At 63.1% G+C, this 115343-nt stretch carries 96 protein-coding genes and 10 pseudogenes (1 of these 106 only partly in view); 62 read left to right on the top strand and 44 right to left on the bottom strand.

Annotated elements, in window-relative coordinates:
- The first annotated feature begins 661 nt into the window (after nucleotides 1-661).
- Nucleotides 662-1534 (top strand): hypothetical protein, encoded by an 873-nt coding sequence (locus tag G4G00_RS12425; protein WP_164273979.1) that lies wholly within the window; start codon nucleotides 662-664, stop codon nucleotides 1532-1534.
- Between the two features lie 2843 nt (nucleotides 1535-4377).
- Nucleotides 4378-5919, top strand: coding sequence for a hypothetical protein (locus G4G00_RS22010; protein ID WP_240336146.1), 1542 nt, complete (start codon nucleotides 4378-4380; stop codon nucleotides 5917-5919).
- Nucleotides 5920-6565: 646 nt separating this feature from the next.
- Here G4G00_RS22010 and G4G00_RS12410 read toward each other — a convergent pair.
- The 6 genes from G4G00_RS12410 to G4G00_RS12385 are packed head-to-tail and all read right to left on the bottom strand — an operon-like array spanning nucleotide 6566 to nucleotide 11229.
- A complete protein-coding gene (locus G4G00_RS12410) occupies nucleotides 6566-7519 on the bottom strand; it encodes a cytochrome C biogenesis protein (protein ID WP_164273973.1) in 954 nt (317 codons plus the stop codon).
- 12 nt (nucleotides 7520-7531) lie between these two features.
- Nucleotides 7532-9490, bottom strand: a complete 1959-nt coding sequence (locus G4G00_RS12405) for a heme lyase CcmF/NrfE family subunit (RefSeq protein ID WP_164273970.1) — start codon at nucleotides 9488-9490, stop codon at nucleotides 7532-7534.
- On the bottom strand, nucleotides 9487-9966 hold the full coding sequence (gene ccmE / locus G4G00_RS12400; RefSeq protein WP_164273967.1) for a cytochrome c maturation protein CcmE: 480 nt from the start codon (nucleotides 9964-9966) through the stop codon (nucleotides 9487-9489). The genes G4G00_RS12405 and ccmE overlap by 4 nt, the downstream gene beginning before the upstream one ends.
- The gene (locus G4G00_RS12395) at nucleotides 9963-10148 is read right to left on the bottom strand and encodes a heme exporter protein CcmD (RefSeq protein ID WP_164273964.1); all 186 of its coding nucleotides are present in this window, start codon (nucleotides 10146-10148) and stop codon (nucleotides 9963-9965) included. The genes ccmE and G4G00_RS12395 overlap by 4 nt, the downstream gene beginning before the upstream one ends.
- Complete coding sequence (gene ccmC, locus G4G00_RS12390; protein ID WP_164273961.1) at nucleotides 10145-10897, bottom strand: heme ABC transporter permease CcmC; 753 nt, start codon at nucleotides 10895-10897, stop codon at nucleotides 10145-10147. Before ccmC ends, G4G00_RS12395 begins: the two co-directional genes overlap by 4 nt.
- Nucleotides 10894-11229, bottom strand: coding sequence for a hypothetical protein (locus G4G00_RS12385; protein ID WP_164273943.1), 336 nt, complete (start codon nucleotides 11227-11229; stop codon nucleotides 10894-10896). Before G4G00_RS12385 ends, ccmC begins: the two co-directional genes overlap by 4 nt.
- 525 nt (nucleotides 11230-11754) lie before the next feature.
- Here G4G00_RS12385 and G4G00_RS12380 point away from each other — a divergent pair.
- The 7 genes from G4G00_RS12380 to G4G00_RS22000 all read left to right on the top strand — a co-directional run bounded on the left by G4G00_RS12380 (nucleotide 11755) and on the right by G4G00_RS22000 (nucleotide 22875).
- Nucleotides 11755-15012, top strand: coding sequence for a YadA-like family protein (locus tag G4G00_RS12380; protein WP_164273941.1), 3258 nt, complete (start codon nucleotides 11755-11757; stop codon nucleotides 15010-15012).
- Between the two features lie 62 nt (nucleotides 15013-15074).
- On the top strand, nucleotides 15075-19334 hold the full coding sequence (locus tag G4G00_RS12375; RefSeq protein WP_164273938.1) for a DUF1592 domain-containing protein: 4260 nt from the start codon (nucleotides 15075-15077) through the stop codon (nucleotides 19332-19334).
- The gene (locus tag G4G00_RS12370; RefSeq protein WP_164273935.1) at nucleotides 19331-20884 is read left to right on the top strand and encodes a DUF1552 domain-containing protein; all 1554 of its coding nucleotides are present in this window, start codon (nucleotides 19331-19333) and stop codon (nucleotides 20882-20884) included. Before G4G00_RS12375 ends, G4G00_RS12370 begins: the two co-directional genes overlap by 4 nt.
- A 406-nt stretch (nucleotides 20885-21290) precedes the next feature.
- On the top strand, nucleotides 21291-21632 hold the full coding sequence (locus tag G4G00_RS12365; protein WP_164273932.1) for an autotransporter outer membrane beta-barrel domain-containing protein: 342 nt from the start codon (nucleotides 21291-21293) through the stop codon (nucleotides 21630-21632).
- On the top strand, nucleotides 21633-21755 hold the full coding sequence (locus G4G00_RS22105) for a hypothetical protein (RefSeq protein ID WP_275898498.1): 123 nt from the start codon (nucleotides 21633-21635) through the stop codon (nucleotides 21753-21755). It abuts the gene before it with no gap.
- A gap of 140 nt (nucleotides 21756-21895) precedes the next feature.
- Nucleotides 21896-22069 (top strand): transposase, encoded by a 174-nt coding sequence (locus G4G00_RS22005; RefSeq protein WP_343161376.1) that lies wholly within the window; start codon nucleotides 21896-21898, stop codon nucleotides 22067-22069.
- A 245-nt stretch (nucleotides 22070-22314) separates the two neighbouring features.
- Nucleotides 22315-22875, top strand: a complete 561-nt coding sequence (locus G4G00_RS22000) for a DDE-type integrase/transposase/recombinase (RefSeq protein ID WP_240336144.1) — start codon at nucleotides 22315-22317, stop codon at nucleotides 22873-22875.
- Between the two features lie 1115 nt (nucleotides 22876-23990).
- Here the strand turns inward: G4G00_RS22000 and G4G00_RS12355 are convergent.
- The 4 genes from G4G00_RS12355 to G4G00_RS12340 form a co-directional block, all read right to left on the bottom strand.
- Nucleotides 23991-25061: a fimbrial protein gene (locus tag G4G00_RS12355; RefSeq protein ID WP_164273929.1), complete on the bottom strand. Its 1071-nt coding sequence runs from the start codon at nucleotides 25059-25061 to the stop codon at nucleotides 23991-23993.
- Nucleotides 25058-27640: a fimbria/pilus outer membrane usher protein gene (locus G4G00_RS12350; RefSeq protein WP_164273926.1), complete on the bottom strand. Its 2583-nt coding sequence runs from the start codon at nucleotides 27638-27640 to the stop codon at nucleotides 25058-25060. Before G4G00_RS12350 ends, G4G00_RS12355 begins: the two co-directional genes overlap by 4 nt.
- Before the next feature lie 46 nt (nucleotides 27641-27686).
- On the bottom strand, nucleotides 27687-28439 hold the full coding sequence (locus tag G4G00_RS12345) for a molecular chaperone (RefSeq protein WP_164273924.1): 753 nt from the start codon (nucleotides 28437-28439) through the stop codon (nucleotides 27687-27689).
- A 77-nt stretch (nucleotides 28440-28516) separates the two neighbouring features.
- Nucleotides 28517-29080 carry a fimbrial protein gene (locus G4G00_RS12340; RefSeq protein ID WP_164273921.1) on the bottom strand — a complete coding sequence of 188 codons (564 nt, stop codon included), beginning with the start codon at nucleotides 29078-29080 and terminating at the stop codon, nucleotides 28517-28519.
- Nucleotides 29081-29167: 87 nt separating this feature from the next.
- Here G4G00_RS12340 and G4G00_RS12335 point away from each other — a divergent pair, with 87 nt between their 5' ends.
- Entirely contained in the window at nucleotides 29168-30409 is a 1242-nt protein-coding gene (locus tag G4G00_RS12335; RefSeq protein WP_164273918.1) for a helix-turn-helix domain-containing protein, read from the top strand.
- 55 nt (nucleotides 30410-30464) lie between these two features.
- Here the strand turns inward: G4G00_RS12335 and G4G00_RS12330 are convergent, their stop codons facing one another.
- Nucleotides 30465-31169 (bottom strand): response regulator transcription factor, encoded by a 705-nt coding sequence (locus G4G00_RS12330; RefSeq protein ID WP_164273916.1) that lies wholly within the window; start codon nucleotides 31167-31169, stop codon nucleotides 30465-30467.
- 119 nt (nucleotides 31170-31288) lie between these two features.
- Here G4G00_RS12330 and G4G00_RS12325 point away from each other — a divergent pair, with 119 nt between their 5' ends.
- The 29 genes from G4G00_RS12325 (at nucleotide 31289) to G4G00_RS12185 (ending at nucleotide 57822) form a co-directional block, all read left to right on the top strand.
- Nucleotides 31289-32170, top strand: a complete 882-nt coding sequence (locus tag G4G00_RS12325) for a helix-turn-helix domain-containing protein (protein ID WP_164273913.1) — start codon at nucleotides 31289-31291, stop codon at nucleotides 32168-32170.
- On the top strand, nucleotides 32167-33873 hold the full coding sequence (gene sctC / locus G4G00_RS12320; RefSeq protein ID WP_164273910.1) for a type III secretion system outer membrane ring subunit SctC: 1707 nt from the start codon (nucleotides 32167-32169) through the stop codon (nucleotides 33871-33873). Before G4G00_RS12325 ends, sctC begins: the two co-directional genes overlap by 4 nt.
- A gap of 17 nt (nucleotides 33874-33890) precedes the next feature.
- Nucleotides 33891-34979 (top strand): HrpJ domain-containing protein, encoded by a 1089-nt coding sequence (locus G4G00_RS12315; protein WP_164273907.1) that lies wholly within the window; start codon nucleotides 33891-33893, stop codon nucleotides 34977-34979.
- A gap of 3 nt (nucleotides 34980-34982) precedes the next feature.
- Nucleotides 34983-37031, top strand: coding sequence for an EscV/YscV/HrcV family type III secretion system export apparatus protein (locus G4G00_RS12310; protein ID WP_164273905.1), 2049 nt, complete (start codon nucleotides 34983-34985; stop codon nucleotides 37029-37031).
- A complete protein-coding gene (locus tag G4G00_RS12305) occupies nucleotides 37028-37426 on the top strand; it encodes a hypothetical protein (RefSeq protein WP_164273902.1) in 399 nt (132 codons plus the stop codon). The genes G4G00_RS12310 and G4G00_RS12305 overlap by 4 nt, the downstream gene beginning before the upstream one ends.
- The gene (locus G4G00_RS12300) at nucleotides 37423-38715 is read left to right on the top strand and encodes an EscN/YscN/HrcN family type III secretion system ATPase (protein ID WP_164273900.1); all 1293 of its coding nucleotides are present in this window, start codon (nucleotides 37423-37425) and stop codon (nucleotides 38713-38715) included. The genes G4G00_RS12305 and G4G00_RS12300 overlap by 4 nt, the downstream gene beginning before the upstream one ends.
- Nucleotides 38696-39160 carry a hypothetical protein gene (locus G4G00_RS12295; protein ID WP_164273897.1) on the top strand — a complete coding sequence of 155 codons (465 nt, stop codon included), beginning with the start codon at nucleotides 38696-38698 and terminating at the stop codon, nucleotides 39158-39160. Before G4G00_RS12300 ends, G4G00_RS12295 begins: the two co-directional genes overlap by 20 nt.
- The gene (locus G4G00_RS12290; protein ID WP_164273895.1) at nucleotides 39145-40020 is read left to right on the top strand and encodes a hypothetical protein; all 876 of its coding nucleotides are present in this window, start codon (nucleotides 39145-39147) and stop codon (nucleotides 40018-40020) included. Before G4G00_RS12295 ends, G4G00_RS12290 begins: the two co-directional genes overlap by 16 nt.
- The gene (locus G4G00_RS12285; RefSeq protein ID WP_164273892.1) at nucleotides 40017-40931 is read left to right on the top strand and encodes a FliM/FliN family flagellar motor switch protein; all 915 of its coding nucleotides are present in this window, start codon (nucleotides 40017-40019) and stop codon (nucleotides 40929-40931) included. Before G4G00_RS12290 ends, G4G00_RS12285 begins: the two co-directional genes overlap by 4 nt.
- A gap of 2 nt (nucleotides 40932-40933) precedes the next feature.
- Nucleotides 40934-41590, top strand: coding sequence for an EscR/YscR/HrcR family type III secretion system export apparatus protein (locus G4G00_RS12280; protein ID WP_164273889.1), 657 nt, complete (start codon nucleotides 40934-40936; stop codon nucleotides 41588-41590).
- Nucleotides 41591-41600: 10 nt separating this feature from the next.
- Complete coding sequence (locus tag G4G00_RS12275; RefSeq protein WP_164273886.1) at nucleotides 41601-41858, top strand: EscS/YscS/HrcS family type III secretion system export apparatus protein; 258 nt, start codon at nucleotides 41601-41603, stop codon at nucleotides 41856-41858.
- Nucleotides 41859-41877: 19 nt separating this feature from the next.
- Entirely contained in the window at nucleotides 41878-42675 is a 798-nt protein-coding gene (gene sctT / locus G4G00_RS12270; RefSeq protein WP_164273883.1) for a type III secretion system export apparatus subunit SctT, read from the top strand.
- Nucleotides 42672-43706, top strand: a complete 1035-nt coding sequence (locus G4G00_RS12265; RefSeq protein WP_164273879.1) for an EscU/YscU/HrcU family type III secretion system export apparatus switch protein — start codon at nucleotides 42672-42674, stop codon at nucleotides 43704-43706. The genes sctT and G4G00_RS12265 overlap by 4 nt, the downstream gene beginning before the upstream one ends.
- Before the next feature lie 51 nt (nucleotides 43707-43757).
- Nucleotides 43758-44270 (top strand): SycD/LcrH family type III secretion system chaperone, encoded by a 513-nt coding sequence (locus G4G00_RS12260; protein ID WP_205515556.1) that lies wholly within the window; start codon nucleotides 43758-43760, stop codon nucleotides 44268-44270.
- A 134-nt stretch (nucleotides 44271-44404) separates the two neighbouring features.
- The gene (gene sctE, locus G4G00_RS12255) at nucleotides 44405-46120 is read left to right on the top strand and encodes a type III secretion system translocon subunit SctE (protein ID WP_164273856.1); all 1716 of its coding nucleotides are present in this window, start codon (nucleotides 44405-44407) and stop codon (nucleotides 46118-46120) included.
- Nucleotides 46121-46150: 30 nt separating this feature from the next.
- Nucleotides 46151-47452, top strand: a complete 1302-nt coding sequence (locus G4G00_RS12250; protein ID WP_164273853.1) for a hypothetical protein — start codon at nucleotides 46151-46153, stop codon at nucleotides 47450-47452.
- A 44-nt stretch (nucleotides 47453-47496) separates the two neighbouring features.
- Nucleotides 47497-48501, top strand: a complete 1005-nt coding sequence (locus G4G00_RS12245; protein ID WP_164273850.1) for an IpaD/SipD/SspD family type III secretion system needle tip protein — start codon at nucleotides 47497-47499, stop codon at nucleotides 48499-48501.
- 26 nt (nucleotides 48502-48527) lie between these two features.
- Nucleotides 48528-51149, top strand: coding sequence for a hypothetical protein (locus tag G4G00_RS12240; RefSeq protein WP_164273847.1), 2622 nt, complete (start codon nucleotides 48528-48530; stop codon nucleotides 51147-51149).
- 153 nt (nucleotides 51150-51302) lie between these two features.
- Entirely contained in the window at nucleotides 51303-51560 is a 258-nt protein-coding gene (locus G4G00_RS12235; RefSeq protein ID WP_164273844.1) for a hypothetical protein, read from the top strand.
- A 38-nt stretch (nucleotides 51561-51598) separates the two neighbouring features.
- Nucleotides 51599-52207: a lytic transglycosylase domain-containing protein gene (locus G4G00_RS12230; protein WP_164273841.1), complete on the top strand. Its 609-nt coding sequence runs from the start codon at nucleotides 51599-51601 to the stop codon at nucleotides 52205-52207.
- Between the two features lie 94 nt (nucleotides 52208-52301).
- Nucleotides 52302-53471 (top strand): PrgH/EprH family type III secretion apparatus protein, encoded by a 1170-nt coding sequence (locus G4G00_RS12225; RefSeq protein WP_164273838.1) that lies wholly within the window; start codon nucleotides 52302-52304, stop codon nucleotides 53469-53471.
- A 25-nt stretch (nucleotides 53472-53496) separates the two neighbouring features.
- A complete protein-coding gene (locus G4G00_RS12220; protein ID WP_164273835.1) occupies nucleotides 53497-53817 on the top strand; it encodes an EscF/YscF/HrpA family type III secretion system needle major subunit in 321 nt (106 codons plus the stop codon).
- Nucleotides 53818-53832: 15 nt separating this feature from the next.
- Nucleotides 53833-54150, top strand: a complete 318-nt coding sequence (locus G4G00_RS12215) for an EscF/YscF/HrpA family type III secretion system needle major subunit (RefSeq protein WP_164273832.1) — start codon at nucleotides 53833-53835, stop codon at nucleotides 54148-54150.
- 29 nt (nucleotides 54151-54179) lie between these two features.
- Nucleotides 54180-54473, top strand: coding sequence for a hypothetical protein (locus G4G00_RS12210; protein WP_164273829.1), 294 nt, complete (start codon nucleotides 54180-54182; stop codon nucleotides 54471-54473).
- On the top strand, nucleotides 54473-55261 hold the full coding sequence (sctJ, locus tag G4G00_RS12205) for a type III secretion inner membrane ring lipoprotein SctJ (protein WP_275898496.1): 789 nt from the start codon (nucleotides 54473-54475) through the stop codon (nucleotides 55259-55261). The genes G4G00_RS12210 and sctJ overlap by 1 nt, the downstream gene beginning before the upstream one ends.
- Nucleotides 55248-55817, top strand: coding sequence for a hypothetical protein (locus G4G00_RS12200; protein WP_164273823.1), 570 nt, complete (start codon nucleotides 55248-55250; stop codon nucleotides 55815-55817). The genes sctJ and G4G00_RS12200 overlap by 14 nt, the downstream gene beginning before the upstream one ends.
- Nucleotides 55774-56424, top strand: coding sequence for a hypothetical protein (locus tag G4G00_RS12195; protein WP_164273821.1), 651 nt, complete (start codon nucleotides 55774-55776; stop codon nucleotides 56422-56424). Before G4G00_RS12200 ends, G4G00_RS12195 begins: the two co-directional genes overlap by 44 nt.
- A 1-nt stretch (nucleotide 56425) precedes the next feature.
- Nucleotides 56426-56725 (top strand): hypothetical protein, encoded by a 300-nt coding sequence (locus G4G00_RS12190; protein WP_164273818.1) that lies wholly within the window; start codon nucleotides 56426-56428, stop codon nucleotides 56723-56725.
- Between the two features lie 86 nt (nucleotides 56726-56811).
- Complete coding sequence (locus G4G00_RS12185) at nucleotides 56812-57822, top strand: hypothetical protein (protein WP_164273816.1); 1011 nt, start codon at nucleotides 56812-56814, stop codon at nucleotides 57820-57822.
- Here the strand turns inward: G4G00_RS12185 and G4G00_RS12180 are convergent.
- Complete coding sequence (locus G4G00_RS12180) at nucleotides 57819-58430, bottom strand: response regulator transcription factor (protein WP_275898499.1); 612 nt, start codon at nucleotides 58428-58430, stop codon at nucleotides 57819-57821. The genes G4G00_RS12185 and G4G00_RS12180 overlap by 4 nt on opposite strands.
- Nucleotides 58431-58689: 259 nt before the next feature.
- Between G4G00_RS12180 and G4G00_RS12175 the strand changes: the two genes are divergently transcribed.
- From G4G00_RS12175 to G4G00_RS12165, 3 genes are all read left to right on the top strand, one after another.
- A complete protein-coding gene (locus G4G00_RS12175; RefSeq protein WP_164273812.1) occupies nucleotides 58690-59094 on the top strand; it encodes a response regulator transcription factor in 405 nt (134 codons plus the stop codon).
- Nucleotides 59095-59199: 105 nt separating this feature from the next.
- Complete coding sequence (locus tag G4G00_RS12170; protein ID WP_164273810.1) at nucleotides 59200-61812, top strand: Ig-like domain-containing protein; 2613 nt, start codon at nucleotides 59200-59202, stop codon at nucleotides 61810-61812.
- Nucleotides 61813-61913: 101 nt separating this feature from the next.
- Nucleotides 61914-62180 carry a hypothetical protein gene (locus tag G4G00_RS12165; RefSeq protein WP_164273809.1) on the top strand — a complete coding sequence of 89 codons (267 nt, stop codon included), beginning with the start codon at nucleotides 61914-61916 and terminating at the stop codon, nucleotides 62178-62180.
- A 681-nt stretch (nucleotides 62181-62861) separates the two neighbouring features.
- Here the strand turns inward: G4G00_RS12165 and G4G00_RS12155 are convergent.
- The 17 genes and pseudogenes from G4G00_RS12155 to G4G00_RS12075 all read right to left on the bottom strand — a co-directional run.
- On the bottom strand, nucleotides 62862-63947 hold the full coding sequence (locus G4G00_RS12155; protein WP_240336143.1) for a transposase: 1086 nt from the start codon (nucleotides 63945-63947) through the stop codon (nucleotides 62862-62864).
- Nucleotides 63948-64241: 294 nt separating this feature from the next.
- A complete protein-coding gene (locus G4G00_RS12150) occupies nucleotides 64242-66581 on the bottom strand; it encodes an ATP-binding protein (RefSeq protein WP_164273805.1) in 2340 nt (779 codons plus the stop codon).
- Nucleotides 66582-66854: 273 nt separating this feature from the next.
- Nucleotides 66855-67256 carry a hypothetical protein gene (locus G4G00_RS12145; protein WP_164273803.1) on the bottom strand — a complete coding sequence of 134 codons (402 nt, stop codon included), beginning with the start codon at nucleotides 67254-67256 and terminating at the stop codon, nucleotides 66855-66857.
- A 49-nt stretch (nucleotides 67257-67305) separates the two neighbouring features.
- Nucleotides 67306-67572 (bottom strand): hypothetical protein, encoded by a 267-nt coding sequence (locus tag G4G00_RS12140; RefSeq protein ID WP_164273801.1) that lies wholly within the window; start codon nucleotides 67570-67572, stop codon nucleotides 67306-67308.
- A gap of 1204 nt (nucleotides 67573-68776) precedes the next feature.
- A complete protein-coding gene (locus G4G00_RS12135; protein ID WP_164273799.1) occupies nucleotides 68777-69406 on the bottom strand; it encodes a hypothetical protein in 630 nt (209 codons plus the stop codon).
- A 37-nt stretch (nucleotides 69407-69443) separates the two neighbouring features.
- Nucleotides 69444-69641: pseudogene (locus tag G4G00_RS12130) on the bottom strand (IS30 family transposase); the annotation flags it as partial.
- A gap of 633 nt (nucleotides 69642-70274) precedes the next feature.
- The gene (locus tag G4G00_RS12125) at nucleotides 70275-70544 is read right to left on the bottom strand and encodes a hypothetical protein (protein ID WP_164273796.1); all 270 of its coding nucleotides are present in this window, start codon (nucleotides 70542-70544) and stop codon (nucleotides 70275-70277) included.
- A gap of 579 nt (nucleotides 70545-71123) precedes the next feature.
- Nucleotides 71124-72014 (bottom strand): baseplate J/gp47 family protein, encoded by an 891-nt coding sequence (locus G4G00_RS12120; RefSeq protein ID WP_164273793.1) that lies wholly within the window; start codon nucleotides 72012-72014, stop codon nucleotides 71124-71126.
- A 102-nt stretch (nucleotides 72015-72116) separates the two neighbouring features.
- Nucleotides 72117-72473 carry a hypothetical protein gene (locus G4G00_RS12115; RefSeq protein ID WP_164273790.1) on the bottom strand — a complete coding sequence of 119 codons (357 nt, stop codon included), beginning with the start codon at nucleotides 72471-72473 and terminating at the stop codon, nucleotides 72117-72119.
- A 441-nt stretch (nucleotides 72474-72914) separates the two neighbouring features.
- Nucleotides 72915-73386: pseudogene (locus tag G4G00_RS12110) on the bottom strand (phage virion morphogenesis protein).
- Nucleotides 73383-73867, bottom strand: a pseudogene (locus tag G4G00_RS12105) (phage tail protein). Before G4G00_RS12105 ends, G4G00_RS12110 begins: the two co-directional pseudogenes overlap by 4 nt.
- A 320-nt stretch (nucleotides 73868-74187) precedes the next feature.
- Nucleotides 74188-74388, bottom strand: a complete 201-nt coding sequence (locus G4G00_RS22145) for a hypothetical protein (RefSeq protein WP_343161373.1) — start codon at nucleotides 74386-74388, stop codon at nucleotides 74188-74190.
- Nucleotides 74388-74722: pseudogene (locus G4G00_RS12095) on the bottom strand (glycoside hydrolase family 19 protein); the annotation flags it as partial. The gene G4G00_RS22145 and the pseudogene G4G00_RS12095, both read right to left, overlap by 1 nt.
- 2111 nt (nucleotides 74723-76833) lie before the next feature.
- Nucleotides 76834-79092: a hypothetical protein gene (locus tag G4G00_RS12090; protein ID WP_164273787.1), complete on the bottom strand. Its 2259-nt coding sequence runs from the start codon at nucleotides 79090-79092 to the stop codon at nucleotides 76834-76836.
- A gap of 1306 nt (nucleotides 79093-80398) precedes the next feature.
- Nucleotides 80399-80785: a phage tail protein gene (locus G4G00_RS12085; RefSeq protein WP_240336142.1), complete on the bottom strand. Its 387-nt coding sequence runs from the start codon at nucleotides 80783-80785 to the stop codon at nucleotides 80399-80401.
- A gap of 128 nt (nucleotides 80786-80913) precedes the next feature.
- Complete coding sequence (locus G4G00_RS12080; protein ID WP_164273784.1) at nucleotides 80914-81159, bottom strand: hypothetical protein; 246 nt, start codon at nucleotides 81157-81159, stop codon at nucleotides 80914-80916.
- 154 nt (nucleotides 81160-81313) lie between these two features.
- A pseudogene (locus G4G00_RS12075) lies at nucleotides 81314-81612 on the bottom strand (M13 family peptidase); the annotation flags it as partial.
- Nucleotides 81613-82178: 566 nt separating this feature from the next.
- On the opposite strand from G4G00_RS12075, the pseudogene G4G00_RS12070 reads away from it, so the two are divergent.
- From G4G00_RS12070 to G4G00_RS12050, 5 genes and pseudogenes are all read left to right on the top strand, one after another.
- Nucleotides 82179-82677 (top strand): annotated as a pseudogene (locus G4G00_RS12070) (terminase); the annotation flags it as partial.
- Nucleotides 82677-82946, top strand: coding sequence for a hypothetical protein (locus G4G00_RS12065; protein ID WP_164273781.1), 270 nt, complete (start codon nucleotides 82677-82679; stop codon nucleotides 82944-82946). The pseudogene G4G00_RS12070 and the gene G4G00_RS12065, both read left to right, overlap by 1 nt.
- A 163-nt stretch (nucleotides 82947-83109) precedes the next feature.
- Nucleotides 83110-84114, top strand: a complete 1005-nt coding sequence (locus tag G4G00_RS12060; RefSeq protein ID WP_343161375.1) for a M85 family metallopeptidase — start codon at nucleotides 83110-83112, stop codon at nucleotides 84112-84114.
- A 279-nt stretch (nucleotides 84115-84393) separates the two neighbouring features.
- Nucleotides 84394-85032, top strand: a pseudogene (locus G4G00_RS21995) (Presumed portal vertex protein); the annotation flags it as partial.
- 543 nt (nucleotides 85033-85575) lie between these two features.
- Nucleotides 85576-86033: pseudogene (locus G4G00_RS12050) on the top strand (BLUF domain-containing protein).
- 1488 nt (nucleotides 86034-87521) lie between these two features.
- On the opposite strand, the gene G4G00_RS12045 reads toward G4G00_RS12050, so the two are convergent.
- The 9 genes and pseudogenes from G4G00_RS12045 to G4G00_RS12005 all read right to left on the bottom strand — a co-directional run bounded on the left by G4G00_RS12045 (nucleotide 87522) and on the right by G4G00_RS12005 (nucleotide 92789).
- On the bottom strand, nucleotides 87522-87863 hold the full coding sequence (locus tag G4G00_RS12045; RefSeq protein WP_164273775.1) for a hypothetical protein: 342 nt from the start codon (nucleotides 87861-87863) through the stop codon (nucleotides 87522-87524).
- Nucleotides 87864-88142: 279 nt separating this feature from the next.
- The gene (locus G4G00_RS12040) at nucleotides 88143-88433 is read right to left on the bottom strand and encodes a hypothetical protein (RefSeq protein ID WP_164273772.1); all 291 of its coding nucleotides are present in this window, start codon (nucleotides 88431-88433) and stop codon (nucleotides 88143-88145) included.
- Between the two features lie 196 nt (nucleotides 88434-88629).
- Nucleotides 88630-89481, bottom strand: coding sequence for a hypothetical protein (locus tag G4G00_RS12035; protein WP_164273769.1), 852 nt, complete (start codon nucleotides 89479-89481; stop codon nucleotides 88630-88632).
- A 52-nt stretch (nucleotides 89482-89533) separates the two neighbouring features.
- A pseudogene (locus G4G00_RS12030) lies at nucleotides 89534-90076 on the bottom strand (phage virion morphogenesis protein).
- A 237-nt stretch (nucleotides 90077-90313) separates the two neighbouring features.
- A complete protein-coding gene (locus tag G4G00_RS12025; RefSeq protein WP_164273766.1) occupies nucleotides 90314-90589 on the bottom strand; it encodes a phage holin family protein in 276 nt (91 codons plus the stop codon).
- Nucleotides 90582-90935, bottom strand: a complete 354-nt coding sequence (locus G4G00_RS12020) for a putative holin (protein ID WP_164273763.1) — start codon at nucleotides 90933-90935, stop codon at nucleotides 90582-90584. Before G4G00_RS12020 ends, G4G00_RS12025 begins: the two co-directional genes overlap by 8 nt.
- A gap of 2 nt (nucleotides 90936-90937) precedes the next feature.
- Nucleotides 90938-91153, bottom strand: a complete 216-nt coding sequence (locus G4G00_RS12015; protein ID WP_164273760.1) for a tail protein X — start codon at nucleotides 91151-91153, stop codon at nucleotides 90938-90940.
- Nucleotides 91153-91299 (bottom strand): annotated as a pseudogene (locus tag G4G00_RS21990) (head completion/stabilization protein); the annotation flags it as partial. The pseudogene G4G00_RS21990 and the gene G4G00_RS12015, both read right to left, overlap by 1 nt.
- A gap of 485 nt (nucleotides 91300-91784) precedes the next feature.
- The gene (locus G4G00_RS12005) at nucleotides 91785-92789 is read right to left on the bottom strand and encodes a PHB depolymerase family esterase (RefSeq protein WP_164273757.1); all 1005 of its coding nucleotides are present in this window, start codon (nucleotides 92787-92789) and stop codon (nucleotides 91785-91787) included.
- Between the two features lie 192 nt (nucleotides 92790-92981).
- Here G4G00_RS12005 and G4G00_RS12000 point away from each other — a divergent pair, with 192 nt between their 5' ends.
- The 4 genes from G4G00_RS12000 to G4G00_RS11985 are packed head-to-tail and all read left to right on the top strand — an operon-like array spanning nucleotide 92982 to nucleotide 99906.
- Entirely contained in the window at nucleotides 92982-95156 is a 2175-nt protein-coding gene (locus G4G00_RS12000; RefSeq protein WP_108751876.1) for a TonB-dependent receptor, read from the top strand.
- Between the two features lie 11 nt (nucleotides 95157-95167).
- Entirely contained in the window at nucleotides 95168-96046 is an 879-nt protein-coding gene (locus G4G00_RS11995) for an alpha/beta hydrolase (RefSeq protein WP_108751877.1), read from the top strand.
- The gene (locus tag G4G00_RS11990; RefSeq protein WP_108751878.1) at nucleotides 96043-96525 is read left to right on the top strand and encodes a MaoC/PaaZ C-terminal domain-containing protein; all 483 of its coding nucleotides are present in this window, start codon (nucleotides 96043-96045) and stop codon (nucleotides 96523-96525) included. Before G4G00_RS11995 ends, G4G00_RS11990 begins: the two co-directional genes overlap by 4 nt.
- Before the next feature lie 45 nt (nucleotides 96526-96570).
- A complete protein-coding gene (locus G4G00_RS11985; protein WP_164273754.1) occupies nucleotides 96571-99906 on the top strand; it encodes a PAS-domain containing protein in 3336 nt (1111 codons plus the stop codon).
- A gap of 4 nt (nucleotides 99907-99910) precedes the next feature.
- Here the strand turns inward: G4G00_RS11985 and G4G00_RS11980 are convergent, their stop codons facing one another.
- Complete coding sequence (locus tag G4G00_RS11980; protein WP_108748159.1) at nucleotides 99911-100585, bottom strand: response regulator transcription factor; 675 nt, start codon at nucleotides 100583-100585, stop codon at nucleotides 99911-99913.
- 128 nt (nucleotides 100586-100713) lie between these two features.
- On the opposite strand from G4G00_RS11980, the gene G4G00_RS11975 reads away from it, so the two are divergent.
- Nucleotides 100714-102357, top strand: coding sequence for a fatty acid--CoA ligase (locus tag G4G00_RS11975; RefSeq protein WP_164273752.1), 1644 nt, complete (start codon nucleotides 100714-100716; stop codon nucleotides 102355-102357).
- Between the two features lie 6 nt (nucleotides 102358-102363).
- On the opposite strand, the gene G4G00_RS11970 is transcribed toward G4G00_RS11975, so the two are convergent.
- The gene (locus G4G00_RS11970) at nucleotides 102364-102768 is read right to left on the bottom strand and encodes a hypothetical protein (protein ID WP_164273749.1); all 405 of its coding nucleotides are present in this window, start codon (nucleotides 102766-102768) and stop codon (nucleotides 102364-102366) included.
- A 242-nt stretch (nucleotides 102769-103010) separates the two neighbouring features.
- Between G4G00_RS11970 and G4G00_RS11965 the strand changes: the two genes are divergently transcribed.
- The 4 genes from G4G00_RS11965 (at nucleotide 103011) to G4G00_RS11950 (ending at nucleotide 105015) form a co-directional block, all read left to right on the top strand.
- A complete protein-coding gene (locus G4G00_RS11965; RefSeq protein ID WP_164273746.1) occupies nucleotides 103011-103220 on the top strand; it encodes a hypothetical protein in 210 nt (69 codons plus the stop codon).
- A gap of 145 nt (nucleotides 103221-103365) precedes the next feature.
- On the top strand, nucleotides 103366-104286 hold the full coding sequence (gene rocF, locus G4G00_RS11960; protein ID WP_164273743.1) for an arginase: 921 nt from the start codon (nucleotides 103366-103368) through the stop codon (nucleotides 104284-104286).
- Between the two features lie 167 nt (nucleotides 104287-104453).
- Nucleotides 104454-104591 (top strand): entericidin A/B family lipoprotein, encoded by a 138-nt coding sequence (locus G4G00_RS11955; protein ID WP_108748165.1) that lies wholly within the window; start codon nucleotides 104454-104456, stop codon nucleotides 104589-104591.
- Nucleotides 104592-104793: 202 nt separating this feature from the next.
- Nucleotides 104794-105015, top strand: coding sequence for a CsbD family protein (locus G4G00_RS11950; protein ID WP_108748166.1), 222 nt, complete (start codon nucleotides 104794-104796; stop codon nucleotides 105013-105015).
- Between the two features lie 78 nt (nucleotides 105016-105093).
- Here G4G00_RS11950 and G4G00_RS11945 read toward each other — a convergent pair whose 3' ends face one another.
- Complete coding sequence (locus G4G00_RS11945; RefSeq protein ID WP_164273740.1) at nucleotides 105094-105918, bottom strand: hypothetical protein; 825 nt, start codon at nucleotides 105916-105918, stop codon at nucleotides 105094-105096.
- A 108-nt stretch (nucleotides 105919-106026) separates the two neighbouring features.
- Between G4G00_RS11945 and G4G00_RS11940 the strand changes: the two genes are divergently transcribed.
- From G4G00_RS11940 to G4G00_RS11925, 4 genes are all read left to right on the top strand, one after another.
- Entirely contained in the window at nucleotides 106027-107319 is a 1293-nt protein-coding gene (locus G4G00_RS11940; RefSeq protein WP_108751882.1) for a tryptophan--tRNA ligase, read from the top strand.
- A 163-nt stretch (nucleotides 107320-107482) separates the two neighbouring features.
- Nucleotides 107483-107779, top strand: coding sequence for a hypothetical protein (locus tag G4G00_RS11935; protein ID WP_108755151.1), 297 nt, complete (start codon nucleotides 107483-107485; stop codon nucleotides 107777-107779).
- A 183-nt stretch (nucleotides 107780-107962) separates the two neighbouring features.
- On the top strand, nucleotides 107963-108895 hold the full coding sequence (locus G4G00_RS11930) for an MBL fold metallo-hydrolase (RefSeq protein ID WP_108751884.1): 933 nt from the start codon (nucleotides 107963-107965) through the stop codon (nucleotides 108893-108895).
- Nucleotides 108896-108973: 78 nt separating this feature from the next.
- Nucleotides 108974-110626, top strand: coding sequence for a M28 family metallopeptidase (locus G4G00_RS11925; RefSeq protein ID WP_164274141.1), 1653 nt, complete (start codon nucleotides 108974-108976; stop codon nucleotides 110624-110626).
- A gap of 269 nt (nucleotides 110627-110895) precedes the next feature.
- Here the strand turns inward: G4G00_RS11925 and G4G00_RS11920 are convergent, their stop codons facing one another.
- Entirely contained in the window at nucleotides 110896-111231 is a 336-nt protein-coding gene (locus tag G4G00_RS11920; RefSeq protein WP_234414707.1) for a hypothetical protein, read from the bottom strand.
- 31 nt (nucleotides 111232-111262) lie between these two features.
- Nucleotides 111263-112597, bottom strand: a complete 1335-nt coding sequence (locus G4G00_RS11915; RefSeq protein ID WP_108751886.1) for an MFS transporter — start codon at nucleotides 112595-112597, stop codon at nucleotides 111263-111265.
- Nucleotides 112598-112842: 245 nt separating this feature from the next.
- Here G4G00_RS11915 and yedA point away from each other — a divergent pair, with 245 nt between their 5' ends.
- Together yedA and rarD are read left to right on the top strand one after the other, a co-directional pair.
- Entirely contained in the window at nucleotides 112843-113748 is a 906-nt protein-coding gene (yedA, locus tag G4G00_RS11910; protein WP_164273737.1) for a drug/metabolite exporter YedA, read from the top strand.
- Between the two features lie 23 nt (nucleotides 113749-113771).
- Nucleotides 113772-114698, top strand: coding sequence for an EamA family transporter RarD (gene rarD, locus G4G00_RS11905; protein WP_164273734.1), 927 nt, complete (start codon nucleotides 113772-113774; stop codon nucleotides 114696-114698).
- Between the two features lie 159 nt (nucleotides 114699-114857).
- Here rarD and G4G00_RS11900 read toward each other — a convergent pair whose 3' ends face one another.
- A protein-coding gene (locus G4G00_RS11900; protein ID WP_108755157.1) for a TonB-dependent receptor crosses the window boundary here: on the bottom strand, nucleotides 114858-115343 show its 3' end. The gene runs 2340 nt beyond the window's last position; only the last 486 of its 2826 coding nucleotides appear in the window; its start codon lies beyond the right edge, outside the window; its stop codon occupies nucleotides 114858-114860.

Below are 115343 nucleotides of genomic sequence, written 5' to 3'. Positions count from 1 at the left end.
TGAGCACTACTATCGGCCCGCCGGACTCGCTATGACTTTCTTACGGTCTGCGCGGTACCGCTTTTGGCTTTCGAGTGGCTCATAGGCAGCGCAGATGGGCGCTGAGAGCCCGGCACGAATCGCTTCAGATCGACGAGGCGAAACTGTTGGTGCGAGCGCAACCTATCTCCCGCGCCCTCCCAAGGGTGTTGCGCGACGCCCTTCTGTCAGCTCCCTGTAAGAATGTTGGGGCATATGCCAAAAAGGCAATTGAAGTCCAACTCAAATTGTGGTCTGTTTCACCGAGCCGGACGCGATGCTTGGGGGAGCGGCGCTCGGGACAGCATTCTTCGGATGCCTACGCCAGTTAAGGGGGGAGTCGCGCACTATGGTCGGACAGTCGAAGTTGGCTTACGTGCCCCGCGATGACGCGCTAGGCAGGGTCTTAGACCTGCTCGGTAGCGGCAAGCACGTGGCACTATTCTCGCCGCCGGGTCAGGGAAAGACCGCATTTTTGCGTTACGAGCTGATGCCAGCCGCGCTTAAAGCCGGATGGTTCGCTGCACACATCGGCCTGGCGACCGCGATAGCCGATCCCGTGTTAGGGCTCATACGCGGCCTCGAGTGTGCCGCGCTTTGGTCCGGCGACCCCGTCTCTCGTCAGGTAGAGCGGAGTGTTCGAATGGAATTCTCTCGATTGCGCTGGGGATGTCCAGTTGTTGAGATTGCTGGCGGACCGACGCAGTGCTACATGCCAACCCAAGCAACAGCGGGTTCTGAAGCCGAACGTCTGGCTTCAGCGATGGATGTATTAGGCGGTACCGCAAAGCGTGCGGTGATTATGATTGACGCTTTCGGCACGATTGGCGCGAGTGAAGACAAGCACAATTGTATGGCGGTGCTAAGAGCGAGAATGGAGCAGCTACGCGGCAACCTGTCGCTCCTCTTTGTCGAGCCTTCGCGAACTAACTTGATAGAGCTCTTTCGCAGCGCACAAGCTCCACTTTTTGGGTTGGCAGAGATAGTCAAGCTCGCTCCCTTGGCAGAACCCTTCTTGAGGTCGCGGTTGGCGTTTGCTGAAGTGCATGGGGTGACTGAAGTGGATCTCCCGCGGCTTGCCGAGGTATTTGAACGGCTGAAGCACGTACCGAGCTTTTTAGATCAAGTGATCATCGATGCCGCTCAGCGGGGAGAGAGCACGATCGATGTGGCAACTGCTCGCTGGGAACTTGGCGCAATAGGTACTCACATGCCTGCGATCAATAAGCTCAATGCACTAGAGCGCGCGCTACTGATCTGGCTTGCTTTTCCGGGTACGCGACCGATCTACTCAGTGGCTGCACGTCGAGCGCTCGCCTGGATTCAGGGTGCACAAGAGCAGCCGTCCGTTACCCGGACTCAGTCCGCTGTCAAACGGCTGCTTGGATTAGGCTACATCGAATGGTCAGGGGTCGTAGGCCGCTATCATATTCGGGCGCCCGACCTGGCCGTAGCCCTAGGTGCTATGGCGGGGGACGTCGCGTCTATACAGGCTGGGGAGGTAGAGGAACTCTAGGCCAAGCTCGTGTGTGGCCTCGTTTATGACGAGTAACCTGCAGCTCGCCGCCGCAAGGGAGGGACGTCAAGCTTTGCACGCCCAACCACAGTTAGTAATGAGGGCCGCTATCGCGTCTGCAGTTATCAATGACATCTCAAACGCCGCGTGGGTTGAATAAGCCAACGCGATGGGGCAGAGGCAGATATATCGTTAACATCCTATGCAATTCTCCGGCCGCAGCGGACGTGCTCCCCCATTTGCAACGGCGTCGCCATCACAGGGTAGGGCGTTCGCGCTCGGGGAGCGCTCCGAGCGCGGGCCGTCCAAGTAATTCAAACGCATAGGGCGTCCCGCCTCGCTTGGGTGAGAAGTACTGTGCCCCAAAAAAGGGATTGAGAATTAGCCCGGGTACTTGGCCATACCCTCATCCACCACGGCCAACAGATCGGTGGCGTTTCAGATCAGACGCGTGCCTGCGGAAGCTGCCATCGCGCACCAGCCTGGACCGTCTGCGGACTGCTTCTTGTAGTCGGCCAGATAGAAGCTGGCCGCTCGGTGTATTCATGGAAAAGCGCGAGGCTCGCGGCTGTTCGTACCGGGATACCCATAGCCGCGGCAAGCCATGCCGTGGCCGAGCAGGGCGCTGGCCGTGGCGAGGTGCGATATGGCGGCGCGCGGGTTCTTCCTCACATAGTGCGTGACCCGGTCTCGCCCCGGGTCATCCTGGTCCAGGGCAGTCTGTTCGGTTTCGAACAGATTGGAAAGGGCTTTGTAGAAATGCGTCAGCTTGGGCCGGGCCGCTGGTTGTGGTCTCGCCGGAACGGCGCTACTCCTTGGCCATCGGTTCAAGCGCTGCGAAGTTTTCATCCTGCAGCAGAGCGTCCACATACATCTGGATGCCTTGGTGTTGGGCGTACTCGTGAGGGGAGGCTTGGGACGGGGCGGCGTGTGCGGTACCGACGGCGCAAAGTGTGGCCAACGCAGCCGAGCAGGCGAGCTCCAGTGAGACCGGCGAGCGCATGGCAACACTTCTGGTCTGAGGGCCACGTTCGATCGTGGGTGGCGGCCGGAACCCTCGCCGAGTGTAGCTGGATATCTGGCCACGAGCCCCTTGGGCCATCTGCAGCCGCTGGCCGTCTGTTCGGGGCCAATGCGATAACGGCCTGCCCCCTCCGCGCGATAGCTGCCTCAAAATACTGCTTCATTGAAGTGCCCCTCATCGCGCCGGCGCTGGGTCCGAAACCGTGGGGGCAGGAGTGGCCTGGTGCCTGGCCAACAGAGAAGACGTATTGCCGAACGGTACGCGGCAGTATGGGCAATCTTGGCAGGCTTCAATCGCTCGATCTATGGTGCCCCAGGCCACCGCAACTTCGTCGGTTGTAAGTGGCGGAAAGCGCCGCCGAAGAAACGTCGCCCGCATCTCCTGCGGCAGGCTGACGAGGCTCAGACGGTCCGCAACGTCGGGAATGAGGACCATCAATGGTTGCAACGAAGCGTCCACGTGGCCTGATCGGTCCTGGTCTTGCAGTATCAGGTCAAGGTGCAGGCGCGAGAGCGCGGCCACGCCTGACGCGATGACATCGTCCAAGCCGGGGCAGGAGGCTGGAACGAAGCAATATCCCCCCTCCAGGCGGGCTACGGCGTGTGGTGGCGCGGGCGAAAACGCCTGCTTGCATAGTGTTGCGGTGGACTGCTGGGCTTGCGCCAGTTGAACGCTTGCTGCCAAGCACAGCATGCCCATCTGAATTCTTGTTGAAGGTCTCATCGAAAGGACTGCCGATCACCAGATTTGGCACCAATACGCCCGTTCGGGCGCGCTATGCGTGAATCCGACAAGTGTTCACGGCGCGTTCTTTAATCGGCCTTTTGTCTCAGGCAACATGAAGACAGCGGAAGATCACTGGCTGGCCTCTGCGTTTAGACTACTTCTTGGCAGGTACCCACCTATTGCCAGCTCCTCCGTCGCTGGCACGGTGGCGTGCCAGAGGCCTGGGCCGGCCCCTCGGCTGGCCTTACATGTGCCTGCCTCATCCCCCTGCCGAGGCGGGTACTTGGAGAACCCGTCAATTTGCGCCTTGCTGAGTGGACTCGGTAGACGAACCCAGTTGGTCAACCATCCAGTCCACTGTAGCCCGGACCTGTTCATCGGTGAGGTACGGATTCCCCCCTCGGGGTGGCATGAAGCGTCCATCCGCGCCACGCTTCCCCTCAATCGCGTGCCGATACAGCATGGGCCTCCCCTGTGCGAGACGGGGTTGCCACAGCGCTGGAATCAGGGGGGGAGCGATGTCCGTCTTGGATGAATGGCAGTTCGCGCAGATCTGCTGATATAGCTGTCGCCCGTCCGTCGAGCCGCCCATCACCATGGTGGGTGTCCGCTCGCGCGGTGTGCTGGGTGGAGCCGACCGGAGCGGCAGCCACGCTAATGCGAGGAGCGCGATCCCAGCAGCGATGCCGACAAGCGCCAGCAGCATGCGTTCCAATTGTCGTGAACGTGGCCTGTGTCCGTTCAAACGGGCTCTCCTTGAAATAGTTTCTTGCGAAATATTTTGAGAGAAGACGTGATGCTCAGATCAACCTGGGGCGTCTTCACGCAGCTCTCCTATTGAAAAGGCTCAACGAATATGAGCATCTACCGTAAAGTGCGGCCATCGGGGGGGGGGATTGAGTCGCCGGAGCTGGGCCTCGGCTGCGTATTCGAGCATTGCGCCGTGACGCCCAGGTGAATCCGAAATTTTCCACTGGTAGCTGCCTCCATTGCGCGCACTGCTGCGTATAGGACGACAGATACCCGCCGAGATCTGCTATGGCCTCTGTAGCTCCCCTCCTCCCCCCATCGACGCTGGCGCCTGCTGCGCAGGTTGCAGCGCTGGTTCGATACTGCCAACACCATAGAGACCATCGGCGAGCAGCTCTGCCACATCGACCGGTTGCGCGCCGTTTCGTTCGCGTTGATGCACGTAGCGTACATCGCGGTGATCCGGGTGGGTATCTCGTGGGCGGCGGTAGCCATTGCCGCAGCACTCCACACGGTGCGCATGTTCGCCATCACCGCGTTCTATCACCGCTACTTCTCCACCGAACCTTCCAGGCATCGCGAACGGTGCAGTTCGTGTGTTCGCGTTGATCGGGTGCCTCCAGCGTGCAGCGGGCCGCTGTGGTGGGCCGCCCACCATCGCCACCATCATTGGCATGCCGATCAGCCGCTGAGGGCAAGGAACGGCAGGAGCCGTGCAGAAGGGGAAAATATAATGTTGTGCACAGCAAAACTCTCTTATATTCCACGCGAGGATGCTTTCTCGAGGGTCATGGATTGCCTGGGCACCGGCGCGCATGTTGCATTGCTCGCGCCTCGATCCCAAGGCAAGACGGCATTTCTCCGAAATGAAGTGATGCCGGGTGCGCATCGCGCAGGATGGTTGGCATTTCGCATCGATCTTCTCGGCACGGGACCGGATCCGATGGCTGGATTAGTCCGGGGGCTTGAATCGGTGGAATGGCTTGCTCATCACTACCACTCGGGTGTTGCAGTCAAGGCGCCGCCTGTGTCGCGGCCCAGATTGGGATGGCCTACCGTCGAGGTGGCAGGAGGGGCCACGTACTCCTATGTGGTTCCTAGCGAGGAGCGAATATCCATCGCCGAGCGCCTTGCATCTGCGCTTGAAGCAATTGCCCGCCTGTCAACGCGAATCGTCATCCTTATCGAAGGGTTTTCCAACATCGACCTGGCCGATCCACACCAATCGATGCCTGTCCTGCGCCGGCTGATGAAGGCATTGAAAGGGTCCATCACGTTCCTGTTCGCGGAATCCTCCCGTGCGGCACTGGTGGATGTATTTCGTAGCGCCCGCGCGCCGCTCTATGAGATGGTGGAGATCATCAAGCTCGCGCCGCTTTCCTGCCAGTTTGTCAAATCGCGAGCCAGCTTCGCGCAGCAGGAGGCCGGGCTCGACCTCGATGTGAATCACCTCTACCAAGCCTTTCAACATGTGCACCATGTCCCATCATTTCTCGATGAAGTCATCATGGACGCCATCTACTACGGCGAACCCGATGTCTTTAAGGTACTCGAACGCTGGGAGCTGGGCATTGTCGGAACGCAGGCCGGCATTCTGCACCGGCTGACCGCCCTCGAGTTTTCATTATTGATATGGTTGTCCCTGCCCGGGGAACGGAACATCTATGGAAGCCGTGCTCGCGAAGCGTTGGGCGACATCATGGGGGGGGCGCAGCAGCCCAGCACTACTCGCGTGCAGGCGGCCATGCGCCGCTTGACAGCGCTCGCTTATATCGAGTCCGGGAGCAGGGTCGGCGAATACACCATCCCCGATCCGAGGCTGGCCATCGCATTGAGGGCCCTCGCTGCACATCTAATGGATGGGACGCGATGCGGAGCGCACTGAGTAATCTCGATGATTTGCTTACTGTCCCATGGTGCAGCTGGACACCTCCAGAGGGATTTATCCTTGGGCCGACACGAACTGGGGGCAGGTCATCTATAGATTGGATAGCGCAAACAAGGCCCAACCTGTGCGTTGCTCTTGACCAGGTCGCGATAGCGCACCTTTGGTGTAGTCGAACGGGCCTTGGCACTGCAGGTATGCATTGACCGACTTACACATCCTGGCGCCCAGTCCACGCGTCTACAACAACCGACGGAACTCGTTGAGGAACAACCCGCGGCGCGTCTTCTTGCGCTGGCCCAGACCTTCCGCATTACCATCTGTAAACGGCATGGCGGGCCCTTCAACGCCTATCTGAGGGACCACATGACTGGCGGCCATCGACCCGCACTACCATCGCAATTCCTGCAGATCTGCTCGAACCATCCTTAGAGCCTACTCGTCACGATGGATCTCGAGGAACGCTATCCCCGGCGTTACAAGAACCGTGATAGGTAACGCGCACGTCCAGGTCGTCACGTACACCGAATACTATGCTTCGGCTGCCGCGGTCGAGCCTGGACAGGTCGTAGCGCAGGCGGTTTACACAGACAAACGGTACTAGCAATTACTCAAGCTGTACTGACCAGGCATCGACTGTGACGGCCTATGGGAAGTTCAGCGATACGCCCTGGGTAGGCAGCGATGCATGCACCGTCTCCGATGTGTGATCGATCCTGCTGGCGTCGCCGCTGGTGCTGATCTTCGCCACAATCTCCACCTCCTTCAGCAGACCGAACGAGCCGGTGGGCATCGGGCTGTCGTCCGCGTCCAGTCGGAAGTTCGGCGGCAGGCTGCCCAGCGTAAATCGCTTGACCGCCAGTGGCATGCCCTTGCCGCCTGACGCGCGCACCAGGATGAATACCACCGATTCCGGCGGCAGTGCCTGCCGCAGGGCGGGGGAGAGGCCGAGCTCGACGGGGATGCTGATGGTCTTCGCTGTTCCGTCCGTGGTCTCGCCGGCAAGCGCGATCTGCCGGGCCACGATCCCTGCCTCCTTTTCCGGTAGCTGGGGCAGAAGGGTCCTCCAGACCTCTACTGCATCTGCCCTGCGTTCGCGCTGCATTAGTGCGATGCCCAGCAGCCAGCCAGCCCTGGGCGTACCCGGTTTGATGGCTTGTGCTTGCTGCAGCCAGCCCAGCGAGACGTCGTCGAAGTAGCGGCCTTCGTCCACAGAGGCGCGCGCCTCGGCGGCTTCAACCAGCAGCGCGGCGTCGCCAGGCCTCAACGACACGGCCTTGCCGTAGGCATCCATCTGCTCAGATCCCCGCCCCGCCCGCCGCTCGGCGCGGGCCAGCTCCAGCCAACGATCTGCGTTGGTGGGCTGGAACGCCAGCAGGTAGCGCAGCTGTCCGCTGAGGTCGTTCGCTTTGGGAAGATGGCGGGCGGCAAGCGCGGCAGCCGGGTCGCCGATGAAGCAGTACGCACCGCCTACCCCCAGCCCGCCGATAAGGCTCAGGAGCAGGAGGATGGCACCGTTGATGGGGCGAATGAAGAGCAGAACGGCCGCGCAGGAAAGCGTGCCGGCGGCGACGGCGACGACGGCGAGCAGCATTTGCATGGGAGCCTCATGTCAGGAAGGGCGCCTGCTTCTAGGGCGTTGGGAGTTGGTAGCATCGGCACGGAATCGGCGATCGGCGGCGGTGATAAACCCCCCTGCCGCGATCATCAGCGCGCCTAGCCAGATGAGCCGCACGAAGGGCTTGATATGTACGCGAATGGCCCAGGCACCGTCGCCCAGGGAATCTCCCAGCGTGGCGTAAGTGTCGCCGGCGAACCGGGCGTCGATACCTGCCTCGGTCATCACCTGGCCGCCAGCGGCATACAGGCGGCGCTCGGGCCGAAGGACACCCAGCTCGCGCTCGCCATCGAACACGCGCAGTTCCGCCTGGTCGGCCACATAGTTGGGGCCTTCCCGATGCGTGACGCCGATGAATCGCACACGGTACTGCCCTACGCTGACCTGCTTGCTGGGCTCGAGCGCGACCTCGTGCTGTACGCTCAGGGCTTCCACCAGCAAGGCGCCCGCCAGGAAAACACCGACGCCGCAGTGGCCCAAGACCATACCCATCATTTCTGCGCTCATCTGCCTGCCGGCGCCGAGGTGCTGCCAGGTGAAACGGGCGGTGCCCAGAACCACCCAAGCCGTAGCAGCCAGGCCGATGCCTGCCTTCCATTCGTTCTGCGGCGCGCGCCACCAGGCCAGCAGTCCCAGTGCAAGCGCCAGCAGCAACCATGGCACAGCCAGCGCGGTGGCGGTATTCGTCTGATCGCGCTGCCATCGGACCAGCGGACCAAACGGCAGAAGCAGAATGGCGGGCGCCATCAACACCAGGAACAGGCTGCCGAAGTAGGGCGGACCTACCGATACCTTGCCGAGGCCGAAGGCATCGGCAAGCAGCGGGTACAGCGTGCCCAGCAGCACCATGGCGCACGCACTTCCCAGGAGTAGGTTGTTGGCCAGCAGCAGCGTTTCGCGCGAGAGGGGCGTAAAGTCGCGGCGAGGGTCATTGGCGTCCAGCTGTAGCCGCCCGGCGCGCAGTGCGTACAGCAGTAAGCTGCCGCCCACCAACAGCGCCAGGAAGATAAGAATGAACAGCCCGCGCGCGGGGTCGGCGGCGAAGGAGTGAACACTGGTGAGCACACCGGAACGAACCAGGAACGTGCCCAGCATCGACAGTGCGAAGGTGGCGATGGCAAGAAGCAATGACCAGCTGCCAAAGATGCCTCGCTTCTCGGTTACCGCCTGCGAGTGGATGAGGGCGGTGCCGACCAGCCAAGGCATGAAGCTGGCGTTCTCCACCGGGTCCCAGAACCACCAGCCGCCCCAGCCAAGCTCGTAGTAGGCCCACCAACTGCCCAGCGCAATACCGACGGTAAGAAATCCCCACGCGGCGTTCGTCCATGGGCGGACCCAGCGCAGCCAGCCCTGCTCTGTGCAACCTTCCAGCATAACGGCAATGGCAAAGGCGAACGGCACCGAGAAGCCTACGTAGCCAAAGTAAAGCACGGGCGGGTGAATGATCAGACCGGGGTCCTGCAGCAGGGGGTTGAGATCCTTGCCCTCCAGAGGAGAGGGGTTGAGGCGCTCGAACGGGTTGGAGGTGAACACCAGGAAGGAAAGGAAGCCCACGCTGACCATGCCCAGCACGGCCAGCATGCGCGCCTGTAACGATAACGGCAGGGTGCGTGTACCCAGCGCAACGGCGCCGGTCCATACGCCGAGCACGAGCGCCCACAGCAGCAACGAGCCTTCGTGCGCAGCCCATACGGCCGAAAAGCGGTACACCATGGGCAGCACGGAATTGGAGTTGTTGACCACGTAGGTGACCGAGAAGTCCTGCGTGACGAACAGTCCGGTAAGCACCGCGAATGCCGCTGCCATCAAGAGCAGTTGTGCGAAGGCAGCCGGGCGTGCGACCTTCATCCATGCGTCGTTGGCGACGTAGGCGCCCCACAGCGGAATGATGGTCTGCAGCAGTGCTGTAAGCAGAGCACACAGCAACAGAATTTGCCCGAACTCTGCGCTCATGGCGGCGTACCCTCCGCCAGTGTGCCCGGCGTACTAGGTGCCTGTACTGCATGTTTCTGGTGTGCCTTACCCATCTTGCTGGCCACCTCCTGCGGCATGTAGGTTTCGTCATGCTTGGCGAGTACCTCCGTCCCTACAAAGTAGTCGTCCTTGCGCTGTCCCGTCACGATGACGCCCTGGCCTTCCCGGAACAGGTCCGGCAGTACCTGCTCGCTGCGCACGCGCAGCTGAGCATCGCCATCGGTGACCGTGAACCAGGTGACGAGCGAGCCCGGCTCGCGCTGGAGCGAGCCCTTGGCCACCATGCCGCCCAGGCGAAAGCGCATCTGCCCGGCTTCACCCCGCAGCACCTCTGAGGGGGTGTACAGATACGCCACGTTCCGCTGCAGGGCCAAGGCTACCAAGCAGGTCGCCAGTCCGGACGCGGCCGTCAATGCGAGCACCAAGAGCATCCGGCGGCGCTGGGAGGCGTTCATCGGGTGAGCTCCCGAAGCCAGTCGGTCGCGTTGCGAGCAGGGTCACGCTGCAGCTGCTTGCGGCGGCTTTTCATCACAAGCTGCCGCGCACGCCGCAATCGAAGCAGAGAGCCGAGCGCGTCGATCACCAGCAACCCCAGGAATACCGAATAGGCGGCCACCACATAGACGAGGTACGTCATGCGTCGTCCCCCAGCAGCCTCCGGCGGGTCCAGCTTTTGCCAGCCTCGCGCGTCAGATTGTCGGCACGTGCCTTGGCCAGCACTGAGCCAGCAAACCAGAACTTAGTTGCGATCACCATCATCCATAGCGGCAGCGCCATGCTGGCGTCGAGGGTAGAAGGGCCGAACACTCGAATGGTGGTGCCCTGATGCAGGCTCTCCCACCAAACCACCGAGTAACGAATGACGGGCAGTAACGCCAGGCCGACAATGGCCATCAGCCCGGCAGCACGTGCCGCCGCGCGACGGTCGTCGATAGCGTTGTACAGGCCGATGATGCCCAGGTAAAGAAGCAGGAGCACCAGTTCAGTGGTAAGACGAGGATCCCAGTCCCACCAGGTGCCCCACATCGGCTTTCCCCACAAACTGCCGGTCAGCAGTGTAATCGCGGTGAACCCGGCACCGATAGGCGCGCACGCCATAGCAAGGATCTCGCAGATCTTGATCCTCCAGATCTGCGCGATGGCGGCATACAACGCCATCACTGCGAACACGAACATGCTCATCCAGGCGCTGGGGACATGCACGAACAGAATGCGGAAGCTATCGCCCTGCTGGTAGTCCGGAGGCACCACGAGCAGCGCCTGCCACGCACCCAGAACCAGAAAGGGGAGGCCCGCCAGGTAGCACGCCAGGGCGCCGTGCTTCGCCACCCGGTCGAAGTACGGTGGCGAACCCAGCATGTGGAGCCAGCGCAGGAGGCGCCTCATGCGCGCTCCCTTCGGCCAGCGCTACCCTGATCGCTCCCGCTCGCCCTGACTTCAAGCGATTGCCTGAAGTACAGCGCGATTCCCGCCCGGCGCGCCTTGGCTTGTCGCAGAAGCTGCTGCTCGATCAACGGGTAGCCACTAATGCATCCGGGAATGACCAGCTCCATCTGGATGGTTGTTACGATCGTGTAACCCATGCGGGCCAGCATGTGGCTCGCGTGCTCTATTGCCAAATCGCGGTCATCGGCGCGCACGCACGCATATGCGTAGATGAGCTTGCGAATGAAGGGCTCTCTGACGACCGTCATTCGAATCAGAAAGATCTGCTTCATGCCTGCTCCCCGCTCGCTACCCCTTGCGGAAGAACCTAGCGCGACTCCAGTTGCTTGGGCAACAGAAATTGCGGGCAAGAGGAAAAGTCGTACGCGGCGTGCATAATATTAATTCGTTAATTTTATACAAAATCCATCCAAGGTCACGACAGCTTCTGTTCACGGGAGATCTACGCGTCCGTAGAGCTTAATTTCGCCATGCCATCCCTGGTGGAGACAGGACGTGATCAAACCAATTACTTACTTCTATGTCAGCACCTACGGATGCGAGTGGAAGGTGGTGGGGGCTGCATACGCTGGGCGGAATGTGTTCCCCAGCCGTAACGCGGCAGTCAGTCTCGCCCGTCATTGGGCTATGAATGTTCACAAGATGGCCGGGCGTCCAACGGGGGTAAGGGTGCAGCTTGAAGGCAGTGACCCGGAGGGGAATCCCCGGTGGGCTGATGACACGGTGTTTGGCTTGTAGGAAGCCCGCTTGGGTGGTCGCGCGAGAATCCTTCATAACGGTCGCCTTCAGGAGAAGCCATGAAGACCCTCAATGGAAGTTCGTACCACAGCACATCTTTGCAAGCCTCCCTGCTGGCTGTCGCCATCATGGCAGCGATCGCATTGCCTGCCCTGGAGGTGCGCGCGAGCACTTTGAACGGCTGTGAATCTCGGCCCGGCGCCATGCGGCAGAAGGGTGAGAACTGGCCTTCGATCGGGACTGCTGTGTACGAAGCACTGCGTCAACCTCAACGAGGCTGTCTCGCGCCGCAGGGACAGGCATGGGTCATCGCCCCCAATGGACGCTTCCTGCCCGTACGTGCGCTCCTCCCGGAAGGAACGTCATCCACGGTGCACTACGAGGTGCGAATGCAAGGGACATCCCAAGCAGCGCTGCCCGATACCACGATCGCCCCGCTCGCTGTAAGCGGTGACTATTTTCTGGCCGACGGCACAGGCGACGGTAGCGATCTCCCGAGCGTGGATGATGGCTCAGAGGGTGTCGCAGCAGGTCGTAACGCCCGGGTTTCGGCTACAGGTGCGTTGGCCCTTGGCCGAGATGCTGTCGCAGAGGGGACCAATAGCGTGGTGCTGGGTTCGGGTGCCTACGTGAACGCGGCTGGCGGGTTGGGGGGGGACTTTGACGGCGCCATCGCCATCGGCAAAGAAGCGCTTGTTTCGGGTGCCGGGTTCGGTGGCGTTGCTGTCGGCATGTCCAGTGCTGCAGAGGGTGACTATGCAACCGCCATTGGTGCCGACGCCAAGGCGCGCGCTTCGAAGGCGCTTGCCTTCGGCCAGGCGGCGCAGGTCGGTGGTGAGAGCTCAGTGGCGTTCGGTGCCGATTCCGTTGTGCAGTCCGCGACCCGCGCTGTAGCACTGGGTGCCCAGTCCGAAGCTGATGAGGACGATACGGTATCGGTAGGCAATGCAAGCTTGAAGCGTCGCATCACCAACCTCGCCGACGCTGAAAAGGAGACGGATGCCACCACCTTGAAACAGGTCCGAGGGCTGATTGCTGAAGTAGCTGCAGGCGATACGCCCTACGTCAAGACCGATGGTCTCAATGATGGTACGGACGATGCAGCCGTGGTGGCCGGCACTAGATCGGTGGCAATCGGTGCGGGCGCCAATGCACCCGCACAAGGCGCTGTAGCGCTTGGAGCTGGCTCAATCGCTGATGTGGACGGAAGCGTGTCCTTTGGCAGCGCAAACAATGAGCGGCGCCTGATGCACGTGGCGACCGCCGTGGACGATACCGATGCCATCAACAAGAAGCAGTTGGAAGATGCCCTAGCCAATGTGGGCGGTGGCGCTGGCTCGCCCTATCTCGCCGCAGATGGTGTGGCGGGCGAGGAGGCCGAAGTCGGTGCGGGCTCGAAATCGGTCGCGTTAGGTGCCAATGCCAGCGCAACTGCAGCCAACGCGGTCGCCATCGGTACGGCGTCTGTAGCGGCAGAAGCCAACACGGTCTCGATTGGTGCGGAGGGCAGCGAGCGCCGGCTGGTGAATGTCGCAGCAGGCACTAAGACCACCGATGCGGTGAATAAGGATCAGCTGGATACGGTAGACGGCAAGGTTACCGATGTAGCCAATGAAGTGTCGGCTCTGGATGGTCGGCTGACCACCGCCGAAGGTACGTTGACCTCGCTGGATACCCGCGTGGGCACCGTGGAAACCGACCTTGGCGCAGTGCAGAGTACTGCGGTGTTCTATGACGATGCGACCAAGCGCACGGTTACCCTCAACAGCGGTGGTGCGGCGGTCGTCCTGAAGAACATCGCCGATGGCGTGGATGGCACCGATGCGGTGAGCAAGCAGCAGCTTGAGGCTGCAGTGGCCGCTGCCGGTGGTGATGGTCTCCAGTGGAATGCAACCGACAACCTCTGGGACGCCACTCACGGCGGTACTGCGGGCAAGCTGTCAAACCTGTTGAGTGGCACAATTGGCCTGAACAGCACCGACGCGGTCACGGGTGGCCAGATCTACGGCCTGGGCAACAGTCTGGCCACCGCATTGGGTGGTGGAGCGGCCCTGGCAGCGGATGGTACGTTGAGCGCGCCGAGCTACACGCTCAGCGGAAACAACTACACCAACGTAGGCGATGCGCTCAACGCGCTGAACAGCGCCATTGGAGCCGGCGGTACTTCGCCGTACTTTGCCGCCAATGGCGCCAATGACGACACCGACAATGCCAGCGCGACCGGCGCCGGTGCCGTGGCGATCGGTGCAAACTCGACGGCGACCGAAGCTAACACGGTCTCGTTTGGTGCGGTGAAAAGCGAGCGTCGGCTGGTCAATGTTGCGGCAGGACAAGGGGACACGGACGCGGTGAACCTGGCGCAAGTTCGCCAGTTGATCTCCGATGGTGCTGCAGGCGGCTCTGGCCTGCAATGGAACGCGGCCTTGGATGCTTGGGATGGAACCTTTGGCGGTAGCATCCAGCGCCTCACTAATCTTGCCCCAGGCGCGCTGAGCGCGTCCAGCAATGATGCGATTACTGGCGCACAGTTGTTCAACATGGGCAGTAGCCTGGCTGCGATTTTTGGGGCAGGCGCGAGATTCAACAGTGACGGAACCTTCACTGCGCCCAGCTACATCCAGTCGGGCACAGCTGCCAGTTACAACTCAGTGGGTGATGCGTTGGAAAACCTGAACGCTCGCACCGCGATATTGGAACAGAATGGCGGCGGCAGTCCGGGAAACGGCTTTGACGCATCTCCTGGTTCGCCTGCCGTTGCGGCTGGGGCCAACTCCGCGGCAATTGGTAACAGCGCGTTGGCTGCCGCGGACAACAGCGTTGCGCTCGGGGCAAATTCGGTTGCCATTCGCGCAAATACGGTTGCCGTAGGAAGCACCGGTGCCGAAAGGCAGGTCACCAATGTAGCTGCAGGTACCGAACCTACTGATGCAGTCAATGTGCAGCAGATGCAGAAGAACGCCGAGGAAAACCTGGCGAAAGCAAAGGCATATGCCGATGAAGTCTTTCAGCAGGCTACCGCCTTGCCGGGCATGCAACTTGAAGCGCTGCGAGGCGAAGTCAACGAAGGAATGCGACAGATCAACAAGCGCATTGACCGCCACGGCGCCATGAGCTCTGCGACGGCCCACATGACGGCCAGCGCAGCCAATATCCAGACTACCAATCGTGTCGCCGTGGGGCTTGGTACGTCCGAGGGTAGTCAGGCCCTATCGGTGGGGTTCCAGCGTCAACTGAGTGACAAGGTGTCGATGTCGATGGGGGCCGCCTTCAGCGGTAGTGAGCAGAGTGCTGGCGTTGGTGTGGGCGTTGGCTGGTAGCCGTCGATCAGCTCGCGGTCGATTCGACATGCGCAATCAACATGAACAGTATGGGGTGGCCGATGAATCGCTTGACGCGTCTTCTGATTGCCTTAGCCATGGTCGCCGGCATGAGCGCTTGCGACCACGGTGCAGATACCGGTAATCCCCGGCTTCAGGGAATAAATGCGGAGACCATTGATTGTGACGATCAGGACGACTTTGCGAAGGGCGTCGAATATCAGGTAGGGGACAAGGTCAGAAATCTAATGCGTTATACCAGTTCAGGTCCCGGCGACGGCTTACCGCATCTCTTTGAGTGCCTGCAAAAAGGCTGGTGCAACCAAGAAGCCTATGAGCCTGGCGGTGATGGGACTGGAACTGCCCACTGGGAGACGGGGGCCTGGAAAGATCATGGCATCTGCGCAGACAGCAATCGTCTGGTCATCAATTTCCCGCAAGGCGTAGTCGAGCCTGCAGGAGTAAGCAGCCGCGCCTCCGCAGAAGCTACACGCAAAGCCGCTGCACTCACGGGTCGCCTGGAGTGCGCCGGATCCCCGCCACAGCCTGTGTCTGGAGAGATGGGCGGAAAGGTGACGCTTTCCAATATACCGAAAGGTACCTGCGTGCTGATCATGGATCCCTCGCCCAGCGCGACTGCCATGAACGCACCCGCCGTGTTTGAGTTCCCCAACGATAAGGGATCATCCCCTTCCATCACATTGAAATATCGGCGGCTCCAGGACCCCTCCAGACTGGTTACGCTTCCGGGATACAAGGTGGAGACTTTCATCGCAGGTCTGGATCAGCCAAGGCAGATGGTGACCAATGACGATGGAACGCTGCTCTTCGTGGGAACCAGCGCCATCCGCACCTGGGTGGATAATGCGCGACATGCCAGCATCATCTACGCCATTGAGCTGGACCCAGAAACGGGTGTGCCGGGCAAGGTTCATGTGGTCGATGCGGGGCTTGAAGAGCCGCACGGCGTGGCGTATCGGGATGGTACTCTCTACTATTCAACCGTTGGTGCGCTCTATCGCATCAGGGACATCGACACCGTATATAAGGGTGGCCTGGTTGCCCAGCGTGATGAAGTGCTGAAGTTCCCGGCAGACGATGTCAAGTTCCCCCTGCTGAAAGAGGCGCGCGACGGTGATACGGCGCGCGAGCAGCACCAGAAGCACCCGTTGTTCTTCAACCCCTACAACAAGGACGATCCGTCGCTGTACACCGCAGTCGGAATTCCCTGCAATGTCTGCCGCGTACCCAAGGATGATCGTTACGGCACGATCATGAAGATCGACGTCGAAAAGAAGACGTTTACTCTGCTCGCGCACGGCGTAAGAAACGCTGGTGGCTACGACTGGAACCCGCAGGACGGAAAGATCTGGTTTACGGACAACAATCGGCAGGGTACTAGTGTCGACACAGTGGTCAATGGTGATGAGCTGAACGTTATCGACGGCACGGCATTGAAGCATTACGGCGCACCCTATGTCTTCGGTACGACGGTGCCTGGTTACACCCCAAAGGAGTACGATGCCCGGGCCAATCTACCTACATTGGCGATTCCCCGTGGTGCGCAATTGGGGGATATTAAGCCGGGCGAGATCAGCGCAAGGCCCTATGTCAAGCCTGTGCATATATTCCAGCCAGGCGCGGCCCCGATCGGAACCCGATTCTGGAAGAGCCATCCCGCAGAAGACGGTGGCCAGCGGTTACTGGTTGCTCTTCACGGCAGCGGAATATCCGGCCGCCGCGCGCAGACGCTGGCTACAGTGAGCGTCAATGGCGTCAAAGTTAACAGCGTCATGCCGCTGGTGACCGGATTCCGCCTGAGGGAGGACGGCAGCGATGCTATGTGTCTTGGCACGGAAGGCTGTATCGGCCGCCCAACGGACCTGTATGAGATGAAGGACGGCTCGATGCTGGTCTCCGACGACGTCTCGGGAGTGATCTATCGAATTACGTATTCGGATGTCGGTCTGCCTGACACAGCTTTGACTGTAGCCATGCCGGCCCCTCCCGAGTCTGCTGTTTCTGCCGAGCTGATCCAGGCGACGCTTGTAGATAGTGCTGGAAAAGCGCGTGAGCTCAGCATTCCGTGGTCTGGAAAGGCGTCGATCAAGGGCTTGCCGGTGGGCGACTATGAGGTGACGCTGGGTCGGACGGCCGCTGGCGGCTGGGTGCCGGAATCACGCACAAATACTATCGCCCTTGTTGCGGGTACGCCGACGACGCTCGTAGCAAAGTACAAGAAGCGCCCAGAAAATCTTGAGGTTCCGCTGGAACTTACAGCCCCCGAAAAGCCACAGGGCGCCTTGTCTTCAGCGTGGAACGTCGTCGTGCGCTCGGACGATGGGACCGAGCAGGCCAAGAGCATCCCATGGGGCGATAAGGGTAGTGTCACACTGGACTACGGCACGCACACCATCCTCTATCCTTACACGGAGAAAGCATATCCAAAGCTCGATAAGGAAAGCGTAGAGGTGGAGGACGAGGACGCATCGTTCACCAAGACCATGGAGTACGTCGCCGTCGATAACCTTGGCAAGCATATGCTGACGGAGGGCCCTTGCGCCAGTTGCCACTCGACCGGAGATTGGAGCAATGGAACCGTTGATCCTTTCAAATGGGATGCGGTCCAAGCGCAGCGTGGACTGCAGGCAAAGATCTCGTCAATGAATGTCCCCGGGCATTGCGATACGGTTTGCCAGGATGAGATTGCAAGCTACCTGTTCAACGATGTATGGAAGGACAAGCTCGTTGGAAGCGAGCGCGGGCCGCGGCAGATGCACATGCTGTCAGCAAGTGACCTTGTCTATACCATTCGCGATATATTTGGCGTAGCGGTCTCCTTGGACGATGTGCCTGCGGATATGGTTAACGCTGACGGCATGTTCTTCTACGAGAGCGAATCCGCGGACTCGATCATCACCAGTAGCCGCGCAAGGAAGTACTACGGCGTCGCGATGAACGTCATGTCACAGCTCGATGAGGATGAGCTGAAATCTAAATTCGGGACTGACGCGGCAGGATACGTCGGGGCACTGGGCAAACTCCTGTTCCGCCGCAGCCTCACACCGAGCGAGGTACAACGCTATTCAGCAATTTTCGACGCGGCTCCTGCGGAATCTGCGCGCAATACAGCGGTCTCGATGATGATGTCTCCCCACTTCATCTATCGGTCTGAACTGGGTGCAAAAGCCGGAGTCGATGGAGACTTCGAGTTAACTGGGCCAGAGCGTGCAACCCTCTTGGCCTACAGCATCTGGGGCACAACGCCTGATGCCAGCCTGATAGATCTTGGTGAGTCGGGCGGGCTAAGCACCAAAGCGGCTGTCAAGACAAAGGCGCTCGAGATGATGAAAGATCCTAGAGCGGCTGAGCAGATGGCGAAATTTGTCTCCTACTACATCGCGGTGCCCGCGTCTCAGAAGGTCTCACCCAAGGAAGGCCTATCGGACGAGCTTATTAATGCCATGCGTCAAGAAATAGCGCTCACCGTGAAGGATGTCTATCAAAATGCGGACGATGCTGATGATGAAAAATCGGCGTCCATCTACAGGATATTCAACCCTGGCTTCACCTTCACGAACAAGGATTTGGCCGCGCACTATGGCTTGTCCGGTGGGGGCACAGGTACGGATCTGGTCAAAACTCCACTCACGGGCGATGCAGCGAAGCGTTGGGGTGGCCCGCTGAACACCGGCTTGTTTGCGGTGGCGAACTCTGGCGAGGAGACCTCGGTGATCATGCGAGGCTTCAGGATTCGGCAGAACATGTACTGCCAGTCGTTCAAGGGTAACGCTGAGCGGGAAGGCGGGAACAACTTCCCGACCGATAGACCCATCTCCCAGCGAGAATACTGGGATGTGGTCAATGGACCGACCGCTGCAGAGGGCAAGTGCTGGACATGCCATAAGTACTTCAACGATACCGGTGCGGCAATGGAGAGTTATGGTCCAACGGGGCAGTATCGAACTGAGGAGCGAGGATGGAACGTTGGCTATCGTGACCAGAAAGTTGCCATTCGCACTGACGGGCCGTTTATCGATGACAAGGGCAGCGCCGTGCCCTGGATCGACCACATGCAGGACGTGCGGGACATTGCCCAGCATGTGGGCGCTCACGTGACCCCGCTGCAGTGCCTGGCGCAGGGCTATTACAGATTCACCATGGGTGCGCGCATGGACGGCGACAGCTATGCGGAGGTAAAGCGCATGGCGGAGAAACTGGCAAGCCGCGGCAGTCGCTTTAAGGACATGTTTGCTGAGACTCTCAGCAGCGATACCTATCTGGTGCGAAAAGAACGTCGGAAACAGGAGAGCACGCGATGAGTGCCAATAGCATCTTTAAAGGGAGGCGCCGCTTTCTGCTTGCCAGTGCGGCTGCAACAGCTGCGATCGCGGGGGGGGGGTATTTCCTCAGTCGGGACAATCTGGTCCGGATGGCGACGGCTGGGCGCGACGTGCGGGAAGGCGTAAAGCACAAAGTCATTTTCGTGGTGGTTGCAGATGGCTTGGCGACGACGCAGAGTTACGCGGGCTACAGCCCGCCGCCCGCCGCTACGCTGTCGGAAATCCAGGAGCAGGGACAGCTGCCACTCTGGCACCCATGGGATGGGGAGTTCGGTAAGTCCCCTTTCAATGACTACACTTTGGGTGAGCGCGGATGGGATTCGGAGAATTTCGTCCTAGGAACCGTGAGCTCGGAGCTCGAGAAGTATCGGGGGCGGTCCCTGTACCTGCGAGGAGTACGCGGCCACACCACCAACGATGGGCACGCGGGACATACGCACATACTTCGTGACAACGCGGATTCGGGTAGGTCTATCGACCAGATCATGGGAGATGCGCTCCAGGGGCTGAGTCGATCCGGTGCACTATACGCAGGAGATATCCGCCATAACAAGACCTACTTGGTGTCGTGGGCAGGCCGTGGGCTGCAGGCGGATATCGAGATGAATCCAATGGCGCTGTTCGCAAGCGTGTATCCCGGCATGTCCGCCCGCGGAACACGAGATGTGGGCGGAGCGAGCTTGCTGGATCCGGCGATGGAGGACCTGAAGGAGATCAAGGGCGGACTGACGGGTCCTGAGATGCAAAAGCTGGAGTCTCATCTTCAGGCAGCGGCGCAGGTCAAGGACCAGCTGGAGAGCGGAAAGGATCCACCAGAATCATGCAACCCTGAGGAAGGGCGGCCCGAATGGCAGGATCAATGGTTGTCCGATCTTCGTTACCGGTCCAATGTACTACGTGGACAGGCGATGGTCATCGCGAGCGCACTGGCGTGCGGAATGACACGCGTTGCGACGTTCCAGGTGGGCGCATCATCTGAAGAAACCAACCTCTACTATGAGGACGGAAAGTCGATCGGCAATGCCCATCAAAGCGCGCACCACGCCGTTCTGCCGGACAAAGAGGACGGCAGGGAGAACTATGCCCCGTGGCGCGACGCGAGAGTCTGGTATGTCAGGCGTGTTCGTGAATTGCTCGATGAGCTGGACAAGTATGCGGATCCAGATGTTCCGGATGATAGCTTGCTGGATCACACGTTGGTGGTGGTAACGAGTGAGCTTAGCGACGGGTTGCCTGAGCACCGTCGGGACATGCCGATGCTGCTGGTTGGGGGCGAGAAATCATTCGGCACCATGACGGGGTCCGGGAAGGGCCGCGCATACAATGTCCGTTGGCAGTGCGAAACCGCTGCCGCAGACCAGTATCAGGATTACAAAGACCAGGTCCGTACATCGCGAGTGTTCCACACCATCGCTGCTGCGGCAGGCGTGGCATCAGGATTCGATGCAGAGTCCGCACGTGCCGGTGCACCGGTTGAGGTGCTACGTGGGTTGTTCGAGGGCGTAGGCGATCCCATCCGGCGTACGTGAGTCGGGCTCATCTAAAGGCGCCGTTCAAAGCGCAGGTATGGTGCCTAGCTGGAGAGTGCATCGAGACTTTGAGCTGTGTGGTGCCGGGATTGGGTGATCGATTGCGTCGCGCGAGGATCCGCGGGGCCTGTACACTTACGACTTGGCGGGACTCGTTGAACCGGATGCCAGCCGGATATCCCGATAGGAAAGTTGCGTCCAAGCTACCCGTCGGGCTGGATTGCAGAAAATTGCGCCCGCCTTGGGTGTCCATGGGGTACCTCCAGAATGGCAGACCTGTAGACGTTTTGGGGTTGCAGCCATTGTCCGCCGAAGAGCTCATGGCTTGCACGAAGAGTAGCGTTTCCGCTCTTGGTGAAAATTAATGGAGTTGTCGACGCGATTCGAAAGCGCTTGGCGCCGACGCATGGTATCGGCTCGCGCGCCGCGCTCGGAAGCACCTGCAGCGTCCATAGTTGCATACTCGCGTGGAAGGCGTGGCTCTGGCACCGAGCGCTATGACAGCAAGGTGTGGCTGGGCGCGGTGGAAACGGGCTATGCGCTCCGCGGGGCTGGCGCCAGCAATGGCGGCATCTATCTGGAACTGCAGGTTCAGATCGGCTACAGCCGAGGGGACAGCCTGCGCCGCCTCGAAGCCAACGGCACCGTGGTGATCAGCAGCGGTGCCGATGGCCTGTTTGGCCGCCTGCGTGTGTGCCTGGCGGTCTTTACCCGCTGGGGCAACGGTGCTGCACAAGTGCAGCCGTAGATGGCCGCGCACTGGCTGCACAACTGTGCCGCTTCGGAGATGCGTATGGATGACGAACAGGTCGATGCCCACATTCCGCGCAGTCGTGCCGAGATCAGCGGTGGCGCATCGGTGGATGCTTAGCAAGGGCGTGGGCATCTGGGGTGGCCTGTTGCTGCAGAACGCCTCCGGGTATCGCCCGAGATTGAGTAGTGCGACGGTCTGGAGTCCAATCCTCAACGACAAGGAGATAGGACGTGAAGAAGCGCTTTTCTGAAGAATAGATCATCGGCGTTCTGCGCGAGACCGAGGCGAGTATGCCGATCAAGGACCTATGCCGCCAACATGACTTCAGTGAGGCCTCGTACTACCTGTGGCGCAGCAGGCTCGGTGGTATGAGCGTGCCTGATGCCAAGCGGCTCAAGGACCTGGAGGCCGAGAACACACCCCTGAAATAGTTGCTCGCCCAGCAGGTGTTCGAGAATGACGTCAACAAGGATGCGCTGTGAAAAAAGTGGTAACCGCACCGGCGCGCAGTTTCTGGTGCGGAGCATGCTCGAGAAAGGGCTGAGCGAACGGCGTGCGTTGGTGGTTGCACGCATGAACGCCAGCGCGCTGCGTTAGGAGCCCAAGCTAGACCGCAACATTGAACTGCGCGAGTAGATCGCCGTACTGGCACACCGGCATCGACGTTGCGGCGTGCATGATCCATCTGAACTTGCGAAACAAGGGGCTTGTCGTGAACTATAAGCGCGTGGAGCGCCTGTATCTGGAAGCGGGCCTGCAGGTGCGTCGGCCGAAGCGCAAGAAGGTGCCTGTCGGTGAGCGTCAGCCCTTGCTGCGCCCGTCCGCCGCCAATCATGTGCGGTCGATGCATCGTGTGTTCGACCGCACCGTGGAAGACCGAGTAATTAAGTGCCTGACCATCGTTGACGACGCCACCGACGAGGCCGTGGTCATCAAGGTGAAACGGGCCATTTCCGGGCAGGGCGTTGCCAGGGTGCTGGACAGGTTGGCCTTTCAGCGTGGTTTGCCGCAAGTGATCAGGACGGACAACGGCAAGGAGTTTTGCGGCAAAGCGATGGCGGCGTGGGCTCACGAGAAAGGAATTGCCCTGCGCCTGATCGAGACGGGCAAGCCGAACCAAAACGCTACGCTTACGTTGAGTCCTTCAACGGACCGTTACGCGATGAATGTCCCTGAACGATCGTTGGTTCGCGACGTTGCTACTTGCCAGGAACGGTATCGAAGGCTGGCGGCGTGACTGCAACGAACAACGGCCTAGAAGAGCACTTCGCGGACTGACGCCCGCCCAGTGCGCCGCGCAGTTGGCTGGCAAGAGGGCTAAAGTCGGCACCGGGCTCTAAACCCGTCCGCTACTCAGGACGGGGGGACGTCTCTCGCGCAACTCTGCCAGGTCGACCGTCTGGCGCTCGATGCCGGGCGTGCAGGTAGCGGTGCATGGCCCCAATCTGCTGAGCGACATTGCGTAGATCGGTCGTATTGATGGGGGCTTGCGTATCCTTTGAAGCAGTGGTCCATATCACGGATCCGAAATTCACCGGGGTTGGCCCGGTGCAGCGACGGCGCGGACGGTCTGCGCCACCTTGGAGCCCTGGGGTTTGGTATCGTTCTGGGCGGGCACTATCATCTGTCGAGATCAATCAGCCTTGGCCTAGGCGTCTACATAGCATCTCAAATTATCAAGGGCCGCTTCCGTTGACCAGGAGCGGGGTACGGCTTCTTTGACCGCACTCTTGAGCCTTACGCTTAAGGGATCTCGGGATGCGGAGGTTGGACAGAATAAGAAAGGGCGCCCGGAAGGGCGCCCTTTCTTATTCTGGCGTAGCGCAGGTCAACGCGTCGTCGCCCTTGCGTTCGGCTGGCCATCGAGCATGAGCACAGTATACGCTGCAGCAAGGTCCTCGCAGCGTGCGCCTTTCGGCCGATCGGGCTCGAAGGAAGCCTTGAACCGAACCCCCTATCCAGCGCCGTTTTCAGCTTGTCCGCCAGAGCTTCCCGCGCCTGGCCGGGATGGCATGTGCCCTAAATCTCCCAATGCAGCTTTGAGCTCCTGTTCACCTCTGCTCAGTCCCCGGAATGCATCCTGCTTACACGCCTTCATTGACGCCGCCTTGTTTCCAATTCCATAGAAGCTGTTGATGAAATGGTCTACTTTGCGGCACGTTTGGAGGTTACGGTCGTGTTGCCGAGCTTTTTCGCGATGACCTCACGGATTCTGGCATAGTTGGTGAAACTGCTGGATTGAATGACGCCCATGGAATGCTCTCTGGTTGCCGGAGATAGCACAATTGTCTGCCAGTGCCAGTGCCAGTGCCGGCGTCGAAGGTATCGAATCCTGTTGAATACCGATAGCTTCTAGTAGTACGTCAGGGTAAAGCGCGCGCGACCTCCCACACGGCCGTGTACCAGCGGGTCAGGGCCACTGCGAACGGCCAGGAACTGGAGTGGCACCTCGTGATGTCCCTGGCCGGCATCTTTCACCCACCACCTATTCAGCCCACTCGGGTCCATGGTGATCGGCACGCCACTGGGCTGCCTGATCTGGATGGCAACCCCGCTCGCGGTCGCTTCCGGGGTGGGGGTCAGCACATTGCGCGTACTTCCTGGGTCGTTAGCATCACTAAGGTGCAGGAAGACGTTCACTTCAGAATCGATATCGCCTTCACCGCCACTGCAATCCAGCTCTATCGAACGGGTGACCACGCGTGACTGGCCGGTGCTCTCGAACTGCTCAGGATCGATCCACCCCAGATCCACGGAGAGATCCGGCGTGCTGACGGCACAGGTAGGCTTGCTCTTGAAATGCAGGTACACATTTCCCGTGCCCAAGGGGCCCATGTCATGTTCAACGCCACCGCGGGCAAAGATCCTCATGGAAAGCGCACTGGTGCTCTGCATGCTGCCCGGTGCGGGGCGGTCTTCCACCTTGGCAACTTCATAGAGAAAGTTCGTGCCAGCAGGCAGTACTTCTGTCCAGCGGGTTGGCTGCGCGCCCACGTGCCAGCCAGGCTCGGCCTGGAAACCCGGCAGCTCCATCATCAGTGGCACCGCCCAGTTGACATGCTCGCGCGGCCTGCCGGGCACGACCACGGTCACCCGTTGCCCGATCAGCTGGCCGTGCTGGGTGAAGTAACCATCACGTACCGGCACCTGCCCGGCGTGCTGCTCATGTTCCAGGCTCAGGCGCATATCCTTGGCGGCCGGGCCTTCGTTGTGCATGCAGGCCGCCAGCAGCGGCTCCGTGAGGACCAGGCCTACGCGGTGCAGCGTCTGGCCAACGGCGATCTTGTCGGGGTGCTGGATGGACAGGTCGGTGCGTCCGCGCGATTCGCCGCCCTTGAAGAAGCACTGTTCGCGCGCAGACGCCGGCAGGCAAGAAACAGCTACGAAAGCAGTGCACGCAGCAAGAATGGCAGTAGGCTTCATGGCATGACCCGGGTGCGGAAAGAGGACGTAGAGGTTGCTGGCACCGGCCGTGTTGTTTCAGCGGTTTCGCGGAGTAGAGGATTGCAGGTGCGGACAGTGGCCGCCTCACGCAGGTCCACCTCGCATTCGATGGTCGCGGCTCCGGCTGGCCATTGGATGCGCACGCGCGGCACATGCGCGGCTGCAGCAAACCATGCCTGCCCACCTTGGCCGACCATGCCAAGGGCCTCGCCCTGGTCATCGAGGATCTTCGCGCCGAACGGAATGGGCTGGTCATGCGGCGCGCGGACGATGAAAGCGTGCTGGTTGCCCCGTTGTTCGGTTGCATACATCAGGCGGACCATCGCTCCGGCCGTGGGAACGGCAATGGCACGGGTGGACGTGAATTGGATGTCTTCTGGAATTCCGCGGGGGTCTATGTCGATGCGCGCCGTGCGATACGGAGTGAGGTGGGGGACCACGGCATAGCCTCGCCGATCCACCCGCATGCGGCCGTGGTCCACGGTTGCGCCCTGGGCAGCGGTGGCGTGCACCAGGCCGAAGGTGTCGCCAACGGTATGCGCAAAGGTCAGGCCGCCCTGATGGGCGACCACGCCGCCGGAGGCCCCGACGTTGAGCTGCAGGTGCCCTGGCGTCCAGATGGCACTGGCATTGGTGGCGGCGCGGTCGCCCTGGTAGAACAGGCCGGCATCCGCACCGGCTGAGCCCGCGCTTGATCGTTCGATACCACCGAAATAGTTCAGGGCATCGCTTGCGCTGGCTGACAGCCCCATACGTACCTGCTGCGCCCTACCGCTGACCGTTGACGTCGCCAGTAACGAGGGAGATGTCGCCGCGCGGCCAAGTGGTATGGACAGCGTCAGATTGACGCTAGTCTCGTCGCGGGCGTGCAGGCGACGGGTATCGACGGCCCTACTGCGGCGTGCGGCGATGGAGTAACTGGCCGATCGCCAACGGTGACTGTAGCCCGCCGAGAAGCTCGCCAGCGCGGCAGTATCTTCCCAGTAGGAGGTCCAGGCACCGTTGAACCATACCCGCCCTGCGTAGCCCGGCAACGCCTGGCTTGCGTTCAGTTCCACACGGCTGCGCGAGCGGCCGGGTTGCCAGAGCAGCGGGCCGGCATTGGCGGATCGCAGCGCAAGCAGGTCGCCCAGATCCAGGTAGCCGGTGGTCGAGTAGCGGTAGGCGGCAAGGGAAAGATGCGTTCCGGTCAGTGCGATGTCACGGCTGTACGTGGTGCGATAGGCGTACCCCCGCCAGTGCTCTCCGTTGGAGGGGCGCGCCGACGAAGTGGTCACGTCCGCAGACAGTCCACCGGCACGCGTGTTGAGTGCGACGCCGGCCACGGCGGCATGGTAATGCTGCGCCCTGCGTAGTCCTGCATGCACTGTCGTGGTGTTGGTGATGCCCTGTCGCCAGGTGGCTTCCAGCAGGGGCGTGGCGGGGAATCCCGCGCGGCCTTCGGTCTGCCCCACGGTTGCACCGAAGCGGTGTTGGCCAGGGCGAAGTAGTTGCGGCACCGCCGAGAAGGGCTGGATGAACCGGCGCTCGCGGCCATTGGCCTCCGTGATCACCACCTCCAGGTCGCCGTTGTAGGCGGTTGCGTAGAGGTCCTCCAGCAGGAATGGGCCGGGGGCCACGTTCGTTTCGTGCAGCAGGCGGCCCTGCTGGTAGATCTGGATGCGCGCCGCGCTTTCAGTTACGCCCTCGATCAGTGGCGCATAGCCGCGTTGCGATTGGGGCAGCATGCGGTCATCGGAGGCCAGCCGGATGCCGGTGAAACCCACGCTGCTGAACAGCTCACCCGAGGTATACCCCTGGCCAGCGCGCAGCGTCGCCTGCAACCGATGCAGGTCGCGCTGGAAATAGGTTTCACCGTTCTCGCGCCGCGCCGCCGTGCCATCTTCCCAGCGTAGGAATCCGTTATGGCGCAGGCGCCAGGCGCCAGCGTTCAGTCCGATTCTGTAGCCAAGCGACGCGACGTGGTAAGCACCACCCTGCCCGTCGCTGCGGTGGACGTTGGCACTATAGTCGAGCACGGCTGCAGGCGCTCCCTGGTCCCACTGCGACGGGTCCACCCAGTCGCGGCTGCGCCTGGCCAGAAACCGCTGCGGGATGTCCAGGTGCAATGCCAGTGCCAAGGGATCCAGGCGTGCCTGCGCATGGGGGAGGCGCGAAGACAGAGCTACACAGGGGGCAGGGCTGTCCGGTGTGTCGTTGCCCGGCTCCCCAGGTGGAGGGTCGAGGATGATGCCCCAGCGGGCAATGTCCGCAGCGGCCAGGCAAGGCACCAGCTGCCCCGGTTCCGCATCGATGAGGTGGACGGGCGAGCGTGCCAGCCACGTGTCATTGACATGCACATCCAGGGTGTAGACACCCGGCGCAATCGCACGCCCGGCTTCAAATTCGCTCAGATCAAGCGACTGGTCGGCTCCGCCGACAAGGAAGTGACGGTTGAACTGGATGTCTGCAGCAGGGTCTGCCAATGCAGTGGCACTGGATACCGCCGTCATCAGCGAGGCGCCGCATGACCACCGAAACAGCGGCGCCAAGGCAGCAGACAGCGTCGAGCGCTTCAACAGGTGTGATGGAATCATTGCAGGGGAGGACGATAGAAGGGAAGGGTCAAGGCGTGACAGGCCAATGCAGTACGCGCATGCCGCCGTGGTCGTTGATGACCTTTGCGTACGCTTGGGGGGCGGACGGCATTGCGTCGAGGTCGACGCTGAAGGCACGCGAGGCGTAGGGCTCGACCATGCCCCCTTTGCCGTCGCCGCCGCTGTGTGGAACGCGACGTTCGCCAAGCACCAGGCCAACTTCGCCGAAATTCACGTGGTAGGGCGTCGGGTTGGTCACCACCAGTGCGTGGCGGGTGCCGGTGTCACGCGCCAGATGCCACGTCAGCCTCTCCGGCGCTGCCGCCACGGGTTCTTTCAGCTCGTGGGGGCGCATGAACAGCTTGATGCGGGTGCGTGTTGCCATCTCAAGCAGATTCTCTGCCGGCGCGCCGGCCGGCCTGCCTGGAATTTCGTAGACATTCAACCAGTACGCCTGCTCCCTATCGGTAATCTTTGCCGGTGCAAGGTGCCGGATGCGCAGTGACTGCGCGCTGCCTGGCTGCAGGCGGAACACCGGAGGCGACATCACGAATGGCACCTCGGCCTGGTCCACGCTGACATCGCGATCTAGTTCGGTGATCCAGGCCTGCACAAGCACCGGCAGCGTGCCCGTGTTCTGCACAGACAGCGTGGCCTCCTGCTGATCGGTCGCGTAGACCAGACGGGTGCCTCCCAGGCGCACACCGGCCTGCGAAGGAAAGCTGGATGCCAGAACGACGGCCACGGACAGAGGCAGTCGCATCAGGCGGGGAATGTTCATGGCATGGATTCCTTATTGAATGGCCCAGGGGCAAGCGCCCTCCCCGACGGAGTGGGGCGACGCTTGCCGTACGGCGCTTACTCGTAGGTCAGTCGGTAGGACGCAGCACTGCTGACATCGCCGGGCGTGGTCGCACCCACGGCGTGGTAGCGGGCCGCCATTTGGATCAGTGCACTCTGCGCATCGACCTTGACCAGCTCCAGGCCGCTGCCGTCTTTGAGGTTGACGGTCTCATTACGCGCGTTGAGCAATTCAATCTGCACATTGTCGGCCGAGCCGGTGTTGCGCAGCATGCCGGTCTGGGGATCGACGTTGAGCTGATCGAACTCGATCGACACGCCGGTGCCATCCGCGCAGGTCTGCGCATTGCCGCGGATGGTAAGGCTGAAGGGCTTGTAGCCACCGGTGGCGCCAGGTGCATCCAGGCCATCGGATGAAAGCTTGGGCAGTACAATGGCGATGTCGCCACCGGTTCCTTGGCCGCCATCGACTTCGCAGGACAGGGCAACCAGGTTGCCGGTGATGGACAGGGTGCCAGTGTCATTGGCCTGTGCGGGCGCCATGGCCACAGCTACCGCCACGAGTGCGGTTGCGGCCGCAATGCTTCGCTTCATTGCATTCTCCAGAGGTGAGTCGTTCAAGGGGATGTCATGCCCCGGGCGCCGGCATTCGTCGCAGCGACCCAGGGCGTGGCCAGTATTCGAACCGCAGTGACAATCGATGTCTCGATGTCATTCGAATATCGGGCGCTGGATGCGACATCGCGGGCAGCGGAGGCGTCGTGCCAGCCGAGCATCCTGAAAGTGCCGGACATCCTGTGTCACCGTCGCAAGCGCACGCTCAGCGGCGGATGCGGCGCAGGCCCTGTGGCAGAACACCGAGCGGCTGCAGACCGGCTTTCGACGGAAACGCCTCGCCAGATTCGATGTAATTCGAAGCCCCTCTTTGCACCCCGCATCGAACAATCCACGCACGAAACACGCAGGGAAAGCCTGCGGGAAGAGGTGATGCCACAAGGAGGCGCAATGGAAGAACTGCCGCAAGAGCCCTATGAAATCGCTGTCATTGAACGGCAGGGCGCCGAGGCGTCAGCGGTCGCCGCGTGGCGCGGCCTGCTGCTGGCCGCGACCGAAGCGGCATCGCGGTGTGGCGCGGGTTCCCGTCGACTCATTGCCACGCGCTGGATGATAGATGCCGACGGCCAGCCTGTGCCATGCAGCGGCAATGGAGGGGCGCGTTCGTCACCGCTGTCGGTGATCGCACTGCCGGACGATTTCTGCGCCGCGCATCTGGACGCCCGGGGCGTGTCCCTGCTCGCTCGATGGCTGCGCACGCACCATGAAGGGGGCTCGACCATTGCGGCCAGTAACAGTGCGGCACGACTGCTGGAATGCGTCGGAGTGACACCCCTGGTGCCCAGCGCCTTACCCCATGCAGCCTGCATTCCACAGGTCGACGACACAGGCGATATTCTGACCGCACGCGGGGAAAGTGCTTGGCTGTACATAGGCCTGAGAGTCGTTCACCGGGTGTACGGTGCCGAGGTCATGGACATCACCGCCGCAAAGCTCGATCTCTGCCACCGCGCAATGGTCGCTGCAGGCCTGCATCACTTCGCACCGGATTTCTCGCACGGTGATCCCGCCGTCCTACGTGCGCAGCGATGGCTGCACACCAATCTGGCGGTCGGGATCGATCTGGAAGGGCTTTGCCGTGTGGCGGACCTGCATCCCAGGACGCTCCAGCGCCGGTTTTCCAGGGCGACCGGAACCGGGCCGATCGAGTATGCCCAGCGCATCAGGATCAGCCATGCGCAGCGACTGATCCTTCGCGGCGTACGAATTGGTGATGTGCCCCATCGCGTCGGCTACAGCGATTCGAGTGCCTTTCGCAGGGTGTTCCGCCGGATCAGCGGCTGCACACCCTCGATGTACGTAAGATATGTGTTTCGCTCCCAGTCACTGAGGTAGGGCGGGCATCGGTCCGGGTCGGGCGAGCTCGCCCGGCCTATGGCTGAGAACCGGCCTACGCTTCTCCGTCAAGCATGTTCAGCACCCTGTCCTGGAACCGGAACAGTTCCTGATCGGACCGGATTCCTAGTTTGCGGTAAGCGCTGCTCTTCTGCGTGCTGATGGTGCTCTGCTGCCGTTTGAACTTTTCTGCAATCGCCTTGGTGGGCATGCCTTCCAGGCAGCAGCGGAGCACCTCCCGCTCACGGTCGGACAGCTGCGCTTGGGGTGCGCGGCGATCCTCATCCAAGCGGCCGGAGGTCGGGATGTGATACTGGGCCCCGCGCAGTACCGAGCGCACGGTCTTCATCAGGGTGTCGGGGTTCTGCGATTTGCCGACGAACGCATGGGCCCCTGCCCGCAGGGCTGCGGTGATGTTGGACTGCAGCTCAATGGCAGAGACCACGACGATTTTGGTGGTCTGGTGATACTTGCGCAGCCGGATGAGCAGATTGAGCCCATCGCAGTCGTCAGGCGCCAGCTGATAGTCAACCAGGGCGATATCGGGCGGGTTGCGGGCCATGGCAAACAACAGCTGCTGTGAGCGGCTGAACTCGCCAGCGACGAAGAGCAGTGCATCCGAGCTGAGCAGGCGCACCAGGCCGCTGCGCACCACTGGGTGATCATCGAGGATCATCACCTTCTTGCGATCCGAGATGTTGCCGACGCTACGAGCGAGCATCGTCTCGGCGCTGGGTGGGGCATCGTGGCTGGTGTTCATCGGTGTGGTCTGCAGTGGCTGGAAGGGGGATGGGGGGGCTGCAAAAGGCCTTGCCGAATCCACCAGTGACTGCCGCACGGCCATTGCGCGACGGCGCCCGGAAGACCCGTGCAGGGATCATGCAGCTCGTCCAGTCCCGCAAGGCTCGAATTGCTTCGATTCCCGGCGGCCGCGAGGGCGGGCTTCGAACAACTATCGAACGAGTTCGAGGTCGCGCCAAAGTCGTCGCGGCCATTCTTTCCGCCATGGAAATCGCCCGCCACCGCCATAACGTCGCCACTGCGATCCCGATGCTGGCTACTCACGCCATTCGCATCGAACGCGGGCGTGCCGTGGTGCTTGCCTCGTCGCCTTGCCCGCAGTCCATCGCGCTGCGTGCCGGGGGCGAAGTATGGCATGTGACCGTGCAGGCAGAGCAACGTGCGCTGGTCTGTGCCGGTGCCGTGCCATTGCACCTGGACGGTGCTGTTGCGGCGGCGTCGGTTCCGGTGTCCACGCTCAGTCGCTGGATGGCGTTCCACGATGCGGTGGCAGGATCGGATCCGGTGGCCGCCTCGCCACGCCATCCCCTGGTGATGGCCAGCGGCAAGTCCCTCGAACAGGTTCCAGTCCTTTCTGCGTTCCTGTTCGATCTGCTTCGCCGCGATCCCGAGATGCACGAGCGTCTCCGCCTGCGTGTCGCCGCTGGCGAACACTATCAGATCGCGCGCTTCGTTCTGGGTGAGGCAGCTTCTAGCCGGGTCGGTGACCTCGCTGCTGCCTACGGCTTGTCTGCGACGCACTTCCGGGTGCGCTGCGGCGAGGTCTTCGGTCGCTCGGCCAAGGACCAGCTCCGTGAGCTGCGTGCCTCGCGTGCGCTGCTTCGCTATCAAGGCAGCGGCACTGTGCTGTCCGAGCTTGCGCTGGAAGCCGGTTACGCGTCGCAGTCCCACTTTAGTGACGAAATCAAAGCACTCGTTGGGCTGTCGCCCCGCCATATCTACAAGGCCGTACATCAATGAACAAGTTCAAGAACCCGGTACGCGGCGCTCTGCTTGCGCTCGTGCTGACAACACCTGCCGCCTCGCTGCAGGCGCAGGACGTGCCCCTGCAGGGCACGACCATCCAAAATCCGCAGGATCTGCCGCACGCCGAGGGCTTTGTTTCGCGCAACGAAAGCGTCGAGCAGCTGGCTGCTTCGCTGGCCAATGGCATGCGACAGTCCGCTATCGTCAGTGCGAAGGCCAAGCGCCGTCGTGTGTCCGGATCCTTTGACCTGGCCAATCCGCGCCGGGTGCTGGATCAGGTGTCCGACCAGATCGGGCTGGTGTGGTACAGCGATGGGCGCTTCCTCTATATCTACGAGGCGGCAGAAGCCACCAGTGCCGTGGGTCACCTGCGCTACGCCAATGTGACGTCATTGTTCGATTTCCTGGAAAAGACCCGGCTGGCGGACAAGCGCTATGCCGTTCGTGGCGGTACCGAGGGCACGTTCTACGTGTCTGGTCCGCCGGTCTACGTGGATATCGTGATGAAGGCTGCGCGATACCTGGATGCACTGTACGAAGGCAGTGATCAGCAGGCGACGCATGTCGAAGTGATCAAGCTGCAGAACAGCTTCGTCAATGGCAGGCGTTACGTGCAGCGTGACCGTGAGATTGAACTGCCAGGTGTGGCGGATGCTCTGCGCGCGGTGTTCGGTACCATAGGCGCTCAAGGCATTCATGTGGTCAGCAGCCTCGGAGCGGCGGCGGGCGGCCCGGACGATGGTGCTACTGACGGTGCGCTGGCCGCAGCTGCGCCAGATGTCGCGGCATCGCCGAAGGCAGGCATTCCGTCGGCCGATGGATTGCCGGGTCCGGGGCCAGCGCTGGTCGTAGCTTACGTGGAAACCAACAGCTTGCTGATCCGTGGCACGCGCGAGCAGATCCGCCAGATCAAGGCGCTGGTCAATGAGATCGACCAGCCGCGCGCCCAGGTGGAGCTGGCGGTGTGGATCATTGATATCAAGAAGACCCAGCTCGAACAGCTAGGTGTGCGCTGGTCCGGCCAGGTGGGCATTGCCGGCCGGCTGGGTGTCAGCTTCAACGAGGGGAGCGTGTCCACGCTGGATGGCCAGCGCTTCCTGGCGTCGATCAATGCGCTTGCAGAAAATGGCGATGCTTGGATAACGTCGCGTCCGGCGCTGCTGACCCAGGAAAACACCGAAGCGCGCTTTGACAGCAGCCAGAGCTTCTACGCATCGCTGGTAGGTGAGCGGTCGTCGGCGCTGGAGCAGGTGACCTACGGTACTGCGATCAATGTACTTCCCCGTATCTCGCGCGATGAGCAGGTTGAAATGCAGCTGCAGATTGAAGACGGCAGCGCTTCCGGCTCTGACAACTATGTGGATGGACTGCCCACCGTTTCGCGCACCCGCATCGATACCGTTGCTCGCGTCCCGCACGGCCTGAGCCTCCTGGTGGGCGGCTATTCGCGCTCGTCCAGCGAATTCTATCGCCACGGCGTTCCTGGCCTGAAGCGGATTCCCTATGTCGGCGGCCTGTTCCGCGGCCGGGAGAAGCGCGACGACAGCATTGCACGACTGTACCTAGTGCAGCCGCGCGTGCTCGGTGACCGCGATGCCGCCACTGGCGACCGCCTGCGGCAGCAGATGGGCATGGATCTGGACGCCCGTATTGAGCAGGCCGCCGAAGCGCTGCGCAGTGGCGGGATGCAGCCGTGATCGGCCCGGTTGGGTCCATGCCGATCATGCCGCTGGCCGTCAGGCCTGTGCGGCAAGCGTCGGTGAACTCTGCCGAGACCGAGCGCGACTCTCCACCTGCCGCAGCTCCGGCGCGTGGCCACAAGAGCGCACTGGCGCACGCCCATGAGCTGGCCGACGATGCCACTGCGCTGGCGGCCTCGTTTGGTCAGCGCAGGGCAGGGCGCAATGATGGCAGCCAGCGTGGCGCCGCCGAAGAGTGGGCAGGGCGCCTGCTGGAGGACGGCGCTCATGGGCGCGTCACCGAGCTGAAGAACATGCTACTGGCACACACGCTGGACGCGGCGGGCCTGCAGCAGGCGCTGCTGCGCCTGTTCAGCGATATCAGTGATGCCTATGCCGCGCTACGTAGCCTGTTGGCCGATGACGAGCTGGAGGCGCACCGTGAACTGCTAGACGACGTCCTGCGGCAGCTTGCACAGCAGGGCGGCCCCTCCGCCAAAGCAGGCGCCAATGCAGCCAACACCGCGCGCACAGCGGCGGCCCGCCATCGCGGCCGGCGCACGCTCACGCCGGCCGCGCTGCGCGCCTCCTACCGCTCGCTGCTGGGGTCGAACGATGCATTGCAGCTCTATGTCGCCTGGCTGGAGGTCTTCGGCGATGACGAGCGCCAAGCTGTTGTTGACTTCCTGACCGAGGCCCTGGTCGCCGACATGTGCTGCGCCGACCCCAGCTGCAGTGCGCCAATCTTTGGCCGGATGTTGCGCAGTGCGCGCTTGCTGTCCTGCCTGCGGACCTTGGAACGCCGCTTCTGCGGTGATCCGTTGCTGCTGGAGCTGCTCGGCCATGATGCCGTGGCCGCGGCCCTGCGCCCGATGTTGCATTCGTTCTGCGACGAAGACGATGCGCGGGCGTGGTGCGAGGCGCTGCTGGAAAACGCCCAGCAGTACCACGATACGACTGGCGTTCTGCAGCTGTGCCTGGCCGTACGCCGTTTCATCAAATCCATAAACAGCCCTGAAGTCCTGTATCCGGCATGCCGCGCAGCGTTGCTGGACTGCCTGGATGCGCGCACGCGCGCCCTGTTGGAAGGGATTCGGCCAACCACCTATCTGCTGGAAACCTGATTCATGACTGCTGCACGTACACCGCTGCTGCCCCCGGCGCTGGCCGGCCTGGCGCGGCCCGAGCTCGCGCTAGTCGCGCTGATGGCGACCATCATCGCCATGCTGATCATTCCTTTGCCCACATTGCTGGTGGATGCACTGATTGGACTGAACATCGCCATTGCGGTGGTCATCTTCCTCAGCTCGTTCTATGTCGAGCGCATCATCGGCTTCTCGACGTTCCCCTCGGTGCTGCTTTTCACCACTATCCTCAGGCTCGCCCTGTCGGTCAGCACCAGCCGCCTGATCCTGGTCGACGCCGATGCTGGCGAGATTATTTCCGCGTTCGGTAATTTCGTCGTGGCCGACAATCTCGTGGTCGGCTTCGTGATCTTCGCGATCGTCACGATCGTGCAGTTCATCGTCATCACCAAGGGTTCCGAGCGCGTGGGTGAGGTGGTCGCACGCTTCTCGCTCGATGGCATGCCCGGCAAGCAGATGAGCATCGATGCGGACCTGCGAGCGGGCTCGATCACGTCCGAGCAGGCGCAGCAGCGCCGCCGCGATGTCGAGCGCGAGAGCCAGCTGTACGGCTCCTATGACGGCGCAATGAAGTTCGTGAAGGGGGACGCCATCGCCGGCATCATCATCACCTTCGTTAACCTGTTTGGTGGCGTTGCCGTAGGCATGTGGCAGCACGGAATGGGCTTCGGCGAAGCCCTGTCCGTGTTCGCTCTGCTGACCGTCGGTGACGGCCTGGTCGCGCAGATTCCGGCCCTGCTGATCTGTATCAGTGCGGGCTTCGTGGTCACCCGGGTCAGCGGCGAGTCCCGAAACTTGGGTTCCAGCATCCTGGGCGAGCTGCTGGGCAACCGCCTGGTGCTGACCATTGCTGCCGTGCTGGTCGGAATCATGGGCCTGCTCCCGGGCTTCCCGCTGCTAGTGTTCGCAGTGATCGCCGCAGGACTGGGCTACCTCGCCTATCACCAGCCCGCATTCGCCACCGCCTCCGATGCAGCAGCCGCTGCGGATGCCGCTGCGGCCGAGGGCGGCAACGCGGCGGCCCGAAAGGGGGGGCGCGTGGCCACCGAAACTCTGCCGCTGCTGCTGACTCTGCCCGCAGACCTCCTGCAGCAGTGGAAGATCCAAGGCCATGAGGCGCACCTGCTGGACGCGCTCTTCCTACGAACCGGTCTGCAACTTGGCAAGATCGGCGCTGAGCCGGCCGGCCACGACGCTGACATCGCGCGTGTCTACGTGAACGAAGTGCTGGCCGTCGAAGGCGCCTTGCGCGCTGACCATAGTCGGCTGCTAGGTGACTCGGACGAGCTGATTGCACTGGGCGTCGAGCCGCAGGTCATTGAGCATTCCACTGGCATCTCGCTGTGGATCCCGGATGCGCAGGCTGACAGCGCGCGGCGCCTGGGCTGCCATTCACGCACCGCGCGCGATGAGCTTGAGCGGCTGCTGCTGTACGCGGTCACGCGCAACATCACCGAGCTATTCGGCATCCAGGAAACCAAACAGCTTCTGGACGAGGTCGAGAAGGCATCGCCAGAGCTCCTCAAAGAGGTCTATCGCCACGTTCCCGTGCAGCGTATTGCCGAGGTGCTGCAGCGCCTTCTGCGCGAGCAGGTGTCCATCCGCAACATGCGCGGCATTTTGGAGGCATTGGCGCAATGGGGCCAGCGCGAGAAGGATGTGATCACCTTGGTCGAGCACGTGCGCACTGCGCTGGCCCGTTACATCTCCGACAAGGCGTCGGTGAATGGCCGGCTGTTCGCGATGGTGCTCTCGCCGCAGCACGAGGATTGCATTCGCTCGGGCATTCGCCAGGGCCAGGATGGCGCGTTCCTCAACCTGGATCCAGCGCAATCGGTGTCCCTGCTGGACACCCTGTCTGGCGGCATTCAGCCGCTGATTGAAGCCCGTCCTGAAGTTGTGCTTCTCGTGCCCCCTGACATCCGTCGCTACGCAAAGCGCTTCCTGGAAGGCCGTCACCCGCAGCTGCTGGTGATGTCCTACGGCGAGGTATCCGAAACCGTCACCCTTGAGGTTCTCAAGACCCTATGATCAATCTGAGTAAAACCCTGCACGACGCCCTGATCCGCCTTGGCTGCGACCGTGAAACCCTCGACTTCGATGACCGTTCGGACATCGTGCTGAATTTCACCGACATCGGTGAGCTGTTCATCGTTCCGGACGTGGGCGACAAAGTGTGGCTCTGGGGCCTGGTGCGCGAAATGGAAGTGCGTGATCTAGGCGCTCGCGCGGCATCCTTCCTTGAGCAGCTGCTCACGCCAGCGTCCTACATGGCCAGCGGTGCACTCGGCGCGCGCTCCTGCGACCAGGGATTGCAGATCGGCGGTCTGTTTGATCCGCGCTGCCTTGGGGATTCGGAAGTACTGGGAAATGCCTTGGTGGACTTCCACTCTCGCATGCAGCAGCTGCTGGAATCGCTGAGATGAGAGTCGGGCAGAGCTTGTGGACCGTTGCCGCGCGTCCATTGGCCATCCAAGGCAACAGCATACGCGCCCGCCTGGCTGGCGCGGCGCTGGGCGAAGCGTGCGTCGTGCGCTCTGCACTGGATGGTGACACGATCGCTCTGGGCACGGTTAGTTCCGTGAGCGATGGCATCTGCCATTTGGATATCGTCGCCGAGCAGCCGCTTACACCGCGCTGTGTGGTGGTGCGTACTGGCGAGCCGCTGCAGGTGGTGGTGCCCGCAGATGTGCTCGGCTGTGTGCTGGACTGGGCCGGTCGCCCAGTCGCGCGCTTCGCCGAAGCGGCGATGGCCTGCACCGCGGGCAGTCGCCCCGTGCAGGGCGTTCCGGGCGGATTCCTGGATCGCCTGCCGGTCGAGCGGCTGCTTCCCAGCGGCGTGCGTGCACTGGATGCCTTCGTGCCGTGTGGCGAGGGGCAACGCCTGGGGGTCTTCGCACCGGCCGGTACCGGCAAGACCACATTGTGTTCGATGTTGATGGACGGTGCCCAGGCTGATGTGAAGGTCGTCGCCCTGATCGGTGAGCGTACGCGCGAGGTGTCCGACTTCGTGCAGCGTATCGCTGCTGGCCCGGATGCAGGCCGCGTCGTCATCGTGCAGGCCACCTCGGACATGTCCGCGTCGGCCCGGCAGTATGCCGCGCAGGTGGCAATGGCGGTCAGTGAACACTTCAGTGCCACGGGCGCGTCTGTTCTACTGGTGATGGATTCGGTGACCCGCTATGCACGCGCACTGCGGGAGTTGGCCCTGGGTCGCGGCGAAGCAGCGGCCCGGCGCGGCTACCCGGCATCGGTGTTCGAGGCATTGCCCAAGTTGTTCGAGCGCGCAGGTCGTAGCCGCAGGGGCTGTATTTCAGCCTATTTCACCGTGCTGCTTGAAGACGAAGAAGACCCGGACCCAATCGCCGAGGAAGTCAAGTCGCTGCTTGATGGCCACGTCATGCTGTCCCGGCGTCTGGCACAGCGCGGCGTACTGCCAGCCATTGATGCGCTGTCCAGCCTGAGCCGCTGTGCGCCTGAACTGCTCGACGAAGCGCAGATGGCGCGTGCCGCGCTAGCCCGTCGCGCCTTGCAGGCCCTGGACGAATCTAGGCTGCTGCGTGACCTGGGCGAGTACCGGGCTGGCAGCAATCCGGAATGGGACAGGGCCATTGCAGCAGAGCCTGCGCTGATGGAGTTTATCGCTCAGCGGATGGGTACCTCCAGCCCACTGCGGAAGACTTGGGAGGCCCTGCATGCGATCCGGATCGATTGAGCGCGGGCGCGCCACGGCCCTGCAAAGGCTTCGCGATGGCCGCAAGGAACTCGCCCGCCTGGAGGCCATGCGCGAGCGCTCCCTCCAAGCGCAGGCCGACGCTGAGCGCGCCGGCCTGCTTGATGAACACCAGTCCCTGCGCAACGGCTTACCCGAAGTGCATGGCATTGCGTGCGATCTGCAGGGTTTCCATCAGCGGCTGCGCCTGCTGGGCGTGGCGCGCGCCAGCCTGCTGGATCTGGGGATGCGCGCTGCGGCAGCCGAGAGCAAGGCTGCTGACCATGGCCGGCTGGCGGAGGGTGCCAGCCAGCGCAGTGAGCAGCACCGGCGCGCCGCCGAGCGCATGGCGATGGTGAGTGAACGCCTGGCAGCGCGCATGCGCCGCCGGGCAGAGCAATCCATTGAAGACGAACTTGAGGAGATTTCAACATGGTCAACGCTGTAAACAGCGCCCGCAACGTGCCTGAACTGGGTGCCCGCCGCGAGCACGCCGCCGGCCAGAACAAGGAGCAGGTCCAGGACGTACGCCAGGAAGCGGCGCGCCAGATCGAGCGCCACAAGCGCCGGCTCGGCGAGGCAGGCATTGCTCACGCGTCGCCGCAGCGTCCGCAGGATACGTCCCGCCAGGCGCCTGGCTCCGCGCCGCAGCCTGCGCGTGCCGTGGTGACGGAGGTCAGTGCGGTGTCCAACGATGCCGCACCGCGAACGAAGCTGACGGCACCTGCTGCGCGCCCGTCGCAGCCGCAGGATATGACGGCCAGCGAACGCGAACCGCAGGTCAAGGCCGTCGCCGTGGCAGTCGCTGAAGCGGCTAGGGCACACCAGGATGGCCAGGTCACGCCCACCGTGCAGGAGGAACCAGAATCGGATCGCCCGCAGACCCTGCAGTCCGGCCCGGATGCCGCTGAGGCGGAGCCCGAGCCCGCTGCGCAGCGGGCGGGTGAGCAGAAGGGCATGGTGGAGCTGCGTCAGCCGACGATGTCCGCAGGCAAAGCGCCTCCGGAACCGCAGGCCGCCACCTCGAAGCACATGGCGCCGGTGGCCACGCCGGCAGCGATATCTGATGCGCGAGGCACGTCCACCGTGTTCGACGTCCCTCTCCGTGCGCTGGGCTCGCAGCACAGCACGCAGGTCAGCCTGCACCTGGCCAGCGGCCAGGTCGTTCTGACCCCGTCAACGGAGCGAGCCGCTGAGGTACTGCTTACTGCGGCGCAGAGCGCTGACTGGGTCAGCGTCAGTGATTCCACGGATGAGCGCCAGTCGGCCCGTCGCGATCACCAGCCCGATGATGAGGATGGGCAATGAATCACGAGATCACAATGCTGCGCACGCTCGACCCGGAACAGCATCGACAGGGCAGTGTCCTGCAATGGATCGCACGCCACGGCGCTGAGCACGACGAGCAGCCCCTGGCGCAGGTGGCTCATCTGCGCCTGCAGCTGCCCTGCGCCGGTGGCACCGCGCAGGTCCTGGTGGAAGCGAACCGCTGGGCAAGTACCTGCCTTCCGGCGCTGGAAGGCTCTGCCTGGAACCTCCTGCCGCTGCACGCCCTGCAGACCTTGGTTGCAACGTCGACAGCGCTTCCGCTGCTGCCGCCTGATCTTGGCAGGGCGGGCCAGATCACCTGCATCGGCGTGACAACGCCCGACGCAGGGCACGTTCTGCCGGTAGTACAGGGCGCCATGGGCCCGGCGTGGATCGAATCCATTCAAGGCGACGGTGCAGCGATGTGCACAACCGCCAGCCCAGGTAGGACCGTAGAAATTTCAGTGGAGCTGCGGCTCGCCCAGCTACACCTGGCGCCCGCTGCGATTGCAGCGCTGGATTGCAACGACGTATTGCGCCTGGGCCCGCTTCCCGCATGCGGAACCGTCTGGCTGGGCGGAAATCTCATTCATACCTTCAAATTCAAGGAAAGCCACGTGGAAATCGACTCGAATCTGCTCATTGATGGCGCTCGTGAAGAGGCCGCCCCGCAGGACAACGGCGCAACCCTGGGTTCGCTGTCCATCACTCTGGATGTCGTGCTTGCGCATGTGCCGATCACCCTCAACGGTCTGCAGGGCCTGTGCAAGGGCAGCGTGCTGGAGCTGCCGGCATCGGCGCACCTCAACGTTCGTGTCCGCGACGCGGGCCGTTTGCTGGCGGTGGGCGAACTGGTGCAGATCGGCGACCAGCTTGGTGTTCATCTGCGAAGCATGGCCTCAAGCTCGTGAACATGGCAGGCAATGACGTCTCCCTGATCGCCCTGCTTGCAACCGCAGCACTGCTGCCGTTCTTAGTGGCCGTGGGCACGTGCTACATCAAGTTCACCGTGGTCTTCACCCTGGTGCGCAATGCCCTAGGCCTGCAGCAGGTGCCCTCCAACATGGTCATCAACGGAATCTCATTAATCCTGGCGTTCTTCGTGATGCAGCCCATCGTGGTGGAGCTCTACGACGCCTACGCTGCACTGGCGCAGCCGCCGAGCGGGGTGGTCGAGCTGGTGCAATTCCTGGACAGCTCATTGTCCGGTTACAAGGCCTATCTGGTGCGTCACGCAGACCCCGAACTGCTGCGCTTCTTCCACCACGCGCAGACCCCGGGTGAAGTGCCCGTGGAAATCATCGACCCAATAGAGCGCAGCCTGCTGGAACTGCTGCCCGCCTACGCCCTCAGTGAGCTGAAGGACGCCTTCCTGATGGGCTTCTATCTCTACCTTCCGTTCGTGATTGTCGATCTGGTCGTGTCCAGCATCCTGCTGTCGCTGGGTATGATGATGATGAGCCCCGTCACTGTGTCGGCGCCGATCAAGCTGGTGCTGTTTGTCATGCTCGATGGCTGGGCGATGTTGTCGACCGGGCTGGTCCAGCAGTACATCGACGTGATGCCCTGAGGAACCTTCCATGGATGAACTCATTGCTGCGGGCCATCGCTCGCTTTACCTGATACTTCTTCTCTCGGCGGCCCCTGTCCTGGTGGCAACCGTGGTCGGCCTGGCCATTGGCTTGTTCCAGACCGTCACCCAGCTGCAGGAACAGACGTTGCCCTACGGCGCCAAGCTGCTCTGCGTGTGCGTCTGCCTGCTCGTGCTGGCCGGATGGTTCGGCGACACGCTTGTGGCATTCGGGCGCGAGGCCTTCGCCCTGGCATTTGCGGTCTAGGCAGCAGGGGAGAGGATTCGTGCAATCCCTGGACGCTCAACTCATCCTGCTGGCGCAGGATCATCTGCATTCGGTCGCATTGGGCCTGGCGCGCATCCTGGCCTGCTTTGCGTGGCTGCCTTACTTGGGCAGCGGCGCAATGCCTGCCAAGACCCTGCGCACCCTGGTGGCCGGGGTCGTCTTTGTCGGCCTCTTCCCGCAGATCATGACCGGCGAACAAGCAGGCCACAGCGCGGAAGGGCTGGCCCTGCTGGTCGCCCTGGGCAGTGAAGCCATTGTGGGCACCGTGCTCGGCCTGGTCATAGCGGCCCCGTACCACGTATTCCACGCCGTCGGCGCGATGATCGACTCGCAGCGTGGCGGCAGCGTCAGCGCGATGTTGGACCCACTGACGGGCGTGGAGGCAACGGAAACCTCCAACCTGCTGCAGATGGCGGCCGCCTGCGTATTCCTGCTAGGCGGCGGCATGCAGGCCGTGGTGGAAGTCTTGCAGGGCAGCTACGCGCTGGTGCCGTTCGGCTCGGCGTTCACGATCAATCCTGACGCCGCTGGCGACTACGTGCGCCAGCTGCTGGGTAACCTGGTGCGCATTGCCGGCCCGGTGCTGATCCTGCTGTTCCTAGTGGAAGTGCTGCTGGGCATCCTGTCGCGCTTCGCGCAGCAACTTAACGCATTCTCCTTGACCCTGTCGGTGAAATCGATCGTCGCTTTTGCAGCGATGCTGGTCTACATCTTCGGCACCCTGGCTCAGGATGTGCCGCGTATCTGGCATAGCATGGATCCGCAGATGTGGCTTGTACCCGGGGCCACCCCATGAAGTCGGAGAAGGCAACACCACACAAGCTCAAGAAGGAAGCCCAGAAGGGCAAGATCTTCCAAAGCCGGGATCTAATGGCGCTTGTCGTACTGGCTGTCGGTGGCTTGGCACTGTATGGCCTGACCTCCTTGGCAGGTGTCATGGACCTGTATCGTGAAATGGTGCAGGGTGGCTTTCAGATGGGCACCGGTGTGGCGCTCAAGCGGTCGCTGCAGGTGTTCGCGATGGCAGTCATGCCGGTGGCCGTGGCCTGCATCGTCGCCGTGGCGCTGCTCTCGCTGGTGCTCAGCAAAGGCATTCTGAATGCCGAAGCGATCAAACTCGATCTGACCCGCCTCAACCCTATCAGTGGATTCAAGAACCTGTTTTCGATGAAGACGGTCAAAGAGTTCGTCAAGGCGATTCTTTACGTGGTTTCCACCGCCATCTTCCTGGTGTGGATGGTCAAGACCGTGCCCTTCAGTGTCTACCAGGCGCTGGGAGCGGACCCGGGGTCTGCCTATAGATTCTGGCTGTCAGTCGGCTTCCAGACTGGGGCCGGCTTCCTGCTTGCGCTGCTACCAGTCGCCGCGAGCGCCGCGGCGGCTGATTTCTGGCTGTATAGAAAAGACCTGCGCATGGAAAAGCATGAGGTCAAGCAGGAGTTCAAAGAGACCCAGGGCAACCCGGAGGTCAAGAAGCGCCGCCGTGAGATCGGGGAAGAGCTCTCGGCGCAGATGCAGGCCGATGTCGCCGGCGCCAGCATGGTGCTGGCAAACCCCACCCACATTGCCGTGGGCATCTACCTGCACGACTTCGACTTTCCGATGCCTTTCGTCTCACTTCGAGAGCAGGGCACCAAGGCCCGCGCGATCATCGCCTACGCCGAGAAGATCGGTGTACCGGTAGTGCGCGACGTCCGTACCGCCCGCGCCGTGTTCCATTCCTGCAAGCGCTATCAGTTCGTCAGCAGCGAGAACATCGAGTCGGTCATGCGCATCCTGTGCTGGCTGCGTGATGTCGAGCAGGCAGCGGCCGGTGATGCTGAGTAGTCCGGCCACCTCCACCTTCCTTCTCTTCAACTTCCATCAGGCACTTTCTCGATGAACAGCAACGACAGCGATACCACTGGCGTATCCGAATCCTCAATGATCGACGCGCTGCTGCAGAGCTTGCGCAGCGGCGTGACCCTGCGCGAGCTCAAGGGTGTAGACGACACGACCATGGAAGGGGTTTACGCGTACGCACACCAATTCTATGTAAATGGGCAGCTGGATGAGGCCGAAAAATTCTTCCGCTTCCTGTACATGTTCGATTTCCACAATAGTGATTATGTGTTCGGACTGGCATCGGTATATCAGCTGAAGAAGCAGTACCAGAAGGCCATCGATCTCTACGCGGTCGCGTATGCGCTGGTGCGCCATGACGAACGACCGCTGTTCCATGCGGGCCAGTGCCATCTGGCCCTGGGTCGGCGCGGCATGGCGCGCGGCTGCTTCGAGGATGTGCTGAGCCGCTGCCGCGATGCCGACATGGCCGAACGCGCGCGCACGTACCTCCAGTTCATTGCCGAAGGCGCGCCGAAGGATGCCTTTGATTCAACCGAGCGCGAGTGACGCGGGCGGGAGTGACGTTGCGTCGTTTCGTGGAAGAAGGCCGGCGGCCCCTACGGTCAAACTGATCCAGAACCGAATGCCCGGCACCGAACGCGATAGCCGCCGGCCCGGCCCCTTACACAGAGATGATCGAGATGACCACAACCATCCACCATGCTCCCAACGGTCTGCGACTGACCGATTTCCTCGACAAGAGTCACGAAGCGGCCCGCAACGTGGCCGGCAGCCTCGGCAGCGAGTCCATTGCGCCGGCCACCGAATCGATCCTGGCCGAGATCGCCCGCCAGGACGCCAGCCACCGCAACCAAGGACCGCATCGCAGCGTCTCGGCCAACGGCGCCCCGCAGCTGCGCGACCCGGATGCAGCGCTGCTGAAGGAGGCTGACGAACGCGCAGCCAACTTGTCCGGCGATGGCTTCCTGACCTGGGTTGCCGCCAGCCTGCAGCAGGTGATGGTGCGCCAGTCGCTGGACAGCCTGTACAGCCGCGCGATGGCCCTGCTGCAGAAGCTGGCCGGCAAGCAGCAGTCAGCCGAGCAGTTCAGTGCCGATTACCAGGCCGCACAGGATGCCTACGGTGAAGCTCTGGCAGCCGCTAGTGGCGCGGCCGGCGAAGCCGGTGAGGCCGTCACCGCCGCCAAAGCAGCCAAGGAAGAGGTGGCACGACTGCAGCAGGAGCTGGATGCCATGTCGCCGAGTGACCCTGCATATGCCGGCAAGCAGCAGCAGTTGTCCAACGCCAGCAGCCATGCCGGTGCACTGCAGACAGCCGCCGATGCCGCTGTTGCACGCTCGGATGCCGCCGCCAAGTCTGCGGCCGATATCGGCAGCCAGTTGCAGGCAATGAACCAGCAGGCGGGCAGGGTCAGCGGCACCCTCAGCCAGACCGAGCAGCCCAACCGCACCATGTCTGCCCGCCTCACAGAGCTGATGGCCATGCTGCAGCAGCTGCTGGGCTACGCCCGTGAAGTGAACATGCAGGCCTCAGCCGAGGCGGCGGTGCAGGCCTTGAAGGCGCAGGAAACCGAAATGACCCACCTGGCCGAAGAGCGTGCCGAAGAACTGGCCAAGGCCGCCTCCACCTCGAAGTGGCTGGGTTGCATCGGCAAGATCATCGGATGGGTGGTCACCGTGGTGTCAGTCGTTGCCGCACCCTTCACCGGTGGCCTGTCGATGGCGCTGGCCGGCGTGGGCCTGACCCTGATGGTCACTGAAGAGGTCACTGGCTTCTCCGTACTGGGCGCTGCGCTCCAGCCGGTCATCCAGCTGGTGGTGAAGCTGGTGCAGGAACTGACCAAGGTCTTCGCCTCCCTGCTTGAGAGCATGGGCGTGGTCGATGGCGATGCCATCGCCCAAGTGCTGGCCTTCATCACTGCCGCACTGGTTGTGGCTGCCGTCGTCGTCGGAGGCTTCATGCTGGCCAAGGGTGCTGTGGCCAAGCTGCTTCCCAACATCGTCAAGCAGGTCTTTGGCCAGGTGTCCAAGGAAGCCACCCGTATCACCACTAAGATGGCGGCCAGCGTGGCCGGCAAGCAGGCAGGCGCATTCATGGCCAAGCATGGCGGCACCATTGCCGGCACCGCCACCGCCGTGGGCGGCGCGACGCAGGTCGGCACCGCGGTGGGCGGCGTGGTCGTGGCGAATATGCACGTGACCGCCGCCGAGCTGCTGTCTGACCAGGAGAACGTGAAGTTCAACATGGGCCAGACCCATCTCACCCTGGAAGCATTGAACGAGATGATCACCGCTCTGGAAGAAGCCATCAGCGCAATCATCCAGAGCATGGACGGCGCCATGGACTCCCGTCGCAGCACTGCCAAGTTCATGGCCGCCAACATCGGCGCGGTGTAATCCCCATACCCATCGACTGAGAAGATATCTATGACCACCGCTATATCCATCCCGATTACCCTATCACCCACGCTGCTGAGCACCGTGGGCCTGAAGGATTCTCGCCCGGCCACCGTGCCTGCGGCCCTGGACAGCAAGGTAGTCACCCAGATTGCCGAAGCCCGTGCCAACCACGGCAATGAAACCGTACCGCGGCTGCGCGAGCCGCGCGGCCAACTGGCTGCTGCCGTGCAACTGGGTGCGATTTCACAACTGGAGGGCGAGCTCACCCTGGCCCCGCTGACCGATCCGGAGATCGCTGCAGCAGTGGGCGAACTGCTGTCGCAGGAGCTCGATCACCAGTACCACAAGGCAACCGAAAAGCACGCAGACGGCACTGCCCCGTCCCTGGGCAACATCATGCGCTTTGCAGAAGCCATGGCTGAAAAGCTAGCTGCAGGCGCGGGCGAGCTCATGCAGCGCACCAGTGCGGACGGCGGCACGCTGCCGGCCGCGGCGGCCATCGCTACACTGGCCGAGCGCCTGGCAGGCGAGGCCGCACTCGCGCTGCCGGCGGCGATGGAAGGCACGCAGATGGAGGACTCTCCAGAGCGCTACGGCATTCCGTTTGCGGTAGACAAGGCCTTCGCGATCTTTGTGCTGCTGATCGAAGCCTATTGCACGGCTATGGCCTGCGAGAAGAACGCCTCGGCAATTGCCCATATTGCCGCGCACGAACTGACGCGGATGGCGGGCGAGCGCAACGTGGCCGGCGCCAAGGACCAGATGATCGCCTCAGCCGTCGGTGCGGCTTTCACCGCTGGCATCACCGTCGGCGCAATGAAGCAGATGTACAAGGGCGTCAAGTTGAATCGTGACAGCTTTGCCGGAAACGTGAAGCCGCAGTTCGCCAAGAGCGCCCAGATTGCCAAATCCGATACGGCCGGCCTGCGTGCAGCAACCAAACAGTCGCCGAGTACAAGTGCGGCACAGAAGGCCAGGAACGATGAGATCGTCAACGCCAACGACATGCGCAACGATCCGGCAACCTACCAGGCCGCGCACAGCGAAAACCAGGTGCAGGCCAACTGGCATATGGCCAAGGGCCAGGCCATCCAGGGCATGGCAATGCCGCTGAACACCTTCATCAATAGTGCCGGCGCAGTGGCTGAGGCGGAGGACCGTGCCCTCGCGCAGATTCTACAGCAGGGTGCCAGCACGGAAGCCGACCATGCCGCCCAGCGCACCGATGAGGCGCGCAACGACAAGCAGAGCATGCAGAAGGCACTGGAAACGCTCGAGAACGAGCGCCGTATGGCCCAGGACGTCATCAACCAGATGACTCGGGCCTGATTCAACAAGACAAGGGGAGGTGCGCCTCCCCGCTGGAGAACCCTATGAGCATCACCATCAACAGCGGTGAGAACCGCAGCGCCTTCATGCTGGCTGTACTGGAACAGCAGCAGGCAGCAAACATCCAGGCCACGCTGAGTGAGGCAGTCGCTGCCGAGGTGGACGGCTGGCACAAGCGTGCCGAGCGCAATCTGGACGACAGCCGCAATGCACTGCGCGCCCGTCGCGACGCGATGAATCGCATGAGCCAGCAGCGCCACATTGAGTTGGAAGCCGAGCAGGTGCAGGAACCGAACGAAGAGGATGCGGTCCTGTTGGCAGAAGCCATGCGCCTAGAGCGCACCGCAAAAGATAAGCTGGGCAGGGCGGTGAGCAATATCGAATCCGCGCGTTCGGTGCTGGAGAGCGCCAGCGACGCATCGACGTCGGAGGAGACGCTTGGATTCAGCAATCACAATGAATTCTACGAAATGATCATCGCGCTTCTGGGTTCCCTGGACGCCGAATGGATGAGCAAGTACGAAGACGTGCTGGCCAACTACATCAAGTTCTTCGACGACCTGACCAAGGCCCTGGCCAAGCTGTCCGACGCCATCAAGAGTACCGACAAGGACGGCAATTTCGAGGTCGATTTCACTGAAGCGCAGAAGGCGTTGCAAGACGTAATTGACAAGTGGGAGGGGCTGCCGCTGGTGGATGGCTTCGAATCGGAGGCTGCGGCCGAGGCCTTCTTGACTGAGCTCGGCGTAACAGGTCTGGAAGTCGTACAGACCGGTACGAACCCCGTCAGCTGGGGTATCCGCGTCGATGTGAAAGAGGTTGCCGGAATCTTGGAACTGCTCAAGAGCGACCCCAAGATGGACCCGGCAAAGTACAACGCCATCATCTCCGCCAAGGACAGCCGCCTGGAGAGCTTCAGGCAGGTCAGCAATCTGCTCGCTGAAAAGTACCAGCGCCAGAACCAGCAGTGGGACACCCTGGCCAAGGTGCTGAGCAACAGCATCAAGGAAATGGACGAAGCACAGAAATCGTTCGTTAACGGTCTGTAACTCATTCTGGCAAGAGATAGACGTCCATGTCCGGCTTTTCGATATCCACCTACCACTGGGTAGAGGCTCTGCATGCCATACATCCTCCGCGAGATCCTAAGGCGCAGAACTTCTGCGGCCCGTTCACCGGTGCCGGGAACCTGGTCAAAGGGGCCCTCGATTCGGTAGGAAAACCGCTCACGGCCCATGGCAATCCGTTGCCTTCCGGTCTGGTGCGCAGCCATGTTAGCGCCGAGCATGAGGCGGGAATCACCCGTACCATCGTCAGCCAATTTCCGGGTGGTACCGGATCGAAGATCGATCATGATTCGGATGGATTCAAGAAGCTCGCAGGTTCGGATTTTGGCAGTCTGATTTACAGCGTCTCCCATCTGATGGCGCTTGGGAAACTGAGTGCGTCGGATCCTGCGGTCTTGGAGTTCGGGAAGATCGTGGAAGCTGCCGCCCACGATGAAGTCTTCCCGGACGCTTTCGGCACGCACAACTTCAAATACACTGACCGTCACGATGACGTGGTGCAGCGCTGCATTGCATTGAAAAGCACGCTCTTTGCCGCAGCGCAGAAAGCCTATGGTGACGTGGATGGCATCATCGCCGCCATTGATGCGCAGTTTGCATCGCCGGATCTGAACCTGGTGCTGTCGGCACATGCTGCAAGCGGCGGAAAGGTCGATGAATCTGCGATAGCGCAGTTGCTTGCCAAGGCCCGCGCGGAAGGTGATTCGGGTGATCTGGGCCGGATGATCTATGAGTTGCGCAAGATGTCCTCGCTGGTCGATGTGGGCGGCGCTGTGGAACCGGGGCGCGCGGATGGTGTGGGTGATGTTCCGGGTGCTGCTCGTCCAGCAGATCGTTTCCGCGACTGCTTCCATGGCTGCCACAACTGTGACGGGTTCACCGAGCGTGAGGCCATCCGTGCACGCGAATCGGCAGACCGTCGCTATTCGGAAATGCTTGCGCACGATCGTGAGGAAACCTTCCGTGCGTGGGCAAGGGCTTGGGCAGGTGGTGGTTCGTTCCGTACCCCGTCGGAGGCCAGCCACTCCTCGGCATCATCGACGATGGGGCAGAATCCCGATGCGGCTCTGGCGTCATTGCAGAAGGCTATCCGTAGTGCCAGCGCGTTGATTACCGACGCCGCTGGTGGTATGGACGCACGGGGCAAGGAAGGTTTGAAAGACCTGGCGCTCAGGCTGGTCTCTGTCGAGGCTGAGCTGGGGAATGGTGGCAACCCTGCTGAGCTGAGGCCTGTTGTTTCGCAGATCAAGGCGGACATCCACGTCGCCGTGAAGGAGAATGCGTATCGCGCGGGTGCTACTGATCTGGAGTCGGCCAGCGCCGAGAAGGCGGAGGCACTGCTGAACGCGCGTCGCGATGCCGTCGACAATGCGGTCCTGCATGGCCAGTCGCAGGCGAAGGTGCTGGCGAAATTTGATCCCGAAACAGCTGCAGCCTTCAGTGGCGAGCTGGATGAGCTCTCCACCGCGCTGGCAGGGGCCACCACCCTGGAGCAGATCAACGAGATTGGCGAAGAGGTCATCGTCCTCATCCGGGGGGTGGACGCCGAGGTGGACGCCGCCATCGACGCCAGCACCGCAGGCGCGAAGGCGGACAGTGCGCAGGCCGCAAACGATGCATTTGAAGGTCGGCGCAGCCTGGTTGGCAACGACATCGCGCATGGCCGATCAAAGGCCAACGTCCTGGCGACCCTGGATGCCGACGCGGCTGCGGGCTTCATGACGCGGTTGGATGGAGCGGCCGTCGCGCTGGCTGACGCCACCGATATTGCGCAGATCAATGTGGTCGACTCTCAGGTCAAGGCAATCGGCAAGGCGCTAGACAGCCATCTGGCCGCCGCCATCGCGGCAGGTGCTGAGAACTTGGAGTCGGCCAGCGCCGAGAAGGCGGAGGCACTGCTGAACGCGCGTCGCGATGCCGTCGACAATGCGGTCCTGCATGGCCAGTCGCAGGCGAAGGTGCTGGCGAAATTTGATCCCGAAACAGCTGCAGCCTTCAGTGGCGAGCTGGATGAGCTCTCCACCGCGCTGGCAGGGGCCACCACCCTGGAGCAGATCAACAAAACCGGCGACGGAGCCAACAGAATCCTCGAACGCCTGAACTTGGCACTGGACGAGGGTATTGCCAATGCAGGTCCCAATAGCGACTCAGCCGCAGCACAAAAGCGCGCAAGCGACCTGCTGGACCAGATTGAACAACTGCGGGAGGACATGGCAAGTGCGGTGGTCCCGGTGGCCACACTTGACCGGTTCAAGGATGTACTCCCCCAGCGCGATACGACCTTCGCTGAGTATCGCGGCGTCATCAGCCTGAAACGTAATGCAATCGATGAGGAACTGCATGACTGCATTGCAAGCTTCCAAAAGAAAATTGCACACATGGAAGGTGAATTGTATTCGATCATTCGCGGGGCGTCCAACTCATCCAAGCTCGGCGGTTTGGAAGCGGCTGTACATGCCATCCGTGTCGAATTCCGCGAGCAGACCGATGCTATCTGGGGTCAGCGGGACGACCTTTCTGTAGTGGGTGGTCTATCAAACGATAGTTATATTTGGACAAGACTTACTAAAATAGAGCCAGTTCACAACGGCAATTATGCTCGCCTTGCCAATAGGAATCGTCGGCCCTGAACGGCCAGAAACATTGATTCTTCAAACCTGAACCAGAAACGTCGCCCTCATGGGCGGCGTTTTCCTTTCGAACGCCTTCGAATCCTAGCCCGCGCCCCGCAGCGTAACGTGCCGCCTGTCGCGCCTTTGCGGCCCATCAATACGCCATGCCGAATGAATTCGACGATATTCTCGAACACGCTCGAAACCCTGGTGCCCATCATCTGCGAGCACACCGGCTTCCGCCCAGAGGAAGTGCTGCCGTCCATGCGCTTGCACGAGGATCTGTGCATCGATTCGCTGGCCCTCCACGCCATTCTGATGGACGCGGAAGAGGCGTGGGGCGTGATGCCCGGCATCGAGCAGATGGGCCGCGCCGGCACCCTGGCCGAGCTTGCAGGTGAGATCGCCGGCATGCGGTGCTCCCCGTGATCCGCAGGGCGCCCCTGTCAGCCTTGGCGGTGCTCGCCATGGTGCTGGTAGCTTCAGCCCAGGCCGAACCCTCGCCGCCGCCAAGTGGCCCGCTCTACGTGGGCTTGGGCATCAACGGCGAGATAGAAGTGAGTCCGCTGCCTTTCCAAGGCGCAAGGGCACTCGGGCCCCACTCACCCGGCTGGCTCGACGGCGCGCCGGCCGCGCCCGCATCCATGCCGGCAGCGATTGCGCCCGCCACGGAGAAAGCCGCCCGCGATCCGGCCATAAATCTAGCGGTCCTGAAGGCGGCAGATAGGCATGGTGTCGACGCCAACCTGCTCCACGCCGTCATCAAGGTTGAATCGAATTATCGCCGCCGCGCGGTGTCCCGCACGGGTGCGGCTGGCCTGATGCAGTTGATGCCCGCGACCGCAAAGCGCTTTGGTGTATCCGATCGTTTCAACATCGAGCAGAACATCTCCGGCGGGGCCGCCTATCTGAAATGGCTGAGTAAGCGGTTCGCGGGTAATCTTGATCTGATCCTGGCCGCGTACAACGCAGGGGAGGGCGCAGTGCAGAAGCACGGAAACCGCATCCCGCCCTATAAGGAAACCCGCGCTTATGTCAGCAAAGTGCGGGCACATTATGTCGCTTTCGGGTCCTGATGCTATTCGCTTGAATTCGAAGCATGGCTTCGAAGCGACTGCCTAAACTACGCCACGACATCGAAGCCGGAGCACCGGCCAGCCGAAGGCAATGATGAAACTGAAAATTCTGTCCGGCCCATTTCTGGGCCTGGAATATAATCTTGAGTGCGGTGACACTGTACTGCAGCTGGTGCGCGATGTCGCCACTACTGCCTCGGAATCCGGTCACGCGCTTTCCACCGCTCATAACGTTCTGCTGGTGGCAACCGATGGCCTGCAGGGGCGGCTGATCATCCGCTGCCCTCACGCCGATGCTGAATCTTCCGCCCAGGTGGCGGAGCAGGCTGACGATGGCAGCGATGCCGGCATCTTCGTTCCCGTGCTGATGAACGAACCGCAGTGCCACCTGGGCCTGCACCTAGCGATGGCGCCGACTGGGGTCCCCTGGAGCGCATCGGTGCTGGACTTCGTGCCGCCACCGACCGGTATCGTGCCGGACGCCGCGCATCACCGCACCGCGCCGTCAGCGTCGCGGCGCTGGCTGCCCACGGCACTCATGCTTGGTTCGCTGGCCGCCGCCGCCATCCTCTGTGGCGCGTACTACCTGCATCTTCCCGAGGTTCAGGCCACCAAACTTGCGTCGGTTCTGCAGCAGGCGCCAGGGCGCTACGAAGTTATCTCGACAGACGATCGCACCCTGTACGTGTTCGCGGACGACCAGGCATCGGCTGCTTGGGCTGAACGAGCAGTGCGTCGCGCCGATCGCTGGAACGCGCAGGTCAAGGTGCGCAGCGAGGAACAGGTGCGCGTGGAATCCTGGCTGATCCGCCAGGGTCTGCAGCCGGTGATCGTGCGGCTGGATGACGCCGCCAATGCCGAAATTGTTCTCAATGGCGTGCCCAGCGGGCCCGCACGCGAACGCCTGCGGCGTGTGGCGCAGGCGCAGATGCCTTATGCAACGCGCTTGAAGATCAGCGGCGTAAGCGATGCCGCGCTGATCGCCATGGCACGCGATGAACTCAAGACGCTCGGCGTCACCACCCGCGCCGATATGGTCGGCGGCCGCACAAGCGTATCCAACACTGTTTTCCTGGATGACGCCACGCTCGCGTCGATGGCCGCATACAGCCGCCAGTTCGAACGGCGCTGGGGTGCACGCCGGGTCACCGTGAACGCCCGCCTCTGGGACGATGTCCTGCGCGGCCGCTCCTTCCGCTATGCCCCTGGCCAGCTGATGTCGGTCGGTCAGGGGCGTTGGGAATACTCCGAGAACCTGCGCTGATTGGCGCGTCCAACAAAGAAGCCACATGAATATCAACAGCAACAGTACCCATGCACCCGTGCTTCCCAACTGGTGGGATGGCGACCACGAACTGCCCGTGCCGCCGGGCGCTCCTTGGGATGGCTGGCTTGACCAGCACAGCAAGGAATTCAACGAAGGCGTCAACACCCTGAAATCGGCGCTGGAAGCGGCCTTCGAAGCATTGAAGGAAGCACCCTCCGATCCGACCGCACTGGCCAGCTACCAGACCAAGCTATCCGAATACAACATGTACCGCATGCTGCAGTCCAACTCGTCCAAGACGCTGGCCGACATGCAGAAGCAGAACATCCGAAACATTGCCTAATAGAAGACCACCTGTATGAGCTCTGCAAACACCTTCGCCCTCCCGCCCGACCATTGGGATGGCGACCACAAGCCAGTGGATCCGACCGATCCCGCAAACGATTGGGACGGATGGCTGGATCAGCACAGCAAGGAATTCAACGACGGCGTAAACACCCTGAAATCGGCGCTGGAAGCGGCCTTCGAAGCATTGAAGGAAGCACCCTCCGATCCGACCGCACTGGCCAGCTACCAGACCAAGCTATCCGAATACAACATGTACCGCATGCTGCAGTCCAACTCGTCCAAGACGCTGGCCGACATGCAGAAGCAGAACATCCGCAATATCGCCTGATTGTCGCGCGATTGCTTCAAGGAACTCCGATGCATTTCTTTCCAATCGACCCGGCAGCGGTCAGCTTGCAGCCGGCCATTGCCGAAGGGCAGGCCGTGCCACTGTCCGACCGCTTTAAGCGCCATGCGGCCAGTGCCTACCTGGAAGCGGGCGTGGACCGTGCAGTCATCGAGGGCATGGCAAATGACCCGGTCACCGCAAGCAATCCGGCGCTGCTATGGGAACTGCAGCAGCGCCAGGAAGCCTACACCAAGCGCATGACCCTGGCTGCGGTGATGACCAATCACCTGGTGAAGGGTGTTGAAACCCTGGTAAAGACCTGATGGATGCGAAGACGCGAATCCAGCGCGCGGCGGCTGCAGGTATGCTACTGGTGTCCTTGGCTGCCTGTTCGAAGGTGGCTGTGCTGGAGGGCCTCGACGAGCGGCAGGCCAACGAGGTCGTAGCAACGCTGCTTCGCCAGAATATCGAGGCGGACAAGACGGCCAACGGCAAATCGGGCTATTCGGTAACGGTGGATGAGGCCAATCTGGTCCAGGCCATCGATCTGATGCGTGAACATGATCTGCCGCGCGCACCGCGCGGGCAGATCTCCGATGCCTTTCCCGCCGATGCGATGATCAGCACGCCACTGAGCGAAAAGGCTCGCCTGCTCTCTGCCGTCGAACAGCGTCTGGAAGAATCCCTTTCGGTCCTTGATGGTGTACGCAGTGCCCGCGTGCACGTCAGCTACGACGGCGTGGATGATTCCAGTGGCGTGGCCAAGCGTGCGGGCAAGGCCAAGCACGTCGCCGTGGTTCTGGTGCACGAGCAGGGCATCCATGAGGCCACCCTGGTGCAGAACAGCAAGCGTTTCCTGCGCAACGCGTTCGAAGATCTGTCCTACGATGATGTATCGGTGGTGCTGGCCCAGGCCAATGCAACCCGTGTGCTGGCAGTGACGCCGGCCGCCTCGTCCTTGCAGGGTTGGCTTGCCGGCCTGATCGCCTGCGTGCTGGGTCTGCTGCTGGGTGCGCTGTGGATGATGCGTCGCGGTCTCAGCCGCGCCTGGGCGAGCCTGTCCTCACGGCTGCCGCGCAGCAAGCAGAGCGCGGACCATGCTGGCGCGTGACCTGCAGGCCTGGCGTATAGCCGCTGATCCGGTGGCCTACCACCACCGTTGGAGGCACGCGCAGCACGGTCTCACTGGCAATCGCCGCTCGGCGGTGAATGCGGCCATGGCAGCGCAGCACGCATTGGTGGCGAGCGATGGGTGCATCGACGCAAGCCCGTTGGCGAGCCGGCTGATCGCCAGCTGGAACCATCTGGAGATCGCTGCTGAGCTGGTGGCAATGGCCAAGCAGCCCTGTGCAACCATCGCGCATCCCGACTTCATCCGCCTGCCTGCGTCCATGCGGCAGTTCATGCGCCTGGGCTTTGCGCCGGCGCAGCACGCGTGCAGGACCCCCATGAGCCGCGGGCAGCTGCAGAGCTGGGGTGCCGGTTACATCCTTGAAGGCCTGGGCCCCTGCCTGCCGCACTGGCTGACGCAGCGCCTGGCCCTGCCTTTCCCATCCATCAACGAAGGTACGGGCGTGCGTCCGCAAACCTTCGATCATTCCTGCTTCTGGAGCGCCTTGAGCCATGCTCAGACAGTTACCGTTGCCCTCAGGCACCCTTCCCACTGATGTGGTGGTTGCTGCGTCGGCGCTTGGCCGGGCGCAGCAGGCCAACGACATCGTCGCCCAGGCGCAGGCAGACGCCGCCGAGCTGACGCGCGCAGCTGACGCCGCCGCAGCCCGGCTGAAGGAGCAGGCGCAGCGCCAAGGCTATATCGATGGCTACGCGCAGGTACTGCAGACCGTCATGCCGGTCATCGCCGACCTGTTGGCCGAGCGCTCGCGCTGGGTTGATTCGGTCCGTGAAGCCGTGCTGTCGCAGCTGTCTGCAGAGCTGGCACGATTGGATTTCTCCCAGGCGCAGATCGAGCGCTGGTGCAGTGTCCAGCGTGAGGAGGGCGCCCGCGAGGTGGCGGTATACGTGCCCCGCGCACAGCAGGATCTCCTCCAGGTCCTCCAGCACCAGCTTGATGGCCATGCACGCGTGGAGGCGGCCGATGTCGCGGCACCGGTAATGACTGCGGATGATCTGGTGTTCGTGCTGGAGCCGGGCACCAACCTGCCTGTGTCGCCTGCCACCGATCAGCTTGGCCCCACCATTGCGGCATTTGCCGAGTACCAGGCCGGCCGCTTCATGCGCCTTGCCATCCGACCCAGCGCCACCAGGGAGTCATGAAATGAACATTACGCCGTTAGTATCGGGAGCTGTGTGGCCCGTCCAGAACATTGGGGATTACTCAAGCGTCATTTCCCTAGCGGACCGGATGAAAGCCTCGCTGCCGCCGAGCCAGGGCGTAGAGGGGCGCGGTCTCTGGCCTGTCGAAGAACAGGAGGATTGGCAGGAACAGCAGCTGCAATGTGAGGTGGGAGGGCGCAAGGACGCCTATCAGGACATGTTGATCCAACCGTTCATCGAGCAGTTGTTCTACGGCGAGGAAGAGGAGACGGGCAACGTGACCCTGTCCACGATGTTGTAATACGGCCCTGCCTGAAGTTCGAACCACTTCTAGCCGATGGCAGGGCAAGGCATCGCATTCTGTGGATCCACTACTGGATCCTCAGAATGAGTACCATCTCCCGCGCTTTCCCTTCCACCGCGGTTGCCGCCCTGATAGGTCGCGCATGGACGCGCCTGGTGTCGCCCATCGCTACAGGCGCTACGCAGCAGCACGCGCAGGCCACGCGTCATGGGCGATGCATCGGTCGGCTGCACGGTCTTTGGCACCGCAATCACCTAGCGCCCCACCTTGCGCTGTTCGGGCTGGGCACACCCGGCGATTTGTATCTGCGGGAAGCGCGCGGCCTCGCATCGCAGCTCAACCGTCGCCTGCACATTCTCTACGCAGGCGATCACGGCGCCGGCCTCGGGCGTCCACTGGAGCTGCTGCACAGCGGCTTGGCCGAACAGGTGACCCTTTTGGCGGCGAGCCACCGCTGTGCCCGCCAACTGCGCGTGGCCGCTGAGGCGCTCGGTATGGCCGATGACTTCTTCATCGTCACGCCTGAACAACCCCATTCCAGCAAGCACGCGCACGATTTGGTCGTGCTGGACCAATGGCGTCCGGCCCATATGGATGCGCCGACGCTGTGCAGCCTGCTTGACCGCGTTCTGTCAGAGCAGGGCATGATTGCCTGGACCGGCAGCATTGGTTGTAGGCAGGGCACCTGGCCCGCCATCGAACAGCAGATCTGCAGCCAGCTGGACGCGCTGGGTATGCAGGATCCTCGACCCGCCCGAGCGGCGCGCGCATCCCCCGACCCCGCTTGTCAGCCTGCCGACTTGGTGGCCGCCTTGGGCAAGCACTTCCAGTTCGAGCTATTCCATACCTACGGTGGCGCCGTGGTGTCGTACGTGGAAACGCCGCTGGCGACAACGCTGGCCGCGCACGAAGACACCGAAGTGCTTCTGGCCAGCATTGATCGCTATGACCGGCAATGCCTGCAGGAACGCATGTATCCTCCCACCCGCGTACTGGCCACCCTGCGCCGCTCGGTGCACGCGCGCATGCGCCAGCACGTTCCGCTATCACCCCGGGAGTTCGTCGCGATGGTGGCACAGCATCGCCTCACTTAGAGCAGGTGATCCAGCAGATGGTTGGCCACCGCACGGTGCAGATCCGGATCGCTCTGGATGCGCAGCTTGCGGAACGCTGCGCGCTTCTGCGTGCTGATGGTCGCCTCAGTTCTGTTGAACTTGGCGGCGATCGCCGAAGTGGTCATGCCCTTGATGCAGCAGCGGATGACTTCCCGCTCGCGATCAGTCAGTTTGGCGTTGGCCGACGGTGTTACCACCGCTGCCGGCAATTCCGGGGATACAAAGGTCTGCCCCCGCAGCACCGCGCGGATGGCGGTCAGCAGCAGCTCCGGGTCCTGGGTCTTGCCCACGAAGGCGGACGCCCCCCGATCCAGCAGGACATGCACATTGGCGGGCCCTTCCGAGCCGGAAAGCATGATCACCCGAGTATCAGGAAAATCCCGGCGCAGGCGTATCAGCAGGTTCAGTCCATCGGCATCTGCCGGGTCCAGCTGATAATCCAGTACCACCAGTTCCGGCGGCGCCACTTTCATGGCCTTCAGCAGGTCGGATGAGCGCTCGAACGCGCCGGTGACGTCCAGCAGCTGGTCACCCCGCAGCACCTGGGCCACGGCCTTCAACACCACCGGGTGGTCATCCAGAACCATGATCGTCCTGCGGCTCATCTGCTGTCCTCGGCCCGTTTGCAACAAGCTAACCCGCGAAGACGTCGCATGCAATTTCGTGCTGCATTTTCAGGAGACCGCGTTTCTTCACGTGGTTTTGACATGGTTGGACCGCGTATGGGCAGCGATATACGTATACAGCGCCCATTCCAGTCAGCGGCTGGTCATATTCGAACAGAATCGATTGTTCGCGACGCACATTTCTCTAAATGTAATCGCCAGACACTAGGAACGCTGCACGATGCAGAACATGATGCAAGCAACAACAATCGCTCTGGTAGATGACCATCCGCTGGCGCTGCATGGGCTCAAACTGGTGTTGGCCAAGGTGGCTGGCACCCGGATCGTAGGGGCATTCGAGCACCCGCGTGGCCTGCTGGCATTGCTGAGGACCACCCCCATCGATGTGGTGATTCTAGACTACGCGCTGGGCGTGACTGAGCCACCGACGGTGGAACTCATCCGCAAGATTCACCTCGAATATCCCGCTCGTATCGTAGTGTACAGCGCAATGCAGGGGACCTTCATTCAACGCGCCTGCCTCGACCAGGGGGCATTCCGTTTCGTACAGAAGCGGCAATCGCTGGAAGACCTAGTGGGCGCTGTCCGCGCCTGCATGGAGGCCGGCCGACGCTTCATTGGCTGATCGTGCATTTTAAGCCCGGGCGCTCGAATTCGCTTGGATTCGAAACCCCACGATTCGCCGGTATTCTAGGGTTTCAGGGTATTCATTCACCTGGTGTCCTTCGACATGAAACCCGGCCTCACCGGGCCGCGCATTCTGCGCGGCCTCCTATTTGTCTTCGCGCTGCTAGGCAGTTTCCCCGCCCTGGCCAAGATCATCGTGTCGCCCGCGGCCGGGCGGCAAGCCGATGCGTTTGTGGGCGAAGGCTATGGCCCGCTGCAGATCCGGATCTCCGGCGGTACAGCGCCGTACTCGCTTCAGGGCAGCACGGTTGCATTGCCGATCGGTATGACCATCGATTTCGACGTATCCACCAGCACGGTCACCATTGCGGGCGAGCCTGCACAGGCCGGCGACAGCTTTCGTGTCGACCTGCTGATCACCGATGCGAACAACGAGACACTGCAGACCGGCGGCTTCCATATCCACGCTCAGCCGTCACGGTCACTGTTCTTCACCCCGGCTGCGCTATCCCGTGCAGAAGTGGGAAGGCCTGTCGAGGTCATCTACATCCCGCAGAAGGGCCAGGCGCCCTACGTATTCCAGGCCGCCGGCCCGCTGCCGCCCGGCCTCTCGCTTGACGCCCATGGGCGCCTGAGCGGTACCCCGCAAAGACCCGGCGAGTTCGATTTCCAGGTCCGCCTCAGCGACGTCAATGGCAGCCAGAAGACCCAGGATTACACCCTGCAGGTAGAGGGCCAACCGCCGGCCGCTGCGCCGGTCACGTTCAGCATGCCCGCCAACGCAGCCGCCACCGAGGTGCCGCTCGCCATCAACGGGGCCTTCGATGCTGTTGAAATTGCCGACCCGCCTGCTACTGGACAGGCAGAGGTGCGCGGTTCGGCACTGTTCTACCGCCCTGCGCCCGGCCACATCGGCGTTGAGCGATTCCGCTATCGCGCGCGCAATGCGTACGGCGTTTCCGCACCGGCAGATATCACGGTGCAGATTGTGGGTGTCATCGAATTGCCGAGCGCTGGCGACGTTGCCTTCAGCCTGCCGGCCAATAGCGTGGACACACCGGTGCCGTTAGCTATCAGCGGGGCGCAGCCCAGTGCGGTCAGCCTTGCGTCTGCCCCGTCCCACGGCCGCGCCGACATCCGCGGCACCGGCATCGTTTACACGCCTGCAGCAGGCTACGCCGGCATTGACACCTTCCAGTACCGCGCGCATCTGGGCAATGCCGCAACGCCAGCGGCGACGGTCACCATTACGGTGGTCGACGGCTTGGCCATCCCGGAAATCACCGGGAGTCACCTCACCATCGTAAGTGGCAGCAAGGGCATCCTGTTGCCTCTGGTGATGGCCGGCGGTGCGGCCGATCGCCTGATCCTGCTAGGCAAGCCCGAGCAAGGCAAGGCGCACGTGGATGGCCTGACGCTGGTCTATGATGCCGCAGCCGGCTATATCGGGCAGGACAGCCTGACCGTCGCGGCCGAGAACGGTGCCGGTCGTTCACCGTCAGCGTCGGTCACCCTGGATATCGTGGCCGCCAGCACGCGTAACTATCAGTTGCAGATTGAGCAGGGCGGAATGGCGTCGCTCACGCTGTCGGCCCCCGACCTGCCTGTTGCTGCCGCCGAGGTGCTGGCCTTATCGCCGTCCAATGCAGGGCGCGTAGCCATTATCGCCGATGAGGTGCAGGTGGAGCTTTCGCCGACATTCGTGGGTCAGGCGCAGATTGCACTGCGCCTTGTCGATGCCGCCGGCGCGGTCCATGAGGGCCATCTGGTGGTGGACGTTGCCAGCGCCATCCCGGCGCTGGATGCCTCGCTGGGGCTGCTGCTTCGTACGCAGCAGTTACAGGCCCACGAAGTTGCGCGCCTGCGGGCCAACCAAGTGGCGGGCCGCCAGTCGCAGCTGGCAGGTGGCGGGCACGGGTGGTCCGCGTGGCTCGATGCAAGCATGGGCGATCAGCGCTGGGTGCCGGCCGGCGATGAACACCGTCTGCGGGGCCAGGCATTCGGCATGGACCGCAGCGGTGAACGCCATCACCTTGGCGTGGCCCTCAGCCACGCCGCATCGCGTGCGCCATTGCCCACGGCCGGGCACAGCAAGCTGGCCGCGCACGGGCTGACCGCTTACGCGGGCTGGCAGGCCGAGGGTCTGTACCTGGACGCGCAGTTCGGCACCGGGGTACTGCACTACCGGGCTGAGCGCATGCAGTCCGGCAGCCAGGTAAGCAGCCAGCGCGACGGGCGGCAATGGCAGCTCCGCCTGCGCGCGGGCAGCTCGGTTGCATGGGGTGTGTGGACGGCGCTTGCATCCTTCGAGCTGGACGGCCAGTACAGTCACCTGTCCGGCGCGTTGGAACAGTTCCCGGGCGGCGACCTTATTCATATCGACGGTCAGTCCAGCTGGGCGGTCGAGCCAGCGCTGCGCGGCAGGCTTGCACGCCGCCTGCACTGGGGCCAGCTGCAGCTAACGCCCAGTTGGGAAGTGGCCCTTTCAGGCCGCTGGATGCAGCTTGACGGTGCCAGTGCCCACGATGCGGGTGGCCGCTGGGAGTTGCCCGTCTTGGTCGGCGAACGCGACCAGCGGCTGGGCTGGAGCCATCGGCTCGGGCTCGATCTGCAGCTGGCACCGGCCTGGCTGTTGCGGCTGGACTACCAGGCGGGCGCCCATGAAGGCGGCCAACGCGAAAGCCATTGGGGCATCCAGCTGCGCAATGGCTACTGACTCCGGCTGCACTGCACAGAATCGATCTGGGTTTCGAAGCATTTCGAAGCCCGGGCGACTCTCTATTCGAGATGCTGGTTTCAACCGATGAGGAGTATCGTATGGAAACCGCTCGCCTGCTGTCCACTGTCCTCACTGCGGCCGCAGGCTGTGGCGCGGCAATTCCCGGTGATGCCTCGCCCCGCGCGGTTGCCGCCGCGGTGGACCAGCTGATGCAGCAAGGGCTGTTGCAGGACGGCGCCTCAGCGCACCTGCAGCTGACCGGCGACGGCCAGCGGCTGCTGGAAAGGATCCGGCGCTGTAAGGGCAGTGCGGCGCCTGACCCGGTCTGGTGCTGGGATGGTCGCGACTTCGCCCAGTCGGGCTGATGCGCGAGCGATAAGGGCAGATCGCGGACAGGCGGTTTCCGGATGAGCCGCAGGGCGTAGATCGGCTGCGATGGATCATCCATCGTCAACCCGCAGCCCCATGAACGACTTCCGAATTACCCAAGTCCGCATCTCACGCGTCCCGGCGCCGGTGGTTCCTTCGCCGTTGCAGAAGGCGGCTGCACTGTGCCTGCCAGCGATGCACGCGGCAGCAACACTGCGGCGGCGGGAACGTCGGTACGCACTGCTGCGGCCAACCGAGATGGTCAGCACACCCCGCTACCGCACGGGGCGGCGTCCTTGACCATCCGTAATGTGCAGGCGCATACCGCGGCCTTCGCCATCGAGCTAGTGGCCGAGCCCGAGATCGACTGCTGGGACAGCCGGTCCGCTGCGTCGGCTGCACCCCCTGAGCCGGAAAACGATTATTGGCAGGATGGCCGCACTTCCCCCGGTCGACCCGAAAGTGGACTACCCGAGTGATGAGCCCGCGCGGCCTATATCGAAGGGGATCCTGCGAGACCCCGGCGCCGAGGCCGCACCCCGCGTCGCACGCCATGTCCGCTTCAGCAATGCAACTCCGTTGGATGCGCTGCTGCCGTTTTCCAGCAAGTCGGGCGGCAAGGGCAGCTACACTAACGAACAGCAACGCCAGAACTGGGACGCAGCGACAAAGGTCCCCTATACCGCGAACGCTGCAACGCCTTTGCTGGCCGAATGGGGCGCGAAGGCCCGCCTGCCACCGCTCACCGTGCTCGATGCCATTTTGAACCCCAACACCCCTCGCCGGTAGAGTCGAGATCCGATGTTCGTGGTCAAGCCTGCTGGAAGCAGGCTTGACCCACCTTCAGCATGCTCGGGTCGAAGTCCCGGCCACTCTTGAAGACGCCCCAAGCGATTCTGGCCAGCTTTCTGGCCAGGATGTTGAAGCTGACGGTGCTGCTGTGCCCGCGGTCGCAGATGGCTCTGCAAGGAGGTTTTCCACCCCTTGCATCGGGTCAGGCCCATGGCAACCGTGTAGAGCATCTGCCGCAGGTTGGCGTTGCCTCGTTTGGAGCACCGGCACGGCCCCTCCCGGCGCCGGAACCGTTGGGGCGGGGATCCAGGCCAGTGCAGGCCAACCCAGGCATCTGAGTTAGCCAACGGCCATCGGTTGATGTGGTGGGTAAAGAAGGCCGCCACCGTCGGCCCGATTCCCGGAATGGTCATCATCCGTCGATAAAGATCGCGCTGCTTGCCGCCGCGGCAGCGGTGTTGGATCTCTTGATCCAACATCGCAATGGCCTCTTTCAGACCACTGAGTATCCGCCCGAAGATGGCTGAGTCAGCCGCATCGGTCCCCAGAGATAGCTGGAGCGTTGCCTTGTTCCGGACCAGGCTGTCACGTTGCTGCAGAAGCACGTGCAGCCGTTCCTGCTTCGGTGAACGGGCGATGTGCTCGCGCAGATTATCGGCTTCCCGTGCGATGACCTGAGCGTCGGCGGAGTTAGTCTTGCCGAGGCAGGCCACGACCTTGACGTGGTGCTTGACATCTCGCGGGTTGAGCAGGAAGACGGCGTGACCAGCCTTCTGGGCAGCCTGAACCACAAGTTCGTGATGACGATTGGTCGCTTCAACGCCGATACGGGACTTGGCGGGCACGCTGGACAGCCACTTCGCGATGGCCGAGGCTGAATTGTCGATCCGGGCGCTGCCCTTGGTGCCGTGGCGCGTCACCAGCATGGTCTTTGAATCGGCGTCGATGCCAATGGCGGAACGATCTGACATCCGTGCAACTCCCAGCTATTGTTAAGGGGCTGGGGTGGTATCGCACCACGTTGGCTTGTCAACATCGGCGGTACTCAAAGACCGCTAGATCCTTTATCGACGTTAAGGCGCGGGATGGGGATCGCTCGACTCGTCTGTCGGTTCGCATCCGCAGACGCTTGCTTGACGGAACCTACACCTTGGCTCCTACACACCTCGTAGGAGCCGGCGTGAACATACAAGTTTGCTCGACCGGTGCTACCAGGCTCCGGGCGGGCGTAAGGGACCCACCCACCGCCCGGCACGCCAACATGTTCAGCTTTCGGGCTGGGAGTGGATCAACGCATCCAGAGTACTGAGGTCGGGCAGGGTACCTGCAAACCGTGCCAGGTCCTCCAGCCGTCGCGCCTCCGCCTCGATATCCACCATGCCGAACAGGGCGGCACTGCCTTTGATGCGGTGAAGATGGAAAAGCGCGGTATCCATATCGACACGGATGGTGGCGCGCTGCACCCCTGCCAAGTCATCCAGCAGATACGGCCTCGGTGAGAGGCCCTCGGCCTGGAAGGTAGCCGGCTCGGCATCCTCCTCCTCATCCTCCGCTTTTACCAGGTCCCAGAGCACAAGCAGCCCGAGCAGTTCCCGTGTGCGGATGGGCTTGCGCAGCACCGCCGACATATCCGCGTCCATGCAGCGCTGCAGATGCTCGGCGTCACTGGCGGCGGACACCGCGAAGATGGGCAGCGCCGCATCGATTTCGGCGCGCACGCGCTGCGCCGTCTCATAGCCATCCATGCTTGGCATATGGCAATCCAGCAGCAGCAGGTCCACGCTTTCCTCGCGCAGGTATTCCAACGTGTCTTCACCACTGGTGACCGTATCCACACTGGCGCCCAATGACTGCAGCTGCTGTTTGATCACATCCAGATTCAAGGGATTGTCATCGCAGACCAGCACATGCAGGTGGGTGAGCGGCCGGGTGGTCTGCAGGGGATCTTCGGGCAGTGGGCGCGCGGGCAACGCGGTCGTCGGCAGCCACGGAATGCGGAAGCTGACCAGTGTGCCCGCGCCCTCTTCACTGTGCAGCCAGATGGTGCCTTCCATCAGCTGGATCAGTTCGCGGCAGATGGCCAATCCCAATCCGGTGCCACCAAAATGGCGTGTACTGGAGCTGTCGGCCTGGATATACGGCCGGAACAGCTTGGCCTGATCGGCCAGAGCGATGCCTACACCGGTATCGCGCACATCAACGCGCAGCCACTGTCGGCCTTCATAGGTCTCGTGGCTGGCATGCAGCGTCACCGCGCCGCGCTCGGTGAACTTGATGGCGTTGCCCACCAGGTTGGACAGCACCTGGCGCAGGCGGATGGTATCCAGTTCAAGCGCGGTACTTGGCAGCTCATCAAGCTCTAGCGTCAGCTGAAGCCCCTTGGCCTCAGCGCGGATCACCATCAGCCGGGCAACGCCACGCAGCAGATCGGCAGGATCAGCGGCTACGCGCTCCATGGTCACCTTGCCCGCCTCAAGCTTGGACAGATCAAGCACGTTGTCCAGCAGGTCGGTCAGTGCATCGGCGGCCAGGCTCATCGTTTCCACAATACGCCGCGAAGCGCCCTGCACGCGTTGTCGCTCCAGCGCCTCCAGCGAGCCGACGATGACGTTGATGGGCGTGCGGATCTCATGGCTCATCATGGCCAGGAAGCGCGCCTTGCCCTGTTCACTGCGCAGCGCCTGACGCCGCGCCCGCAAGGAAATGACCACCGCGACCGCTAAGCTGGTCAAAAGCAAGCCAAGAACCAGGATTTCATTCGTGCGGTACCGCCACAGCGATTCCAGCGTGGGCGCGCCATACTGGATCTGGCTGGCGGCCTCCTCAAAGATCATATCGGTCTCTTCATTGCTCAACTGGCTAATGGCCCAGTTTATGATGCCCAGCAGCTCTGGCTTGTGCGCAGATACCACGATCTTGGCTTCGAGCGGGGTCACATCCACCGTGCCGGCCATGCCCAGCTTGCCGATGAAACGGCTGCGCACGAAGGCCGGATGGATTGCCTCCATGCCGATCAGGTAATCAGCGCGCCCATCCGCCACGGCCTTTAGGGTCTCTTCCACCGACGTGGTGGGAACGACCTTGATTTTGCGCAGCTGCTCGACCGGCACGATGGCCATCTCGCGCATCTGCATGGCCACCCGCTTGCCGGCCAGATCGTCCAGGCTGAAGGCCACGCCCTCCTCGGCCCGGCCAATGATGATCATCGAACCGGAAAGAAACGTACGAGACAGATCAGGAGGGCTTGAAAAGCCGCGCAGATGGAACCGGGTCACACCCGGAATCATGTCGACTTTGCCGGCCTCGAACAACGCCATGGCTTCGGTCCAGGATGCGCTGTGCACATATTCGAAGCGAAGACCGGTCGAAGCCGAAAAGTGTTCGATGTACTTCGCCAACAGACCTACCGGTTGGCCGTCCTTAATTTCGATCACCGGCGGCCAACCGCGCTCGGTGGTGTAGCGCACCACCGGGTGGGCGGCTATCCACGCACGCTGTTCCTGGCTTAACGGCGGGACACTTTCCACATACGCGGAGGCCAGTCGCGGAAGGAGCAGCGCGACTGACAGCACAGCAGTGATACGGGTGATGCGGCCGAAATTCATTCCCGGATCCTATAGCTTTTGCGACCCTCCACGGCGAGGCCCCTCGCGGCATCGTAGCCATTCAATAGGCAGTAGGGCACCCGGCAATCGAACTATCGAAACAATTCGAAATACGCGCCGCAGCCCCCTGGCTCTTCCGATCGGTGAGGTTTCAGCCGGATCGTTCGCTCCTTCCCGTCAATGTGACGTGAAACTGAACTGAGCCGGTAGGCCCAAAAACAAAGGCGCCGGCATCTGCCGGCGCCTCCTGGTTGCAATTGCGGGCTTTACCGCTTATCGACGCGCCTGATTGTTCCAGAACGTGCTGACTTCCTCGCGATGCCGCTCCAGCAACTGTCGGGTATCACCGGTTGCGTTGTTGAACCGGCGGGCTGCGTCATCAAGGCTGGCGCCGAACTCGCTCATGTAGTCTGCAGTACGCGGTGGCAAAGAAGCATTGTCCTTATCGTTCTTCGCGGCGAGCAACGTGTTAAGGCAGAGGCTCACCTTATGCGCAAAGGCGGATTGAAGGGCAGATGGCGCTTGACCGTTGCGTACGGTGGGCGCCTCCATGCCTGAATCAGACTCAATCTGCGGAGCCCCAAGGGGCGTGGCTCGTCCGGACGGGCTGGGGGAGTAGTCCGGGGTGGGGATTGTTGGATATTGTTGTGGAACAGTAATACCGTTGTTGACCATTGTGTGATTCTCGCTACGTGGTGTGGACAGAAGCGTTTTGGGCCAGGATTCACCCCTTTGAACTGATCTTCATTCGAGGGCCTACGCGCCCCTGCTCGCGACAACCGGGGTTGAAATCAGGCGCAACCACCGCCTGGAAGACATTCGGTGCTGCGTAGGTTGTTTCCGGCAGCAAGGGTGTGTCCCGCGCCGCGTCCAGCACCGGGGGGCACTGATTCGCCGCTGCACACAGATGGGTCAGCGCGGACGCATCGTCGTTCGCGGTGCTGGCCGCACTGGATGTTGGCGGCGTAGTGCTGGAAAGGATGATGTTCATGGTGGCTCTGCTCCTTGCGCTTTGTCCTGGCGTTGGAACGGCAGGACAAAGGTTGAAATCCTGTATTGAACCGGTGTCATGTGCCGGCCTGCAATCAGCTTGATGGGCCGGACAGGCCACCGTAATCGACATTCATCGAAAGCATCGAGGATCGAACAACCAACCACGATTGCGCCTCTTGTCAGAACGCATCCGTTCGCGCATTGATCGCCAGCGCTACCGACGCTGCATCGTCCGTGTTGGCGATATCACTGGCCAGGCAATACAGCAAGTGCCTGGACTCAGCCCGTGCAAGGAATCGGCTGTACCCCAGTGCATCCATGAGGGGGGTCTTGCCTGAAGCCCGTGGCATAACGGCGCGGAGTGCGCTGAAGATGCGGTCAGCGCGGGTCCTCTTGGCCCGACGGAGGCAATCGTGCATCGACGCCACCCACCGTTCCGCTACTCCCTTGTCCAGGCGTCCGCCCTCCTCGAGACACCTGATGCGCAGCTCAGCTGCGTTCACTGCGTCGCATAGTTTTCTGTCCAAGGTCCGGGTCTCTTCGCGGCTCCAGGTCGCCTGGCCCCTCTTCAGCGCGGCAATCTCACTCGCCGTCTGCGTAATGTCCGCTGCCAAAGCGTCCGCGCCAGACACGCGCGCAACTGACGCGCGCCTGGCACCAGGCGAGTCAGGGCGCACTGCGGGGGCAGGCTCTGCTGTCGATTTGATCTGCGGGCCACATAGCGGTTCCAATAGTGGCTTCAAGTGCGCCGGCGGCGGCTCGGGCCGGGAAGGTCGCGAATACGCGGGTGCCTGGGGAAAAGGTTTCGCCGACGCAGGCGTCGGCGCCATCGCAACGTCATTCTCCATCACTATCATGGCTTGGGGACCTGAAATCGACCGGCGTGCGAATGACACGCGCGACGCGAGCACCGGCTCCAACCGCTCATACGCTTCAATTATCTCGCGCACGTAGCCACTGCCATCCTGGCGGGGACCAGGTGCTGGAGAATTACTGCCCGTTGGAGAACATCCAAATTGATCCCGCGAGGCAGGCAAGGTGCGCGGGGGAAGGGCCATCGTGAGTACGACTACGGCTTTAGTCGTGTCGGTTGACTTCATTCTGATGTGTGCTTTCTTCTCTGATGCACAAACTATCTCCCAGCAGAGCCGGGCCGGAGCATCGGCAAGTTTCTCAGAGCTTGGACCCGGATTGAGCGCTGCTCAATATCCTCCGACGACATTTATAACGCCGTCCGAGCTGCTATAGCCACTGTAGCTGCTGTAGCCGCTGGAGGTGCAGTAACTGCTGAAACTGCTGATGCTGATACTCCTGGAGCTGCTGGAGCTGCTGGAGCTGCTGGAGCTGCTTTCATCATCGAGACGGCCGCCTGCGCTGCTAAAGGCAGTGGCAAATTGCTTGAGGAAATTGAAGGGCATGCCCTTCGAATCAGCATAGCTTGGCATTCTTGAATTGTCGGGGCTTGCCCCGGTGGGCGCGGTGTGATTGCCTACAGAGGCCAGATTTCCTGCCAGGGTTGTGCTGGCGGAACGGGAAGGACTAGCCGCCTCGCTAGCAGGATTAGTCGTGCCCAAGCGGGCAATGAAGGTAGCAAACTGTATGCCAATTGGCATGTGCTGTTCCTCGGCTGAAAAGTAGTAGTTTGGTAGCCCGGTAAAGCAAGTTTCCTTAGAGAAATTTCGATAGTCACTCCGCCGGCAGCGGAAAGGGCCACGGTCGATGCCGGACGGTGCTTGATCTGCCTCCCCCGTCAGGAAACGACGTCCTGACGCTGGCGCTGGTGTGCAATCGACGCCCTCGGCCGCTGTAGTTTGGGGCCAGGTCTCAGGCATGTGCATCCCTCGCCTAGCGCAGTGGGGTAGGGCGGTCTCAAGAAGCAAGCGCAACACGTGATCTGAATTCATCGATCTCTTGGTCCATCACTTCGGCGGGCGCCTTCCAGCCCAGCGTCTGTCGCGGCCGTGTGTTCATGAGCATCGCAATATGGTTTAGATATTCCTGGCTCGCGCTCGACAGATCGATGCCCTTGGGCGGGAACTGCCGAAGCAACCCGTTGGTGTTCTCGTTATCACGTGCGGGGCGAATCGTGTGGCGCGATTGCAGCATCAAGTTCAGCTATCGCCGCTTTAATCTGTTGCTGTTCGCAGTGCTCAAGTCGGGCTTGCGATAGCTGCTTAAGGCGGTCCTGGTACCGGTCGCACCTGACCCCCAGGCTCTCAATCTCTTCCTGGTGCTTGAGTAGGGCAGCTCGCATGGACTGCCGTTGGCGCGCTTCCTGGAGTAGAGGGGACGTTCGCGTGCGCTTGGCGATGCTTTCATGGGCGGCCCCTCGTTGCTGGAGCGTTTCCAAGAACTTCTCAGTAGGATTCTTAGGTCCAAGTTCGGCTATTCGGTTTGCGTTCCATTCTTCAGTTGTCTTAAGGCGAACGGAGCAAACCTGATTCTTGACGTCAATGATGTTCTTGAATTGTTGATGTAGTCGCGCGTGATTGGCGAAGGCAACGCCAGCCTTCGTTGCGCTATTGGTGCTGCGAAAAACTAGGGCCTTTGCCACGTGGCCCAGTAGTTGGAGTGTGTGCATTGTATTGACCTGGCGGAAATGGCTGAGCGTGCATCGTTTGCCGCAAAGGTAGATCTCGAAATTCATCGGAAGTGCAGCCGAAATGGATCAAGTGATACTTCCCTCTCTGGTAGGGATGATCACGTGATCCCCTCCGACAGCTGCACTCCCGGCTCCAGCGGCGGCGCTAGCGCGCCATCGGCCTTGTGCCACAGCGGTCGACCGCTGTAGTCAGGGATCAGCTCCGAGGCCTGGGCCTGCGCATTCCAGGCGTTGCGCAGCGGCGCGCCGGGCTCGATGGTCAGTGGCGGCAGCACCGTCCCCCCTTGGGGCGGGTCGTCAGCCAGCTGCAGGCGGCTGGGCAGCGGCGTGGCCGTGCCGGTGTCCCACAGCATGGCACGAGCTCCCACGCCTGGCGCGCAGCATCCAGGCGCAGCCACTGGTATGGGCCAGGCTCGACGGTGGGGCGAAAGCCACCACGTTCTCCGGTAGTGGCCCGGTGCCATCGGCGGGAGGGATAGACGTACCGGGCGCAGGTAGGCGCTGGTGGCCAGATCAAAACTGTGGCCGTAGCGGTGGGCAAGGTTAGCACCGCTCGCGATGCGCCGTCGCTGCGGACATAGGCCGAGACGGCTGCCCCTTGCGACAGTGCCGGGACGGTGATCGACTGACGCACGTAATGCGACCTGGGAGTAGTGCCGGTCGGGATCAGGCGTACAGCGGTGGCGCTGCCGTCCGGTGCCGGAAGCTCGGTCAGTAATTGGCAGTTGCTGCGCTTCCACGTTAATCGGTCCGGCTGCTGCGAGTACACGAGCTGGTTGCTGCGCGGACGATTGGACAGGGGCGCAGTGCCACGCCAATCACTGAGATAGACCGCCTGCAACTGACGGATGTCCGGCCAGGCATAGCCGGCAATGCTCAGGCGGTAACGGGAGGTGGCACCGTCGCCGACGGCCAACTGCATGGCGCGAACCGGGCGGGCAATGGCCTCAGTCATCGCACACCCCGCCATTGGTGAGGCTGATGCCGCTGCAGTGGCTGGCATGGGTGGCCGTCACGGCGATATCGGCAAGCGGCGCATGCAGTCCCACGCGCTGCACGCCCTCGACATGCAGGGCTGCAAACAGTCCCGAGCGGGTCACATCGCGTCCGATGCGGTGGGAGGCATCCACATAGGCCTGCAGGGGTCGGCGGGCCTCGCCGAGCACCACCTCGGCATCGGGGCCAGCGAAGGTATACACGCTGGCGTCGATGGCAAAGGCCACCACCTCCACGGACTGCACGATAACGTGATCGGTGAGCGGGCGCACGGAGTCAGCAGAGAGCACCGTATCCACGGCCATGATGAGCTCGGCCGTGGCACGACCATCGCCCTCGCGCGAGAGGATCGATACACGCACCACACCCGGCGCATCGCTGATCGCGCTTGCATCGAGCACACGCGGATCGGCGCCCAGGGCATGGAAGATGTACGCACCTTCCGGGCCGGCGACAGACAGGCCCTCCGGGGCCAGCTGGATGCGGCGGCGGAAGGCGGCATCATCTTCATACACCGCCGGCGTGCCGGTGACCGGATCGGCCCGTGTCAGCAGTTGCCGGGTGACGCCAAAGGGGGCGGCCAGGTGATCCAGGTCGCCGTGCTGAGCATAGGCTAGCAGCAGACCTTTGGCGCGCTGGTTGAACTGCTCGCGCAGGATCAGCTCGCGGTAGGCGCTGGCCTGGAGCAGCTTGTAGAGCGGCTCGGACTCGAGCAGCAGCACGTTGGGCAGGTAGAGGTGGAGCTCGGCCACGCGCTGGGCGAGCAGCTGCTCAAACGAGAGCTGCTCGAATACATCCGGTACAGGCAGCTTGGACAGATCAACAGCGGTGAAGGTGGACACGATTGCATCGACTATGGAGGATCGATGCAGCGTGGCAAAGGGCTCTCAGGATGTAGTGCCGATGTTTTGTAACCATGGGCACTACAGAGCATGCGCTCAGATCTAGTCGGGAGGGTTAGGCGTTGTGCCAGAGCCGATCGGATCGGCGTTCAGAGGAGGAACGCGTGGATTGCTGGAAGTTTCCATAATCATGCGCTCGCCTTCCTGCAGGATTTCGATGAAATCGCAAAGCGCCTCGTACTCAACGGTGTCAAGCATCGGGTTCACGCGAGACTCCAGGGTGCCTTGGGCTCGTGCTTCTTTCAGAGCAGCCTTGTTTTCGGTGCCGGCGTGCTTGATAACGTCAAGCGTGAGTTCTGTAGAAAATCCTGGGGTAGGTACTGCTCTATCGAATAGATGGTTCAGCTCTTGGCAAATCCCCATGCTGTGAATGAACGCACGGTACTCATCTGCACTCATGTTCAATTCGGAGGACGTACGCCTATCCACTCGGTCAGCAATTGCGTTGACGATCAAGTTCGCTAGAGGCAGCGCCCTGTCTAGGACTGGCGCGATCTGTTCCGCCATTATTTGGGCGAAGGACTGGGTCGGGCTCAGTCCGTTTGGATTGTTCAGGCCAAAAGCTTTCCATTCACCCATCGTCCACGGGCGAGGTGCCTCCGCATTGGATGCAAGTTGCAGTTCCGGTAATCGCGAAGACGGACAGCTGTACTCCTGGGAGGGTGTGGGGCCGGTGTCGGCTATTGGGGCAGTGTTGCCTGAGGCACAGGTAGGTGGAGGCGTCTTCACATTTGTTCCTTCAAATTAGACGCGGCGAGAAATACTGCAACGTGCTGCGTTTGAATATAGATATAGTTCGAAAAGTTGGCCGCGCATTCCTGGTTGAAGAAAATTTCCGGGCTATCTCCGCGACGGGGCATAGAGCTGGTCGAGGATCAGATCGCGGATCAACTGCTCATCGCTCGACGTGAAGCCCAGCAGCTGACGCCGCTGATAGGTCACGCAGGGGCCGCCTTTGCTCACGCTGTCGGCGCGGCCTTCCTGGTGGACCATAGCGATACGCAAGACGCGCCCGGTGAAACCGACGGCTACCTCACTGGGGTTTGCACGCACGCGCAGATGGCGCGCCTGTCGGATCTTGGCAAACATCGCTCCGCGCTTGATGCGCCCCAGCCTTGGCGCGGCGGCTGGGCGGATTGCGCCGGGCCGCATAGGGCGAGCCGTCCGGATTTTTCTGTGCCCCGATGCGCTGTTGCTGCGCGCGGCGCAGCACGGTGCCTACCGTGCGGGCCAGTCGGCTGCGCTGGGCCGGTTGCAGCTGCTGCAACAATGGCGCGACCCAGTTCTCAAGGCGCTGCAGATCTTCGTTCATTGCGCGATCGGCGGTAGGGTTGCAATCACCACGCCATCGGCCAGCAGCGTGCCGCCGGCGAGCGTATCGGCGTGCTCGTCCTCAGTCGGCGGCTCGGGCAAGTGCTCCAGTATCAGCGCACCGGCGGCATCGCGCACCACACGCACACGCTCAGTCAGCGGCAGCTTGATGGCCAGATCGACCAGGCTGTCGGAGAGCACATCGACCTCAAAGGTCAGCTTATCGCGGTTGGCCGGATTGGCCAGCAGTTCGGATTGATGGCGGGTCAGCCACTGCAGCAGCGGTACCGTCACCGCCTCCGGGGCGTCGGCAAAGTCGGTCAGCACCAGGTCCAGGGTGTAGCGGTACTCAAACGAGGCACCGGGTCGGTAGGTGCCAGCCACCCGCCGTTGTCGACAAAGATCAGCGGGCGCTCGGGATGGGCCTGCAAGCAGGGCAGGGCGGCCACCAGGTGCTGGCGTAGGAGTTGGGGCTTCTTCATGGGGCGTGTTCCTGGCCACGGAGTACGGCATGCAGTTCCCTCACCGAGGCCTGTAGGCCGATCACTTGCTCAGCAGTGGCGTGGCAGAGGGCGTAGTTGTTGGCGACGGTTTGGGCGACGGCAGAGAGTGCAAGGGCGGTGGCGGGCGCATCAGGATTGCCGGCAACGCCGACGGTGGCGTAGCCATTGGCGGCGGCGTCATGGAGCTGTACGAAGCCAGCAGGCACAGCGCAGGCAGCATCCGCATTCTGGGTGACATAGATAGGGACCTCTTTGACGATGGTGTCTGCGCGTTCGCGTACGACCCGGATGCGGTCAACTTATTCGGTCACGACGCGGGTGGTGCCCTGGGTCAAGGTCAGCTGGTTGGCCAAGTCCGCCTTTTCGGCTTTCACGCGGTCCAGGGTGTCGTTGGCACGATCCAGTGCCGTCATGGCGCGGCTGACGCGGATCTGTTGGCAACTGAACAGGGCGGCCGTGGCCAGCGCCAGGATCAGCACTAGCAGGAGGCGCTGGAGCATCAGCGCACTCCCAGCACAGCCAGGGCGCGGGTGGTGCGTGCGGTGCGATCGGCCTGACCGTTGGGCGTGGCGCGGCTGCGCGCATTGCCTGGTTCACGGTGCGGCTGACGGCCAATACGTCGCGCTTGTCGGCCAGGGTGTTGAGGCCGGCATCGTGCCAATAGGCCGCAGCGGCTATGGCGCCGATCTCCGGCTCCAGCAGTAGGGTCGGCTGTTCTTCCAGCGGCTGGCCAATAAGCTGGCCGACATGCCGATAGTTGCCCCGGCCGGTGTGCTGCATCGGCCCGCGCCCCCGGAACAGGTAGCAATCACCGCTGGCTTTGTTGCCATTGCCATTCCAGGTTGGCCAGGGAGGTGATCATTTGGAGGACCTCCTGTCTGACTGGATGGCAGCTGCCGTGAAACGCTCGCTGTTCTTCAACTGCGCAGGTCGCCGTTGGCACTCCAAGCGCGCTGTTCTAGCGGATGGCCATGGACCGAAGGCGATGTTCGCGACCGCTATCAACCAACTCTATGCCGGAAGCAATCCACTGCGGGCATCGATATCCATCGATACACGGTAACCACATGCAAAAACCCCCCGCTGTAACCAGCGGGGGGCATGCGCGTTCGGTGATCACGTGCGCTTGCGTGAATCAGGCGGCTGCCCGATAATCGTCATATTCGGCGATTGTAGTTTTGTGCTGATTACGTCAGTCACCTCTCGGGCTGTCCACATTGACTGCTGGCCACGTCGAAACCAGTGCAGCCCCATCAGCTGAATACCTCAAGCATGGATACCCATGTGGTGGAGCTGGCGGGAGTCGAACCCGCGTCCGCAACGCATCCTCTCCGCTTCTTACAGCCATATCCCGTTGCCAGGCGCAGGCACGAGCACGATCCAAACCCCCGCCGGCAGCCCTGGTAAGCAGGAGCCACTTACGAGATCGGCCAAGTCGTGTTATTCGAAGGCCTTAAGTATTACTACGTTGCCAGGCACGCGGCCAAGCAGAAATGGACGCCGCGTGCCGCAACCACGTTGGGGAGCGTGCGGGCCCTCCAAACGGCTGCAGTTGCGAGCCTACAATGGACGCAAGCATGGCCCCGCCCCTTTCCATGGCGGGGTGATGCAGCCGGCGTCACGTTTTGCTCCGGAGTTCAGCACTTGATGACTGGAAGACCTACAGTCTGGAAGCAGGGAAGTGCTATCCCCCCGCTTGCAATGCCTGCACCAGGAGCCGACCCCGACGAGTTGAAGTGCCAGGACGATCCCAGCGTGGAACCACCTGCAGATGGCGAGATCGCCAGCGGTGGATTCGCGGATGCCAGTGCCCTGGATCGCGTCGACATCCAGTAGCCTTTCCATGAATTGCTCGCTGGGCAGCTTCTGGATGTCTACTGGAACTATCACGCCGAGCACGCGAGCCGAAGCTGGCGCTATTGGATGACCCGAGCGGATTGGGTACCCGGTCAGCCCCTGTGCCTCATCCTGGTGGATGGTATGGAGCCGCCGCACAACGGGCTGGTGGCGGATGGGACCAGCGATGATGATACCTGTCGCCCGGCCAGTGCGCCCTCCCACCTGCATCCAATGATTCGGTTGCAGCGCTCCAGTTCAGAGCCACCTGTTGTTCCGCGACGGTGACGAGAGCGGGCGCACCGGTGGCAAGGCGAATCAGTACACCGATACCGGCGTGCAACCGTCGTCGCGCTATCAGTACTTCGCTGCAGCGATCGACGCCAAAGGGACCCGGTCTGCACCGAGCAACATAGCATGGCGCGGGATCCCGGACGACGAAGGCGGGGGGCGAGGCGACAGAATGGAGCCCGAACAGCGCCCGCTATGAGTTGGCGGCCGTGTACGTTATGGCAGCAGCAGCACGATCTATCGCTACCTGCAGGCGCACCCCTTCAGCAGTGGCTGAGTCCGATTGAAGCCTTCACCCGTTGCGAGCCGGAGGACGGGAAACGGGGCCGATAGGCCCCCAACGGCCGGGCGATGATCGCGTCCTAGCCTTGCCTGGAGACCGAACCGATGCCGCCGGCGGACGGCCGGCGGCATCGTGCTCATCACTGCGACACCGCTGGGCATTGCAGTGCATCAGCGGGCGTTATCGCGAAACAGGTATCCGCATGCGGTCGGGACACTCGCTGACATGGCGCTGATAGCGTGGGCTGGCCTGCTTGATGCGTTCGGCCAATCGCTCACTCAGCCCATTAGGTGTCCAGGGAGCATCATGACTGGCCAGGACAACGGCCAATACCAAGGCAGACGCCCCAATGCATGCGCAAAGATCGCGCCTCAATTCGGAGGTTCTCCACAGGCAGGCCAGTAGCGCCTGAAAAGCCAGCCATAGGACGGCTAGGGACACCCAGGCTATTGCAAACATCATATGCATGAAGTCCAGTCTGCCGGACCGCCCTGCGCAGGCCTGACCCGGCCATGCCAGCTGGGCCGGCGCTGCCTCAGCGGAAGCGGTACGCCACCTGCAGTTCGGCCCGAATGTCGTGCTCGCCCCACAGGCGCTGGGTCAGCAACTCGGTCGCCAGCGAGAATTGCGGGCGGCGGTAGTCCAGGCCGAACGAGACTTGGTAGTCCATGCCTGCGGAGCGCAGACCCGGCAGGGCAAAGCCATGTTCCTGTGCGCCATGCAGCCAGCCTTGGCGCGCATCATTACGCAGCCACAGCGACCGGATCAGCGCGAAGTCAGCGCGGACCTGGAGGTTGCTGTTTGCGGCGTATCCGAACCGGCTCCCCAGCTCCATGCGCAGACCTCGCGAACGGCCCGGTGCAGCGCGCAGTCCCAAGTCGCCCGCGCCGATCTCGCTGAAGGCGGATTCGTGCAGCTGGAAGGCCTGCGCGTTCACGCGCGGCTGCCAATGCAAATCCCCGCGCCGCACATCGGCGCTTACCGTCGTAGCCAACAGCGTGCGCTGCAGCTGGCGCTGGCTGGTGGCCCGCTGACTGGTACTGTCCCACTGCAGGTCACGTTGGCCCAGCGCGTCATGGCGCTCATAGCCATACTGGTGGCGCAGCTGCAGATTGCCCCATTGCTGGGCTAGGCCGACGCCGGCGAAGCGGGAATGGCCACGGCTCTGGCCGTTACCGCCCGCAATGTCACCCTTCAACGCAGCGCTCGCCAGGTGCAGTGTGTGGCCCCCACTCAATGCAACGGCTAGCTGGGCTGCGCTGCCATCACCGCGCACGCCAGCTACGGTCCGACTGCCGCCACCGAACGAAAGCATGCCCGTCCGCGTTGCCGGCAGGGCCGCCAACGCTGCCCAGAGCGCATCGCCGTTGCCGGTCAGCTGGGTTGCCTGGGTGCTCAGGGCAGCACCGGAAAGCTGGTGCAGCGCGTGCTGGAACTGCGCCTGATCGGCAACCTCCAGGCTGTGGAACAACGCGTTGTTGCGGTAGCTCTTCTCCAGCGCTTGCGCAAGTTCGGCCTGGTCACTGGCCGCAAGCTCACGGTAATCCTGGCGGCGAAGGGTGACATCAATACCACCATTCGCGTTCTGATGAGCATACGCCTTCCAGGTGATGGTTGCGCTGCGTACGTTCTCGGCTCCGCCTTCGGCGCCGGTAATGACATCCGTCAGGGTGACGGATGACGCGTCGGTGCCGCGGCTGAAGCTGGTATCCACGGCGACATCCTGCAGGTAGCCTCCGTCGTGAAGCACCATGCGGCCTGCGCTTCCGTCAGCGTTGGTGCCAATGGTGTAGCTGCTCACAGTGCGCGGCGCCTGCCAGCCCAGATCAGCGCCCGGCTGGTTGGCAGCGGCGGTCGAGGCATCCGCATTGATACCGCTACCCTGCCCGTAGACATTCACGATACCGTTATTTACGATCCTGCCGCCACCGGCGCTGCCCATCTGAAAGGCGAACGAGTCGGCGGTGTAAATATTGATTACGCCGCCGCGCTGGTTGTTGAGGGTTGCGCCGCCATCGGACTTCATCGCCACCAACCCGCGACCTGTGTTCTCGGTGGAAGTCCCCAGATTGATAACGCCATCATTGAGCAAAGTGGCGCCGCGTGTACCCTGCATGGCGACCGCACCATCGCCAGTGACCGTCAACGTGCCTTGGTTCAATACAGTCGCGTGTGCACCTTCGGCATGCAACATGGCTGCGCGTGGCGCGTCGCTTTGGATGAAGGCGCCTGTACGATTTACGGCGCTGCTGGCATGCGAATCAGCCGTCAAGCGCAGCACGCTGCCCGTTCCGCGTAGGTCGATGCGTCCCCGGTTGTCCAGTGCACTGATGGCATCTCGATCAGCGCCATATTGCGAAGTGACGACATCCAGCCAGGCTGCCTCGGCAAACGCCCCCCGTAGGGAGATTGTGCCGGCGTTCTCGAACTCAGCCCTGCCGCGCAGTTGAAAGCGAGTACCGGTTACATCAAGCATTGCATTGGCGCTGTTATCGAAATCTGCGTCACCAGACAGCACCCACTCACCGCCGTTCAAGGCCAACTGGCCATGATTGTCCATGCTGGCGTCACCCGAGAGGGTGACGATAGCCTGCTTAAACTCCGCCCGGCCGAAATTGTTGACACTGCCATCTCCCTCCATTGCAAGTGCACCGTCAACCTGCAAGGTACCGCGGTTCTCCAGCTCACCCTCACCGTCAATGCGGAGCGTCGAACCAGCACGGGTGACCAGCGTTCCGACATTGCGCAGCTCACCGTCGTTGCCGATATGCAAAGTTCCGGCCGAAACGCTCAATGTGCCTTCATTGCGTGCATCACCAGTGATACGGGTGGTGACCCCGCGTGACCAGTCCGCTTGGGTGCCGCCCAGAGTGAGAGCTGTCCCCGTGCCATAGGTTCCACCCTCCTGGCCGCCCGGTGTGGCACCACCGCCATTGCCGGCGCCCGGAGTGCCGCCACCATTGTCGCCGCCACCGCCTGCCGCAACCGCGCCCAGCCCGAGAGCGGCTAGGCTGCCCCACAGCCAGACACGGCTGGTGCCAGCCTCTTCGCAATGGCTCTGGCTTTCTTCGCAATCCGTGGGGGTGGCGATGGCTGGGCAGGGGAGTAGCAGCGCTAGTCCAATCATTAGAGACAAGGGATGGTGAGTAAGCTTGGGAGCCGTCATTGGAGTTCAGCGGAGGCTTGAGGTGGATGTGCAGATGGTCGCGTGCTGCCGCCGCGCCTGATCTCGTATTTTTACGAAACTACCTTCCAGCTGCACCACTGATAGGCGGGGCCCATTGCCGACCGCGAGAAACGCGCCTGCCGACTACAACGCAGGGCCCGCAAGAGGACCGGTCTGGTCATGGCCATGGCCGCGGCCTTTGCCGGATGGGCCGGTGGGGGCCGCGGCTGCGGCGAGGAGAGGGCGACACAACATGCCTGAAGACCGGCCTGCCGGTGGATGTGCAGCGGACGTCAAGTCTTTCGCCCCGGTGCGCGGCGTTGCTCTGGAAACCGCTGCGCGCCGTCGGGATCCGGCTCAACCGGCCGTCCAGCTAAGGGGCGCCAGCAGAGCACCGATCAACACCGAACCTACTCCGAAGCTTGACGAAACGGTGGCGCGCGCCGCCTCCCGATTCGCTGTTTCCAAGAATATCCCGCTCGCGCCGTCGCCTACAGCGCGATACAGGTTTCATTATTCGGCGGGCCTGCTTGGACCCAGGGACGTTTCCGCCTCGTGCAGGCGCCGCTAAGGAACTGAGCGGTGCGGTCCATGCCTGTATCGAAGCAGGCGACATTGCGCCGGCCGATAGCCTGGGGATCGCAGGGGCCAAACAACGATGTTCAAGGATTTCTCTAGGGCTCCAGCACACTTGGCCTTCGCTATCCGCTCGTAGTAAAACCCTTACTACGTAGACGCTCTACGTGCGCGGCCTGCTGTTGCCAAGAACTTCTCAGTAGGATTTTTAGGTCCAAGTTCGGCTATTCGGTTTGCCTGCCATTCGTCAGTTGTCTTAGGGCGAACGGAGCAAACCTGATTCTTGACGTCGATGATGTTCTTGGATTGTTGGTGTAGGCGCGCGTGATTGGCGAAGGCAACGCCAGCCTTCGTTGCGCTATCGGCGCTGCGAGCCCTGGCGGTCGGTCCAGCTGCCATGGACGTGATCGCCCAAGCCGCTGGAACTGGCACCATGCCAGTGGCCACCGGCACCGGCCGTGCTGGCCTGATGCGTATGGCCAATGACCTCACCATTGGTTGCGGTACCGATCCGGCTCTGATCGCTTTGCTGCACCGGCACGGTGCCTTCGATCAGGTTGGGTGCGTTGAAGGTGCTGGCGCCATCGCCCGCCCCGTAGCGGGTACCGATGGCGGCAAATAGCGCAGGATAGGTTTGCCGGCTGGCAGCGGCGCAATTGCACGGCAGGGTGCCGTCCGGGGCCGCGGTCCCGGCAAAAGCAAACGACTGGCAGGGGATTTGCGTGCTGGCCGGTACGCCGGTCATGTTGGCCCAGACCAGGTAGAAGGCCCCGTGCTGGCCATCGAGCAGGTCGGCATCTAGGCCGTTGCCGTCGCCTTCGCCCGTGAGGGCGGCGCCCTTGAAGTGGTGGCTTTTGCCATCGACGCCATCGATTACATCTTGGCCGGCGCCGATGCCGAGGTAGTGCAGGCGAAGCCCGGCGGCGTCTGCAGGCCTATGTGGATGACTCCCACCGCATCGGTCGGGATGTGACCCGGTCGGGCCGGTTTGTCGCCTTGCATGTCGAGGGCGTACAGCGTGTAGAACTGCAGGCGCCGCTGGCCGATATCACCGTGACGGCCACCCAGGCCAGCCACTGCATCACCCTCACCCTCACCCTCACCCTCACCCTCACCCATGGCGGGTGCGCGATGACTGAGACCGTTGCCCGCCAGGTTCGCGCCATGCCGGTTGCCGTCGGCAACGGTGTCACCTCGCGCTGTCGGCTGAGCATCACCGGCTATGCTTGGCCCGATGTTCGTCAGCTGCAGGCTGTCTATCTCAGTGATTGGCCAAGTTGGCGATGTTGCGCTTGTCCCCGAACAGCTCGGCGCGCTGCGCATTGCCCAGCGGGTCATCACGGCGGATCTCAAGGCCGGTGTAGTCGCGCCATTTAACGGATAACCCATGCCCACGGTCAGCTCGGACAACTTCGCCTTAGCGCTGGCCTTGGTCTGCGGCGACATCCAGACCAGTGCATCGATGCGCTTGGCGAAGGCGGCGATGATGTTCTTGGCCATCTCGTCGGCACGTTCCTTGGTCGCATCGAAGTGCTTTTCGACGTAATGCTTGCCGATGGCCTCGCCCACCGCGCGCTTCCAGAAGTCGCTTACCGCCGCCGGCCGCGCGGCGCTGATGAATGCGCCCAACACCGGCACCCGTGCCGTTACCGTCACCGCCATCGGCCTGACCGAGCAGGCCTTCGTCCCCGATCCGGCAGGCGGCGATACCGTTTTGCCCGGTGAGTTCAAGCGGCTAGAGACCTTTGGCGGCAAGGCGGTGGCTGATGATGTCATCCACATCAGCCTGCACGATGAGGGCAGCGACACCTACGCACCGCGCGGCATCGGCCTGTACCTGGAAGATGGCACCTCGCTCTGCTTGTACGGCCAGGAGGAGGTGATCCTGGAGAAGTCTGGCCAAGCGATCTTGATGCTGGCTGCCGATACGCTCTTGATCGATGTGGAGGCCACCAGCATCGAATTTGGCAGCACCGAGTTACTCAACCCACCGGCCACCACATCGAAATGGGTGTGGTGGAGTTGGCCACCTCGGCCGAGGCGAACGCAGGCACGGATGCGCAGGGCAGTGACGGCGGCTGCGATGCGAGCCGCGCTCGATAATCGCCCTGGAGCCGGTGCACCCAACGCGCTGACCAAACAGCCTCGGCCTGATCGTGTTGGCTCCGGCGATTGGACCGGGCGGTGTGTTCAAGGTCCTGGAACGCCACCAGTTCAAAGGTATGGAATTTGCCGGCCAGGCCGAGTTCATTCGCCAAATCGTTCAACGCTACAGGGTAGCCTACATCTGCATCGATACCACCGGAATGGGCACCGGCGTGCCCAGCTGGTCAAGCGGTTCTTCCTGGCCGTGACCACCCTCAGTTACTCGCCTGAGGTGAAGTCGCGTCTGGTGCTTAAGGCCTTCGATGTGATGAGTAATGGCTGCCTGCAGTTTGATGCCGGCTGGACGGATCTGCCCCAGCGATTGATGGCATCCAAAAGACGCTCACCGCCAGCGGGCGGCACATCACCTACAACGCAGGGCGTACCCGTACTACCGGCCATGCCGATTTGGCTTGGGCGCTGCTGCATGTCCTGCACAATGAACCGCTGGAAGGCGCCCTGGCCGCCACCAGTACCGTAGAGATCTACTGATGCAATCCGATGCCGCCCAGCACGACAATTCCCCCACGGCCGCCAAAGAAACCATCACAGTGCCCGGATGCGTGGGGACCTTCACCTTGGGCGAGCTGGCGCCAGTGCTGGAAAATCATGATCTGTGGGACTACCTCAACTGCTGCCACGACCAGCACCGCTACCAACTGCCTGTGGACCTGGCCATGCTCTCGCGTACCACGCTCCAATCCCTATCTGCACAGGGGGCTGAAGTCTGGAGCCTATCCAGAACAGACTGCGCTCATTGACTGGCTCGGCCGCGAGGCGGTGCGGTTTATGTCCCGGAACGCGGATGTCTATCATTGGCTAACGATGTTGCGTCTAGTCCAAGCTCATCGTGGTAATGGCCACTAGCGCTGGTAACGTCCAGCATCGAGCGCGGAAAGGGTGCTAGCATCGTTCGCGATAGATATGATTAGGTATGTGGACATGTTGAGGCGAGACGCAAAGATGTTTCCTCCCCTTTTGACCTCAGTGCAACCTGGCGCGTCTCGCCCATTCGTATCAACGGATGCAGTAGACAGGGCAAGCGACGAGTACGCCAGATTGGTCCTGGACGCAGGCGCAAGAATTAGCTTGTCCGCATATGACAAAGGTTCGCTGTGTGAAGACATAATTTGCGCGGTTCGGCAGAGCACGAGTAGGCTGGTTGATCGGCACACTGCGGATATGATTGGCAACACTTTGCTGGATGCACTTCATCGCTCCTCGAGTTTTCTCTCCGCCATCGCTTTTGGCATTGTGAATGGCCATGCGCGCGTTGGTGAGATCAGCTATCGAAATCAATATGAAATGAATGATGAATGCGCCGAGCGGTATGGTGACATCCAGTCGCTCACGCTGTCTGACATCCATAACTTCGTACCGGATCACTCCTGCATTTGTCCTATTTCAGAGGCTGCTGAAGACAGCGGCGGCAGGCCCTTCGTCAGCTTTGGCGTCGCCCCGGATGAACAATCAATCGAGTTTCCCTCGTGGCAAGAGGGGCTGATCCACGAAGTCATCCACCACGTGACGGGGGGCAGCGACCCGCATCAGGATGCTGAGTTCAGGCTGGGTCCTGTCGAGATCATCGCGCGAAAGGTGGCTGATGAAATGGGTTGGCAAATCCCCCACTTTGCCGGTTACGCCGCGTCTGAGCGGGAGGCCCATCTTCGAAGAAGGGACTTGAGTGCACTTTGTCAATCCGCAGAGAGGTATGAGGGCGATCCATCTGATTTCTTTGAGCGGCTTGATGTGCTGAGTAACGGAACACTCGCATCACCGTTCACTGACGAAATCGTAGGTGCCACGCCGACACCTAGCAATTCCACATCTGGTGTCAGCACACATTGGCAATCGCACGGTCAGTGCCCATCTGTCGAAAGCTTGCACCTAGACCACCGTCCGCCGTACATTTTTCACTTCAGAGGTTAGCTACATTTGATGGTCCATTTGGGCCTTAACGCGTAGCCATGAGCTGTTCTATCGATATATCTACAGTAGGGCCGACCCGGACCTAGAGTAGCCTGGCGACCATCAAGGGTCTGCACTTGCGCTCGTTCAACTAGTAGCGAGGACGGCTTGAGGCTGGTCCTGTCAGAGAGGTGGTGGAAAGAAGTCACCAGCATCAAGAGTTACCTTTAATGACAGGCTGGCTTGGCATATGTGGGGCGCCCAACGTCGCTAATGCCCGTCGGTCGTCTCAAGCCGATCATGGCGCAGTACATGCGCAGAGGCGTGATCCCAGGAATGTTCTACCCGGTCCGCCCCGGACCAATAGAGCACGAGTTCCCGTTCGGTAAGTCCACCAGGTACGCGAGACCGATATCGATCAGGGAACCTATGGCATTCCCGAATGGTCGGCCGTGGTCCAGTCGGCTCTGCTAAATGAATCGGCTACCTTGTTCCGGCGCAAGTACTACACCAACGGCTCCCACGCCGGATTCATTCTCTACTTGTCCGATGCCCAAATATCGCAAACTGATATCACTCAGTTGCGCCAAGCGCTGAGCTCAGCCAGTGGCCTAGGCAACTCCCGCAACCTATTCGTGCACGGTCCCAACGGGAGGAAAGGTGGCCTGCAGTTGATTCCAATCAGCGATGTGGCTGCCAAGGACGAGTTTACCGGTATCAAGCGCGTCACCCGCGACGACATGCTTGCTGCGCTGCGGATTTCCCCGCAATTGCTGGGCATCGTGCCTCAGAACGCTGGCGGGTTCGGTTCGATTCGCGACCAACGTGTGGGCCTCCATTGAGCTCGCTCCCTTACAATCCCGCTTGGCCATGATCAACGAGTGGGTGGTCGAGGACGTCATCACCTTTGCCCCGCTTAAGATCGCCCCTTCCACGTAAAATCGGCGGACTGCTGATTCCGGTGTCCTCATACTGATCCGGATGCCCAACGGTGAGGCGAGCTCAACCGGCCGCTATGGGGTTAGGCGGCCTGTGTGTGTGTGTGGGGGGGGGGGGGGGGGGGGGCTTCCAGTACTCAAGATGTGGTCACACTCCACGAGCCGGGCGTTGCTAACGGCTTGTCGCTCGCCGCATCCCGCGCACGCCAGTAGGGTGCCACCCGGCATGGTTTCCAACTCAGGAATCCTTGAATGGGTGATGTGCTTGCAATGATTACAGCGGACTGTGACGGCGTTCACGCGTTGGAGAGAGCCGCTGTCGTCGCGGGTTGCATCAAGGTCAAGAACGTAAAAAATGCCTGTATCTGGCATCGCTGTGCACCGATAGTTTCTAGGCATGATGCGCCGGAGGGTGCTTGCGCGTTGTGATTGCCTCCCCAATTTGCTTTGGCTCGCCACTGAATTATTTGTCCAATTGTGTGGCTGCGTCACTAAATTTTACCACCGGACTTGATATGGTTAGCGTTCAGCAGGTAGGTGCGCCATGCCCATCAGAGCCGTTGTGTATATGAGTGAGGCCGGTAATCGACTGGCAGGCGATAAGTTCGGTCTGGCCAGCAGCAAACTCGACCAGATCGTGGACGACGCCGCGCACTTCAATCTCGACGCAGGCGTAACGGGAGTCCTACTATTCGATGGCACCAGATTCCTCCAGTATCTGGAGGGGCCGGACGACGGAATTGGGGTGGCGTACTCTCGGGTCCTCGGGTCCTCGGTGCCTCGAGCTATTCTGAGGTCGTGGAACTGCTGCGAGGAACTGTCGGTCAGCGGCGTTTGCCTTTTTGGCCAATGCGCTGGCTTCCGGTTGAATCGGAGCGATTGAGAGTACTGGTGCGCGCCGACTGGACAGGCTTCGCCCAGCACAGACTTCCGAGCGGTGACCACGCGACCGGGATGGATCTGCTTCACCAGACGGTGGTGCCCTATTCAAACGCCGCATGACTACCCACCCGGAAATTGATGAGTTGCTGCGGCGCCTGGAGGGGACGCTCCCCGAATGGGCTAAGGTGTATCCGGCGTCTCAGTTTCTGTCGATGCTGGCTCAATCTCTTGAGTACATCGCATATAGCGCGGATCCAGACGCACGCGAGCACTGCCTGAGTCGGACGGGATGCCTCTATCGGAATAGTGGCGAGCGGGCACGCGCGGGCCGTTATGGCCACTGATGGCGGCACGCGCTCTAAGCTAGGGCGGCGCGGCACGATCGAACGAGGTCCGCTGACAGTTTCAATTCGCTGATACGGCGATCCAGCCGCTGACGAACCTGCAGCTGATGCCAGCTCAACTCGGGGCGCCTGAGCGGCGCCGCGACGGGGCCGAGATAGGCCCGGCCGTGCACCTCGGGCGAGTTGGCTATCCATCAACTCGGCCACGCCACGCTTAACAGTTCCTTCGCTGAACGACTCAGGCAGATGCAACCTCGCTCGCGGTTCTTCCGATCGAGCGCCTGAACCGATCCTGGCGCTTCGCGCCATCGCCTGGTGGACGAGCATCACCCATCGCGTCCCAGCCAGTTGCAACGCTACCGATCCTGAGGCCAGGCGTAACACCGGTTACACCGTTAATACGCGATGTCCAAGTGCCGGATATGCACCCTAACTATTTGAATATGTGGAAGAAATTGAGGGGCGTTACACCTGTACACTCGTTACACCGAAAAACATCAATGCCAAACATTGGTGTTGAACATTTCGGCGGCGACTGCGGGTCGACTCCATCAGGAACGGTGGGCCACAAAGCGTTCGGTCGGGCTTCTGCTGCTGAGGTGTGTGCTACACCTTTTCTGTTACAGAACGTCAATTCATTGCGTTCCTGAAACACTCTAAACAGTGAGCTTTTCTTGTGGGACCCTATTGGACGCACTGCTCTTACTTCTTCTAAGCGCTGTCCTTCCTACCGCTACTTCGGCTGCCCAAGCCCCCACTCAGATCGCCCCGAGCCGCAGGATTCTGCAGGCATTTGAGCGATTGGCCAGAGTCCTCCAGAGCCATACCAGCCTTGTTCCCAGCATGGGTGCAGGTAGTGCGGAAAAAGCAACCTATGAAGCCCGCAGGTGTGGCGCGGAGACAAGTGCGCGCAGCCAGGTACGATGGCGCGTACTCAAAAACCTGGTCAGCGCATGAGATCCGGGGCGAAGCAACGCCTGCCATCAACGAGGATCGCCCTTAAGACGGCCCGAGTGCTGGGTGGCCATGTTGTTGGTGACTAGCAAACTAAGAGGAGTAGGTCGGGTACTGAACGTGCTCAATCTTTACAAGTACGGGCGTCAAGTGGGGCGCTTGGAAAACAGTCTGTTGCTTTCCCCAGTACAGCGGAACTACCTTGTTCGGATTGTTCGGCAGCGTGCTGGTCTGCGCCTAGCTTGGTACTGTGTGAACGAAGACCCAGTCAGCTGCATCTATGGCCGTGTTGCCTAGCCACAGCATGTTGTCAGGAAACGGAATCGACCCGCCCCCCAGACTGGCCCCTAAGCGCGATCAGGAGAACGATCAGGAGTGCGAGCGCTGTGACGCCAATCAGCTTCGCGAGCTCTGTGTTAATAGATTTCGAGACGTCCGCCGCAAGACCGGCTAGAATCGAAGCGACCGTCATGCAGAGCTGATTGAGCGTGGTGGTCTGCCGGGAAAACTTTACCATCTGAGAAAGACGAGAGGTTTCGTCCCGCTCGTCAGAGAGATCATGCTTCAGCCTATCGATAGCCTTGTCTCGCTCTTTCAGGACATCGCGAGCGGTACATAGTTCTGACTCCAAGCCATTCATTTCGCTGGACATCAAAGTTGCGGCGGCATTCCCCCAATTAACCAGAGATTGCCCTCCGCCAGACCTTGAAGCGCAGTGCCGATGCCGCTGTACATGGCGCGAGAGATGAACTCCGCAGCATCGGTTAAACCGACCGTTTGAAATCTCTCCCCACCCGGAATGTTTGGAGGCGCTCGGCCCGTCTGCGCCAAGGCCACGGACGATGTAGGCGCCTTCAGGGGCCAGCTGGATGCGCGGCGAAAGGCTGTATCGTCCTCGTAGCCGGCCCACCGGTGATCGGATCGGCCGGTGTCAGCAGCTGTCGGGTGAGGCCAAAGGGTGCGGCCAGTGATTCAGATCGCCACGCTGATCATAGGCCAGCCGCAGACCGTAGGCACGCTGGTTGAGCTGCTCACGTAGGATCAGCTCGCGGTCGGTGCTGGCCTGGAGCAATTTGTAGGGCCGCTCGGACTCGAGCAGCAGCACGTCGGGCAGGTAGAGGTGCTGCTCGGCCATAAACTGGGCGAGCAAGTGCTCGAAGGAGAGCTGCTCGAACACATCCGGACGGAAAGCTCGTAGATCACCGGCGGTGAAGGTGGACACAAGGGCAGGGACTGGAAGGGTTAGCGATAGCGTCCCATCGCTCGCGCCAGTTCTGCGACAGCGCTGTGTAACGAGCCTACTTGCGCTATCGCGCTATGAGATGATCCGCGATTAGTTCGCGAACTAACTAGTCACTGTTTTGCATGAAGTCTGCACTTGACGTCGAGTCACGTTCGAGGATCTGTGATAGTTACTCCTAAGTCTGGAGGACGATCCCCTGCTCGAGATTTGAGGCGGCGATCAAGATCTCTTCTTTCGCTCTTTTGTACGTGCAGATCTGGCTGGCAAACAGCTGACTGTCACGAGGTATGCTTTCGGGTATTGACAGTATGTCGATGGCATGAATCTTTCCATCTTTTGATGAGTACATGAAGTTTTGAAGCTGTAGGTCGCTATGATAGATGCCCTTGAGTTCCATGTTATCGATGGCCGCTCTCAATTTTCCCTCGAGCCCTTCGGGACAGTCGTGGGCGGTCAACTGTGAAAGGGGCTTGCCATCTATAAAGGGCATCCGAATGTAGCAGTCTCCGTCGTGGATGATTAATTCTGAAAAATTCTCGCCATGGCAGCGATTAAGGTAATAGCACTCATCCGTCGCGAATTGCGGTATTGACGCGCGGCCACCGGTTGTCATGCGTTTGTAAACGCTTGTCCTGTCTAGGCTTCCATAGACCACGGATTCGCCGCCTTCGCCGACTATGTGATTGAAGTTAATATCGTTTGGACGCGTGGCTGTCTGAGGCGCATAGACCGAGGCTGGGGTAGTGCAGAGCGTCCTAGGTGAATAGGATGCGAGAGGAGTGAGAGACCAGTTGTGGGTCTCAACCAGTGTGCTGGCGATTGAATTGTGCGCTGCTCCTCGGCCATCTTCGGCCTTGGGGGGGTAGTAAGTCGGTTGGGTTGCAGCAGGTATGGTTGGCACAGTGGGTCTCCGAGGCGGGTCGGTTCTTCTTAGTATTTTTTTTAGAATTTGTATTTCGAATAAGTTTGAGATTGATGTAAATTGGCGGCAGCTCGCCTTTAACGACGCCGTAATTGCAGCTTGCATTACTGCTCGAATTCGAGCAGTGATACGTCGGGTAAATAGAAGTGTAACTTGGTCACGGACTGGTTGAGCGATTGTTCAAAGATGGATGCTCGAACACGGCTGGTTCAAGGTCAGCGATGACGAGGTGGAAAGCGTAGGCGTGGAACGTTGACAATGGCGTTCCATGGCTCGTGGGAGTCTGCGGCAGCGCTGAGTAACGAGCCTGCTTACGCTGTCGTGCGTTGAGATGGCCCAGGATCAGATCGCGGATCAACTGCTCATTGGTCGGCGTGAATCCCAACAGCTGACGCCGCTGATAGGACGCGCGCGGTCCCCCCTTGCGGACGCTGTCGCCACGGCCTTCCCGGTGGACCATGGCGATCCGCTGGACGCGCCCGGCAAAGCCGGCCGCGACTTCGTTTGGATTGACCCTTACGCGCAGATGGCGCGCCTAGTGAATCTTGGCGAACATCGTCCAGCGCTTGATACGTCCGGCCTAGGCGCGACGACTGGGTGGATGGTGACGGGCCGCGTAGAGCGAGCCGTCCGCGTTCTTCTGGGCCGCAATGCGTTGTTGCTGTGCGCGACATAGCGCGGCTCCACCGCACGGGCCAATCGGAGGCCGCGTTGGCCTTTTCTAGCGCAGTATTGGCGCCACTGATGCGCACCTGCTGGGAGCTGAAGAGGCCAGCACTGGCCAGTACCGGGGACCGGTGTGAGGGCGCGGTACAGCATCAGCGCACCTTCAGCGCGGCAAGGGCGCGGGTGGTGTGCGCGGTGTGATCGGCCAGGCCGTCGGGCGCGTGGCAGCTGGCACTGCATGATCCGCGCGAGTAGGGGAGCGGTGAGCATGTCAGCGACCTCCCAACAGCTGGGCCAGATTGCCACGTGCGTGGTACACGGCCACTGCCAGGATCAGCAGCAGGATCAGCTGCCAGCCACTGACGGGGGCACGCTCGCCCAGCAGCAGGATCTGCAGGGCCTGACCGCCGGTGGCGGCGATCAGCAGCCAGGCGGCCCAGGCAATGCCCGGGCGGTGTCGGGCGCCAGGCGCAGGCCGATAGCTCAGTAGGCGTGCGCAGATAGCCAGGCAGCACAGCAAGGTTGCAGGGGTGAGCAGTTCAACCATCGCAGCCTCCACGCGGCAGGTGGCGCGGATTAGCGCTGCGGCTGCGCTCGATCAGGGCCAGGGTCAGGGTGATGATGGTGGCCGCGCACAGGAAGGCAGCCAGGCCACTGGAGGCCACATCGAAGCGGACCATGACCTCGGTACCGCCCAGGTAGCCGGCCACCACGCTGATGGCCAGGTAGATCACGCGCTTGAATAGCGACAGATCCTTGGCCGAGACGACAAAGAGGGTGGCGCCAGCGAAGGCGCCAATGAAGGCATCGGTCTCGATGCCCGGTAGCAGCGAGGCCAAGCCAACGCCGGTGGCCAGGGCGGCCATGCTGCCGGTGGAGGTGGATTCGGTCATCATCAGTCCCAGAGTTGAACAAGCGGGCGCGCCACGGCGCCCGGGGATGGGGTCGGCACCTCGGGAAGCTCCACGGCGGTGCCCAGCGGCAGGATCGGCCCGTGCAGGCTGATCCCGTAATTGAGTGCCAGGGCCTTTTCCACCATGCGGGCGGTGGTACCCAGGTGGCGGTGACACAGCGCATCGAGCGTGTCACCTTGCAGGGCCATCACGCGCATCAGATCAGCTCCACGGTGATCCGGCGGGTACCGAGCAGATCGCTGATGGCGTTGCGCAGATCCCGGCGCATCTCATCAATGGTGGGGCTCAGATCATCGGCGCGCTGGTTGCCTCGGGCGGCGGCATCGTAAGAGCAGTAGCGCTCGTGGCAGCCGGGTGGGCGCGATCGTCACTTCGACGATGGGTGCCGTGCGCATCATGCGGTGGGCTTTCTGCAATCGGGAAATGGCTATGCGCCACCACGAATCGATCGATCCTCCATAGGATGGTTGCTTGCGCATGTGGCCACGCAAAGCTCCTTCTTAGTCCGCAGACATGGCCAATGAGATTCCCTCGTCTCTACTACCCGCACGGTGTTGAACCGAATTTGTCGCAGCCTTCACGCGGCGCTGGGCTCACGGTGCCTATGTTCGGTGCCTGAAGGCGCCCAGTCGAACGGATTCATGGCAGCTGTTATCAGAGCTAGATCACATATTCCAGCGATGGGGTGTCCGTCATTGTCCACATTCATCGAGCTAGTGAAGGGGTATATTTGGGGGTGTGGAACTGTCGGCTTTAGAAAAAAAGCTAAAATAATCAGGCTGTTGTGGCAGTGGTTTGGTTCGGATAAGCGCACCACTCCCAGCCTCATCAACGCTGCTGATCCCTCAGGAACAACCAGGTAACCAGCGTGGCATCCGGTCCCTGCGGATCGGTGAACGGCAGCCCCGAGGTGCTGCCGCTCCACGCATGCCCCATGCCCTGCACCACGTAGTGCTGCACCAGCGTGCGGCCGCCGTACTGGTAGCTGTAGACCGTATAGGCATGCCCGCCCGGCACCTGCCCGTTGAAAATGCTGGTTGGCGTGGTGCCCACCGAATCGTTGTCCAGGCCGTCGTCGGCCAGATCGTTGGTCTGCAGGAACTGGCGTACCGCCTGCTGGCCGTTCACCGGGTTCACCGTGGTATCGGCGCTGCCATGGAATACCAGCACCGGCAGCGGTCGCGGCGATGGCGATCCCGAACACTGCCATGCCAGCCGCCCGTTGCTGTCAGGTGAGTAGATGCTGCCGGCCAGCAGCGCATAGGCGCTGCCCGATACCGTGGTCGCGCCCTTGTACATGCCACCGGCATGCACCGCACCGGCGGCGAACACATCCGAATAGCAGGCCAGCATGATCGAGGTCATCGCTCCGCCGGCGGAAATGCCGGTCACATACACCCGGCGCGGGTCGACGCTGTAAGCGGATTTCACCGCGCCCACAATGCCGGCCAGGATCGACGCCTCGCCGCTGCCGCGCGCCTGGTTCACCGGCAACTGCCAGTTCCAGCAGCGCCCGCCATTGGCGGTCACGTTCTGCCGCGGGTACACCACGATGAAGCCCTCGCTGTCGGCCACCTCGTTGAAGCCCGATGCCTCGCCCATCAGGTTGGGCCCGGTCACGCAGCCGTGCAGCACCAGCAGCACGGGCAGCGGCTGGCTGGCCTGGTAGCCGGCCGGCACCCAGACCTGGTACTCGCGGCTGCCAAACAGGTTGCCGTACACCCCGGCATCCCAATGCCCTTCGGCGCCCGCCGCCGCAGCGCTTGCGCCCATGGCCAGGCACAGGCACAACGCCCGCCCTGCCGCTCGGATCGAATCGATGACAGCGTTCATGCCAGCTCCTGGTGCGTGCGCGATGGCCGCCGGTGACGGCGCGCCCAGTATCCCGATCCGGCCCGGGCTGCCGACTGGACCTAGGTCCACTCGCCGGGCCCCGGCCGCACCGCTAGCCTTGGCACGATGGGCGGCGTGGGCCACCCGCGTGGCACTGGGGAGGAGCGAATGAAACGGAATTGTTTGAGCCTGATGATCGGCGCGCTGGTGGTGTCCGGGCCGGTACTGGCCCAGCAGGCGGCAGAGCCTGCGCCCAGCGCGGGCAAGGCGGCCACCGCCACCAACCTGGACAGCATCATGGTCACCGCGCGCAAGCGCGAAGAGACCCTGCAGGAAGTGCCGGTGGCCGTCACCGCGTTCACTTCCGAAGCGCTGGACAAGATGAACGTGCAGGACATCAGCGATCTGGACGCGCAGGTGCCCAACCTGACCATCTACGCGGCGCGCGGCGCCAGCAGCACGGTCACCGCGTACATCCGCGGCGTCGGCCAGTCCGATCCCACCTGGGGCGCCGACCCGGGCGTGGGCATCTACCTGGACGATGTCTACATCGCTCGCCCGCAGGGTGCGCTGCTGGACGTGTTCGACGTCTCGCGCATCGAAGTTCTGCGCGGCCCGCAGGGCACGCTGTACGGCAAGAACACCATCGGCGGCGCGATCAAGTACATCTCGCGTGGCCTGCCCACCCAGAGCGAAGGCTTCGCACAGATCACCGTGGGCAACTACAGCCAGCTGGACGCCAAGGCGGCCATCGGCGGCCCGATCGGCGGCGCCGACAGCGGCCTGCGCGCGCGCGTGGCAGTGGCCAGCATGAACCAGGATGGTTTCGGCGAAAACACCTTCAACGGCCAGCCGGTCAGCGACAAGCAGATCAACGCGGCGCGCTTCAACCTGGGTGCCTACGCCGGCGATGATTTCGATGTGCAGTTCGCGCTGGACTGGATCGACGACAAATCCGGCATGCGCGGTTCGAAGATGCTGGCGCCCAACCCGTTCCTGCCGGCGTTCCAGCCGATGGACAGCCGCTACGACATCCGCTCGGGCATGCGCAACCTCAACAACGTGGAAAGCAAGGGTGCGTCGGCCACGGTGAACTGGCGGCCCAGCGAGGACGTTGCGCTGAAGTACGTGGTGGCCAAGCGCGAATCGGACAGCGATGGCAACGTCGATTTCGATACCACGCCGGTGAAGCTGGCCGACGTGAGCGGTACCTACCACGACGACCAGATCAGCAACGAACTGCAGTTGAACTACGATGCCGGCGGCCGCGTGCGCGGCGTGGTCGGCCTGTATCAGTTCAGCGGCGAGGCCGGTGGCCAGATCCAGAACAACTATTTCAGTGCGCAGTTCGCCGACAACCAGGGCAAGGTGCTGACCGACAGCATCGCCCTGTATGCCGACTGGACCTTCGACCTGACCAACAAGCTGAAGCTTGACCTGGGCGCGCGCTACACCGACGAGGACAAGCGCGCGATCGTGCTCAACCGCCTGTATGCCGATCCTGGCTTCAGCCGGCCGGTGGCGGTCACCGCCGACTTCGACAAGAAGACCAACTTCAGCAACGTCTCGCCCAAGGTCTCGCTGGACTACCAGATCACCCCGGACGTGATGGTCTATGGCCTGGCCACGCGCGGTTTCAAATCCGGCGGCTACAACATCCGCGCCAATGCGGTGGCGGTGCCGCGCTCGGCCGAGCCGTTCGACGATGAAACCGTGGACAGCTTCGAGATCGGCAGCAAGATGGGCTTCTTCGCCCAGCGCCTGTTCCTGAACCTGTCGGCGTTCCACAACAAGTACAAGGACATCCAGCTGTCGGTGTTCACCGGCATCGACACCAACGGCGATGGCGTGGCCGATGGCTTCTTCGGTGACTTCACCAACGCCGGCAAGGGCACGGTGAACGGCCTGGAAATCGAGTACCAGTACCTGCCCACCCAGCACTGGCTGATTTCCGGCAACCTGGCCTGGCTGGACACCCAGTACGACGAGTACATGGACCGCGGCGTCAACGTGGCCGACCAGATGAAGTTCACCAACGCTCCGGATTTCTCCGGTGCGGTGAACGTGGAATACCGCACCGATCTGGCCAACGGCGGCAATCTGTCCGCGCGGGTGACCTACAGCTACCAGAGCGAGGTGTGGCCGACCACCGACCTGAGCCCGGTGATCCGCCAGGACGGCTACGGGCTGGTCAATGCCGGTGTCATCTGGCGGCTGGATGATGCCTGGACGTTCTCGCTGCAGGGTACCAACCTGACCGACAAGGAATACCGCACCACCGGCTACAACATTCCGGCGGTCGGTACGCTCATTGGCTTCTATGGCCCGCCGCGGCAGTACAGTCTGAGCGTCCGTTACGATTTCTAGGAGTGAACTGCATGACGCCGTCTTACCAGGATCTGTACTGGAACAGTGACGATGGCCTGCGCCTGCACGCGCGCGACCATGCACCGGCCACCGGGGCCGCGCCACGCGGCACCGTGGTCTGCATTCCAGGCCTGACCCGCAACGCGGCCGACTTCGATGCGCTGGCCGCTTCGTTGTCGGCGGCCGGCTGGCGCGTGCTGGCGGTGGACCTGCGCGGGCGCGCCGGTTCGCAGCGCGCCGCCGATCCGGCCAGCTACAACGCGCGCACCTACGCCGACGACATGGTGGCGCTGCTGCGCACGCAGGGCATCGACAAGGCGGTGTTCATCGGCACCTCGCTGGGCGTGCTGGTCACCCTTACCGTGGCTTCGCGCGCACCAGAGCGCGTGGCAGCAGCCGTACTGAACGATGCCGGCCCGAAGGTGCCACGCGAAGCGCTGGCGCGGATCGGCAAGTACGCCGGCAAGCCGCTGCCAGCCATGGACCTGGCCCAGGCCACCGCGTACGTGGAATCGATCGGCAAGGCCGCGTTCCCGCGCTACGGCAGCGACGATTGGCGGGCGATGGCGCAGCGCACCTTCCGCGTGCGTGACGACGGCCTGCTGGAACTGGACTACGACCCGGCGGTGATCCGTACCACCCGGCCGTGGCTGCTGTGGCTGCTGCGCCCGGTGCTGTGGCGGGCGGTACGTGGGCTGACGTCGCGCGTGCCGGTGCTGGTTGTGCGTGGCGCGCTGTCGGACATCCTGCCGGCTGATGTGGCGCGGCAGATGGTGGCCACTTCCGACCAGGCCCGTCTGGTGGAAGTGCCGGCAGTCGGCCACGCACCGATGTTGAACGAGCCCGAGGCGCGCGATGCGATCCTGGCTCTGCTGGAGCGTGTGCGGTGACCACCGCCCATGCCGAGGCCTTGCCGGTGGCCCTGCAGGATCTGTGGCGCTGGGCCGCCAGCGAGCGCCTGGGCCCACCCAGGCGCATCGACCAGGCCCGCATTGATGCCTTCGCCGATGCCACCGGCGACCACAACTGGATCCACGTCGATCCGCAGCGCGTCCGCCGCGACCTGCCGGGTGGGCAGACCATCGCCCATGGCTTCCTGCTGCTGGCGTTGACCGTGGAAGACGATGTGGCCGCGCTGGCCGGCTTTGCCGGCATCGCCCACGTGCTGAACTACGGCTTGAACAAGGTGCGCTTCCTGGCCCCGGTGCCCAGCGCCAGCGAGGTGCAGGTGCGCTCGCGGCTGGTCAGCCTGGAACCGAGGCAGCCCGGCCAGTGGCTGCTGACCCAGCACAAGACCGTGGAAGTGGTACCGGGCGGGCAGGTGGCCGTGGTGGCCGAACAGCTGTCGCTGGTGGTGGTCGCCGCCTAGCGCGGGCCGCTGCACGGCGCCACGGGTTCTCTCTACACTGGAGCGATGTTGACGCCCTCGATCGTCCTGTTGGCCTGCATCGCGTGGACTGTGCTGCTGTTCGGCGTTGCGCTGTGGGGCGAACGCAAGGGGCACCGCCTGGCGCGTGCATGGCCGATCATCTACGCCCTGTCACTGGCGGTGCACTGCACCGCGTGGACCTATTACGGCGCGGCATCGCAGGGTGTGCAGTGGGGCTTCCCGGTGCCGCCCACGCTGATCGGCATGGCGCTGATCTTTGCCTTCGGCCTGCCGTTCCTGCTGCGGCTGGGGCGGTTGGCCAAGCAGCACAACAGTGCCACCCTGGCCGACCTGGTGGTGGCGCGCCTGCGCAGCGACCAGGGCCTCGCCATCACCATCACCGTGGTGGCGCTGTTCGGCATCATTCCCTACATCGCGCTGCAGCTCAAAGCGGTCAGCCAGGGCCTGGGTGCCTTGCTGGGTGATCACTTCGCCGCCAATGGCTGGCGGCTGGACATGTCGTTCTGGTTCGCCCTGACCATGGCCGCGTTCACCCTGCTGTTCGGCGCGCGCAAGGCATCGGCCACCGAACACAACCGCGGTATCGTGGTGGCGCTGGGGCTGGAATCGGTGCTGAAGCTGGTGGCGCTGCTGGCCATCGGCCTGTATGCCGCGCTGTCGGTGCAGCAGTCCGGCACGCCGCTGCTGCAGAAGATGGTCACCCTGCCGCCGCCGGCGGTCATCCCCGATTTTTTGACCATGGTGCTGCTGGGCGCGCTGGCCGCGTTCACCCTGCCGCACCAGTTCCACGTGGGCGTGGTCGAGTTGCGCCAGTCGTCCGACCTGAAGACGGCGCGCTGGCTGTTCCCGCTGTATCTGCTGCTGATCGGCCTGCCGTCGGTGCCGATGGCGCTGTATGGCGCGGCGCAGTTGCCGCCGTCGGTATCGCCAGATTTGTACGTGCTGGGCCTGCCGCTGGCCGGTGGCCACCATCTGCTGGCCCTGGTGGCCTATCTGGGCAGCCTGAGCGCGGCCACCGGCATGATGATCCTGTCCGGCCTGACCCTGTCGATCATGCTGGGCAACCACGGTGTGGGCTCGCGCCTGCTGGGCGGCATGCAGGGCGGCGACGCCGGTGTCGATCTGCGCCCGCGCGTGCTGGCCCTGCGCCGCGCCGGCATCGTCGCGGTGTTCCTGATGTCCTGGCTGTACAGCCGCGCGATGAGCGATACCGAAGCGCTCAGCGATTTCGGCCTGATGTCCTTCACCGCACTCTCGCAGCTGGCACCGGCGGTCCTGCTGGCGGTGTACCGCCCGCGCACGCCGGCGCCGGCCATCATGGCCGGCATCGTGGTGGGCTCGCTGGTGTGGCTGTGGCTGGTGCTGCTGCCGATGGTGGTGCCGGCGCCGCAGCCGGGTGCCAGCGGTGATGGCCTGCACTGGCTGGCCCTGCTGTCGGTGCGGCTGCAACCGGGGCACATCGCCATCAGCATGTGCGCCAGCCTGGCCGCGAACCTGGTGGCGATCGTGCTGGTAGCGCGGGCGGTGCGCCCGTCGCTGCCGCGCCAGCGCAATGCGGTGGCTGCGGCCACGATGCGCCGCACCGCCGGGCGCTTCCTGGGCCAGGAACGCGCACGGCAACTGATGGAAGGGCATGCCGGGCAGATGCTGGAAGGCGAGCGTGTGACCGCCATCGAACGCGAACTGACCGCCGTGGTCGGCGCCGGCATGGCGCGCCTGCTGGTGGAAGCCGCGCGCGATGGCGGCGCGGCGCCGCTGGATGCGGTCACCCGTGCGGTGGGCGAGGCGACCCAAGCGCTGCGCTTCAACCAGCGCCTGCTGGAGGCCGCGCTGGAAAACATGAGCCAGGGCATCAGCGTGGTCGATGCGCAGTTGCAGTTGGTGGCCTGGAACAGCCGCTATGCCGCGCTGTTCCGCTTCCCGCCGGAACTGCTGCAGGTGGGCCGGCCGGTGGTGGACCTGACCGCGTGGGCGCTGGACCAGCTGCAGATCGGCCAGCGGGCCGGTGACAGCCCCGACCACGCGCTGCAGCGCCGCGTGGCCCACATGCGGCGCGGCACCCCACATCTGTCCGAGCGCATCTTCCCGGACAACACCATCGTTGAAATCCGTGGCAACCCGATGCCCGGCGGTGGTTACGTGGCCACCTTCACCGACGTCACCGCCTTCCGCCGCGCCGAGGATGCACTCAAGCGCAGCAATGAAACGCTGGAACGGCGGGTGCAGGACCGCACCGCGCGGCTGGAACAGGCGGTGCACGAGGCCGAACGGGCCAACGTGGCCAAGACGCGTTTCCTGACCGCGGTGGGCCACGACCTGATCCAACCGTTGCACGCGGCCCAGCTGCTGGCCGACGCCATGTCCCAGCACATCGATTCGGAATTCCTCGGCAGCTTCCTGCGCCAGATCCGCGGGGCGCTCGATTCCACCGACGATCTGCTGTCGGGCCTGTTGGACATCTCGCGCTTGGAAGCCGGTGGGCTGGTACCCGACCCGCGCCCGTTCGCGCTGGCCACCGTGCTGGACCCGCTTGCGCAGGAATTCGCCGTGCTGGCCGCCGCGCGTGGCCTGCAGTTCCGTTACGTGCGCACGGCGGCCTGGGTCCACAGCGATCCGCTGCTGCTGCGACGGGTGCTGCAGAACTTCCTGGCCAATGCGATCCGCTACACCCGCCAGGGCGGGGTGTTGCTGGGCGTGCGCCGTCGCGGCCCGGCGCTGCTTATCGGGGTGCATGACAGCGGCCCCGGCATCGCGCCGGAACAGCAGTCCATCGTGTTCGAGGAATTCCACCGCGGCGACCGCAGCAATGGCCAGGGCCTGGGTCTGGGGCTGACCATCGCCCACCGTATTGCCCACCTGCTGCATGCACCGTTGCAGTTGCACAGCGTGCTCGACCACGGTTCGGCGTTCTCCATCAGCGTGGCGCGCGCCACACCGCCGGTGGTCCAGCGCCCGCAGGCCGCGAGCGGCGGCAGCAGTGCCATCAAGGGCACCCGTGTGCTGGTGGTCGACAACGATCCGGACGCGCTGTACGCCATGCAGCAGATGCTGCTGGCCTGGGGCTGCGATGTGGTGGCCGTTGCCGATGCGGGCGCCGTGGGCAACGCCGCGGCCGATGCCGCGCTGTGGTTGTTCGACTACCACCTGGACGCGGGCGATACCGGCGTGGCGCTGTGGCAGCGGCTGGTGGCCGCGCATGGTCCGCGGCCGACCGTGGTGCTCAGCGCCGATACCGGCAGCGAGGTGCGCGAGGCCGTGCGTGCGGTGGGGCTGTCACTGCTCAACAAACCCTTCAAGCCGCTGGCCCTGCGCTGGGCGATCAACCACCTGCTGGCCACGCCCACCACCGTGGCGGACTGAGGCCTCAGGCGTCCTGGGTGTCTTCAATCTGCCGTGCGGGATCGGTCAGGCCCATTTCGTGCAGCACGCGGATCGCCTGCGCGCGGTTGCGCACGCCCAGCCGTTCCATGATGCGCGTCATGTGCGCTTTCACCGTGCGCAGCTGCACGCCCAGGCGGTCGGCAATCTGCTTGTTCAACAGGCCCTCGGCCACCAGGCTCAGTACCTTGTACTGGTGCGCCGACAGGCTGGACAGGCGCGCGGCCAGGTCGGCGTCCTTGTTGAAGGGCGTGACCCGCGCCACCGCTTCGCGCAGCAATGCCGGAATCCAGCGCTCGCCTTCCAGTACGGTCTGCAGCGCGTGCTGCAGGTCGTTCAAGCCGGAACTCTTGGGCAGGTAGCCGGCCGCGCCCAGATCGATCGCGCGGCGGATCACGTGCGGTTCTTCGTTGGCCGACACGATGATGATCGCCAGCCCCGGCTGCAACGCGCGGATGGTGGCCAGCCCGGCCAGGCCGTGGTTGCCCGGCATGTGCAGGTCCAGCAACATCAGGTCGATCGGCTGGCTTTCCAGCGCTTCCAGCACCGTTTCCAGTGAATCGGCTTCGCTGATCTGCAGGTCGGCCACGGCGTCCTCGGCCGCGCGGTGCAGGGCGGCGCGGAACAAGGGGTGGTCGTCGGCGATCAGCAGGCTGGGCATGTTCTGGCGAGGTTAGCAAAACCGCTGCGGCCGGGCACAGGTACCTAGGTACGCTGGCGTGGCCTGCGTGGATCGCTAGTGTGGCCGATGAACCCGGCCGCCCTGATGCGGCCCACAAGGAGCGCACCATGCCAACGGAACACGCCGCCGCGCCGGCCTACCCGCTGCTGATCAAGCAGCTGCTGCATACGCCTCTAGCGACGCGGCCGCAGCAGGAAATCGTCTACGGCGACCGCGTGCGCTTCGACTACCGCACCCTGCAGGCGCGCATCGGGCAACTGGCCGGCCTGCTGGCGTCGCTGGGGGTGAAGCAGGGCGATACCGTGGCGGTGATGGACTGGGACAGCAACCGCTACCTGGAAAGCTACTTCGCCGTGCCGATGCTGGGTGCGGTGCTGATGATGGTTAACATCCGCCTGGCACCGGAACAGATTGCGTACACGCTGAACCACAGCGGCGCTCGGGTGATCCTGGCCAACCGCGATTTCCTGCCGGTGCTGGACGCGCTGCACGAGCAGCTGCCCGACCTGCAGACCCGCATCCTGCTGGACGATGAGGACGGCCCGCTTCCGCCGGGCTTCGCCTGCGAATACGAGGCCGGCCTGCACGCGGCCACACCGGTTACCCGCTTCCCCGATTTCGACGAGAACACGCGCGCCACCGTGTTCTACACCACCGGCACCACCGGCCTGCCCAAGGGGGTGTGCTTCAGCCACCGGCAACTGGTGCTGCATTCGCTGGCGGCCATGGCCGCGCTGGGCAGTGCTGCCAGCCAGGGCCGCCTGCATCGCGACGATGTCTACATGCCGATCACGCCCATGTTCCATGTGCACGCCTGGGGCGTGCCCTATGTGGCCACCTTGATGGGCATCAAGCAGGTCTACCCGGGGCGCTACCTGCCGGCACGGCTGCTGCAGCTGATCGCCCGCGAACAGGTGACGTTCTCGCATTGCGTGCCCACCATCCTGCACATGCTCTTGGAGCACCCGGATGCGGCACAGGTCGATCTGCGCGGCTGGAAGGTGATCATCGGCGGTGCGGCGCTGCCGCGTGCGCTGGCCCAGCAGGCGCTGGCGCGCGGCATCGATGTCTTCGGCGGCTATGGCATGTCTGAAACGTGCCCGCTGCTGACCCTGGCGCAGATCGACCCCGACGCAGTGGCCGATGCGGAACAGGAACTGTCACTGCGCACCAAGGCCGGCATTCCGGTGCCGCTGGTCGAACTGCGCATCGTCGATGCGCAGATGCAGGACGTCGCCCACGACGGCAGTGCCACTGGCGAAGTGGTGGTGCGCGCGCCCTGGCTGACCCCGGGCTACCTGCACAATCCCGACGCATCGGCGGCGCTGTGGGAAGGCGGCTACCTGCATACCGGCGACATCGGCAACATCGACAGCGGCGGCTACCTGCGGGTGACCGACCGCATCAAGGATGTGATCAAGACCGGCGGTGAATGGATCTCGTCGCTGGCACTGGAAGACATCATTGCGCTGCACCCGGCGGTGAGCGAGGTGGCGGTCATCGGCATTGCCGATGACAAGTGGGGCGAACGGCCGCTGCCGCTGGTGGTGCGGCAGGCCGGCAGCGAAGTGAGCGAAGCGGAGATCATCGAACTGGTGGCGGCACGCAGCCGCACCGGCGATATTTCCCGCTACGCCATTCCGCAGCGGGTGCGCTTCGTCGATGCGCTGGAACGCACCAGCGTGGGCAAGATCAACAAGAAGAAGCTGCGCAGCCTGCACGATCCGCAGGGGGTCGCACCGCCGGCGTGATCCGGCTCAGGCCGCCTGCAGCTGCTGCCCCACGTATTCGGCCAGCCCGCGGCAGGCCAGCAGCAGGCCTTCGCGCGTGGCGTCGCCGATATCGTCCCTGGCGGCCCCATCCACGCGCACGCGTTCGGCGGCGTGCAGCAGTTCCAGCAGCGTACCCAGGCCGGCGTTGGCGCGGTCGGCGCGGGCCAGCGCCTGGCCCTGCGCCGGTGAACTGACCGGCCGCCGCCACGGTTGGCCATCGGCCGCTTCCCCGGCGCGCAGGCGCTGCAGGCAGGCGGGCAGGGTGAGCGGATCGGGCACTTCGTTGGCGGCGGCGAAGGCCGCTTCCAGCGGGCGTGCCAGTTCCGGCGGCAGCTGCGCGGCAGCGTCGCCCAGGGTGGCGGTCAGAAAGGGGTGCGGCGGTCGGGTCATGCGGGCATCCTCGAAGCGGGGCAGAGCGCCACCGGCTGCGGGTGGCGGGCGATGCGTGGTTCCAATCCCGGTGATCTTGACGAAGCCGGTGGGCACGAGGCCCCCACGCACCGCCCGCCATATGGACGCGGACGGATTGCCAGCCGGCGTCGCGCACGGAACGACGACGCCGGCTGGCAAGCGTAAACAACATCAAGATCTTCGGGGTTGGAAACCCGGCCACCCGTTGTCGGTGGCGATTCATGATTGGCACGCGGGAAGAGGCTGCGCCAATTGATTCTCGCGATGCATTCGCGCTTTCTGATCGGAAAGTTGAATTGTCGTTTTTGGCTAAAAGCGCTGATTTCAAGGCAAAAACGACAGAACGCGCGGTGCGCACGGACGCGCAACATGCGCAGCATCGCGACGTGCGTCATCGGCCAGGTGCGCGTCGCCCTGCAAAGGTCGCTTAACCGCGTGGGTGCTCCTGCATCCCACCACGTCCACATGATGCTGTCCACCGCGTGCTGCACCGGCCGCGCCCCTGCTGCACCGCCGCGAGTGGTGTCACACGCCTCTGGCTAGACTGTGCCTCTTTTTCGTTCGCAGGAGGCACCCATGGCCCATCCCATTTCCGTCACCCTGATCGGCGTACCCACCGATGTGGGCGCGGGCCATCGCGGGGCGCGGCTGGGGCCGGAAGCCCTGCGCGTGGCCGGCCTGCCCGAGGCGCTGGCCGCGCGTGGCGTGGACGTGCGCGACCTGGGCAACCTGGACGGCCCGCGCAACCCGTGGACGGCACCGGTGGCCGGCTACCGCCATCTGGATGAAGTGGTGGCCTGGAACCGCGCGCTGATGGAGGCCAGCTACGCCGAACTGCAGGCCGGGCGCATGCCGATCATGCTGGGCGGCGACCATTGCCTGGGCATCGGTTCGATCACCGCCGTGGCGCGCTGGTGCCGTGAGCAGGGCAAGACCCTGCGCGTGCTGTGGCTGGATGCGCATTCGGATTTCAACACCAGCGATGTCACCCCGTCGGGCAACATCCACGGCATGCCGGTGGCCTGCCTGTGCGGCCTGGGCCCGGACGAACTGACCCGGCTGGGCGGTAGCGCCCCGGCCATCGCCCCCACCCAGGTGCACCAGATCGGCATCCGTTCGGTGGACCCGGACGAGAAGCGCCTGATCAAGACCCACCGGGTTGATGTGTACGACATGCGCTACATCGATGAGAACGGCATGAAGCGCACGGTGGAAGCCGCGCTGGCCGGTGTGGATGAGAACACCCACCTGCATGTCAGCTTCGACGTGGACTTCCTGGACCCCAGCATCGCCCCCGGCGTGGGCACCACCGTGCCGGGCGGGGTGAACTACCGCGAGGCGCAGCTGGTGATGGAAATGATTGCCGACAGCGGTCGCATGGGCTCGCTGGACATCGTGGAACTGAACCCGCTGCTGGACAACCACAACTCCACCGCCGAGCTGGCCGTGGACCTGGTAGAGAGCCTGTTCGGCAAATCCACCCTGATGCGCGACTGAGCCTGCCTGCCGCAGTCTGAATGGCCTGCAGCGCCGTTCACACTCGCTCCACGCCGTTGCCGCCAGATTGCACGTCAAGCGACGGCGGTGCCTTCGGGTACCGCCGCCAACCGACAGAATCCGACCCGCGATGTGCGCGGTGTAGCGGCCAACCCAAGGAGAAGCTCATGAAGCGTGTAGTTGCCCTGATGCTGTTGTCGATGTTCTCGGTGGCCATGCTGTCCGGCTGCAATACCGTTGCCGGTGCCGGCAAGGATGTGCAGAAGGCTGGCGAAAAGGTCGAGGATGCCGCCAAGGGCAACTGAGCCTGCGGTGGTGCGACACACGGAAAGGCCGGGCATTTCCCGGCCTTTTTCGTGCGCGCGTGCAGGCGCGGTGCAACGCGCTGGGTAGTGAACCATTCAAGCAGGTGAGCAGGGTTTTCATGGCGGGTTGACCGCTGTTCAACAGGCAGTGCGCGAAGCTGGAGCTACGGTAAGAACGCCGTTGCAACCAAGGATTCCAGCAATGAACAAAGACATCATTTCCGGCAAGTGGTCGCAGCTGAAGGGCAAGGCCCAGGCCAAGTGGGGCGATCTGACCAACGATGATTTCGATGTGGCAGAAGGCAACGCGGAGTATCTGGCTGGCCGTCTGCAGGAACGCTACGGCTGGGCGAAGGACCGTGCCGAGAAGGAAGTCAGCGAGTTCTCGGACAGCGTGCGCAAGGATTATCCGGACTTCAGGTAAGTCCCGCGCTCAGGCACCTGAGCGTCCCCACAGCCCGACGCCCGCGCCGAAATGGTGCGGGCGTCGTGCTGTGTGCGCTCAGCGCGCCGGCGGATCGGGCACGTAGCGGTTGGCGAAGGCCTGCGGTTCCTGCACCAGGCGTGACGGTGCATCCAGGCGGATGCCACGTGCGCGCAGGTTGCGGGCGCTGTCGTAGCGCAGCTGCACCACCTGGGTGGGCGTGCGGCTGGCGCGCTCGAACTGGGTATCGCGCACCTGCGAGTACTCGCGCTCGCCATGGCCGGTGCCCAGCGCCGGGGCCTGGCTGCGCGCCTTGCTGGCGCTGCTGCTTTCCATGCGGCTGGCACTGGCGTCGGCCGCGGCGGATTCGGCGGCGGGGGCCGGCGCGGCCGGTGCCGGCGGCGGCAGATGGCGCAGCGGCGGACGCGGGGTGGGGCGCCAGCGGTAGGCCTCGTTGAACACCGCCATGCCGACCACGCCGATGTTGTCCGGCCGCCCGGTGCGGCTGGCATAGCTGCCGCCGGGGCTGCTGAAGACGAACTGGGCCACTTCGTCCTGGCTCTTGCGCCAGCCGGTGATGTCCGCGCTCTGGCCCGGGTCGAGCACGTAGCCGGTCTGCGACGGATCGGCATCTTCGCCGGAAATGGCATTGATGCCGTCCACCGACAGCACCACCAGCACCCGCCGGGGGCTGTCGTTGTACAGGCGCACGGCGTAGCGGTGGCCGCGTTCCCCGGCCACCCACTGCTGGCCGTCGGCGGCATAGCTGCGCAGTTCGGTATCGCGGTCGCGGTCCACCAGCACCATCCGCACCGGTTGTTGCGGGTAGGGGGCCGACGGCGGCGGGGCGGGCCGGAAGCCGGCCAGGGGCAGGATCAGCAGCAGGGGCAGCAGGCGCTTCATGGCAGGTCTCCGGTGGGCTCGAGTGAACAAACGCACGGCCGGCCCCGACGGGGTTGGCCCGGCACGCGGTAAACTGGCCCCGTTCATCGAAGGTTTCCGCACGCAGTCATGACGACCCGAGTCCTTACCGGCATCACCCCCTCTGGCACGCCCCACCTGGGCAACTACGTTGGCGCCATCCGCCCGGCGATCGCCGCCAGCCGCGCGCCGGATATCGAAAGCTTCTTCTTCCTGGCCGACCTGCACAGCCTGATCAAGGCCCAGGACCCGCAGCGCACCCAGCGCGCGACCCTGGAAATCGCCGCCAGCTGGCTGGCCTGCGGCCTGGACCCGGAACATGTGTGGTTCTACCGGCAGAGCGATATCCGAGAAACCACCGAACTGATGTGGTTCCTGACCGCCATCGCCAGCAAGGGCATCCTCAACCGTGCCCATGCCTACAAGGCGGCGGTGGACAAGAACCGCGAGGAAGGCGTGGATGAAGATGCCGGCGTGAGCGCCGGTCTGTTCATGTACCCGGTGCTGATGGCCGCCGACATCCTGATCTTCAAGGCCAACCAGGTGCCGGTGGGCCGCGACCAGATCCAGCACATCGAAATGGCGCGCGATTTCGCCCAGCGCTTCAACCACGTGTACGGCAAGGAGTATTTCCCGCTGCCCGAGGTGGTGATCGACGAGCAGGTGGCCACCCTGGCCGGGCTGGACGGCCGCAAGATGAGCAAGAGCTACCACAACACCATTCCGCTGTTCGCCCCGCGCGAAGAGCTGAAGAAGCTGGTGTTCTCGATCCTGACCGATTCGCGCGCACCGGGCGAACCGAAGGACACCGAAGGTTCGGCGCTGTTCCAGATGTACCAGGCCTTCGCCAGCGCCGAGCAGACCGCCGCGTTTGCCCAGGCCTTCGCCGAGGGCATCAGCTGGGGCGATGCCAAGCAGCAGCTGTTCGAGCGTATCGACAGCGAACTGTCGCCGCTGCGCGAGCGCTACAACGCGCTGATGGCCGAGCCGGAAAAGATCGAAGCGCTGCTGAAGCGCCGTGGCCAGCAGCTGCGCGAACAGCTGGCCATGCCGCTGCTGGACGAACTGCGCCACGCCGTGGGCCTGCGCGATCTGTCCAGCGCCGGCGACATCGCCAGCGAAGACGCCGGCGTGGCCCGCGTGGCCCCGCCGCTGTTCAAGCAGTACCGCGAGAAGGACGGCCGCTTCTACTTCAAGCTGACCGCTGGCGACGGCACGCTGCTGATCCAGAGCGAAGGCTTTGATTCGCCGCGCGATGCCGGCCAGCTGATTGCCGTGCTGAAGCAGGCCGAGCAGGGCGACGCACTGCAGAGCGAGCTGTTCAAGCTGGAAGCCGACGTAGAGGCCGTGCTCGCCGCACTGGCGGCGCTGCGCGCCGAGTAACGTGGCCCTTGTAGCGTCGAGCTTGCTCGACTTCGCCCTGATGTAGAGTCGAGCCATGCTCGACTGCTGTTGATCCGCCAGTCGAGCATGGCTCGACTCTACAGAAGGGCCGTCGAGCAAGCTCAACGCTACGTACCACACGCAAACATAGGGGGAGTCTGCAATGGCCTGGTTGTCGCTGCTGCTGTTCCTGCCCTGGTTCCTGCTGCTGGGCAGCCTGTACTGGCTCTTCCCGCGCCAGCCGCGCACCCTGCGGCGGCGCGTGTTCGACAGCGCCAGCCTGGTGCTGGCCTTCCTGTTGAGCATCGTGGCCATGCTGTGGGGCCACCATATCGGCCTGGTGCAGGCCGGTGCCGGCCCGATCTGGCCGCAGGTGCTGGCCGTGCTGTACGCCTACGGCGCGTTCCTGGCAGTGCTGGTGCTGGCACTGCTGCTGCGGCCGAGGTACCTGCAAAGGTAGCGTCGACTGTTGGTCGACTGCTCTCCTGCCGGGCATCGCCAAAAATCCGCGCTTCGCGCGAAGTCGACTGACAGTCGACTCTACCCCCGGCCCCCGTGCCCCTCCGACCAAAGCCGCATCGAACCCGCCCCCTGCGGCGGCCTACCATGGGCGTCTGTTCCTGATCCTGCCAGGTGCGTGCCGATGACCGCCGACCCCAGCATCCACACCATCGATACCGGTTTCCAGCGGGCGCAGTTCGATGCCGCCTACCTGATCGTGGAAAACGGTCGCGCCGCCTTCGTCGACTGCGGTACCGGCCTGTCGGTACCGGCGATGCTGCAGGCGTTGGCCGATGCCGGCCTGGGCCCGGAAGCGGTGGACTGGCTGCTGCTGACCCACGTGCACCTGGACCACGCTGGCGGCGCCGGCCTGCTGATGCAGCAGTTGCCCAATGCCCGTGCCGTGCTGCACCCGCGCGGCGCACCGCACATGATCGACCCCACCCGGCTGATCGCCGGCGCCACCGCGGTGTACGGCGCCGAGGAAATCGCGCGCAGTTACGGCCGCATCGAGCCCATTGCCGAAGACCGTGTGGTGGTGGCCGACGATGGCCACCGCATCGATCTGGCCGGCCGCGAACTGTTGCTGCTGCACACCCCCGGCCATGCGCTGCACCATTACTGTGTGTGGGATGCGCGCAGCCGCAGCTGGTTCACCGGCGATACCTTCGGCATTTCCTACCGCGAACTGGACAGCGCCAAGGGCGCCTTCATCTTCCCGACGTCTTCGCCGGTGCAGTTCGATCCCGAGGCCATGAAGGCGTCGATCCAGCGCATGCTGGCGTACGACCCGCAGGCGATGTACCTGACCCACTACGGGCGGGTGCAGCAGGTGCCGGCGCTGGCGGCCGATCTGATCGAGCAGATCGATGCCATGGCCACCATCGGCCGCCAATGCGATGGGCGGCCTGATCGCCACCGCTGCCTGCTGGCGGCATTGCAGGCGCTGTACCTGGAACGCGCGCAGGCGCATGGCTGCGCGCTTGACCAGGCCGCGGTGGCCGAGGTGCTGGCCATGGATATCGAATTGAACGCGCAGGGCCTGGCCTGCTGGCTGGACCGCGTGCGTCGCTGAACGCAACGCGCGCCGTCATCGCACTGTCACGCTACACTGCAGGGCATCCCTTCCTGCCGTGGTATTGCCGTGAATCCGATGCGCGTGTTGCTGCTGTCGTCCTGCCTGTTCGTCGGAGGCCTGGCCCATGCGGCCAATGATCTGCCCGGTGGCGGCATCGATCCGCAGGCGCTGTCGCGCCACGTGCGCGTGCTGGCCTCGGACGAGTTCGAGGGCCGCGCCCCGGCCACGGCAGGCGAAGAGCGCACGGTGCAGTACCTGATCGAACAGTTCCGCAGCTATGGCCTGCAGCCCGGTGGTGCCGATGGCAGCTGGGTGCAGCCGGTACCGCTGGTGCGTGCGCAGCTGGATGGCGCGGCCAAGGCCAGCCTGGCCCTGAAGGGCGGCAGCCGCGCGTTGGTGAACGGTGAGGACGTGACCCTGCAGAGCCTGCAGCCGCGCAAGCGCGTGCAGATCAAGAACGCACCGCTGGTGTTCGTCGGCTACGGCATCGATGCGCCGGAACGCCACTGGAACGATTACAAGGATGTGGATCTGCACGGCAAGATCGCCGTGGTGCTGATCAACGATGCCGACTTCGAAGCCGATGCGCCGGGCGCGTTCGACGGCAAGGCGGTGACCTACTACGGCCGCTGGACCTACAAGTTCGAAGAGGCCGCGCGCCGTGGCGCCGAGGGTGTGCTGATCGTGCACGAGACCGCCCCGGCCGCCTACGGCTGGGCCACGGTGAAGAGCTCGGGCACCTCGCCGCTGTTCGATATCGAGCGCAGCAACGCCGAGGCGATGGCCCAGCACACGCCGCTGCGCGGCTGGATGCAGCGCTCGCTGGCCGAGGCGATCTTCGCCGACGCCGGCCTGGATTTCGACGCCGAGAAGCGCAAGGCCATGCAGGCCGACTTCCGCCCGGTGCAGCTGGACAATGCCCGTCTCAGCGCGGAATTCGCACTGAAGCGCGAGCAGGTGGTGACCCGCAACGTGGTGGCCAAGCTGCCCGGTGGCGAGCACGGCGATGAAGCCGTGATCTTCTCGGCGCACTGGGACGCCTTCGGCATCGGCCAGCCCGACGCCAAGGGAGACCGCATCCGCCGCGGTGCGATCGACAACGCCACGGGCGTGGCCACGGTGCTGGAGCTGGGCCGCGTGTTCGCCGCCGGTCCGCAGCCGCAGCGCACGCTGTTCTTCGTGGCCCTGACCGCTGAAGAAAAGGGCCTGCTGGGCGCCAGCTACTACGCGGCGCACCCGCTGGCACCGCTGGAAAAGACCGCCGCCGTGCTGAACATCGAAATGTTCAGCCCCGATGGCGCCACCCGCGATATTGCCTCGTGGGGCAAGGGCCGCGTGTCGCTGGAAGGGGATCTGGAGCGCGTCGCCAAGGCTCGCGGCCGCAGCTACAGCCCGGACCCCAATCTGGAAGCCGGCTTCTTCTACCGCGCTGACCACTTTGCCTTCGCCCGCCTGGGCGTGCCGGCCATCACCATCGGCCCGGGCCTGGACAAGCTGGAAGGCGGCGTGGAAGCCGGCCGCGCGCTGCGTGAGAAGTACTTCGCCGACTGCTACCACCAGGCCTGCGATGCCTGGAGCCCCAGCTGGGACCCGGCCGGCCATGCCGCCGATACCCTGCTGGTGTACGACCTGGGCGCCGAACTGGCCAACAGCCGCCGCTGGCCGACCTGGGAAGAAGCGTCCGAATTCCGCGGCGCCCGCGAGAAGAGTGAAGCCGCCCGCCGCTGATGGCGGAGCGCGGGATCGACAGTGGCGGCGTGGGGATGACCTCGCCGCCATGATGCCTGCGATACGGCAACGGCGCCATGACGCCTGCGATATGGCAACGGCGCCATGACACCTGCGGTAGAGTCGACTGTTAGTCGACTTCGCGCGAAGCGCGGGTTTCATGCGTCGGACGGGAAGGCAGTCGACTAACAGTCGACTCTACCCAGTCGACTCTACCCAGCCGCCGTCACCCAGTCGCCATCACCCAGTCGACATCAATCGCGTCGCCGTTACCGCCGGCCACGAAGCAGCCGCCATGCGCCCCAGGCACTGGCGAGCAGGGCGGCTACATACAGACCTGCCCGCGGACCGGACGCCAGCGGGCGGCCGGGGTTCTCACCGCGATGCAGTTGCAGGTTCATGGGCGTGGTATCGCCGCCCAGCACGGTGGCCAGCGCCACCAGCAGGGCAAGGCAGAACAGCAGCAGGGCGATGCCGAAACCGATACGCGGCCATTGGGCCTGCGCGGGTGGGCGTCGCAGCAGCCAGGCCAGCGTCGTGGCCAGGGCTGTGCCCAAGGCCACCCACATCAGTGGGGTGGCCGGGTAAACCGCAGCCACCGGCATTGCACCGGTGGCTGCCATCAGGACCGCAGCGTTACTTGCGGGTGCCGTCGAGCCAGTTCGGGCCCTTGTTGGTGAGGAAGAACACATAGACCACCAACGATACCGCGATCGTGGCGGTTACGTAGATGGCGAACCAGTCCACGTGGCCGGTCTTCAGCGCGCCCTGGTACAGCAGCGGCGCGGTGCCACCGAACAACGAGTTGGCCAGTGCGTAGCCCAGGCCCACGCCCAGCGCACGAATGTGGGCGGGGAACAGTTCGGCCTTCACCACGGCGTTGATTGAGGTGTAGCCGGTGAGGATGACGAAGCCCAGCGCCAGGGTCAGGAAGGCGAGGGTGGCATCATGCTGGTGCGGCAGCTGGGTGATCAGGTACCAGCTGTACAGCACGCCGCCCACGCCGAAGAACACCAGCAGGCTCTTGCGGCCGATGATGTCCGACAGCCAGCCGCCCACCGGCTGCAGCACCATCAGGAACGTCAGCACGCCCAGGTTGACCAGGGTGGCGGTCATCGGGTCGTCGGCGGCGAACGCGCTCTGGATCATCTTCGGGCCGTTCACCGAGTAGGTGTAGAAGGCAATGGTGCCGCCGGCGGTGATCAGGAAGCACAGCAGCAGCGGGCGCCACTGGTGCACGAACAGTTCGTACATCGAACCGGACTTCTTCGCCTTGCCTTCGCGCGCGGCTTCGATCGACGATTCTTCCATCGTCTCGTCCATGCCACGGCGCAGCCAGAACACCACTACGGCAGCGATACCGCCGATGCCGAAGGCGATGCGCCAGCCGAACTCGGAGATTTCCGGCTTGCCCCAGAAGTTCAGCATCAGGAACAGGGTGAGCTGGGCCAGCACATGGCCACCGACCAGGGTGACGTAGTGGAACGAGGACAGGAAGCCGCGGCGGCCGGGAATGGCGGCCTCGGACATGTAGGTGGCGCTGGCGCCGTACTCACCACCGGTGGCGAAGCCCTGCAGCAGGCGCGCGAACAGCAGGATGATCGCTGCCCAGATGCCGATGCTGGCCGCGGTGGGGGTAATGGCGATCAGGAACGAGCAGACGGCCATCAGCGTGACCGACACAGTGAGCGCCAGGCGGCGGCCATGGCGGTCGGCGAAGCGGCCGAAGAACCAGGCACCGATGGGGCGCATCAGGAACGTGGCGGCGAAGATCGCCCACACGTACATGGTGGAGTTCTTGTCTTCGGGCGAGAAGAACTGCGATTCGAAGTACACGGCGAACACCGAGTACACGTAGACGTCATACCACTCCACCAGATTGCCGGCGGAGCCTTTGAGGGTATTGGAGATCGATCGGCGCAGCGCGGCGCCGTCGGTGCTGGGGACAGCGGAATGGGACGTGGTGCTCATCCGGTTGGGGATCCTCGATGCGGCGCTTCCGTGCGGGAAAGATCGGTGCCAGCCGCGCGCGGGGCGCTGGCGGTCAGCCTCCTGGGTACTGCATCCCATGTCAACGCCAGGTGCCGGAACAGGCGGGGCAGGGCATGGGACCGCACAGGATGACAGCGGCGAGGGGGAGGGACCATAGCTAGATCGTCGTACGCGATGCAGCCGAACCCACTAGAATCCGGCTTCCCCCGGCTTTCTGGTGCGTCATGTCGGCTCCCCCTGTTTCTTCTGCGGCTGCCCCCCGGGGCGGCCTTGTCGCGTTGGCACTGCTGCTGGTCTACGTGGTCTGGGGATCCACCTACCTGGGCATCGCCAAGGCCCTGCACGGCGGCGCGCTGCCGCTCACCATGGTCTCTGGCAGCCGATTCATCATTGCCGGCGGGCTGATGTACCTGGCCCTGCGGGTGTTCTTGAAGCTGCCCCGGCCGACCCTGCGGCAGTGGCGCAACCTGGTCATCATGGGTGTGACCATGCTGGTGCTGGGCAACGGCATGGTGGTGTTGGCCGAACGCGAGGTGTCGTCGGGCCTGGCGGCCACGGCGGTGGCCTCGGTGCCGCTGTGGATGGCGCTGTTTTCCGCGCTGCGCGGCCAGCACGCCAGCCGTGGCGAGTGGCTGGGCATCGCGGTGGGCTTCGTCGGCGTGGTGTGGCTGAACGCGGGCAGCAGCCTGACGGCTTCACCGACGGGGCTGGTGCTGCTGCTGATCGCGCCGATCGGCTGGGCGTTCGGTTCGGTCTGGGCGCGCGGGCTGGATCTGCCCGGCCCGTTCATGACCGCTGCCGGCCAGATGCTGTGCGGTGGCGTGCTGCTGGTGCTGATCGGCCTGGCCGTGGGCGAACGCCCAACCACCCTGCCCGATACCGGTGGCCTGCTGGCGATGGCCTACCTGTGCGTGTTCGGCTCCATCGTGGCCTTCACTGCCTACGTCTGGCTGCTGCACAACGTGCGCCCGGCGCTGGCCGGCAGCTATGCCTACGTGAACCCGGTGATCGCGGTGCTGCTGGGCGCGGCATTGAATGGCGAGCGCTTCGGCTGGCGCGATTTCCTGGCCATGGCGGTCATCCTGCTGGGCGTGGTGGTGCTGACCATGGCCCGGACCCGAAACAAGTGAACTGACGAAGTGAGCATGACGCAGTGAGCATCGACGAAAAAGAACAACGCCGCGGCCTGCTGGTCACCGCCTCCACCTTCGTGCTGTGGGGGCTGGTGCCGGTGTACTGGCACCTGCTCAACGAGGTGCCTTCGTTCCAGATCATCGCCCACCGCATCATCTGGTCCACCGTGCTGGTGGTGGCCTGGCTGCTGCTGAGCGCACGCCTGGGCTGGTGGCAGAAGATCGCCGCGCAGCCGCGCGCGCTGCCGATCCTGGCCGTATCCAGCCTGACCATTGCCTTCAACTGGGGCCTGTACATCTGGGCGGTGAACGCCGGCCATGTGATCGAAACCAGCCTGGGCTACTTCATCAATCCGCTGGTGAACGTGCTGCTGGGCGTGCTGGTGCTGAAGGAACGGCTGCGCCGCCTGCAGTGGGTGGCGGTGGGCATGGCTGCGGTGGGCGTGGCCTGGCTGACCATCGATGCGGGCACGCCGCCATGGATCGCGCTGGGCCTGGCCTGCTCGTTCGGGCTGTACGGGCTGCTGCGCAAGCTGGTGTCGGTCGATCCGGTGGCCGGCCTGGGCGTGGAAAGCCTGTACCTGTTCCTGCCGGCGCTGGGCTTTGCGATCTGGGCCGAGAACGGCCACGGCGGCGCGTTCTTCCACGGCTGGGGCTGGCGCAACGATCTGCTGCTGGTGTTCGGCGGGGTGGTGACAGCCGTGCCGTTGATCGGCTTCGCCTACGGGGTGAAGCGTATTCCGCTGTCGCTGGTCGGCATCCTGCAGTACATCGCGCCCAGCCTGCAGCTGCTGCTGGGCGTGTTCTTCTTCCATGAAGCATTCGATACCGGCAAGGCGATTGGGTTTGCGGTGATCTGGGCCGGACTGGTGCTGTTCGTGGCCGAGAACGTGCGGGCGATGCGCGCAGCGCGGGGTCGGATCCCTTCGCAACGCGAAGGGCTCTGACCCCAGGGCCTGCGAAGACGATGGGGTCAGAGCCCTTCGCCATGCGAAGGGATCCGACCCCAGGACCGCGGAAAAAAGAACGGCGCCCCGAGGGGCGCCGTTCTGCTTCCATCTCCGGCCAGGAGAGAGTTGGCCGGAACGGGAACGCGGGTGCAGTGCTTAGAAGCGCTGCTGGTACTTCATGTACATGAAACGACCGATGTCGAAGCCGCCGTAGTAGACGAAGCTGCTGTTCGGCTGGCTGTACATGATCGGACCCTGGTGGTCGAACACGTTGTTCAGGCCCAGCGACACGGTGCCGTCCCACGGCAGGGCGTAACGCACCTGCAGGTCGTGGAAGGTGTTCGAACCCACCTTGTTGGTCGGCGAGGCATCGGTGTAGGCCGAGCTGAAGCCCGGCATGTTGCACTCGTCCATGTAGGAGCACTTCTCCTTCATGCTGGAGTAGTAGCGCGCGGTCCAACCGATGCCCAGGTTGCCGTACTGCCAGTCCAGGTTGAAGGTCGAACGCACGCGGAAGTTGCCGCCCCAGCTGGTCAGCTGTTCCACCGGAGTGGTCGCGGCGTTGTCGTTACGCTGCTCCAGGTAGTCGGTGTAGGTGGTGTTCCAGGTGACGGCGAACTTGCCGAACGCGGTTTCCGGCAG

This window comes from Stenotrophomonas sp. B1-1 (assembly GCF_010894375.1).
Lineage (GTDB): Bacteria > Pseudomonadota > Gammaproteobacteria > Xanthomonadales > Xanthomonadaceae > Stenotrophomonas.
Note: the sequence above shows the minus strand (reverse complement) of the source record. Positions and strands in the feature narration are given on the sequence as shown.

Bases quoted from the DNA above. Each gene is read 5' to 3' on its own strand.
- G4G00_RS12425 (WP_164273979.1), top strand. From the start codon at position 662: ATGGAATTCTCTCGATTGCGCTGGGGATGTCCAGTTGTTGAGATTGCT.
- G4G00_RS12410 (WP_164273973.1), bottom strand. From the start codon at position 7,519: ATGCAAATGCTGCTCGCCGTCGTCGCCGTCGCCGCCGGCACGCTTTCC.
- G4G00_RS12405 (WP_164273970.1), bottom strand. From the start codon at position 9,490: ATGAGCGCAGAGTTCGGGCAAATTCTGTTGCTGTGTGCTCTGCTTACA.
- ccmE (WP_164273967.1), bottom strand. From the start codon at position 9,966: ATGAACGCCTCCCAGCGCCGCCGGATGCTCTTGGTGCTCGCATTGACG.
- G4G00_RS12395 (WP_164273964.1), bottom strand. From the start codon at position 10,148: ATGACGTACCTCGTCTATGTGGTGGCCGCCTATTCGGTATTCCTGGGG.
- ccmC (WP_164273961.1), bottom strand. From the start codon at position 10,897: ATGAGGCGCCTCCTGCGCTGGCTCCACATGCTGGGTTCGCCACCGTAC.
- G4G00_RS12385 (WP_164273943.1), bottom strand. From the start codon at position 11,229: ATGAAGCAGATCTTTCTGATTCGAATGACGGTCGTCAGAGAGCCCTTC.
- G4G00_RS12380 (WP_164273941.1), top strand. From the start codon at position 11,755: ATGAAGACCCTCAATGGAAGTTCGTACCACAGCACATCTTTGCAAGCC.
- G4G00_RS12375 (WP_164273938.1), top strand. From the start codon at position 15,075: ATGAATCGCTTGACGCGTCTTCTGATTGCCTTAGCCATGGTCGCCGGC.
- G4G00_RS12370 (WP_164273935.1), top strand. From the start codon at position 19,331: ATGAGTGCCAATAGCATCTTTAAAGGGAGGCGCCGCTTTCTGCTTGCC.
- G4G00_RS12365 (WP_164273932.1), top strand. From the start codon at position 21,291: ATGGTATCGGCTCGCGCGCCGCGCTCGGAAGCACCTGCAGCGTCCATA.
- G4G00_RS22105 (WP_275898498.1), top strand. From the start codon at position 21,633: ATGGCCGCGCACTGGCTGCACAACTGTGCCGCTTCGGAGATGCGTATG.
- G4G00_RS22000 (WP_240336144.1), top strand. From the start codon at position 22,315: ATGATCCATCTGAACTTGCGAAACAAGGGGCTTGTCGTGAACTATAAG.
- G4G00_RS12355 (WP_164273929.1), bottom strand. From the start codon at position 25,061: ATGAAGCCTACTGCCATTCTTGCTGCGTGCACTGCTTTCGTAGCTGTT.
- G4G00_RS12345 (WP_164273924.1), bottom strand. From the start codon at position 28,439: ATGAACATTCCCCGCCTGATGCGACTGCCTCTGTCCGTGGCCGTCGTT.
- G4G00_RS12335 (WP_164273918.1), top strand. From the start codon at position 29,168: ATGTCATTCGAATATCGGGCGCTGGATGCGACATCGCGGGCAGCGGAG.
- G4G00_RS12330 (WP_164273916.1), bottom strand. From the start codon at position 31,169: ATGAACACCAGCCACGATGCCCCACCCAGCGCCGAGACGATGCTCGCT.
- G4G00_RS12325 (WP_164273913.1), top strand. From the start codon at position 31,289: ATGCAGCTCGTCCAGTCCCGCAAGGCTCGAATTGCTTCGATTCCCGGC.
- sctC (WP_164273910.1), top strand. From the start codon at position 32,167: ATGAACAAGTTCAAGAACCCGGTACGCGGCGCTCTGCTTGCGCTCGTG.
- G4G00_RS12315 (WP_164273907.1), top strand. From the start codon at position 33,891: ATGCCGATCATGCCGCTGGCCGTCAGGCCTGTGCGGCAAGCGTCGGTG.
- G4G00_RS12310 (WP_164273905.1), top strand. From the start codon at position 34,983: ATGACTGCTGCACGTACACCGCTGCTGCCCCCGGCGCTGGCCGGCCTG.
- G4G00_RS12305 (WP_164273902.1), top strand. From the start codon at position 37,028: ATGATCAATCTGAGTAAAACCCTGCACGACGCCCTGATCCGCCTTGGC.
- G4G00_RS12300 (WP_164273900.1), top strand. From the start codon at position 37,423: ATGAGAGTCGGGCAGAGCTTGTGGACCGTTGCCGCGCGTCCATTGGCC.
- G4G00_RS12295 (WP_164273897.1), top strand. From the start codon at position 38,696: ATGCGATCCGGATCGATTGAGCGCGGGCGCGCCACGGCCCTGCAAAGG.
- G4G00_RS12290 (WP_164273895.1), top strand. From the start codon at position 39,145: ATGGTCAACGCTGTAAACAGCGCCCGCAACGTGCCTGAACTGGGTGCC.
- G4G00_RS12285 (WP_164273892.1), top strand. From the start codon at position 40,017: ATGAATCACGAGATCACAATGCTGCGCACGCTCGACCCGGAACAGCAT.
- G4G00_RS12280 (WP_164273889.1), top strand. From the start codon at position 40,934: ATGGCAGGCAATGACGTCTCCCTGATCGCCCTGCTTGCAACCGCAGCA.
- G4G00_RS12275 (WP_164273886.1), top strand. From the start codon at position 41,601: ATGGATGAACTCATTGCTGCGGGCCATCGCTCGCTTTACCTGATACTT.
- G4G00_RS12265 (WP_164273879.1), top strand. From the start codon at position 42,672: ATGAAGTCGGAGAAGGCAACACCACACAAGCTCAAGAAGGAAGCCCAG.
- G4G00_RS12260 (WP_205515556.1), top strand. From the start codon at position 43,758: ATGAACAGCAACGACAGCGATACCACTGGCGTATCCGAATCCTCAATG.
- sctE (WP_164273856.1), top strand. From the start codon at position 44,405: ATGACCACAACCATCCACCATGCTCCCAACGGTCTGCGACTGACCGAT.
- G4G00_RS12250 (WP_164273853.1), top strand. From the start codon at position 46,151: ATGACCACCGCTATATCCATCCCGATTACCCTATCACCCACGCTGCTG.
- G4G00_RS12245 (WP_164273850.1), top strand. From the start codon at position 47,497: ATGAGCATCACCATCAACAGCGGTGAGAACCGCAGCGCCTTCATGCTG.
- G4G00_RS12240 (WP_164273847.1), top strand. From the start codon at position 48,528: ATGTCCGGCTTTTCGATATCCACCTACCACTGGGTAGAGGCTCTGCAT.
- G4G00_RS12235 (WP_164273844.1), top strand. From the start codon at position 51,303: ATGAATTCGACGATATTCTCGAACACGCTCGAAACCCTGGTGCCCATC.
- G4G00_RS12230 (WP_164273841.1), top strand. From the start codon at position 51,599: ATGGTGCTGGTAGCTTCAGCCCAGGCCGAACCCTCGCCGCCGCCAAGT.
- G4G00_RS12225 (WP_164273838.1), top strand. From the start codon at position 52,302: ATGAAACTGAAAATTCTGTCCGGCCCATTTCTGGGCCTGGAATATAAT.
- G4G00_RS12220 (WP_164273835.1), top strand. From the start codon at position 53,497: ATGAATATCAACAGCAACAGTACCCATGCACCCGTGCTTCCCAACTGG.
- G4G00_RS12215 (WP_164273832.1), top strand. From the start codon at position 53,833: ATGAGCTCTGCAAACACCTTCGCCCTCCCGCCCGACCATTGGGATGGC.
- G4G00_RS12210 (WP_164273829.1), top strand. From the start codon at position 54,180: ATGCATTTCTTTCCAATCGACCCGGCAGCGGTCAGCTTGCAGCCGGCC.
- sctJ (WP_275898496.1), top strand. From the start codon at position 54,473: ATGGATGCGAAGACGCGAATCCAGCGCGCGGCGGCTGCAGGTATGCTA.
- G4G00_RS12200 (WP_164273823.1), top strand. From the start codon at position 55,248: ATGCTGGCGCGTGACCTGCAGGCCTGGCGTATAGCCGCTGATCCGGTG.
- G4G00_RS12195 (WP_164273821.1), top strand. From the start codon at position 55,774: ATGCTCAGACAGTTACCGTTGCCCTCAGGCACCCTTCCCACTGATGTG.
- G4G00_RS12190 (WP_164273818.1), top strand. From the start codon at position 56,426: ATGAACATTACGCCGTTAGTATCGGGAGCTGTGTGGCCCGTCCAGAAC.
- G4G00_RS12185 (WP_164273816.1), top strand. From the start codon at position 56,812: ATGAGTACCATCTCCCGCGCTTTCCCTTCCACCGCGGTTGCCGCCCTG.
- G4G00_RS12180 (WP_275898499.1), bottom strand. From the start codon at position 58,430: ATGGTTCTGGATGACCACCCGGTGGTGTTGAAGGCCGTGGCCCAGGTG.
- G4G00_RS12175 (WP_164273812.1), top strand. From the start codon at position 58,690: ATGCAGAACATGATGCAAGCAACAACAATCGCTCTGGTAGATGACCAT.
- G4G00_RS12170 (WP_164273810.1), top strand. From the start codon at position 59,200: ATGAAACCCGGCCTCACCGGGCCGCGCATTCTGCGCGGCCTCCTATTT.
- G4G00_RS12165 (WP_164273809.1), top strand. From the start codon at position 61,914: ATGGAAACCGCTCGCCTGCTGTCCACTGTCCTCACTGCGGCCGCAGGC.
- G4G00_RS12155 (WP_240336143.1), bottom strand. From the start codon at position 63,947: ATGTCAGATCGTTCCGCCATTGGCATCGACGCCGATTCAAAGACCATG.
- G4G00_RS12150 (WP_164273805.1), bottom strand. From the start codon at position 66,581: ATGAATTTCGGCCGCATCACCCGTATCACTGCTGTGCTGTCAGTCGCG.
- G4G00_RS12145 (WP_164273803.1), bottom strand. From the start codon at position 67,256: ATGGTCAACAACGGTATTACTGTTCCACAACAATATCCAACAATCCCC.
- G4G00_RS12140 (WP_164273801.1), bottom strand. From the start codon at position 67,572: ATGAACATCATCCTTTCCAGCACTACGCCGCCAACATCCAGTGCGGCC.
- G4G00_RS12135 (WP_164273799.1), bottom strand. From the start codon at position 69,406: ATGCCTGAGACCTGGCCCCAAACTACAGCGGCCGAGGGCGTCGATTGC.
- G4G00_RS12115 (WP_164273790.1), bottom strand. From the start codon at position 72,473: ATGAGTGCAGATGAGTACCGTGCGTTCATTCACAGCATGGGGATTTGC.
- G4G00_RS22145 (WP_343161373.1), bottom strand. From the start codon at position 74,388: ATGCTCCAGCGCCTCCTGCTAGTGCTGATCCTGGCGCTGGCCACGGCC.
- G4G00_RS12085 (WP_240336142.1), bottom strand. From the start codon at position 80,785: ATGACCGGCGTACCGGCCAGCACGCAAATCCCCTGCCAGTCGTTTGCT.
- G4G00_RS12080 (WP_164273784.1), bottom strand. From the start codon at position 81,159: ATGGGTGAGGGTGAGGGTGAGGGTGAGGGTGAGGGTGATGCAGTGGCT.
- G4G00_RS12065 (WP_164273781.1), top strand. From the start codon at position 82,677: ATGCAATCCGATGCCGCCCAGCACGACAATTCCCCCACGGCCGCCAAA.
- G4G00_RS12060 (WP_343161375.1), top strand. From the start codon at position 83,110: ATGATTAGGTATGTGGACATGTTGAGGCGAGACGCAAAGATGTTTCCT.
- G4G00_RS12045 (WP_164273775.1), bottom strand. From the start codon at position 87,863: ATGTCCAGCGAAATGAATGGCTTGGAGTCAGAACTATGTACCGCTCGC.
- G4G00_RS12035 (WP_164273769.1), bottom strand. From the start codon at position 89,481: ATGCAAGCTGCAATTACGGCGTCGTTAAAGGCGAGCTGCCGCCAATTT.
- G4G00_RS12025 (WP_164273766.1), bottom strand. From the start codon at position 90,589: ATGGTTGAACTGCTCACCCCTGCAACCTTGCTGTGCTGCCTGGCTATC.
- G4G00_RS12020 (WP_164273763.1), bottom strand. From the start codon at position 90,935: ATGACCGAATCCACCTCCACCGGCAGCATGGCCGCCCTGGCCACCGGC.
- G4G00_RS12015 (WP_164273760.1), bottom strand. From the start codon at position 91,153: ATGCGCGTGATGGCCCTGCAAGGTGACACGCTCGATGCGCTGTGTCAC.
- G4G00_RS12005 (WP_164273757.1), bottom strand. From the start codon at position 92,789: ATGAACGCTGTCATCGATTCGATCCGAGCGGCAGGGCGGGCGTTGTGC.
- G4G00_RS12000 (WP_108751876.1), top strand. From the start codon at position 92,982: ATGATCGGCGCGCTGGTGGTGTCCGGGCCGGTACTGGCCCAGCAGGCG.
- G4G00_RS11995 (WP_108751877.1), top strand. From the start codon at position 95,168: ATGACGCCGTCTTACCAGGATCTGTACTGGAACAGTGACGATGGCCTG.
- G4G00_RS11985 (WP_164273754.1), top strand. From the start codon at position 96,571: ATGTTGACGCCCTCGATCGTCCTGTTGGCCTGCATCGCGTGGACTGTG.
- G4G00_RS11980 (WP_108748159.1), bottom strand. From the start codon at position 100,585: ATGCCCAGCCTGCTGATCGCCGACGACCACCCCTTGTTCCGCGCCGCC.
- G4G00_RS11975 (WP_164273752.1), top strand. From the start codon at position 100,714: ATGCCAACGGAACACGCCGCCGCGCCGGCCTACCCGCTGCTGATCAAG.
- G4G00_RS11970 (WP_164273749.1), bottom strand. From the start codon at position 102,768: ATGACCCGACCGCCGCACCCCTTTCTGACCGCCACCCTGGGCGACGCT.
- G4G00_RS11965 (WP_164273746.1), top strand. From the start codon at position 103,011: ATGATTGGCACGCGGGAAGAGGCTGCGCCAATTGATTCTCGCGATGCA.
- rocF (WP_164273743.1), top strand. From the start codon at position 103,366: ATGGCCCATCCCATTTCCGTCACCCTGATCGGCGTACCCACCGATGTG.
- G4G00_RS11955 (WP_108748165.1), top strand. From the start codon at position 104,454: ATGAAGCGTGTAGTTGCCCTGATGCTGTTGTCGATGTTCTCGGTGGCC.
- G4G00_RS11950 (WP_108748166.1), top strand. From the start codon at position 104,794: ATGAACAAAGACATCATTTCCGGCAAGTGGTCGCAGCTGAAGGGCAAG.
- G4G00_RS11945 (WP_164273740.1), bottom strand. From the start codon at position 105,918: ATGAAGCGCCTGCTGCCCCTGCTGCTGATCCTGCCCCTGGCCGGCTTC.
- G4G00_RS11940 (WP_108751882.1), top strand. From the start codon at position 106,027: ATGACGACCCGAGTCCTTACCGGCATCACCCCCTCTGGCACGCCCCAC.
- G4G00_RS11935 (WP_108755151.1), top strand. From the start codon at position 107,483: ATGGCCTGGTTGTCGCTGCTGCTGTTCCTGCCCTGGTTCCTGCTGCTG.
- G4G00_RS11930 (WP_108751884.1), top strand. From the start codon at position 107,963: ATGACCGCCGACCCCAGCATCCACACCATCGATACCGGTTTCCAGCGG.
- G4G00_RS11925 (WP_164274141.1), top strand. From the start codon at position 108,974: ATGCGCGTGTTGCTGCTGTCGTCCTGCCTGTTCGTCGGAGGCCTGGCC.
- G4G00_RS11920 (WP_234414707.1), bottom strand. From the start codon at position 111,231: ATGCCGGTGGCTGCGGTTTACCCGGCCACCCCACTGATGTGGGTGGCC.
- G4G00_RS11915 (WP_108751886.1), bottom strand. From the start codon at position 112,597: ATGAGCACCACGTCCCATTCCGCTGTCCCCAGCACCGACGGCGCCGCG.
- yedA (WP_164273737.1), top strand. From the start codon at position 112,843: ATGTCGGCTCCCCCTGTTTCTTCTGCGGCTGCCCCCCGGGGCGGCCTT.